This window comes from Roseobacter sp. HKCCA0882 (assembly GCF_037805225.1).
Taxonomy (GTDB): domain Bacteria; phylum Pseudomonadota; class Alphaproteobacteria; order Rhodobacterales; family Rhodobacteraceae; genus M30B80.
In genome coordinates this window covers 658,058-772,171 of record NZ_JBBLYI010000002.1, presented here as the reverse complement: position 1 = coordinate 772,171, position 114,114 = coordinate 658,058, and the positions used below count along the sequence as shown (strand labels likewise).

Annotated in this window: 109 protein-coding genes and 1 tRNA gene (2 of these 110 only partly in view); 61 read left to right on the top strand and 49 right to left on the bottom strand. The window is 55.7% G+C overall.

Features of this window, described 5'->3' with window-relative positions; all coding sequences use genetic code 11:
• A protein-coding gene (locus AAC622_RS12090) for a leucyl aminopeptidase family protein (protein ID WP_340262908.1) crosses the window boundary here: on the bottom strand, positions 1-215 show its beginning. The gene continues 1,195 nt to the left of window position 1, outside the view; only the first 215 of its 1,410 coding nucleotides appear in the window; the start codon lies at positions 213-215; its stop codon lies off the left edge, out of view.
• A 75-nt stretch (positions 216-290) separates the two neighbouring features.
• Positions 291-665 (bottom strand): hypothetical protein, encoded by a 375-nt coding sequence (locus AAC622_RS12085; protein ID WP_340262907.1) that lies wholly within the window; start codon positions 663-665, stop codon positions 291-293.
• A 142-nt stretch (positions 666-807) separates the two neighbouring features.
• Here AAC622_RS12085 and AAC622_RS12080 point away from each other — a divergent pair, with 142 nt between their 5' ends.
• Genes AAC622_RS12080 through AAC622_RS12070 form a run of 3 tightly spaced genes read left to right on the top strand, consistent with a single transcriptional unit; the run spans position 808 to position 2,821 of the window.
• Positions 808-1,458: a carbonic anhydrase gene (locus AAC622_RS12080; protein WP_340262906.1), complete on the top strand. Its 651-nt coding sequence runs from the start codon at positions 808-810 to the stop codon at positions 1,456-1,458.
• A gap of 57 nt (positions 1,459-1,515) precedes the next feature.
• Complete coding sequence (locus AAC622_RS12075; protein ID WP_340262905.1) at positions 1,516-2,505, top strand: sodium-dependent bicarbonate transport family permease; 990 nt, start codon at positions 1,516-1,518, stop codon at positions 2,503-2,505.
• A 4-nt stretch (positions 2,506-2,509) separates the two neighbouring features.
• The gene (locus AAC622_RS12070) at positions 2,510-2,821 is read left to right on the top strand and encodes a P-II family nitrogen regulator (RefSeq protein WP_340262904.1); all 312 of its coding nucleotides are present in this window, start codon (positions 2,510-2,512) and stop codon (positions 2,819-2,821) included.
• Between the two features lie 52 nt (positions 2,822-2,873).
• Here AAC622_RS12070 and AAC622_RS12065 read toward each other — a convergent pair whose 3' ends face one another.
• Both AAC622_RS12065 and AAC622_RS12060 read right to left on the bottom strand, forming a co-directional pair.
• On the bottom strand, positions 2,874-3,896 hold the full coding sequence (locus tag AAC622_RS12065; RefSeq protein WP_340253858.1) for an aspartate-semialdehyde dehydrogenase: 1,023 nt from the start codon (positions 3,894-3,896) through the stop codon (positions 2,874-2,876).
• A gap of 91 nt (positions 3,897-3,987) precedes the next feature.
• A complete protein-coding gene (locus tag AAC622_RS12060) occupies positions 3,988-5,163 on the bottom strand; it encodes an MFS transporter (RefSeq protein WP_340262902.1) in 1,176 nt (391 codons plus the stop codon).
• A 177-nt stretch (positions 5,164-5,340) separates the two neighbouring features.
• Between AAC622_RS12060 and AAC622_RS12055 the strand changes: the two genes are divergently transcribed.
• Positions 5,341-6,384, top strand: coding sequence for an extracellular solute-binding protein (locus AAC622_RS12055; protein WP_340262900.1), 1,044 nt, complete (start codon positions 5,341-5,343; stop codon positions 6,382-6,384).
• Between the two features lie 140 nt (positions 6,385-6,524).
• On the opposite strand, the gene AAC622_RS12050 is transcribed toward AAC622_RS12055, so the two are convergent.
• From AAC622_RS12050 to AAC622_RS12025, 6 genes are all read right to left on the bottom strand, one after another.
• Complete coding sequence (locus tag AAC622_RS12050; protein ID WP_445322629.1) at positions 6,525-8,168, bottom strand: ABC transporter permease; 1,644 nt, start codon at positions 8,166-8,168, stop codon at positions 6,525-6,527.
• A 70-nt stretch (positions 8,169-8,238) separates the two neighbouring features.
• Complete coding sequence (locus AAC622_RS12045) at positions 8,239-9,207, bottom strand: DMT family transporter (RefSeq protein WP_340262899.1); 969 nt, start codon at positions 9,205-9,207, stop codon at positions 8,239-8,241.
• Between the two features lie 181 nt (positions 9,208-9,388).
• Positions 9,389-10,495 carry a 3-isopropylmalate dehydrogenase gene (leuB, locus tag AAC622_RS12040; protein ID WP_340262898.1) on the bottom strand — a complete coding sequence of 369 codons (1,107 nt, stop codon included), beginning with the start codon at positions 10,493-10,495 and terminating at the stop codon, positions 9,389-9,391.
• Positions 10,496-10,555: 60 nt separating this feature from the next.
• Positions 10,556-11,149, bottom strand: coding sequence for a hypothetical protein (locus AAC622_RS12035; protein ID WP_340262896.1), 594 nt, complete (start codon positions 11,147-11,149; stop codon positions 10,556-10,558).
• Positions 11,150-11,405: 256 nt separating this feature from the next.
• Complete coding sequence (gene leuD, locus AAC622_RS12030; protein WP_340262894.1) at positions 11,406-12,011, bottom strand: 3-isopropylmalate dehydratase small subunit; 606 nt, start codon at positions 12,009-12,011, stop codon at positions 11,406-11,408.
• Between the two features lie 73 nt (positions 12,012-12,084).
• Positions 12,085-12,882, bottom strand: a complete 798-nt coding sequence (locus tag AAC622_RS12025; RefSeq protein ID WP_340262892.1) for a DUF4198 domain-containing protein — start codon at positions 12,880-12,882, stop codon at positions 12,085-12,087.
• 32 nt (positions 12,883-12,914) lie between these two features.
• Here AAC622_RS12025 and AAC622_RS12020 point away from each other — a divergent pair, with 32 nt between their 5' ends.
• The gene (locus AAC622_RS12020; protein WP_340262890.1) at positions 12,915-14,060 is read left to right on the top strand and encodes a HupE/UreJ family protein; all 1,146 of its coding nucleotides are present in this window, start codon (positions 12,915-12,917) and stop codon (positions 14,058-14,060) included.
• Between the two features lie 59 nt (positions 14,061-14,119).
• Here the strand turns inward: AAC622_RS12020 and leuC are convergent, their stop codons facing one another.
• Together leuC and AAC622_RS12010 are read right to left on the bottom strand one after the other, a co-directional pair.
• On the bottom strand, positions 14,120-15,523 hold the full coding sequence (leuC, locus tag AAC622_RS12015) for a 3-isopropylmalate dehydratase large subunit (RefSeq protein ID WP_340253828.1): 1,404 nt from the start codon (positions 15,521-15,523) through the stop codon (positions 14,120-14,122).
• A gap of 192 nt (positions 15,524-15,715) precedes the next feature.
• On the bottom strand, positions 15,716-17,368 hold the full coding sequence (locus AAC622_RS12010) for a thiamine pyrophosphate-dependent enzyme (protein WP_340262887.1): 1,653 nt from the start codon (positions 17,366-17,368) through the stop codon (positions 15,716-15,718).
• Positions 17,369-17,426: 58 nt separating this feature from the next.
• Between AAC622_RS12010 and AAC622_RS12005 the strand changes: the two genes are divergently transcribed.
• Positions 17,427-17,966, top strand: coding sequence for an NADPH-dependent FMN reductase (locus AAC622_RS12005; RefSeq protein WP_340262884.1), 540 nt, complete (start codon positions 17,427-17,429; stop codon positions 17,964-17,966).
• Here the strand turns inward: AAC622_RS12005 and AAC622_RS12000 are convergent.
• Entirely contained in the window at positions 17,963-19,021 is a 1,059-nt protein-coding gene (locus tag AAC622_RS12000) for an NAD(P)/FAD-dependent oxidoreductase (protein ID WP_340262881.1), read from the bottom strand. The two genes, AAC622_RS12005 and AAC622_RS12000, sit on opposite strands and share 4 nt — an antisense overlap.
• An 80-nt stretch (positions 19,022-19,101) precedes the next feature.
• Here AAC622_RS12000 and mnmD point away from each other — a divergent pair, with 80 nt between their 5' ends.
• Entirely contained in the window at positions 19,102-19,779 is a 678-nt protein-coding gene (gene mnmD, locus AAC622_RS11995) for a tRNA (5-methylaminomethyl-2-thiouridine)(34)-methyltransferase MnmD (RefSeq protein ID WP_340262879.1), read from the top strand.
• Positions 19,776-20,738 carry a DMT family transporter gene (locus tag AAC622_RS11990; RefSeq protein WP_340253813.1) on the top strand — a complete coding sequence of 321 codons (963 nt, stop codon included), beginning with the start codon at positions 19,776-19,778 and terminating at the stop codon, positions 20,736-20,738. The genes mnmD and AAC622_RS11990 overlap by 4 nt, the downstream gene beginning before the upstream one ends.
• Here AAC622_RS11990 and AAC622_RS11985 read toward each other — a convergent pair.
• Positions 20,653-22,632, bottom strand: a complete 1,980-nt coding sequence (locus tag AAC622_RS11985) for a lytic transglycosylase domain-containing protein (RefSeq protein ID WP_340262876.1) — start codon at positions 22,630-22,632, stop codon at positions 20,653-20,655. The genes AAC622_RS11990 and AAC622_RS11985 overlap by 86 nt on opposite strands.
• A gap of 205 nt (positions 22,633-22,837) precedes the next feature.
• Between AAC622_RS11985 and dapA the strand changes: the two genes are divergently transcribed.
• The 7 genes from dapA to AAC622_RS11950 all read left to right on the top strand — a co-directional run bounded on the left by dapA (position 22,838) and on the right by AAC622_RS11950 (position 28,407).
• Positions 22,838-23,710 (top strand): 4-hydroxy-tetrahydrodipicolinate synthase, encoded by an 873-nt coding sequence (gene dapA, locus AAC622_RS11980; protein WP_340262873.1) that lies wholly within the window; start codon positions 22,838-22,840, stop codon positions 23,708-23,710.
• An 18-nt stretch (positions 23,711-23,728) separates the two neighbouring features.
• Positions 23,729-24,205, top strand: coding sequence for an SsrA-binding protein SmpB (gene smpB / locus AAC622_RS11975; RefSeq protein WP_317657220.1), 477 nt, complete (start codon positions 23,729-23,731; stop codon positions 24,203-24,205).
• 86 nt (positions 24,206-24,291) lie between these two features.
• Positions 24,292-25,140, top strand: a complete 849-nt coding sequence (sseA, locus tag AAC622_RS11970; protein ID WP_340262871.1) for a 3-mercaptopyruvate sulfurtransferase — start codon at positions 24,292-24,294, stop codon at positions 25,138-25,140.
• Positions 25,137-25,694, top strand: a complete 558-nt coding sequence (locus AAC622_RS11965) for a GNAT family N-acetyltransferase (protein WP_340262868.1) — start codon at positions 25,137-25,139, stop codon at positions 25,692-25,694. The genes sseA and AAC622_RS11965 overlap by 4 nt, the downstream gene beginning before the upstream one ends.
• A gap of 9 nt (positions 25,695-25,703) precedes the next feature.
• The gene (locus AAC622_RS11960; protein ID WP_340262865.1) at positions 25,704-26,894 is read left to right on the top strand and encodes an amino acid aminotransferase; all 1,191 of its coding nucleotides are present in this window, start codon (positions 25,704-25,706) and stop codon (positions 26,892-26,894) included.
• A gap of 68 nt (positions 26,895-26,962) precedes the next feature.
• A complete protein-coding gene (locus AAC622_RS11955; RefSeq protein WP_340262863.1) occupies positions 26,963-27,586 on the top strand; it encodes a queuosine precursor transporter in 624 nt (207 codons plus the stop codon).
• Between the two features lie 242 nt (positions 27,587-27,828).
• Positions 27,829-28,407, top strand: a complete 579-nt coding sequence (locus AAC622_RS11950) for a hemerythrin domain-containing protein (protein ID WP_340262861.1) — start codon at positions 27,829-27,831, stop codon at positions 28,405-28,407.
• Positions 28,408-28,445: 38 nt separating this feature from the next.
• On the opposite strand, the gene gyrB is transcribed toward AAC622_RS11950, so the two are convergent.
• From gyrB to mutM, 8 genes are all read right to left on the bottom strand, one after another.
• The gene (gene gyrB / locus AAC622_RS11945; RefSeq protein WP_340262857.1) at positions 28,446-30,863 is read right to left on the bottom strand and encodes a DNA topoisomerase (ATP-hydrolyzing) subunit B; all 2,418 of its coding nucleotides are present in this window, start codon (positions 30,861-30,863) and stop codon (positions 28,446-28,448) included.
• Between the two features lie 73 nt (positions 30,864-30,936).
• On the bottom strand, positions 30,937-31,563 hold the full coding sequence (locus AAC622_RS11940) for a LysE family translocator (RefSeq protein WP_340243784.1): 627 nt from the start codon (positions 31,561-31,563) through the stop codon (positions 30,937-30,939).
• Between the two features lie 8 nt (positions 31,564-31,571).
• Positions 31,572-32,648 (bottom strand): DNA replication/repair protein RecF, encoded by a 1,077-nt coding sequence (gene recF, locus AAC622_RS11935; RefSeq protein ID WP_340262854.1) that lies wholly within the window; start codon positions 32,646-32,648, stop codon positions 31,572-31,574.
• 39 nt (positions 32,649-32,687) lie between these two features.
• Complete coding sequence (gene dnaN / locus AAC622_RS11930; RefSeq protein ID WP_340262851.1) at positions 32,688-33,806, bottom strand: DNA polymerase III subunit beta; 1,119 nt, start codon at positions 33,804-33,806, stop codon at positions 32,688-32,690.
• A gap of 138 nt (positions 33,807-33,944) precedes the next feature.
• On the bottom strand, positions 33,945-35,321 hold the full coding sequence (dnaA, locus tag AAC622_RS11925; protein ID WP_340262848.1) for a chromosomal replication initiator protein DnaA: 1,377 nt from the start codon (positions 35,319-35,321) through the stop codon (positions 33,945-33,947).
• Between the two features lie 618 nt (positions 35,322-35,939).
• Complete coding sequence (rpsT, locus tag AAC622_RS11920; RefSeq protein WP_317657210.1) at positions 35,940-36,209, bottom strand: 30S ribosomal protein S20; 270 nt, start codon at positions 36,207-36,209, stop codon at positions 35,940-35,942.
• Between the two features lie 160 nt (positions 36,210-36,369).
• Positions 36,370-37,146 (bottom strand): enoyl-CoA hydratase, encoded by a 777-nt coding sequence (locus AAC622_RS11915; RefSeq protein ID WP_317657209.1) that lies wholly within the window; start codon positions 37,144-37,146, stop codon positions 36,370-36,372.
• 64 nt (positions 37,147-37,210) lie between these two features.
• Positions 37,211-38,077, bottom strand: a complete 867-nt coding sequence (gene mutM / locus AAC622_RS11910) for a bifunctional DNA-formamidopyrimidine glycosylase/DNA-(apurinic or apyrimidinic site) lyase (protein WP_340262846.1) — start codon at positions 38,075-38,077, stop codon at positions 37,211-37,213.
• Between the two features lie 88 nt (positions 38,078-38,165).
• On the opposite strand from mutM, the gene ubiE reads away from it, so the two are divergent.
• A complete protein-coding gene (gene ubiE, locus AAC622_RS11905; protein ID WP_340262844.1) occupies positions 38,166-38,930 on the top strand; it encodes a bifunctional demethylmenaquinone methyltransferase/2-methoxy-6-polyprenyl-1,4-benzoquinol methylase UbiE in 765 nt (254 codons plus the stop codon).
• Between the two features lie 3 nt (positions 38,931-38,933).
• The gene (gene ubiB, locus AAC622_RS11900; protein ID WP_340262841.1) at positions 38,934-40,463 is read left to right on the top strand and encodes a 2-polyprenylphenol 6-hydroxylase; all 1,530 of its coding nucleotides are present in this window, start codon (positions 38,934-38,936) and stop codon (positions 40,461-40,463) included.
• 6 nt (positions 40,464-40,469) lie between these two features.
• Here ubiB and AAC622_RS11895 read toward each other — a convergent pair whose 3' ends face one another.
• Positions 40,470-41,066: a flagellar motor protein MotB gene (locus AAC622_RS11895; RefSeq protein ID WP_340262838.1), complete on the bottom strand. Its 597-nt coding sequence runs from the start codon at positions 41,064-41,066 to the stop codon at positions 40,470-40,472.
• A 150-nt stretch (positions 41,067-41,216) separates the two neighbouring features.
• Here AAC622_RS11895 and aroQ point away from each other — a divergent pair, with 150 nt between their 5' ends.
• Entirely contained in the window at positions 41,217-41,654 is a 438-nt protein-coding gene (aroQ, locus tag AAC622_RS11890) for a type II 3-dehydroquinate dehydratase (RefSeq protein WP_340243793.1), read from the top strand.
• On the opposite strand, the gene AAC622_RS11885 is transcribed toward aroQ, so the two are convergent.
• Complete coding sequence (locus AAC622_RS11885) at positions 41,655-42,539, bottom strand: UDP-2,3-diacylglucosamine diphosphatase (protein WP_340262837.1); 885 nt, start codon at positions 42,537-42,539, stop codon at positions 41,655-41,657.
• Positions 42,532-43,596 (bottom strand): glycosyltransferase family 4 protein, encoded by a 1,065-nt coding sequence (locus AAC622_RS11880; protein WP_340262834.1) that lies wholly within the window; start codon positions 43,594-43,596, stop codon positions 42,532-42,534. Before AAC622_RS11880 ends, AAC622_RS11885 begins: the two co-directional genes overlap by 8 nt.
• A gap of 165 nt (positions 43,597-43,761) precedes the next feature.
• Between AAC622_RS11880 and AAC622_RS11875 the strand changes: the two genes are divergently transcribed.
• Entirely contained in the window at positions 43,762-45,162 is a 1,401-nt protein-coding gene (locus AAC622_RS11875; protein WP_340262832.1) for an amidase, read from the top strand.
• 143 nt (positions 45,163-45,305) lie between these two features.
• Here the strand turns inward: AAC622_RS11875 and AAC622_RS11870 are convergent.
• The 4 genes from AAC622_RS11870 to AAC622_RS11855 form a co-directional block, all read right to left on the bottom strand.
• Positions 45,306-45,381: transfer RNA gene (locus AAC622_RS11870), tRNA-Thr, on the bottom strand.
• Positions 45,382-45,439: 58 nt separating this feature from the next.
• Positions 45,440-47,011 (bottom strand): heme biosynthesis protein HemY, encoded by a 1,572-nt coding sequence (locus AAC622_RS11865; RefSeq protein ID WP_340262830.1) that lies wholly within the window; start codon positions 47,009-47,011, stop codon positions 45,440-45,442.
• A gap of 13 nt (positions 47,012-47,024) precedes the next feature.
• A complete protein-coding gene (locus AAC622_RS11860; protein ID WP_340262828.1) occupies positions 47,025-48,284 on the bottom strand; it encodes a COG4223 family protein in 1,260 nt (419 codons plus the stop codon).
• 113 nt (positions 48,285-48,397) lie between these two features.
• The gene (locus AAC622_RS11855) at positions 48,398-49,126 is read right to left on the bottom strand and encodes a uroporphyrinogen-III synthase (protein WP_340262826.1); all 729 of its coding nucleotides are present in this window, start codon (positions 49,124-49,126) and stop codon (positions 48,398-48,400) included.
• A 91-nt stretch (positions 49,127-49,217) separates the two neighbouring features.
• Between AAC622_RS11855 and tsaD the strand changes: the two genes are divergently transcribed.
• The 4 genes from tsaD to AAC622_RS11835 are packed head-to-tail and all read left to right on the top strand — an operon-like array spanning position 49,218 to position 51,938.
• Positions 49,218-50,309: a tRNA (adenosine(37)-N6)-threonylcarbamoyltransferase complex transferase subunit TsaD gene (tsaD, locus tag AAC622_RS11850; protein WP_340262824.1), complete on the top strand. Its 1,092-nt coding sequence runs from the start codon at positions 49,218-49,220 to the stop codon at positions 50,307-50,309.
• Entirely contained in the window at positions 50,306-51,244 is a 939-nt protein-coding gene (locus AAC622_RS11845; protein WP_340262822.1) for an NAD(P)H-dependent glycerol-3-phosphate dehydrogenase, read from the top strand. Before tsaD ends, AAC622_RS11845 begins: the two co-directional genes overlap by 4 nt.
• A gap of 5 nt (positions 51,245-51,249) precedes the next feature.
• On the top strand, positions 51,250-51,522 hold the full coding sequence (locus AAC622_RS11840) for a YciI family protein (protein WP_340262819.1): 273 nt from the start codon (positions 51,250-51,252) through the stop codon (positions 51,520-51,522).
• On the top strand, positions 51,522-51,938 hold the full coding sequence (locus AAC622_RS11835) for an EVE domain-containing protein (protein ID WP_340262818.1): 417 nt from the start codon (positions 51,522-51,524) through the stop codon (positions 51,936-51,938). Before AAC622_RS11840 ends, AAC622_RS11835 begins: the two co-directional genes overlap by 1 nt.
• A gap of 216 nt (positions 51,939-52,154) precedes the next feature.
• Here AAC622_RS11835 and AAC622_RS11830 read toward each other — a convergent pair whose 3' ends face one another.
• Complete coding sequence (locus tag AAC622_RS11830) at positions 52,155-52,496, bottom strand: DUF2853 family protein (protein ID WP_340262815.1); 342 nt, start codon at positions 52,494-52,496, stop codon at positions 52,155-52,157.
• A gap of 158 nt (positions 52,497-52,654) precedes the next feature.
• On the bottom strand, positions 52,655-54,040 hold the full coding sequence (gene ahcY, locus AAC622_RS11825; protein WP_340262812.1) for an adenosylhomocysteinase: 1,386 nt from the start codon (positions 54,038-54,040) through the stop codon (positions 52,655-52,657).
• Positions 54,041-54,203: 163 nt separating this feature from the next.
• Here ahcY and AAC622_RS11820 point away from each other — a divergent pair, with 163 nt between their 5' ends.
• On the top strand, positions 54,204-54,803 hold the full coding sequence (locus AAC622_RS11820; protein WP_317657180.1) for an HD family hydrolase: 600 nt from the start codon (positions 54,204-54,206) through the stop codon (positions 54,801-54,803).
• A 3-nt stretch (positions 54,804-54,806) separates the two neighbouring features.
• Here the strand turns inward: AAC622_RS11820 and AAC622_RS11815 are convergent, their stop codons facing one another.
• Both AAC622_RS11815 and AAC622_RS11810 read right to left on the bottom strand, forming a co-directional pair.
• Positions 54,807-55,364 (bottom strand): ActR/PrrA/RegA family redox response regulator transcription factor, encoded by a 558-nt coding sequence (locus AAC622_RS11815; RefSeq protein WP_340243822.1) that lies wholly within the window; start codon positions 55,362-55,364, stop codon positions 54,807-54,809.
• Between the two features lie 139 nt (positions 55,365-55,503).
• Positions 55,504-56,187 carry an SCO family protein gene (locus tag AAC622_RS11810; RefSeq protein WP_340262809.1) on the bottom strand — a complete coding sequence of 228 codons (684 nt, stop codon included), beginning with the start codon at positions 56,185-56,187 and terminating at the stop codon, positions 55,504-55,506.
• Between the two features lie 93 nt (positions 56,188-56,280).
• Between AAC622_RS11810 and regB the strand changes: the two genes are divergently transcribed.
• The 7 genes from regB to trxA all read left to right on the top strand — a co-directional run bounded on the left by regB (position 56,281) and on the right by trxA (position 67,264).
• A complete protein-coding gene (regB, locus tag AAC622_RS11805; RefSeq protein ID WP_340262807.1) occupies positions 56,281-57,705 on the top strand; it encodes a sensor histidine kinase RegB in 1,425 nt (474 codons plus the stop codon).
• 158 nt (positions 57,706-57,863) lie between these two features.
• Entirely contained in the window at positions 57,864-58,154 is a 291-nt protein-coding gene (locus tag AAC622_RS11800; RefSeq protein WP_340262805.1) for a hypothetical protein, read from the top strand.
• A 93-nt stretch (positions 58,155-58,247) separates the two neighbouring features.
• Positions 58,248-58,778 carry a tRNA (adenosine(37)-N6)-threonylcarbamoyltransferase complex ATPase subunit type 1 TsaE gene (tsaE, locus tag AAC622_RS11795; protein ID WP_340262803.1) on the top strand — a complete coding sequence of 177 codons (531 nt, stop codon included), beginning with the start codon at positions 58,248-58,250 and terminating at the stop codon, positions 58,776-58,778.
• Complete coding sequence (locus tag AAC622_RS11790; RefSeq protein ID WP_340262801.1) at positions 58,775-60,454, top strand: phosphotransferase; 1,680 nt, start codon at positions 58,775-58,777, stop codon at positions 60,452-60,454. Before tsaE ends, AAC622_RS11790 begins: the two co-directional genes overlap by 4 nt.
• Complete coding sequence (addB, locus tag AAC622_RS11785) at positions 60,451-63,429, top strand: double-strand break repair protein AddB (RefSeq protein WP_340262799.1); 2,979 nt, start codon at positions 60,451-60,453, stop codon at positions 63,427-63,429. The genes AAC622_RS11790 and addB overlap by 4 nt, the downstream gene beginning before the upstream one ends.
• Positions 63,426-66,881 carry a double-strand break repair helicase AddA gene (gene addA / locus AAC622_RS11780; protein ID WP_340262797.1) on the top strand — a complete coding sequence of 1,152 codons (3,456 nt, stop codon included), beginning with the start codon at positions 63,426-63,428 and terminating at the stop codon, positions 66,879-66,881. Before addB ends, addA begins: the two co-directional genes overlap by 4 nt.
• 62 nt (positions 66,882-66,943) lie before the next feature.
• A complete protein-coding gene (gene trxA / locus AAC622_RS11775; protein WP_340253718.1) occupies positions 66,944-67,264 on the top strand; it encodes a thioredoxin in 321 nt (106 codons plus the stop codon).
• A gap of 102 nt (positions 67,265-67,366) precedes the next feature.
• On the opposite strand, the gene AAC622_RS11770 is transcribed toward trxA, so the two are convergent.
• Both AAC622_RS11770 and AAC622_RS11765 read right to left on the bottom strand, forming a co-directional pair.
• Positions 67,367-68,695 carry an ammonium transporter gene (locus tag AAC622_RS11770; RefSeq protein ID WP_340253715.1) on the bottom strand — a complete coding sequence of 443 codons (1,329 nt, stop codon included), beginning with the start codon at positions 68,693-68,695 and terminating at the stop codon, positions 67,367-67,369.
• A gap of 31 nt (positions 68,696-68,726) precedes the next feature.
• Positions 68,727-69,065 (bottom strand): P-II family nitrogen regulator, encoded by a 339-nt coding sequence (locus tag AAC622_RS11765; protein WP_317657167.1) that lies wholly within the window; start codon positions 69,063-69,065, stop codon positions 68,727-68,729.
• Positions 69,066-69,312: 247 nt separating this feature from the next.
• Here AAC622_RS11765 and AAC622_RS11760 point away from each other — a divergent pair, with 247 nt between their 5' ends.
• Complete coding sequence (locus tag AAC622_RS11760; RefSeq protein ID WP_340262795.1) at positions 69,313-71,487, top strand: transglycosylase domain-containing protein; 2,175 nt, start codon at positions 69,313-69,315, stop codon at positions 71,485-71,487.
• On the opposite strand, the gene AAC622_RS11755 is transcribed toward AAC622_RS11760, so the two are convergent.
• A complete protein-coding gene (locus AAC622_RS11755; RefSeq protein ID WP_340262793.1) occupies positions 71,488-72,090 on the bottom strand; it encodes an MlaC/ttg2D family ABC transporter substrate-binding protein in 603 nt (200 codons plus the stop codon).
• A gap of 14 nt (positions 72,091-72,104) precedes the next feature.
• Positions 72,105-72,941 carry an MlaA family lipoprotein gene (locus AAC622_RS11750; RefSeq protein ID WP_340262790.1) on the bottom strand — a complete coding sequence of 279 codons (837 nt, stop codon included), beginning with the start codon at positions 72,939-72,941 and terminating at the stop codon, positions 72,105-72,107.
• 216 nt (positions 72,942-73,157) lie between these two features.
• Between AAC622_RS11750 and AAC622_RS11745 the strand changes: the two genes are divergently transcribed.
• From AAC622_RS11745 to AAC622_RS11735, 3 genes are all read left to right on the top strand, one after another.
• On the top strand, positions 73,158-73,625 hold the full coding sequence (locus AAC622_RS11745) for a RidA family protein (RefSeq protein WP_340262787.1): 468 nt from the start codon (positions 73,158-73,160) through the stop codon (positions 73,623-73,625).
• An 88-nt stretch (positions 73,626-73,713) separates the two neighbouring features.
• Positions 73,714-74,901 (top strand): GNAT family N-acetyltransferase, encoded by a 1,188-nt coding sequence (locus AAC622_RS11740; RefSeq protein WP_340262785.1) that lies wholly within the window; start codon positions 73,714-73,716, stop codon positions 74,899-74,901.
• Complete coding sequence (locus tag AAC622_RS11735) at positions 74,898-75,197, top strand: 4a-hydroxytetrahydrobiopterin dehydratase (RefSeq protein ID WP_340262782.1); 300 nt, start codon at positions 74,898-74,900, stop codon at positions 75,195-75,197. Before AAC622_RS11740 ends, AAC622_RS11735 begins: the two co-directional genes overlap by 4 nt.
• 37 nt (positions 75,198-75,234) lie before the next feature.
• On the opposite strand, the gene AAC622_RS11730 is transcribed toward AAC622_RS11735, so the two are convergent.
• Complete coding sequence (locus tag AAC622_RS11730) at positions 75,235-75,723, bottom strand: peroxiredoxin (RefSeq protein WP_340262779.1); 489 nt, start codon at positions 75,721-75,723, stop codon at positions 75,235-75,237.
• Between the two features lie 92 nt (positions 75,724-75,815).
• On the opposite strand from AAC622_RS11730, the gene AAC622_RS11725 reads away from it, so the two are divergent.
• From AAC622_RS11725 to yaaA, 5 genes are read left to right on the top strand one after another with little or no spacing between them, the layout of a single operon-like run.
• Positions 75,816-77,024, top strand: a complete 1,209-nt coding sequence (locus AAC622_RS11725; protein ID WP_340262777.1) for an NAD(P)/FAD-dependent oxidoreductase — start codon at positions 75,816-75,818, stop codon at positions 77,022-77,024.
• A complete protein-coding gene (rsmD, locus tag AAC622_RS11720; RefSeq protein WP_340262775.1) occupies positions 77,024-77,584 on the top strand; it encodes a 16S rRNA (guanine(966)-N(2))-methyltransferase RsmD in 561 nt (186 codons plus the stop codon). The genes AAC622_RS11725 and rsmD overlap by 1 nt, the downstream gene beginning before the upstream one ends.
• Before the next feature lie 2 nt (positions 77,585-77,586).
• A complete protein-coding gene (locus AAC622_RS11715) occupies positions 77,587-78,246 on the top strand; it encodes an HAD family hydrolase (protein ID WP_340262772.1) in 660 nt (219 codons plus the stop codon).
• A gap of 60 nt (positions 78,247-78,306) precedes the next feature.
• A complete protein-coding gene (recQ, locus tag AAC622_RS11710) occupies positions 78,307-80,349 on the top strand; it encodes a DNA helicase RecQ (protein ID WP_340262770.1) in 2,043 nt (680 codons plus the stop codon).
• 52 nt (positions 80,350-80,401) lie between these two features.
• Positions 80,402-81,175, top strand: a complete 774-nt coding sequence (gene yaaA, locus AAC622_RS11705; RefSeq protein ID WP_340262768.1) for a peroxide stress protein YaaA — start codon at positions 80,402-80,404, stop codon at positions 81,173-81,175.
• Here the strand turns inward: yaaA and AAC622_RS11700 are convergent.
• Both AAC622_RS11700 and AAC622_RS11695 read right to left on the bottom strand, forming a co-directional pair.
• The gene (locus AAC622_RS11700; RefSeq protein WP_340262765.1) at positions 81,172-81,468 is read right to left on the bottom strand and encodes a DUF1244 domain-containing protein; all 297 of its coding nucleotides are present in this window, start codon (positions 81,466-81,468) and stop codon (positions 81,172-81,174) included. The two genes, yaaA and AAC622_RS11700, sit on opposite strands and share 4 nt — an antisense overlap.
• 23 nt (positions 81,469-81,491) lie before the next feature.
• Positions 81,492-82,262 (bottom strand): N-formylglutamate amidohydrolase, encoded by a 771-nt coding sequence (locus AAC622_RS11695; protein WP_340262763.1) that lies wholly within the window; start codon positions 82,260-82,262, stop codon positions 81,492-81,494.
• Positions 82,263-82,457: 195 nt separating this feature from the next.
• Between AAC622_RS11695 and pyk the strand changes: the two genes are divergently transcribed.
• The 6 genes from pyk (at position 82,458) to pheT (ending at position 88,711) form a co-directional block, all read left to right on the top strand.
• On the top strand, positions 82,458-83,906 hold the full coding sequence (gene pyk, locus AAC622_RS11690; RefSeq protein WP_340262761.1) for a pyruvate kinase: 1,449 nt from the start codon (positions 82,458-82,460) through the stop codon (positions 83,904-83,906).
• Between the two features lie 6 nt (positions 83,907-83,912).
• Positions 83,913-84,140 (top strand): hypothetical protein, encoded by a 228-nt coding sequence (locus tag AAC622_RS11685; RefSeq protein ID WP_340262759.1) that lies wholly within the window; start codon positions 83,913-83,915, stop codon positions 84,138-84,140.
• A gap of 112 nt (positions 84,141-84,252) precedes the next feature.
• Positions 84,253-84,453 (top strand): 50S ribosomal protein L35, encoded by a 201-nt coding sequence (rpmI, locus tag AAC622_RS11680; protein WP_317657150.1) that lies wholly within the window; start codon positions 84,253-84,255, stop codon positions 84,451-84,453.
• A gap of 12 nt (positions 84,454-84,465) precedes the next feature.
• Entirely contained in the window at positions 84,466-84,825 is a 360-nt protein-coding gene (rplT, locus tag AAC622_RS11675) for a 50S ribosomal protein L20 (protein WP_317657149.1), read from the top strand.
• A gap of 155 nt (positions 84,826-84,980) precedes the next feature.
• Positions 84,981-86,051, top strand: a complete 1,071-nt coding sequence (gene pheS, locus AAC622_RS11670; RefSeq protein ID WP_340262757.1) for a phenylalanine--tRNA ligase subunit alpha — start codon at positions 84,981-84,983, stop codon at positions 86,049-86,051.
• A gap of 251 nt (positions 86,052-86,302) precedes the next feature.
• The gene (gene pheT / locus AAC622_RS11665) at positions 86,303-88,711 is read left to right on the top strand and encodes a phenylalanine--tRNA ligase subunit beta (protein WP_340262754.1); all 2,409 of its coding nucleotides are present in this window, start codon (positions 86,303-86,305) and stop codon (positions 88,709-88,711) included.
• Here pheT and AAC622_RS11660 read toward each other — a convergent pair.
• The 4 genes from AAC622_RS11660 to ilvD form a co-directional block, all read right to left on the bottom strand.
• Positions 88,708-88,968 carry a hypothetical protein gene (locus AAC622_RS11660; protein WP_340262751.1) on the bottom strand — a complete coding sequence of 87 codons (261 nt, stop codon included), beginning with the start codon at positions 88,966-88,968 and terminating at the stop codon, positions 88,708-88,710. The genes pheT and AAC622_RS11660 overlap by 4 nt on opposite strands.
• 117 nt (positions 88,969-89,085) lie before the next feature.
• Positions 89,086-89,862, bottom strand: coding sequence for a DUF6478 family protein (locus tag AAC622_RS11655; protein ID WP_340262749.1), 777 nt, complete (start codon positions 89,860-89,862; stop codon positions 89,086-89,088).
• 87 nt (positions 89,863-89,949) lie between these two features.
• On the bottom strand, positions 89,950-90,810 hold the full coding sequence (locus AAC622_RS11650; RefSeq protein WP_340262747.1) for a hypothetical protein: 861 nt from the start codon (positions 90,808-90,810) through the stop codon (positions 89,950-89,952).
• Positions 90,791-92,524: a dihydroxy-acid dehydratase gene (gene ilvD, locus AAC622_RS11645; RefSeq protein WP_340262745.1), complete on the bottom strand. Its 1,734-nt coding sequence runs from the start codon at positions 92,522-92,524 to the stop codon at positions 90,791-90,793. Before ilvD ends, AAC622_RS11650 begins: the two co-directional genes overlap by 20 nt.
• Positions 92,525-92,680: 156 nt before the next feature.
• On the opposite strand from ilvD, the gene AAC622_RS11640 reads away from it, so the two are divergent.
• From AAC622_RS11640 to AAC622_RS11615, 6 genes are all read left to right on the top strand, one after another.
• Positions 92,681-93,595, top strand: a complete 915-nt coding sequence (locus AAC622_RS11640) for a CPBP family intramembrane glutamic endopeptidase (protein ID WP_340262742.1) — start codon at positions 92,681-92,683, stop codon at positions 93,593-93,595.
• Positions 93,596-93,656: 61 nt separating this feature from the next.
• Complete coding sequence (accD, locus tag AAC622_RS11635) at positions 93,657-94,571, top strand: acetyl-CoA carboxylase, carboxyltransferase subunit beta (protein WP_340262739.1); 915 nt, start codon at positions 93,657-93,659, stop codon at positions 94,569-94,571.
• A 2-nt stretch (positions 94,572-94,573) separates the two neighbouring features.
• The gene (locus AAC622_RS11630; RefSeq protein WP_340262735.1) at positions 94,574-95,848 is read left to right on the top strand and encodes a bifunctional folylpolyglutamate synthase/dihydrofolate synthase; all 1,275 of its coding nucleotides are present in this window, start codon (positions 94,574-94,576) and stop codon (positions 95,846-95,848) included.
• Positions 95,849-95,888: 40 nt separating this feature from the next.
• A complete protein-coding gene (locus AAC622_RS11625; RefSeq protein WP_340262732.1) occupies positions 95,889-96,836 on the top strand; it encodes an AEC family transporter in 948 nt (315 codons plus the stop codon).
• A 17-nt stretch (positions 96,837-96,853) separates the two neighbouring features.
• The gene (locus AAC622_RS11620) at positions 96,854-97,480 is read left to right on the top strand and encodes an HAD family hydrolase (protein ID WP_340262729.1); all 627 of its coding nucleotides are present in this window, start codon (positions 96,854-96,856) and stop codon (positions 97,478-97,480) included.
• Positions 97,477-98,400, top strand: coding sequence for an ornithine cyclodeaminase family protein (locus AAC622_RS11615; protein ID WP_340262727.1), 924 nt, complete (start codon positions 97,477-97,479; stop codon positions 98,398-98,400). Before AAC622_RS11620 ends, AAC622_RS11615 begins: the two co-directional genes overlap by 4 nt.
• Here AAC622_RS11615 and AAC622_RS11610 read toward each other — a convergent pair.
• Positions 98,397-99,644, bottom strand: coding sequence for an MFS transporter (locus AAC622_RS11610; RefSeq protein WP_445322634.1), 1,248 nt, complete (start codon positions 99,642-99,644; stop codon positions 98,397-98,399). The two genes, AAC622_RS11615 and AAC622_RS11610, sit on opposite strands and share 4 nt — an antisense overlap.
• 81 nt (positions 99,645-99,725) lie before the next feature.
• Here AAC622_RS11610 and zapE point away from each other — a divergent pair, with 81 nt between their 5' ends.
• Both zapE and AAC622_RS11600 read left to right on the top strand, forming a co-directional pair.
• Positions 99,726-100,856, top strand: coding sequence for a cell division protein ZapE (gene zapE, locus AAC622_RS11605; RefSeq protein WP_445322628.1), 1,131 nt, complete (start codon positions 99,726-99,728; stop codon positions 100,854-100,856).
• Between the two features lie 63 nt (positions 100,857-100,919).
• Positions 100,920-101,537, top strand: a complete 618-nt coding sequence (locus AAC622_RS11600) for a TetR/AcrR family transcriptional regulator (RefSeq protein WP_340262721.1) — start codon at positions 100,920-100,922, stop codon at positions 101,535-101,537.
• On the opposite strand, the gene AAC622_RS11595 is transcribed toward AAC622_RS11600, so the two are convergent.
• Positions 101,534-102,040 carry a GNAT family N-acetyltransferase gene (locus tag AAC622_RS11595; RefSeq protein WP_340262718.1) on the bottom strand — a complete coding sequence of 169 codons (507 nt, stop codon included), beginning with the start codon at positions 102,038-102,040 and terminating at the stop codon, positions 101,534-101,536. The genes AAC622_RS11600 and AAC622_RS11595 overlap by 4 nt on opposite strands.
• Positions 102,041-102,208: 168 nt before the next feature.
• Here AAC622_RS11595 and rimP point away from each other — a divergent pair, with 168 nt between their 5' ends.
• Genes rimP through infB form a run of 4 tightly spaced genes read left to right on the top strand, consistent with a single transcriptional unit; the run spans position 102,209 to position 107,543 of the window.
• The gene (rimP, locus tag AAC622_RS11590) at positions 102,209-102,793 is read left to right on the top strand and encodes a ribosome maturation factor RimP (RefSeq protein WP_340263059.1); all 585 of its coding nucleotides are present in this window, start codon (positions 102,209-102,211) and stop codon (positions 102,791-102,793) included.
• A gap of 6 nt (positions 102,794-102,799) precedes the next feature.
• Entirely contained in the window at positions 102,800-104,395 is a 1,596-nt protein-coding gene (nusA, locus tag AAC622_RS11585; RefSeq protein WP_340262714.1) for a transcription termination factor NusA, read from the top strand.
• A gap of 23 nt (positions 104,396-104,418) precedes the next feature.
• On the top strand, positions 104,419-105,057 hold the full coding sequence (locus AAC622_RS11580) for an RNA-binding protein (protein ID WP_317657129.1): 639 nt from the start codon (positions 104,419-104,421) through the stop codon (positions 105,055-105,057).
• Positions 105,054-107,543, top strand: a complete 2,490-nt coding sequence (gene infB, locus AAC622_RS11575) for a translation initiation factor IF-2 (RefSeq protein WP_340262711.1) — start codon at positions 105,054-105,056, stop codon at positions 107,541-107,543. Before AAC622_RS11580 ends, infB begins: the two co-directional genes overlap by 4 nt.
• Positions 107,544-107,590: 47 nt before the next feature.
• On the opposite strand, the gene tspO is transcribed toward infB, so the two are convergent.
• Genes tspO through AAC622_RS11560 form a run of 3 tightly spaced genes read right to left on the bottom strand, consistent with a single transcriptional unit; the run spans position 107,591 to position 110,688 of the window.
• Positions 107,591-108,061, bottom strand: coding sequence for a tryptophan-rich sensory protein TspO (gene tspO, locus AAC622_RS11570; protein WP_340262709.1), 471 nt, complete (start codon positions 108,059-108,061; stop codon positions 107,591-107,593).
• Positions 108,062-108,079: 18 nt separating this feature from the next.
• Positions 108,080-109,102, bottom strand: a complete 1,023-nt coding sequence (gene crtB, locus AAC622_RS11565) for a 15-cis-phytoene synthase (RefSeq protein ID WP_340262707.1) — start codon at positions 109,100-109,102, stop codon at positions 108,080-108,082.
• Positions 109,099-110,688, bottom strand: a complete 1,590-nt coding sequence (locus tag AAC622_RS11560; RefSeq protein ID WP_340262703.1) for a phytoene desaturase — start codon at positions 110,686-110,688, stop codon at positions 109,099-109,101. The genes crtB and AAC622_RS11560 overlap by 4 nt, the downstream gene beginning before the upstream one ends.
• A 170-nt stretch (positions 110,689-110,858) precedes the next feature.
• Here AAC622_RS11560 and crtA point away from each other — a divergent pair, with 170 nt between their 5' ends.
• The 3 genes in view from crtA to AAC622_RS11545 are tightly spaced (each overlapping or abutting the next) and all read left to right on the top strand, a layout consistent with a single transcriptional unit that may run on beyond the window.
• On the top strand, positions 110,859-111,581 hold the full coding sequence (gene crtA / locus AAC622_RS11555) for a spheroidene monooxygenase (protein WP_340262702.1): 723 nt from the start codon (positions 110,859-110,861) through the stop codon (positions 111,579-111,581).
• Positions 111,578-112,582 carry a magnesium chelatase ATPase subunit I gene (gene bchI, locus AAC622_RS11550; RefSeq protein ID WP_340262700.1) on the top strand — a complete coding sequence of 335 codons (1,005 nt, stop codon included), beginning with the start codon at positions 111,578-111,580 and terminating at the stop codon, positions 112,580-112,582. Before crtA ends, bchI begins: the two co-directional genes overlap by 4 nt.
• Positions 112,579-114,114: the 5' portion of a magnesium chelatase subunit D gene (locus AAC622_RS11545; protein WP_340262698.1), read on the top strand. The gene runs 174 nt beyond the window's last position; the window shows 1,536 of its 1,710 coding nt (coding positions 1-1,536); it begins with the start codon at positions 112,579-112,581; the stop codon falls past the right edge of the window. Before bchI ends, AAC622_RS11545 begins: the two co-directional genes overlap by 4 nt.

Below are 114,114 nucleotides of genomic sequence, written 5' to 3'. Positions count from 1 at the left end.
CCCAACAAAACAGCCGCAATTCCACCCGCCTCATTGGGCAGAAGACAGGTTTTGCCCAATGCCCCGCTAAAGCCATGGGTCACGGCCCATTGCCGTGAGGCAGCGCCCAACTGAGCCAAAGCTGCATCAGCCCCATCGGCGCTGATCACATGAACAGGGATTGCGTCCGTATCAGGAAATTCATCTGGGCGGGCAAATCGCAGCGCGTGGGACATTCCGTCATTCCTTTGAGGTCAGGGCAATATCGCTGAACCGCAAAGTAACAACACCATCCCGCGCCGCAAGGGCGATCACACACTCATATCCTCAATATCGTAAATCGCATAAACAGATCGCTCACCCACACGGCGCAAACGAGCCAAGGTTGCGCCGATTGCGGCCATATCTTGGCGCGCCATCACGATATGAACATCGCGCGCCACCCGCGCCAAGTTCGCCATACCGATCTTGCTGGCAGAGTCGGCAATCTCAGCGAAAATCTTTTTCCGTTCAAGCGTGCTGTCGACACAGTCAATCTGCGCGAGCACGATCATGATACGCTCTAGCCCCACAGCCACTTCATATTCTGCTTGCGTCTCGCCAATATCGCGACAAAGCCGCTCTAACCTGTCGGCATCAAACCGCGCAGGTTCTTCAAAACGCAAGACGGTCACCACATCCGTCATTTTCCCATCCCACCATGCGCTGCATGTGGTCACAGGGTGATATTTGGGGGTGAAGAAAAGGTTGATTTGAGACAGGAATGAAAAGACAGTTTATAGAAAATTATCAGAGATTGTGATCAAGTGCTCTGAAGGGACATTATGGATGCACCGCATTAAATCACTGCCAAGTTATTTGCTTGAACGCTATCAGGATTGGAAAGTGAAATCCTTTCCTGAGAACCGTGATTGGTTTCGCAAATTGGCAACCGAAGGGCAGAATCCAAAGGCCATGGTCATAGCCTGCTGCGACAGCCGCGTTGCCGTGACATCCGTGTTTGGACAACGCACAGGTGAATTATTCATTCACCGCAACATCGCCAATCTGGTGCCCCCTTTTACCCCTGACGGGCAGCATCACGGCACCGCTGCCGCGGTCGAGTTTGCAATCAAGAACCTCAAAATCGAGCATCTCATCATCATGGGCCATTCCAATTGCGGCGGCGTGCGGGGGTGTATTGACATGTGCCAAGGCCGCGCCCCCGATTTGGAAAAGAAAGAAAGCTTTGTGGGCCGTTGGTTGGATGTTTTGCGGCCAGGATTTGAGAGGGTCAAAGATATCACCCCCCCTGAGGTTCAACAAACCATGCTTGAAAAAGAGGGGATACAAGTCTCGCTTGAAAACCTGATGAGCTATCCCGTGGTGGCCGAGGCTGTAGGTTCAAAGAACCTGACCCTGCATGGGATTTGGGCCGATATCGCGGATATGGATATCGAAAGCTATGACGGCACATTGCGCCATTTTGTGAAAGTCTAAACTTTACCACTTGGCCCCGCTTCGTTAGGCAACGCTGAGCAAAATCTGGAGGTGTTCATGGACTCGATCCTGTCGCTCGCGGCGCAGAACCTGATCTCGCCCATCATCTTGTTTTTCGTCTTAGGATTTGCAGCTGCTTTTGCGCGCTCTGACCTCAGCGTGCCCGAGGCCGTAGCGAAAGGGATGTCGCTCTATTTGCTCTTTGCCATTGGCTTCAAAGGCGGGGCCAGCGTGGCCGCGCATGGCATTGACCAAACGCTGATCTTCTCGATTTTGGCTGGGTTGATTTTGTCGTTTGTTCTGCCTTTCATAGCCTTCGCTTTGCTGCGCGTGATGACGGGGCTAACGGCCATTGATGCCGCCGCAGTGGCGGCACATTACGGCTCGATCTCGATCGTGACCTTTGTCGCGGCAAGTTCAGTGCTGCAAACCGCAGGTTTGATGAGCGAAGGCTATATGGTCGCGGTCGCCGCCGCGATGGAGGCCCCTGCAATCTTAGCAGCCCTGTGGCTTGTGGCACGGGCGGATGCAAAAGCGGGTCAAGGCGGCGGTATGGATGCGGGTCTGCTGCGGGAAATCCTGCTAAATGGGTCTATTGTTTTGCTCATCGGATCCTTCATTATTGGAGGGATCACGGGCCAAGAGGGCTTGGATAAAATCGCCTCTTTCATCGTATCCCCCTTCCAAGGTGTGCTGTGCCTTTTCCTTTTGGATATGGGCCTTGTGGCGGGGCGCGGCCTGCGGGATGCGCGGCATTTGCTGAAGCCAGGGCTTTTCGCCTTTGGCGTGCTGATGCCCTTAATCGGCAGTTGTCTTGGCCTTGGAGTCGGGTTGCTTTTGGGTCTGTCGACAGGCGGCGTGATGTTGATGATGACGCTCTCCGCCTCGGCCTCTTATATCGCGGTGCCTGCTGCAATGCGCGTGGCCCTGCCTGAGGCCAATCCTTCAATTTATCTCACCCTGTCACTTGGGATTACGTTCCCGTTCAATTTGACATTGGGCATACCAATTTATCTGGCATTGGCGCGCGCCGCCACGGGAGGCTAAGGCAATGGAAACGCATAAGGCAAAGCGGGTTGAGGTCACAATTGAGGCGGTCATGGAAACCCGCCTCACGGATGCATTGGTCAAGGCGGGGGTGACAGGCTTCACCATCCTACCCGTTTTGGGCGGGTCGGGCCGTTCAGGACAATGGAGCCGCGAGGGTCAGGTCAGCCGTGCAGGCGGAATGATCAACGTGGTCTGCATCATTCGCCCAGAAAAGCTAGAGGCGCTGCTCAAAGCGGCATTCGCGGTGGTGGAGCGGCATATCGGCGTGGTCAGCGTGACTGACTGCGAAGTCCTCCGCGCCGAACGATTTTAAGAAAAAGGGGGGCCAACGGCCCCCCAATATATCTGATGCGCAACGCCATGCGTCAGCCTTTTTTCAGAACCCGATTGCCCAAGGTTTCTGCAATCTGAACCGCATTCAACGCAGCGCCTTTGCGCAGGTTGTCACTGACGCACCAAATATTCAGACCATTCTCAATCGTGCTGTCTTGACGGATACGGCTGATAAAGGTGGCATAATCGCCGACACATTCCACGGGGGTCACATAACCGCCCGCCTCACGCTTATCGACCACCATCACACCTGGGGCCTCGCGCAGAATGTCACGGGCTTCTTCCTCGTCTAGGAAATCTTCAAACTCGATATTGATCGCCTCGGAATGGCCCACAAAGACAGGCACACGCACGCAGGTTGCAGTTACCTTAACCGAAGGATCGAGGATTTTCTTGGTCTCAGCGACCATTTTCCACTCTTCCTTAGTAGACCCATCTTCCATGAACACATCAATATGCGGGATCACGTTGAAGGCAATCTGCTTGGGGTAAACGCTCGGGGCAACTTCCTGACCTGGAACGAACATTCCCTTTGTCTGGTTCCACAGCTCATCCATCGCATCTTTGCCTGTGCCAGACACAGACTGATAGGTCGACACCACAACACGCTTGATCCGCGCGCGGTCATGAAGCGGCTTCAATGCAACAACCATCTGGGCGGTGGAGCAATTGGGGTTCGCGATGATGTTCTTCTTCGCATAGCCCTCAACCGCCCCAGGGTTCACCTCAGGGACAACCAAAGGCACATCAGGATCATAGCGATAGAGCGAGGAATTATCGATCACGATACAACCTTGCGAGGCCGCAATCGGTGCATAGGTTTTTGTAGCTTCAGACCCAACCGCGAAAAATGCTATATCCCAGCCTGTGAAATCGAATGTATCGAGATCCTTGGTCTTTAGGGTCTTGTCACCAAAGCTGCATTCTGTGCCAAGCGATTTACGCGAGGCAAGCACGGCGATCTCGTCAACGGGGAATTGACGCTCGTCTAGAATGTTGAGCATTTCGCGGCCCACATTGCCCGTGGCGCCGACAACGACAACTTTGTAACCCATGTTCCATATCCTTCAGGCTTACGACTGCGCATGCCCTTAAATCATGTGCGACCAAAGCGAAAGGGGCACTTGGCGCGCAATCTGGTTGCGCTTAGTCAAGGCGATCTTCGCTAAAGAGGTAAATTGCGCATCCGATCAGAACGGCAAGCCCAAAGACCCCAAACAAGGCCCCATAGGCGGCAGGCAAGGCCATCGTGCCTGACAGCGCAGTGAAGAAAGGGGCTGAGGTGAATTGCATCACACCCACCCCACCGATGCCAAACAAATTCATCAAGGTCACACCACGCCCAACCAAATGCGGGGGAAAGAAGCTGCGCCCATGGGCAACAAGGGCAGGGAAGGACGCCCCAAACAACCCCAAGGCCGCAACCAGAACAGTAGCTGTCAAAATACTGCTTTCGGGCACAGCCCAAATCGCCAAACAGGCGAAGGCACCCAACAGGTTCCCAATCAAGATAACCCATTTGCGCGTGCCAAAAAACCGATCCAGCGGGCCATAGGCAAAACTGCCCACCACCATCGCAACCCCCATGATCAGGCTCACCGTGCCGATCTCAGCAACAGTTAGACCAAAGACATCCCCCATATAAGGCCCAACCCACAGGCCACGCACCCCCGCTGACGGGGCATAGCCCACAAACATCAACGGGAAGATAAGCCAAAGCGCAGGAATGCGCAGCAGATCCATCAAGCTGCCTTTTTGATCGCCTTCTGGTTTTGCGGGGTCTTTGATCAAGAGGAACAAAGCCAGCGCAACAAGACCCGTCACAAGCGCCAAGCCCCAAACGGTTTCGCGCCACCCCACGGCCTCAACCGCCCAAGCCATGGGTGTTGCAGCTGCCAAGTTGCCCATTGATCCAATGCCAATCGTCACACCTGCCAGCGTGGCAAAGATGGCCGCAGAATAAACCCGCGCAAAGATGTAATAGGTTGCCATCAAAACGGGCGAACAGCCCAATCCGATCAACCCCATTGCAATTTGCACATCGCGCACATCCGCCGCAGTCGCAAACAGGGCAGCACCCCCCGCACCGCCAACAAGCAGCAACACCGATGCGGTCAGGCGCGGCCCAATGCGGTCAAGTGCGATACCCACAGGAATTTGCATCGCGGCAAAAACGGCGAACCACACGCCCGAAGCTGTCGCCAAGCTTTGCGGAGTGGCCCCGATATCGGATGCCAAAACAGGGGCCATGACGGCCAAAAACGCACGATAAAACTGGCTCAGCACATAGGCGAGCACAAGAAAAGCAATGCCCGCTTTCATGGCTGACTGTCCTCCTCATCCCTCAGGCAAACTGATGCCGTAGCACCAAGGCAAGGGCAAGCCAGAAGTTAAATCTGATAATTTTTGTCGGAATTTATTTGACCCGCCGCGTGAATCGTGATCAAAAGCGGCATCCCGACTAAAATTGTCGGAAATAACTCGAACAGGAGCTTTAGGATGACCCGACCCCTCTCCCTGCTGCTTGGCGGCGTCGTTTTTCTAACCACCCTAACCACGGCGCCGGCGCAGGCGCAGGCGCAGGCGCAGGCGCAGGAATTGAACCTGTATTCTTCGCGCCATTACGACACGGATGAGCGGCTATATTCTGATTTTACCGCTGCAACAGGCATCACCATCAACCGCATCGAAGGCAATGCAGATGAGCTGATCGCGCGGATGCAGGCCGAGGGCGCCAATAGCCCTGCAGATGTGTTTTTGACTGTTGACACAGTGCGCTTGGCGCGGGCTGCCGAAATGGGACTGTTGCAGCCCGTGGAAAGCGATGTGCTAGAAACCCGCATTCCTTCTTATCTTCAAGATGACAGCAACCAGTGGTTCGCGTTCTCGCAGCGCGCACGGATTTTGTTCTATGACAAAACCGATGTCGCCAACCCGCCCCAAACCTATCAGGATTTGGCCAAGCCAGAATATGCAGGCCAGATCTGCATCCGCTCTGCCACGAATGTCTATACACAGAACTTCACAGCAGCCTTGATCGCACATTTGGGTGTCGATGCTGTGGAGGACTGGGCCAACGCCGTGGTTGAAAATTTCGCCCGCGCGCCCCAAGGTGGCGACACGGATCAGCTGCGCGGCATTGCCTCTGGTGAATGTGACATTGCGATGTCGAACACCTACTACTTCGCCCGCATCCTGCGCCAAGGGGACGACCAAATCACACCTGACCAACTGGCCAATATCGGATGGGTGTTTCCAAACCAGAACGATATCGGCGCGCATATGAACGTGTCTGGCGGTGGGGTCGCGGCCCATGCCCCGAACCGCGAGAACGCGATTGCCTTTCTGGAGTATCTGACCTCAGATCAGGCGCAACAGTATTTCTCAGCGGGCAATGATGAATACCCTGCCGTTCCGGGTGTGGGCCTCGCCCCATCGGTCGCGGCACTGGGCATCTTCCGCCCTGATGCGATTGATCTGTCGGATATTGCCGAAAATGTCGGCGCAGCGGTTGAGGTTCTGAACACCGCAGGTTGGGAATAGGTTCGCGCAACAGGCCACGAACCACCAAACAACTCACGAGCGCCCTCTCAAGGGGCGCTCGTTTGCTTTTGGGGCGCTGAGGCGTGTTATGCCCTGACCCCACATAGCCCACCTATGGGCGCGGGGTATGATCAACCCGTTCACCTATCTTCTCGGCTCAGGCTCCAACATAAGATGGCCACTGGGATCAAACCAACGGCACCGATGATCAAGCTGGGAACTGCGGCCTCAGCCAATCGTTCATCCGCGGCCAATCGGTGCGCTTGCACGGCGAGCGTATCATAGTTGAAGGGGCGCAGGATCAAGGTGGCGGGCAGCTCCTTCATCACATCAACGAAAACAATCAGCAGCGCGGTCAAGATCGAAGGCTGCAAGATCGGCACATGAATCCGCCGCAACATAGGTGCAGGCCCATGCCCCAATGTGCGCGCCACCGCGTCCATATTCGGGTTCAAGGTGGCCATGCCCGCCTCATAGGTGTTCAGCGCCACCGCCATGAAACGCACCATATAAGCCATGATCATTAGCCAGATCGACCCGCTGATCAAAAGGCCCGTATCAATACCGAAATTCGTCTCCATGAAGTGGTCAAGCGCATTGTCAAAGGCCGCAAAGGGAAACAGCAGACCCACCGCAGTCACGCCACCGGGCACAGCATACCCAATGCCCGCAACCCTAAGGGCCGTTTTTGACATCGGCGTGGGCCGCAAGCGCGCACGAAATCCAAGCGCAATGGCCGCCCCGACAGTCAGGAAAGCCGCAATCGCGGCAAGTGTCAAAGAGTGCCGCAAGAAGCCCAAATAGCGTTCTGTGAAAAGGATATGCGCTTGATCAGCCGCAAGCATGATCAAGATCCACACGGGCAAAACAAAGCCAAAGAGAACGGGCACACCGCAGAATAAAATAGCCCCCAAAGCAGCGCGGCCATTGAGGGTGACAGGCTCCATCACCTCAAATCTACGGCCCGCGTCATGATGACGGGAATTGCGGCGCTGTCGGCGTTCGAAAGTGGCAAGGGTCAAGGCCACAACCAACAGACACAGGGCAAGCTGCGCCGCCGCTGCGCGGTCAAACAAGCCAAACCAACTGACATAGATGCCCGTGGCAAAGGTCTGAACACCGAAATAGGCGGTGGTTCCGTAATCAGCCAAGGTTTCCATCAAAGCAAGCAGCACACCCCCTGCAATCGCCGGGCGAGCAACGGGCAGACTGACGCGCCAGAATGCGCCCCATGGCCCCTGCCCCAACGTGCGCGCCGCGATATAGGCGGTAGCGCTTTGGCGCAGAAACGCTGCGCGCGCCAGAAGATAAACATAAGGGTAAAGCACCAAGACCAACATTGCCGCCGCACCACCAAGTGATCTGATTTCAGGGAACCAGTAATCGCGAGGGCCCCATCCCATAAAGGCGCGCAAGGTGGACTGCACGAGTCCTGGATGATCAAGCAAATCCGTATAGGCATAAGCCAGAACATAGGCTGGGAAGGCCAAAGGCAGGGCGAGGGCAATTTCCAACACCCGCCGCCCAAAAAACCGCGTCATGGTGACAAGCCATGCGGCACCCGTCCCAATTACGGCCGTTCCTAGCCCTACGATCACACTGAGTTGCAAGGTCGCCCCGACATAGCGGGGCAGAACGCTTTGGCTAAGACTAACAATTGTGTCGAAACCACCCGAAAGCGCGGCAATCGCCACAGCAATCATCGGCAGAAGGCATAATGCGACCACAAGCTTGCCCAAAAGGCCAAACCAATGATCCCCCGTGATGCGCATTTTCTCAGTCATAGGAGAGGGCTTATGTGATTTTCAGACCTGAGGGAAGACATCCGATTAAAACAGTCGGAAATATGCGCCGCTAGTCTGTTTCTTCCTTACCGCGCAAAATTGCCGTCATCCGTGGCACGCTTGGTGCCCCAATGCGGCCATGTGTACGCAAGACAGGCTTTTGGCTATCCGCAGGCCGGCTATCTTCGCGCAGCACGATATAAATACCTGACGCGATAATAACGGCTGCACCGATTACTGTGGCTTGATCCACCCCTTCGCCGAAAAACATTGTGCCAAAAAACACGGCCCAAAGGATCTGCGAATATTGCATGGGCGCAACGATCACCGCATCCGCCATGCGATAGGCCAAAATCACAAGCCACATCGCAAGCAAGGCCAAAATTGCGACCAGCGCCATCAATGCCATATCCAAGAGCGGCATCGGCTCGTAGACGAAAGGCAGAAGCGCGCCCATGACGATAAAATTGGCCATCATCGGATAAAGCATCAGGGTCACGGAGCGTTCCTCAGACCCGATCTTGCGCAAAATCACCGAGACTAAGGCGCCGCCAAATGCCGCCGCCAATGCGGATAAATGCCCAAGGTTCAAATCCGCCGCCCCTGGTCGAAGCACGATCAAAACACCGACAAGCCCAACGACCACCGCGCTTGCGCGCCGAATGCCAATGCGTTCGCCCAACATAGGGATGGCCAGCAATGTGATCAGAACTGGCATCGCAAAAATGATCGCATAGGTCTGGGTCAAGGGCAGGGTTGAGAATGCGTAAAATGCAGTCGCCCCCGTGAACACCACCGCAATCGACCGCAATGCTGTCCAGAACGGGTATTTGGGCCGCAAAGTTTCTGGCTTGGGCTCGCCCATCAGCAACAACATGGTGACGGGAAAGCCAAACAAAACCGAGAAGAACACGATCTGAAAGACCGAATAGCTTGCGCCAAGATATTTGATCACCACATCGTGGGTGGCGTAAATTCCGAATGCCACCAATGCGATCAATGCGCCTTTGATGTTGGTGCTCTCGCGATCTTTGGACATTGCATTTCCTTGGCTTATTCCTCAATCAAGGCATCGGCACAGCCGCTTAGCAAGATTGAATATGCGAGATGGCGATATTCCTGCCCCCGATGCTGCAGCTTTGCATCGGGTGGCCTATATGCACAAAAACACCCGCTCAACCTTGCGGTCAAGCGGGTGCAAATCAGAACAGGGCCAAAACTTACAAAGACGCGTCTAGCGCTTTGACAATGGCATCACCCATCTGAGCGGTCGAAACGGGCGAGCCGCCTTCTGGCCCCATCAAATCGGCTGTGCGCAGGCCATCGGCCAAAACGGCCTCAACCGCTTTTTCCAAACGGGTCGCCTCATCCCCTTGATCAAAGCTATAGCGCAGCGCCATCGCAAAGCTGAGAATGCACGCAATCGGGTTTGCTTTGCCTTGGCCTGCAATATCAGGTGCAGAGCCGTGAACGGGCTCATACAATGCTTTGGGTCGGCCATTGGCCATCGGTGCGCCCAGACTTGCCGAAGGCAGCATGCCCAAAGACCCTGTCAACATTGCCGCCAAATCAGACAGCAGATCACCAAAGAGGTTATCAGTCACGATCACATCAAACTGCTTTGGCCAACGGGTCAGCTGCATTGCGCCTGCGTCAGCATACATGTGCGACAATTCCACATCAGAATATTCAGCAGCATGCACTTCGGTCACAACCTGACGCCACAACACGCCCGATTCCATAACATTGGCCTTCTCCATTGAGCAGACCTTGTTGTTGCGGCGGCGCGCAAGTTCGAAGGCCGACCGCGCCACGCGGGCGATTTCACTTTCAGTGTAACGCTGGGTGTTCACGCCAACGCGCTCATTGCCTTCATTATGGATGCCGCGTGGCTCACCGAAATAAACGCCGCTGGTCAGTTCGCGGATAATCATGATGTCGAGGCCGCCAACCACATCCGCCTTCAACGAAGAAAAATCCGCGAGGGCATCGAAACACTGCGCAGGCCGAAGGTTCGCATAAAGATCCATCTCTTTGCGCAGGCGCAGCAGGCCGCGCTCAGGCTTTACGCTGAAATCGAGATTGTCATATTTCGGGCCGCCGACCGCGCCAAGCAACACGGCATCAACGCTTTGCGCTTTTTCCATCGTCTCATCGGTCAAAGGCGTGCCATGCGCATCATATGCGCAACCGCCCACCAGATCTTCGGTGACATCAAAGGTCAGGCCACGCTTTGCGCCATACCAGTCGATGATTTTGCGCACCTCGGTCATAACCTCGGGGCCGATCCCGTCACCGGGAAGAATGAGAAGCGATGGGTTGCTCATGGAACTAATCCGTCTTGAAAATCCTGATTGCACACGCCCTATCCTTTGGCTGCGTCAGGGTCAAGAAAGGGCCAGTCTTTCATCCGGTGTCAGCGCCGCGATGATCCTCTTTTGATAGCTGCGGATCATGTAGCGCAACCGCAGCAAGGCCATTGCCCTGATCAACAGGCACATTGGCAAAAAGGCCCATAGGGTCACAACCCAAACCGCGCCTTGCCCGTCATAAGCAAGGGTTCTGCCTGTCTGCGAAAACACAGCCCCCAAGACAGGCGGCAATATCAGCGACAGGCCTAAGCCCCATATGATATTTCTGCGCGCATCACATTTTAAACGATGGGTCACATCGCTGCCCACTGTCGGTTCGAACATGGGCAGGTTCACCCACATATTGATCGACATTCCCCGTCCGGGCCATTTGCTAAAACGTATGAACAGGGCGAATATGAACAATGTGCCAAGGGCGATGGTCAGGGCCAAAATGCGCAGACGATTATAGGGCGGCGCATCGCGAAACTCGATGATAGCGGGATGACGGGCGCTATATTCAAACACCACAAAAAGGGCCGCAATCAATCCAAACAGCATAACGCCGTCCACATACCCGCGGGATGTATCGCCAAGGACAAGCGATGGTGTCGCAATAACAAAAAACACCAATACTGGCCTAAGCACAGCGCAAAAAAGGTGTAAAAGCACCTGCTCTTCCTCGTTCTGGATGGGGTCGGTTCGTGCCTGCCCCTTATTCCACAATTTCGCCTCATTCTGACGATAAGGCCGCCTCAATTGCCACAATATTGCCTAAATTTAATACCTAATGAAACACATTAGAAAAGACCCCCACACCGATGAGGATGCAGGGGCCTGAAATTTATCCAGTCAGATCAGGGCAAAAGCGCAGGCGCGCTTGAAACTAGACCCAAGGACGCGCGGATTGTGCGGTTGCTTCAAAGGCGTCAATGGCCTCAACCTTGGTCAAGGACAGCCCGATATCATCCAAGCCATTGAGCAAGCAGTGTTTACGGAACGGGTCGATTTCGAAGGCGATCTTCTGGCCATCGGGGCGGGTGATCTCTTGAGCCTCAAGGTCGATGGTCAAAGTGGCATTCGCGCCGTTTGACGCGTCATCCATCAGTTTATCGACATCTTCCTGCGGCAGAGGGATCGGCAAAATTCCGTTCTTAAAGCAGTTGTTGAAGAAAATATCAGCAAAGCTCGGTGCAATCACGCAACGAATGCCAAAATCCAACAAGGCCCAAGGCGCGTGTTCGCGCGAGGAGCCGCAGCCAAAATTGTCGCCAGCGACCAAAATATGCGCGTCCCGATAGGCGGGTTTATTCAGAACGAACTCGGGGAGTTCATTGCCTGACTGATCAAAGCGCATCTCGTCAAAGAGGTTTTTACCCAAACCAGAGCGTTTGATCGTTTTCAAAAACTGCTTGGGGATGATCATATCTGTGTCGATATTGATCAGCGGAAGCGGGGCTGCAATCCCCGTCAGGGTTGTAAACTTATCCATGGGCTTCTCCTTGAGATCGGTCAGGCTTTAGCCAATCTGGCCCGCAGGGGCAAGCCATACTCACACCCCGCGCTCATGGGATCATAAAACTCAGACCTGCCCAACGAGTGCCCCACACGGGGCCATCTTCTTGGGGTGTAATCTCATCCAAAACCACAGCATCGGCGAAATAGGCGTAACCTGACATGACAGGCAAGTTCACCTCGCCTTGATCATTGGTGCGATGCAGCGTGATCGTGACCTCACCTTCAGGGCTGCGGGCAAACAGCTCAACCTGAACAGCGGCGCGCGGCGTGTCTTTATCAAAAAGCTGAAGCAAGAACCCATCGCTCACATCGTCAAGACAGGGGTTCTCCAATGCAACGAATTCGGTCGACAGACCAAATCGCTGATCTTGTCCTTTCCCCTCTCCTACGGCGAACAGCGCCTTTACATGGCGGGTATAGGCCTCGGAAAAACCCGAACGGGGCAGGCCGCGCGCATTGTGGCGCGCTTCGACCGCGCCAAAATCTTTATGCGCGGCAAATGCTGCAAATGTTTCCCACTCTGACCATGTGACCAATTTCGGCGTGCTTTCGTGGATCATCACCACCAAACCATCAGCAACACCCGCAACATGGGCAGCAGGGCGATCCCCAAAACGCCCCTCAACGGGCCGCAAGCCATTGGCATCAGCAATTTCAAACCGCGTGAAATCTCGCGGCAGATATACCATCGGCGCACCGCGAAATTCAGTGCCCACACGCAAGTCAGCGCGAATTTCCCCGCCAGACGGAACCATGTATTCGAGGGGATCAATCCAAAATTCATGCGCAAATAGCTTGCCCGCCAACAAAATTGCGCCAATGTTCAAACAAACGGCCAGTTTCATTGCATCTCTCCCCCTTAACCTAGGCACTGACCATGATCTTAAGACGCGTTTTGTCAAACAGTTCCAACATCACTTTTTTGTTGGCGATGCTGTGCTTGATGTTCAGCACATCAGCGCGGGCCCATGAAATTCGCCCCGCAGTGGCCGATGTGTCTGTCACCGCCGATGCGGTGGAGATGAGCATCTCCCTGACGCTAGAGCCGCTGATTGCAGGTATTAATCTAGCGGGTCTAGAAAATACCAATGACGCGCCAGAGGCTTTGATCTATGACCAATTGCGCGCGCAATCGCCCGAGGCCCTGCGCGCCGCGTTCGAGGGGGCATGGCCGCGCATTCAGGACAATATCCAGATTATCGTGGATGGGGTGACACTGCCCCCTGAATTTGTGGGTGTCAGCATCACCCCCAATCCCGATTTGGAACTACCACGCGACACCACTTTGACCCTGCGCGCCGATTTACCTATGGGGGATGCGCCCGTTCAAATTGGCTGGAGCGCGTCTTATGGCGAATTGGTGCTGCGTCAGGTGGGCGGCGGCGCGGATGCCTATCAAGGCTTTCTCACCAATGGCGAATTATCAGCACCTTTGCCCCGCGGCACTGCCCTCAGCGAGGGGGCATGGCCCGTCTTTACCCGATATGTTGTTGCTGGGTTTGAGCATATTATCCCCTTGGGGATAGATCATATTCTGTTTGTTTTGGGCCTGTTTTTCTTCTCACTGCGCCTCAAGCCTTTGTTGCTTCAGGTCAGCGCATTTACCTTGGCCCATACCATTACGCTCGCCCTTGCAAGTCTTGAGATTGTGCGCGTCCCCGCCTCGGTGGTCGAGCCATTAATTGCTGCTTCAATCGTCTATGTGGGTGTCGAAAACATTCTTGGCCGTGAAAACCTAAGCGCCCGCACGGCTTTGGTGTTCGGGTTTGGCCTGCTGCACGGGCTTGGCTTCGCTTCGGTTCTTGGGGATTTTGGGATCACCGCAGACCGCTTTGGCGTGGCATTGGTCGGGTTCAATATTGGAGTCGAATTTGGTCAGCTTGCGGTAATCGGTCTGGCCTTCCTTGCGGTTGGCCTCTGGTTTGGCAAGCGCGATTGGTATCGCCCCTTCATCGCAATCCCCGCATCGGTCGTCATCTCCGCCATTGGGGCCTATTGGGTGGTCGAGCGCACCTTGCTTTAAGGCAACAAAAAAGCCCCGCCAAATCGGCGGGGCTTTTTCGAAATTCACAAAGGGCGAAATTACATCATCTCGCGCACATCAGTGAGGCGTCCTGTTATCGCCGCAGCCGCAGCCATTGCAGGGCTCATCAAATGGGTGCGACCACCGCGCCCCTGACGCCCCTCAAAGTTGCGGTTTGATGTTGCTGCACAGCGTTCACCGGGCTGAAGTTGGTCAGGGTTCATCGCAAGACACATGGAGCATCCCGCGAGACGCCATTCAAAACCTGCCTCGATGAAGATATCAGCCAAACCTTCTTCTTCAGCCTGCGCGCGCACAAGGCCAGAGCCGGGCACAACCATCGCGCGCTTTACAGCGATTTTCTTACCCTTCAGAATTTCAGCTGCCGCGCGTAAATCTTCGATGCGGCCATTTGTGCAAGACCCGATAAACACCGTGTCAATCTCGACATCCTGCAAACGCTGACCCGGTTTGAGGCCCATATATTCCAAGGAACGGCGCGCAGCATCGACCTTGCCGCCTTTGAAATCTTCGGGTGCAGGGACAAAATCGGTAATTGGCAATACATCCTCAGGGCTAGTGCCCCATGTCACCACGGGCGCAATGTCCTCGCCCTTGATGGTGATGACCTTATCCCAATGTGCGTCCTCATCCGAGAACAGGGTCTTCCACCATGTCAAAGCGGCCTCCCATTGCGCGCCCTTTGGCGCATGGGGGCGGCCCATGACATAGTCAAAGGTCTTTTGATCAGGCGCGATCAGGCCCGCGCGCGCGCCGCCCTCAATCGCCATGTTGCAGACCGTCATGCGCCCTTCCATCGACAATTCGCGAATGGCTTGGCCGCAATATTCGATCACATAGCCTGTGCCGCCCGCCGTGCCCGTATGGCCGATGACGGATAGGGTAATGTCCTTGGCCGTCACGCCTGGGCGCAGACTGCCTGTGATCTCGACCTTCATATTCTTGGATTTTTTCTGAATCAGGGTCTGGGTGGCCAGAACATGCTCAACCTCAGATGTGCCGATCCCATGCGCAAGCGCCCCAAAGGCCCCATGGGTCGCGGTATGGCTGTCGCCACAAACCACGGTCATGCCTGGCAATGTCCAGCCCTGTTCAGGGCCAACAATATGCACAATGCCCTGACGCACATCAGAAACGGGGTAATAGTGTATCCCGAAATCCTTGGCGTTTTTATCAAGCGCCTCAACCTGAATGCGGCTTTCCTCATTCATCCCACCTTTCAAACGATCAGGTGTGGTGGGGACGTTATGATCTGGCACAGCGATGGTTTTCTCTGGCGCACGCACAGTGCGCCCTGCCATACGCAGACCCTCGAAGGCCTGTGGGCTTGTCACCTCATGCACAAGGTGGCGATCAATATACAAAAGGCAGGTGCCATCCTCAGCCTCATGGACGAGATGGGCATCCCAGATTTTGTCATAAAGCGTTTTTCCTGCGGTCATGTCTTTACTCCTTACGGGCGATTGGATCAGGGAAATCGGTTTGCGTCACAAGGACGGCAAACGCCCCCTGTCGCCAGAGGCACGCCCGAAAAAGCGCCACGGCAGGCGCGCGCGATCATCCATGTCAAACACCCGTGTCATATGGGCCATTTACTGCGCTTGAGGCTGCGGCGCAAGCGGTGAGCGCGCCACCTAGCCTTTGAGATCAGAGAGGTTAAAGGATGGCGACAGCATATCTGGGTCAAGCCGCAATTCGATCAGATGCAAGCCTCCCTCCAAAGCCGCCTCAAAGGCAGGCGCAAATTCAGCTGTGCGGGTCACCAAATGACCCGTCCCGCCATAGGCCTTTGCCAAGGCGACATAATCAGGGTTGAATAAATCCGTGCCAGACACGCGCTCTGGATAGGTTTTCTCTTGGTGCATCCGAATGGTGCCGTAGCGGCCATTATTGGCGATCACGACGACAATATCCGCCCCAAATTGCCGCGCGGTCGACAGCTCCTGCAAGGTCATTTGCAAGCAACCATCCCCCGCCATGCAAATCACAGGGGTTTCACGATGCGCCAATTTGGCCGCGACCGCCGCAGGCAATCCATATCCCATCGAGCCAGAAGTCGGCGCAAGCTGTTGACCGTAGCGGCGATAAGAGAAATAGCGATGCACAAAAGCCGCGTAATTGCCTGCGCCATTGGTCACGATCCCACGCCCCCCAAGAATACGGGACATCTCAAGCACGACTTCCTCAAGGCGCACATCACCCGTTGTGGTTTGGGGGTTTTGCCACGCGCGATAGGCCGCATGCACGCGCGCGGCGCGACCCTGATCTTGTGCGGGGATATCATCTAGAACCGCCCGCGCCACCCGCAGAAAAGCGGGGATGTCACAAACCATACTTGCATCAGGGCGATAGACGCGACCCAATTCATCCGGATCAGTATGCGCGTGATAAAGCCGCCCCTGCCAACCCTTGCGCGGATCGCGCAATACATATCCGCCTGTCACCACCTCACCCATGCGGGTGCCTAGGGCCAGAACCCGATCCGCCTTGGCAAAACTTTGCATGGTTGCGGGACAGGCCCCGACACCCAAATACCCCGCGAAGCAAGGGTGATGATTATCAACGTAATCCTGCCGCCTGAAACTGGTGGCGATTGGGATGTCCAAATGTGCTGCAATCGTTTCAGCATCCGCGCGGGTCTGTTCTGACCAATCGCTGCCACCCACCACCATCATGGGTGATTTGCACGCGGCGAGGGCGCCAAGCCATTCCCGAACAATCTGCGGATCAGGCAAAGAGGACGAAACACCCGAAGGGGCCAAATCAACACAGTCCGCCACCGCCGAAAGAATATCCTCGGGCAGAGCCAAAACCACGGGCCCCTTGCGGCCCGATTGCGCCACGCGAAAAGCGCGCGCGATATATTCTGGCAATCGGTCAGTTTGCTCCACCTCCGCGACCCATTTCACGAGCGGGCCGAAAAACGCACGATAATCAACCTCTTGGAATGCTGCGCGATCCCGATGCGCCAGCGGAACCTGCCCGACAAAACAGACCAACGGGGTGCTGTCATGCATGGCCACATGCAGACCAGAGGCGGCATTGCTGGCCCCAGGCCCACGGGTAACGAATAAAACGCCCACCTCGCCAGTGGTTTTTGCATGGGCCTCGGCCATCATGGCCGCACCCCCCTCTTGGCGACACACGATGTTCTCGATTTTGCGATCGTAAAGCCCATCCAATGCGGCCAGAAAACTTTCACCTGGAACAGAGAAAACACGCCGCACCCCATGCGCTGCAAGTTGATCTGCAAGGATTTTGCCACCATGGCGTGAAGGGGGGGTCATTGTTTCAATCTCTATCCTGACTATCTTTGCGAGGAGCATAGACGAAGAAGGGTGCGAGATGTCCAGAGGAAGATTAATCGGGCTGTGCGGGGCGTTGCGCAAAGGATCAAGCAATCGAAAACTGATGAACGCGGCTGCGCAGAGCTTTGACCCCGCTGAATTTATTGAAGCGAATTTGCAGCTTCCGCTCTATGATGGGGATGTTGAAGACAGCCAAGGCATCCCTGACGCGGTGATCCGCCTGCGCGATCAAATCGCAGCGGCGGATGCGGTGATCATCTCGACCCCCGAATATAACAAGGCGCTGTCAGGCGTTTTAAAAAATGCGCTTGATTGGATCAGTCGCACCGGCAGCAACCCGTGGCGCAATAAACCCGTTGCGATTATGTCTTCAGCAGCAGGGCGCGCAGGCGGCGAGCGGGCGCAATATTCACTGCGCCTCTGTCTAACGCCATTTCGTCCACATCTTTTGACTGGGCCCGAGCTCTGTTTGGCGCAAGGGCCAGATCAATTTAATGGCGAGGTTTTGATCAATGCGCGCGCGCAAAAAACCCTTGATGAATTGATGGGTGAATTGCGGCGTGCAGCGGGGCTTTAGTCCTGTGCTGGCAAGGACACAGCGGGTGCGAAATCAGAGGGGATAGTATCGCGCCCCTCCAGCACCAAATCTGCCATGACATCGGCAACACGGGGGGCAATGCCAAACCCAATCTTAAAGCCACCATTGGCAATAAAGTGATCCGTCCGAAGCGGATGCCGCCCCAGCATTGGCGCGCGGCTTTTGGCACGGGGGCGCAGACCCGCCCAACGCGTGACAACCTGCGCCTCTGCCAAAGCGGGGCATAGCCTGCGCGCCTTTTCAATCAAAAAATCTAGATTGGCGTCCGTGGTGGATGGGTCATTAAAGTCGCGCTCTGACGTTGACCCGATGGCAACCTGCCCGCGCCCCTGCGGCCCTTCATGCGGCACGAAATGCACCCCATCTATGAAAAGCTGTGGCAGGCTGCCCATATCCGCATCAAGGATTGCCGCCTGTCCCTTTTGGCCCGCGCCCACCGCCACGCCAAAAGCATCGGATAGCTCTGCCAAACCTGCGGCACCTGTAGCCTCAACCACGGACCCCATCAGCGGGGCATCACTGACGATCTGCCCACCCTTGGCCCGCAAAGCTGCGGCCAAGGCGGCCAAACCTTGACGCGGGGCAAGTCTTGCGCTGAGACTGTCGAAAATAACCTGCGCGGTGGGGCTTGTGATCCATGGCGCATAATCGGCGGCAGGGCGGATGTCCCAGATATAACGGCCCTGCCAATGGGTCTTGGCCCCGCTTTGACGCGCGCGCGCTAGATCAAGCCCTGCCTGATCCATGATCGGCTGCACGCGTCCGACCCGCGCATAGCCAGAAGGCAGGTTTGCGGCATCAGCGACACCTGCCCAAAATACGGCTGCCCCATCAAGAGCTTCGAATTGGAATTGTTTTTTCGCGTTCCATTGTTCGGGCACGTGAGGGGCCAAGGCCCCCACAACACCGCCAGAAGAACCTGCGCCAATGCCGTTAGGATCGATAACTTGCACCTTTGCGCCGCGCGCGGCACAGGCCCATGCAATGGCAAGCCCAAAGATCCCTGCCCCCAAAACTGTCACATCGTAGCGCATGATTTCGCCCCTTGCCAAATTTCGGCGACAGGCCCAGTTTGCCACAAGCCCGCAATGTCGCGGGTCTTTTAAGGCAAGCCATGAATAAGAGCCAGCCACATCCCCTTGAATGGCGGACGGGTGATGTTCCCGTCTCGCGCCAATTCGATGATCCGTTCTTTTCGCTCGATAACGGATTGGCGGAAACCACCTATGTCTTCCTCAGCGGCAATGACCTACCCGAACGGTTTTGCGATGGGTTTCACATTGCGGAACTTGGCTTTGGCACGGGCTTGAATTTTCTGGCCAGCCTTGCCGCGTTTCGCGCGGCCAAGACCGCGGGCGTTTTACATTTCACATCGTTTGAAGCCTTCCCGCTGCAAAGTGATGACTTGACCCGCGCATGGGGGGCGCATCGCGCGAATTTGCCCGCCGATGCCTGTGCCGCGCTGACCCAAACCCCTAATTTGCCACCACAAATCATAGGCCCTGACTACGTTTTGCAGCTTGTTTTCGGGGATGCGCGCATGACATTGCCCCAATGGGATGGGGTCGCAGATGCGTGGTTTCTTGACGGGTTTTCACCTGCCAAAAACCCCGAGCTTTGGGAAGATGATCTTATGCAAACCGTGGCAGAGCATACCAAACAGGGCGGCACTTGTGCGACCTACACCGCCGCAGGCGCAGTGCGCCGCGCCCTTGAGTGCGCGGGGTTTTCTATCACGAGGGCGCAAGGGTTTGGCCGCAAACGCCATATGACGAAGGGGCGCAAGAATTGATCGAGCAGAACACCCGCAAGGGCATTTTCCTGATGATTGCCACGACCATCGTCTTTGCCATTCAAGACGGGATCAGCCGCCATTTGGCGGGTGAATACAATGTCATGATGGTCGTGATGATCCGCTATTGGTTCTTTGCGGCATTCGTCATCGCGATATCCGCCCGCAAGGCAGGCGGGCTCAAGGCGGCTGCCGCCACCAACCAACCTTTTTTGCAGGCCTTCCGTGGGATTCTGTTGGCAGCCGAAGTTTGCGTGGCGGTGTTGTCCTTCACGCTTCTCGGTCTGGTCGAAAGCCACGCGATCTTTGCCTGCTATCCGCTTTTGGTCGCGGCCCTATCTGGGCCAATCCTTGGTGAAAAGGTGGGCTGGCGCAGATGGGCGGCCATTGGCACGGGCTTTATCGGCATCCTCATCATCCTTGAGCCTGGCGTGACTGTTTTTGCCATTGAGGCGCTAATCCCATTGGCATCGGCGCTGATGTTCGCGGTCTACGGGCTTTTGACGCGCTATGTGTCCCGCCAAGACAGCGCGGCTACCAGTTTCTTTTGGACGGGGATCACGGGTGCGATCTTTATGACCGCAGTGGGCATCTGGTTTTGGGAGGCCATGGCCCCAACCGATTGGATCTGGATGGGTTTTTTGTGCATGACAGGCGCGCTTGGGCATTATTTACTGATCCGCGCTTATGAAGTGGCCGAAGCCAGTGCCGTGCAGCCTTTCGCCTATTTGCAGATGCCGTTTTCCTCGATCATCGGGATATTAATCTTCGGCGATGTGCTGCGGGAAAACGTGGCACTGGGCGCAGGGCTTGTGGTTGCGGCAGGGTTGTTCACCCTGTTCCGCGCCCGCGCCAAAGAAAAAGCAGAGCAAATCAACGCCGTTGCAGCAGTTCCGACAAATGCGGACGCTGCAACGCCCCCGTCAGACGCGCCTCGTAAATCTGAAGGCTCTCCGTGACGCGCATGATGTAATTGCGCGTTTCGGTAAAAGGCACAGCTTCGATCCAATCCACAATATCAACGGCGGGATCGCGCGGATCACCAAATCGCTCGATCCAAGAAGTCGCGCGTGAAGGCCCCGCATTATAAGCAACAGCCAAAAGCACGGGGTTCGTCCCGAAATCTTCGCTGAGATATTGCAAATATCCTGCGCCAAGCCGCGCGTTATAGGCGGGGTCGCTCAGCAAGCGCTGCTCTTCATAAGCAATGCCTTGTCGGCGCGCCTCGGATTGGGCCGTGCGCGGCATAACTTGCATCAAACCGCGCGCGCCTGCAGGGCTGATAACTGTGGGGTTAAACTCGGACTCGCGCCGTGCGATAGACAGAACAAAAGCAGGGTCAAACCCCAAATCTGCCGATGCCAAATCGGTCACGGGAAAATAGGCAGGCATGATCTCATGCCCATCCAAAGCCGCGCGTTTTGCAATCATGACCGCATAATGCGGCTCGCGCAATTCAAGCGCGAATTGCGCCAGCGCACCCGCCTCGGCACGGCTCAGGCTTTCGGTCAAATGGGTCATAAAGCGTTCCGCCAAATCCCCCTCGCCGGCCTGATGAAGCAACAACGCCGCGTGAAACACCGAAGAATTCGCAAAGGAAGCCTGCCGCCAATCGCCAAATTGCTCGCGGCCTAGGAACCCTTCATCTTGCGGGAAACCTCCGCGCTCTGCGGCCAATTGACCATAAAAACTCGATTGGAATTCAGCGCCATGGGCATAGGCAGAACGGGCCGCCTCTGTGTTGCCCAAGGCCTCATGCGCGCGTCCAATCCAATAGCCCGCACGCCCTGACGAAATGGGTGAATCCACAACCGATCGCATGGCCTCAAAATGGGTCAAGGCGCGGGCAGCATTGCCAGATTTCAGGGCATTATATCCCGCCAACCATTCCAATTCCGCGTAATCGCTTGCATCGCGTTCGGGCGAGAGGAAATGCGGCGCGGCTAATTGGTAGGCCTGCGCAAAATCCCCTTCGCGCATCACATCACGGGCCAATGAGGCACGCCGCCACGACCAATATTCAGGGCGACCCAATCCGTCTTGCGAGTTTGAGCGCGCCAACATCATCTCACGCGCGCCATCCCAAAGCCCCGCCTCCATGCGCCATCGAAACCGCTCAAAAGCAAGCCCCGCATCATCTGCATATTGTGCTGGAACAGCATCAATCAGCGCATTGATGCCATCACTGCGCCCAGCCCGAAGGGCCAAACGCGCCGCTGCCAAGGCACGTGCCCCACTCTCCACTTCGGCCATCATCTGCTCGGCAAGGGCGGTTTCACCCTCCCAGAGCAACATATCAAGCCGCGCAAAATTCAGCTCGGCCAGATCCGAACGATGCCGTGCCAAGAGATCTGCAACCAAATCGCGGGACAGTGGCATGGTCACCCAAGCCTCACGCAGCACTTGCTGATAGGCTGTGTTGTTTCCACGCGCCTCATGAGTCGCCAACAAACCGCGCAGCCCATCGGTGGTCAGGGGCATAGCACCGCCAAAATAGACAATAACCTGATCAGGGCTGCCCCCCTCGGCCATGGCCCCCTCACCTTGTTGGTGAAGATATGGCAGACCTGGCCAATCGCTACGGCGCTCTAGAAAATCGGGATATTCTGCCGCTGTGCCCCCTTCGGCGCGCAAAATAACCCATTGCAGAACATCGCGGGCAACAGCGTCAGCCAGACCCGATTGAAGCGCGCGCGCGCGCTCAAAATCGCGCTCTGTTGCCGCCGCGATTGCCTCGCGGAGGGGGCTTTGGGCCAACGCAGCGCGAATTGGCATCACCAATGCAACCAAAGCCACACCCACGGCCATAATGATCTTATGCCATCTACGTCCTGTGCCTATCGCGCCTGTCACGGGTGAACCCCTATATTTTAAAAGTCAAAACCTGCTCGGGCGCTGTTATGCGCCTCTTTGACCCCCAAGCTATATCTTCCCTCGACATCTGCAAGAGAGGAACTTGGCAATTCTGTCGAAGATCGCTAGTGTCCACGCGGTCTTGCGCTTATGTTGGGACGGCAAGGCAGATCATCTGTCCAGAAACGAAAAAAGGAAGCGTGTCATGTTCAAAGGCTCTATGCCCGCATTGGTAACGCCGTTCACAAACGGCGCTGTTGATTTCGGCACGCTTGAAAAACTCGTGGACTGGCAGATCACCGAAGGCAGCCACGGGCTTGTGCCTGTTGGCACCACAGGCGAAAGCCCGACCCTGAGCCATGAAGAACATGAGGCCGTGATCAAGGCGGTTGTGAAAACCGCCGCAGGGCGCGTGCCCGTTATTGCAGGGGCAGGATCCAACAACACAGTAGAGGCATTGCGATTTGTGCAATTCGCCAAGGATGTGGGGGCGGAGGCCGCTTTGGTGGTAACGCCCTATTACAACAAGCCCACGCAAAGAGGCATGATTGCCCATTTCGAGGCATTGAATGAAGTCGGCATTCCGATCATCATCTATAATATTCCGCCCCGCTCTGTGGTGGATATGATGCCTGATACGATGGGCGCACTCGCCAAGTTGCCAAATATTATCGGGGTGAAGGATGCCACCGGCGATCTGAGCCGTGTGCCCAAGCAACGCATCACCTGCGGCACGGATTTTGTGCAGCTGTCAGGTGAGGATGCCACGGCCATAGGCTTTAACGCACAAGGCGGTGTGGGCTGTATTTCCGTCACAGCGAATGTTGCGCCCGCACTCTGTGCCGCGATGCAAGAGGCAACTCTACGCGGCGATTACGCGGCAGCGCTTGAGTATCAAGACAAGCTTATGCCGCTGCATGAGGCCATTTTCCTTGAGCCAGGTGTCGCCGGTGCAAAATATGGGCTGTCTCTGTTGGGGCGCGCAAATGATGAGGTGCGGCTGCCATTGACCACGCTGAGCGATGCTACGAAAGCACGGATCAAATCGGCCATGCAGCACGCGGGTCTGATCGCCTGATCGGCAAGAAGGGCCGATATGGCAAAGAAAGACGAGAATAAGAACTACAAGGTCATTGCCGAGAACCGCCGCGCGCGGTTTGACTATGCCATTGAATCTGACCTTGAGGTTGGAATCGTCTTGCAAGGCTCAGAGGTGAAGTCGCTGCGCCAAGGCCAATCCAACATCGCCGACAGCTATGCGGCGGTTGAGGATGGCGAATTGTGGTTGGTGGCCGCCTATATCGCACCATATGCCCAAGCCAAAACTTGGGGTCATGAAGAACGGCGTAAACGCAAACTTCTTTGCTCGAAGCGGGAGGTCGCGCGCCTGTGGAACGCCTCGCAACGCGAAGGTATGACCCTTGTGCCTTTGGTCATGTATTTCAACGATCGCGGCATCGTGAAGCTCAAGATTGGCATCGCCAAAGGTAAGAAAGTCGCCGATAAGCGCGAAACCAGCGCCAAGCGTGATTGGAACCGCCAAAAGCAGCGGATTCTCAAACAGAACGGGTAAGCTGTCATACGCCCTTTGCCTGATCATCAATTTGGGCTAGGTCTGTCTGAAGGTTGCCTTGACCCAAACGCGCCTTGGAGTTTGCTATGACTGATGATCCTAAAACCCTAGTCTCAACCGAATGGCTTGCGGCCCATCTGTCGGATCCTGACATGCGGATTTTGGATGCATCTTGGTATTTGCCCGATATGAACCGCGATGCTCGCGCGGAATATGACGCGGGCCATATTCCCGGCGCTCGCTTCTTTAATATTGACGAGATTAGCGACACCCAATCTGCCTTGCCCCATATGGCACCACCCTCTGAAAAATTCATGTCGCGGATGCGCGCGATGGGTGTGGGTGATGGGCATCAGGTGGTGGTCTATGACGGCGCGGGCATATTTTCAGCCGCCCGCGTGTGGTGGCTTTTCCGCCTGATGGGCAAAACGGACATCGCCGTTCTTGATGGGGGTTTGAAAAAATGGAAGGCCGAAGGTCGCCCCTTGGAGGATATGGCACCAATCCTGCGCGACCGCCACATGACCGCACAACGCCAAGCAAATTTGGTCAAGGATGTGACCCAAGTCGCTGCTGCCGTGAAATTGCGCGATTGGCAGATTGTTGATGCGCGCGGCCCCGCGCGGTTCCGCGGTGAGGAACCTGAACCACGGGCAGGACTGCGTGCTGGCCATATTCCGGGCGCATTGAACGTGCATTATGCCACGCTGCTCAATTCCGATGGCACCATGAAAAAAGGCGAGGCTTTGCGCGCCGCCTTTACTGATCAAGGCGTTGATCTGGAGCGGCGGATTATCACAAGCTGCGGCTCTGGCGTAACGGCGGCTATTTTGTCCTTGGGGCTAGAGATCCTTGGGCATCGCGATCATGCGCTTTATGATGGATCTTGGGCCGAATGGGGCCAATTCGATCAGCTGAAAGTTGAGACGGGATGAGCCTGATTAAGGCAGGAACCGAGGTTCCCTATCGCGTCACTTTTTTGCGTATGACCGCGCGGCCTGACAACCAAACGGCGCTGCCCCAAGACATCACGCTTGAGCGCGCTATGGATCCGCCCCTTTGGTATTTTTTTGCGCTCTATGACGCGGTGGGACGCGATTACGAATGGGTGGATCAACATAATCGTCCCGAGGCTGAACTGCGCGGCTTTCTCGAAAGCCCCTTGGTCGAGCTGTGGGTCGCCAAACGTGGCGGCGTGCCGCAAGGGTTTTTCATCCTTGACTTCACCGAACCGCCGATCTGCGATCTGGCCTATTTTGGCCTCACGCCAAATGCCGTTGGCCAGGGGTTGGGCCGCGCCCTTTTAAACCAAGCATTGGCACAAGCATGGGGTGGCGCAGGCGTCACATCCGTCACAATAAACACCTGCACGCTTGACCATCCGCGCGCACTGGCGCTCTATCAATCGGCGGGTTTCGTAGCTGAGCGGTTCGAAGATCGCAGTCGCGTTCTGACCCGCGACAGAGACACATCGCTTCACCCTGCCTAAAGGCCTATGATGTTTGAAACGCTGACCGCCCCCGAAGCTGATAAAATCATCCGTCTGATGGGGATTTTTGCGGCTGACCCGCGACCTGAAAAAATCGACCTTGGCGTAGGGGTCTATAGAAACAGCCAAGGGCAGACCCCAATCATGGCAGCGGTCAAACAGGCCGAGCGTAAGATTTGGGACGCACAGCACAGCAAATCTTATGTCTCGCTTGCAGGCGATAAAGCCTATCTTGATGCGGTCGAGGAGCTGCTATTTTCCACGCGCGGGGCCAAAGCCGCGATTGCAACACCTGGTGGAACGGGCGCATTGCGCCAATGTTTTGAGGCGCTCAAATATCTGCGCCCAAACCTGACGGTATGGCTGCCAGAACCAACATGGCCCAACCACGCCTCAATCCTGCGTTATTTGGGTCTGCAGGTTCAAACCTATCGCTTCCGCGATGAGGCAAGAGGCGGGTTAGATCACGCAGGCCTGATGGCGGATCTGGCACAAGTGGCACAAGGGGATGCCGTGGTCATCCACGGCTGCTGTCACAATCCAACGGGGATTGAACCAACCCCAGACACATGGCGCGACATCGCCGTGACACTGGCCAAGCGCGGGGCCCTGCCCGTGATTGATATGGCCTATCTGGGATTTGGCAGTGGGATTGAACAAGATCGCGCGGGTTTAGATGTGATCTGCGCTGAATGCCCCGAAGTTTTGGTGGGGTTTTCAGCCTCTAAATCCTTTGGGCTGTATCGGGATCGCGTGGGTGCGGTTCTGGCTCAATGCCACAGCCCTGCCATTCAATCTGAGATGCAAGGCTTGCTGACATGGCTTAATCGCCAGAATTATGCCTTTCCCCCAGATCATGGGGCGCGGGTGGTGCAAGTGATTTTGGATGATCCCGAACTGCGTGCAAACTGGGTGGCCGAGCTATCGGCGATGCGTCACGAGATTGACGCGAACCGCCAATGCTTTGCCGATGATTTGCGTCAGCACCAAATGGGTCGCCTTGCAGATCAAATCGCGGCACAACGCGGGATGTTCTCGCTGCTGGGCCTCAGCCCCAATGACGTGCGTCAGTTGCGCGAAACGCGGGGGATTTATCTGGTTGAGGACAGTCGCGTCAATCTTGCAGCAATGACACCCACCGCCAGCCGCATCGTGGCCGAAGCCATTTCAACGCTTGCACAAGCTGGGCAATCAGCATAGAGCGCGCCCTGTCCCGCGATGCGCGCGGGGCCAAGTCTCCGACTACCTTGTCAAAACGGATGAACATTATGAAATCTTCCTATCTTCCTGGCATCCTTGCCATGGCGGCCATCGTTTTGGCCTCAAATATCCTTGTGCAGTTTCTATTCGGCAATTGGCTGACATGGGGTGCCTTTACCTATCCATTGGCCTTTTTGGTCACTGACATCATGAACCGCGTCTATGGTGTGGCAGCCGCGCGGCGCGTTGTATTTGCGGGTTTTGTGACGGGCGTGATCTGCTCTCTCATAGGCACGCAAATCATGGGCGAGTTTGGGCCATTGGTGACGTTGCGTATTGCTCTTGGTTCTGGCCTTGCGTTCCTCGTGGCGCAGTTGATGGATGTGGCCATATTTGACCGCCTGCGCGCTGGCGCATGGTGGCGCGCGCCTGTCGTCTCGACCTTGGTTGGGTCTAGCCTTGATACCGCGCTGTTCTTCACCATCGCGTTTTCGGCAAGCCTCAGCTTCCTTGAACCTGCCAATGATGTCTCTTGGGCGGGCGACATATTGCACATCTTGGGCCACGGCCCCGAAGCGCCGCTGTGGGTATCCCTTGCCATTGCTGACTGGTTGGTCAAGCTCGCGCTCGCGTTGATCGCGCTTGTGCCATTCCGCCTGATTACCCGCAAAGTTTTGGCACAGGTTGCGTAAAAACTTTTGACAAACACAAAATATGTGGCAACCTGTGGATAACAGCAACGTAATGAAAGGAGGTGATCCAGTGTCTAGAGAGGTATTGGAGAAAGGGTTCGGGACAGCGATGGAGGTGCGCCTTTAAGCAGCCTTAAGGGCAATAACCGAAATGGCTGGGCGATGATTTCCTAACCGCGCCCACCTCCTGATTTCTCGAAGGGCCGCTTGCAAGAGCGGCCCTTTTCGATGAGAGGTTTCCTATGACTGAGATAGATCATCTTGCATTGGCCCGCCGCGAAGGCCTGCCCGATGCGCTGCGTATTCTGTTGCAGGATTACCCGCGCGAGATATGGCAAGCGCATCCAAATTTTGGTGGCTTGGTCGCATTCTGGTTGAACCGCCACCTTATGTTCCGCAGACTTGACGCCATGTTGACCGATGCGGTGCAACAGGCACTAGATCGCAACAATGATCCGCAAAACTTTGCGCGCAACATATCTCGCTTTGGCGGGATGCTGCTTGAGCAATTGCACGGCCATCACATGATCGAAGATCAGCATTATTTTCCGTTGCTTGCGCAAAGAGAGCCCAAACTTGAACGTGGTTTTGACATTCTTGACCATGACCACCACGCGCTTGATCCGTTGTTGGCGGAGTTTGCCACGGCAGCGAATGGGGCGATTACGGGCGCGCTTGCGGGCAAGGGGCCAGATGCAATTGCCCCTCTTGAGCGCGAGATGACCCGCCTGTCCCGTCTGTTGGATCGGCATTTGCAAGATGAAGAAGAACTGGTGGTTCCCGTTATTCTAAAATTCGGCTCTTCAGGCCTAGACGGATAACGCAAAGCCCCCGCCAGTGGGGGGCTTTGAAAGAACGTTTAGAAATCTAAGTTCTCAACACTCAGTGCGTTGGCTTGGATGAATTCGCGGCGGGGTTCTACGACATCGCCCATCAGTTTGGTAAAAATGTCATCCGCATCGGCCAGATCGTCAATTTTGACCTGCAACAAGGTGCGCGCCTCTGGATCGAGGGTGGTTTCCCACAGCTGGCCTGGGTTCATCTCACCCAAACCCTTATAGCGTTGCAGGGTCAGGCCCTTTTCACCCTCCGCCAAAATGGCATCCAGCAATTCGGTCGGGCCATGGATGATCTGGCTACGTTCTTTACGGGCAAGATGCGCTGGCTTTGCAAAAATCTCGCGTGTTTCGGCGCTGACGGAGGAGAGCTTACGCGCCTCACCAGACCGCAGAACTGCACCATCAAGGTTTCTGATTTCTTCCACCCCGCGCAAAACGCGGCTAAGGCGGATCCCATGATCTTGGGTAATACGCCCTTGCCATCCGCGCTCGTATTCCACGGCGACCAAGTCGAGGCGCGCCGCGATTTGATCCGCAACACCCTGAAGATCGCTGTTCAAGCGGTCTTGATCAAAGCCACCCGCAAGCGCGGCCTGTTCAAGGATGTGACGGGGATAATGGGTTGGGAAGGCTTCAAGAACACGGCGGAAGGCACGCGCGCCCTCAACAACGCGCGCCAAATCTGCGCCTGCAATTTCTTCGCCAGAGGGCATACGCAGCACTGCGCCATCAACGCCCATTTGAATCAGGTAATCCTCAAGCGCGGCTTGGTCTTTCAAATAGACCTCGGATTTACCGCGCGCCACCTTGTAAAGCGGCGGCTGCGCAATAAAGAGATTTCCCGCCTCAATGATCTGCGGCATCTGACGGAAGAAGAAGGTCAACAACAGCGTGCGGATATGCGCGCCATCAACATCGGCATCCGTCATGATGACAATCTTGTGGTAGCGCAGTTTTGATAGGTCAAACTCGTCTCGCCCGATGCCTGTGCCAAGCGCGGTGATCAGCGTGCCGATCTCTTGGCTTGACAACATGCGATCAAAGCGCGCGCGTTCCACGTTAAGGATTTTCCCGCGCAGAGGCAGAACCGCCTGATTATGCCGCGACCGGCCCTGTTTGGCGGAACCGCCGGCGCTGTCGCCCTCGACCAAGAACAATTCAGATTTGGCGGGATCTTTTTCCTGACAATCCGCCAATTTACCGGGCAGGCTGGCCACATCCATTGCCGTTTTGCGGCGAGTCAACTCGCGCGCTTTACGCGCGGCTTCGCGGGCCAAAGCCGCTTCGACAATCTTGCCCACGATATTGCGGGCCTCTTGGGGATGTTCTTCAAACCATTCGCCAAGCTTTTCGTTGACCAAATTCTCCACCGCAGGGCGCACTTCTGAGGACACCAATTTGTCCTTGGTCTGGCTTGAGAATTTTGGATCAGGCACTTTGACAGACAACACGCAGGTCAGCCCCTCGCGCGCATCATCGCCTGTGAAATTGACCTTTTCGCGCTTAGCGATACCCGATGTATTGGCGTAGTGGTTGATCGTGCGGGTCAGCGCACCGCGAAAACCTGCCAAATGCGTGCCGCCATCACGTTGTGGGATGTTATTGGTGAAGGGCAGCACGTTCTCATGATAGCTGTCATTCCACCACATCGCGACCTCAACGCCGATGCCATCGCGTTCGCCCGACATAAAAATTGGATCTTCCAACATTCCTGATTTGGAGCGGTCGATATATTTCACGAATTCGCGCACACCGCCCTCATAGACCATCTCGCTGCGCAAAGGTTCGGCGGGGCGTTCATCCTCAAGCACGATTCTGACGCCAGAGTTCAAAAAAGCCAACTCACGCAGACGCGTCTCTAGGGTTTTGAAACTATATTCCAAATTCGAAAATGTGGTCAGCGAGGCGAGAAAACGCACTTCCGTGCCCTTTTCACCATCGGAGTCCCCCACAACGCGCAAATGCTCGACCGTTTCGCCACGTTCGAACTTGGCGTAATGCTCTTTGCCATTGCGCCAAATGCGCAGTTCCAGCCAATCGGAAAGGGCGTTTACAACCGACACGCCCACACCATGCAGACCGCCAGAAACCTTATAGGAGTTCTGGTCAAATTTGCCGCCTGCGTGCAGCTGGGTCATAATCACTTCGGCAGCAGACACGCCTTCCTCAGCATGCATATCCACAGGGATACCACGGCCATTGTCGCGCACGGAAACCGAATTATCGGCATGAATTTTGACGGATACTTGCGTGGCATGGCCTGCCAATGCCTCGTCAATGCCGTTATCGACAACCTCATACACCATATGGTGCAGGCCAGAGCCATCATCAGTGTCACCGATATACATACCGGGACGCTTGCGAACCGCCTCTAAGCCCTTGAGAACTTTGATGGAATCTGCGCCGTATTCCTGCGGCGCGGGCTCGTTTTCGGCCATGGGGACCTCTGCCTGTTTCTTATGCGGTTTTATAACGCGTTGTTGTGGGAATGTCACGCCTTTGCCACAAGATTTAGCGGTTGAACACCGCAATCGCTATCGCCACCAAGATCAACAGGCCGCCTGCGATCTTGTTGATCCGTGTCAGCGCCACTGGGTTCGTCACAAGGCGGCGTGCACGATCCACAAAAAGCGCAAAAAACGTATTTCCAACCAATGGCACAAACATGGAGATGGCCCCAATCAAGGCAATATCGGTCGCGGTAATCGTGCTGAGATCAAAGAACCCCGGTAGCATCCCCATGTAGAACAAAATCGCTTTGGGGTTGGCTAAAATCACCGCAAGGCCGGCAATGAAACCTGCCCAGACCCCTTTGCGATTAAGGCGGCTATCGGCGCTGATTTGATGGCCTGCATGACGGATCAGCATGACCCCCATACCTGCAAAAACAACCACAGCGAGCCAACGCAGTGCCTCCATCACCCAATCATAACTTGCGACAATCCATGCAAGCCCGACCAAGGCCAGAACTGACCATGCTGTATCCCCCAGTGCCACCCCAAGCATCAGGGGAAACGCCCCGCGCATCCCATGCGCCAATGTGCGCGCGGTCAAGGCCAACCACACAGGGCCAGGGGTGAGAAACAGCACGAAAAGCGCGCCCGCATAGAGCGCCATTTGGGCCAGCGTTATTGTCATTGTCCTACCTAATTGGCCGCTTCCACCCCGAGCGGCACCTCTTGCGCACGCGCGCTAAATTCCATGAACAATTCTGCGCCCGTGCCGGTCAAGAAAGCTTGGGCATTCAGCGCGCATATTTCGTCAAAGAGGGCTGCTCGCCTGTCTGCATCAAGATGTGCCGCCACTTCGTCCAACAGCACCAAAGGTGCGCGGCCCGTGTCCTGCTTTAACGCGCGGGCATTGGCCAAAATAAGAGAAACCAAAAGGGCCTTTTGCTCACCCGTGGAGCATTGCCGCGCTAGGGCATCTTTGACGCGATAAATCGCGCCAAGATCAGTGCGATGCGGACCAACCAAAGTGCGCCCTGCTGCCATGTCGCGTGACCGAGTATCAGACCACAACGTGACCAAATCGGCGGGCACGGTAAAACCCTCTCCCTCCTCCAAGGTCAGATCTGCGATCGGGAAACTGGTTTCAGCCTCCTCTTGCGCGGCAGCAATGCGGGTCAAGGCGGCGTTGCGATTGGCACATATTTGCTCTGCGGCACTCATCATCTGGCGTTCAACCGCCGCATACCAACCCGCATCACGCACCTGATCCTTTAGCAAGCGATTGCGATCCCGCATGGATTTTTCATAGGCCAGAACCGCCTCACCATGATCTGGAAAGAAGCTCAGCGTAATGCGATCCAAAAACCGCCTGCGCCCTTCGGCCCCTTCAATCCAAAGCCGATCTTGCGATGGCACCAGCCAAACAATCCGCAAAAGGCGCGCAAGCGCCAATTGGGGCGCGGATTTCTCATCTATCTCGACCTGACGGGGGCTGCTTGGCTCGGCGCGGGTGATGACTTCATGCACAGTGTCGTCAATCTGCAGGGTCGCCGCCACGCGCCACCCAATCACCTCTGGGCGGCGGATCAAATCCTCGGACGGGGCGCGGCGCATCCCCCGACCAGGGGACAGCATCGAAATCGCTTCTAAGATATTTGTCTTGCCCGCCCCATTTGGCCCATAAATCGCAACAGGACGCCCATCGAAAGACAGCCGCAAACCACGATGGCTGCGAAAATGCGACAGGTGCAAATTCGAGATATAGGCACTCATCCCGCGCGCTCTTTCAATCTACTTGGCGCGCGCGGCGCCTCAGACCCGCATCGGCATTACAACATAGATCGCGCTAGTGTCGTTCCCTTCGCGCATCAAGGTTGGATCACCCGATGAATTGAACATGAAAACAGCATTCTCGCGATCCACTTGGCTGGCGATTTCAAGCAGGTATTTAGCGTTAAAGCCGATCTCGAGCTTTTCATCCGCATAGGCAACCGCCAACTCTTCCTCGGCCGCGCCTGCATCTGGGGCATTCACCGACAGAACCAAACGATCCTCATCAAGGGACAGTTTCACTGCGCGTGAGCGCTCGGACGACACTGTGGCGACACGATCAACTGCACGCGCGAATTCAGAGGCATCCACCTCCAATTTGCGGGTGTTTCCCGATGGGATCACGCGCTGATAATCTGGGAAGGTTCCATCAATCACCTTCGAAGTCAGCGTGATCTCAGGTGTAGCGAACCGAATTTTCGTCTCAGATACGGAAACCGCAATCACCGCATCGTCATCTTCCAACAATTTGCGGATTTCACCCACGGTTTTGCGCGGAACGATCACGCCGGGCATGGCCTCGGCACCTGTGGGCAACTCGGTATCCACGCGCGCCAAGCGGTGACCATCTGTGGCAACCGCGCGCAGCATCCTTCCCTCTTCACCTTCGGCAATATGGAAATAAACGCCGTTGAGATAATAGCGTGTTTCCTCAGTCGAAATCGCGAATTTGGATTTATCGAACAAGCGGCGCAGCGCCGGCGCTTTGGCCGAGAAATTTGCACTATATTCGGACGAGGACATCACAGGAAAATCTTCCTTGGGCAATGTCGCCAAAGAGAAATTCGATCGGCCCGCCTGTACGATTAAGCGACCCAAGGCTGCATCATCACTGATTTGCACCAAGGCCCCGTCAGGCAGTTTGCGCGTAATTTCATGCAGTGTGACCGCCGAAACCGTGGTGGCACCCGCTTGTTCAACATGGGCATCCACCTTGTCCACCACCTCAATATCAAGGTCGGTGGCACGAAAGGAAACATGGCTACCATCCGCCTCGATCAACACATTCGCCAAAATAGGGATCGTGTTACGACGTTCGACAACAGATTGGGCTTGGCTGACAGCTTTGAGCAGGGCCGCGCGCTCGATCGAAAATTTCATAGCCTCGTCTCCAACATATAGCGGGGCGCAGAGGTTACTATCTCTGCGCCGCAGCACAAGTATTTTATCAGCAATGTTTCGATTGGCACAGTCGGGGTCAATGACAATCTTTCGATTGGCATGGCTTAGTGCGGAAAATCACGCCTCCAAAAGACGGCGCAGCAATTCTGCATCTTCCACGAATTGGCTATCCGTGCTCATCAATTCTTCGATTTTACGGACGCCATGCAAAATGGTCGTATGATCACGGCCCCCAAATTTGCGCCCGATTTCTGGCAAGGATCGCGTTGTGTATTTCTTACACAAATACATCGCCATTTGCCGAGGGCGCACAATATTGCGCGCGCGATTGGGGCTCATCAAATCTGCTGGGCGCACTTTGTAATAGTCGCAGGTTTTTTTGATGATTTCATCCATCGTCACCTTGCGGCTGGTCGCGCGCAAAATGTCAGAAAGGCATTCTTGGGTCAGATCTAGCGTGATCTCGGCACCAACCAGATCAGCAAAGGCGCAAAGACGCGTCAAGGCTCCTTCAAGCACCCGCACATTCGATGAGACACGATGCGCAATGAATTCCAAAACTCCGTCTGCGATTTTCAAATCACGATAGCGTTGGCGCTGTGTCTCCAGTTTGGATTGCAGAATACCAAGGCGCAATTCATAATCGGTTGGATGTAAATCCACCACCAAGCCGCATTGCAAACGCGAGGCGATCCGACTGTCGAGATCCTCCATATCAACAGGCGCACGATCCCCTGAAATGATAATCTGTTTACCAAGTTCCACCAAAGCGTTGAACGTGTGAAAGAACTCTTCTTGTGTAGAATTCTTGCCCGCGATGAATTGCACATCATCAACCATCAAAACATCAACCGAACGGAACATCTGCTTAAAGCCGATCGTGTCTTTTTCCCGAAGCGCACGCACAAAGCGATACATGAACTGTTCAGCAGATAGGTAGTGAATGCGCTGATTGGGCTTGTTTTTGGCCAACTCCCAAGCAATCGCGTGCATCAAGTGGGTCTTGCCAAGGCCAACACCGCCGTAAAGAAACAGCGGGTTAAACGCCACGGGGCCACCTTCGGCAACACGGCGCGCGGCGGCGTGAGCTAACTCATTCGGTTTGCCCACGATAAAATTCTCGAACGTGTAAGCAGGGTTCAAATTAGACAAAGGAATGTCCGCATCGGCGCTGATCGCGGCCGAGAGGTCAGGCGCAGACTGCACTGGTGCCCCAACTGCAGGCGTTTGCGGTGAATTAGGTGTTTGGGGAGCGCTCTGCACCAAGAATTCCAAGCGGTCTACCGCAAGCCCTGCGCCATGCAGGTGGCGCAAAATTACATCACCAAATTTTTGCGAAACCCAAGTGCCAAAGAAATTCGTGGGGACACGGAAACGCGCGATGCGGGCATCGATGCGGTCAAACTCAATCGGCTCAATCCAAGATTTGAAGTTATTTTTTCCAATCGCCGATTGCAGTTCATTACACACATCCACCCACTTGTCGTTCGTCATTATGCACCTACGCTTGTTTTTAATTTTGCCACATGAGAACCGCCTTTCTGGCAGCTCCCACGCGGATCATCCCCGCTTAACGTTTTCAGAAAATCTGCCTGACCCATTGCAAGTCCAACGGCATACTTATGCCCGCTTGCAACGTCCAAACCGCGACAGCGAACCGTCTTGAACGATTTTTGCAAAAAAGGTGCCCACTCGCAGTTTGCGAGATCCTATTTTGCCGTTCTTAAAATACGGTCACTCTCTCGAGGGAACACAAACACCTTCGGTGCAGACGCTTGGCATCTCAGCCATAGATCAGAGCGATAACCATGCGTAGACACGCAATAGCATCGCTCAACCTATAGGCAGATTAATCCACCCTGCGCCGCGCACAAAAATTTGCGCGCGTTGGTTTTTACACCTGTCAGCTGTCCCCCCAGACAATCTGAATCACCTCGCAAGGCTAGCGGGAGTCGCGCCCTCCTCGCAATAGAACTTCACGCTTGACACAATTCTTTTTCAAACCCGAATCTGATGCATCCGCAGAACGGCCTTGATCGACAAAGATTTTCCCAAAAAAAACGCCCGCACAGGCGGGCGAATTTGTCATAATAATTAGGTCAAAGCCCAATATTACTTGGCCGAAAGCGCCTTAACACGGGCCGACAGACGCGACATTTTCCGCGCAACCGTGTTTTTATGCAGGACACCTTTTGTCACACCGCGCATCAGCTCAGGCTGTGCATCGCGCAACGCGGCTGCAGCAACAGATGCATCGCCTGTTGCAATCGCTTCTTCAACTTTGCGCAGGTAAGTGCGAATACGCGAACGGCGCGCTTTATTTACTTCATAGCGGCGCTCATTCTGGCGGGCGCGTTTTTTGGACTGAGGCGTATTTGCCATCGGTTGATCCCTTCTCTCAGGCTCGTATCAATTAAAATGCAACGCGCGCCTGTCCAGCACCAACCACGGGTTTATAACCGGGTCCTCTGGCCAAGGCGGGCCTCACACGCATGTCTGAGACGCGCATTACGGGAATTCTGACAGAATGTGAAGCCCTGAATCACTTATCGCGAAACTGGGCTTCGCGCTTTTCAAGAAAGGCTGCCATGCCTTCCTTTTGGTCTTCAGTGGCAAATAGCGCATGAAACAGGCGGCGTTCAAACAAAACGCCTTCACGAAGCGTGGTTTCATAGCTGCGATTGACCGATTCTTTGACAGCCATCACAGTGACCATGGATTTCTCAGCAATCTTGGCCGCCGCACCCATGACCTCTTCCATCAATTTTTTGGCAGGGACAACACGGCTGACAAGACCTGCCCGCTCTGCTTCTTCAGCGGTCATGAAGCGGCCTGTCAGATGCATATCCATCGCTTTCGACTTACCCACAAAACGGGTGAGGCGCTGCGTGCCGCCGATCCCCGCGACAATGCCCAAATTGATCTCAGGCTGTCCGAATTTTGCAGTATCCGCGGCAATGATGAAGTCGCACATCATCGCCAATTCGCATCCACCGCCCAAGGCATAGCCCGCAACGGCGGCAATAATGGGCTTGCGACAGCGCAGTAATTCTTCCGTCTCAGTTGTGAATAAATCGCCTGCGAATACATCGACAAAGCTTTTCTCGGACATTTCTTTGACATCTGCCCCTGCGGCAAAGGCCTTATCCGAGCCAGTAATAACGATTACGCGAACCTTATCATTAGAATTGGCGGATTTGATGACCTTGGACAATTCGCCGAGCAACTGAATGTTCAGCGCGTTCAACGCATCAGGTCTGTTCAGCTTGATTAGGCAGACATGGTTTTCAATGTCCACAATCAGGGTTTCATAGGCCATCGCCAGTCAATCCTCGCAGGTTTGCATTTGCGGCAGGGTTAACAGGATAAGCCAAAAGTTGAAACTACCTTTGGCAGGCAGGGCAGTAGAAACTTGACCGCCCCGATTGCACAATACGGCGGATCACGCCCGCGCATCCCGACTTGAGGCAAGGCTGGCCTTCGCGGTCATAGACTTGGAATCCATGCTGGAAATATCCTAATTCCCCATCTGCTTGGCGATAATCACGCAAGGATGACCCGCCCGCTTCAAGTGCCTCGGATAAAACCTCGCGAATGATTGGGACAAGGGACGCAACACGCGCAGGTGCAATTCGGCCTGCTTGACGGGTCGGGGATATCCCCGCGCGAAACAGGGATTCGCAAACATAGATATTCCCCAACCCCGCCACGATCCGCTGGTCGAGCAAAGCCGCCTTGATTGGTGTTTTGCGCCCAGACAGTGCATCGACCAAATAACGCTCATCAAACTGGTTACCCAATGGTTCTGGGCCGATCTCGCGGATCAGCCAGTGATCCGCCTCACCCGCAGTCGCAAACAGATCCATCGCACCAAATCGGCGTGGATCGTTAAAGGTGACACGCGCGCCTTGTGCCATTTCGAAAACAACATGATCATGTTTTTGAGGGGCAGGATGGCCATGCACGAACTGCGCAAGTGTCTCGCGCGCGCCTTCAGGCAGCGAAATCAACATTCGCCCCGACATGCCCAAATGGATCAAGACAGTCGTGCCGCGATCTAAATCCATCAAGATATATTTCGACCGCCGCCGCAAACGCAGGATACGCGCTCCAGAAACATCCCGCGCCATATTGGCAGGGAATGGCCAACGCAAACCCTCACGATTGAGGCGCAATTCTGTGATCACCTGCCCCTCCATGACGGGGATAAGACCACGGCGCACTGTTTCCACTTCGGGAAGTTCTGGCAAATTCTTCACTCCTTGTTCCAAGCGTCGCATTGTCAGGCGGCCCTTGCTGCCTATAAGAGAGGGGAGTTGAGAAGGAGGGCAAGGCCCGATGACATCGAAAGATGAAAGCCAAGACAGCCGCACCACCCATTTCGGTTTCCAAACCGTGGGCGAGGATGAAAAGGCAGGCATGGTACACGGCGTGTTTTCCAATGTGGCAAGCCGCTATGATGTGATGAATGATGTCATGTCCGCAGGCATTCACCGCGTTTGGAAAGATGCGATGATGGATTGGCTTGCCCCGCGCGCGGGTCAGGACTTGCTCGATGTTGCGGGCGGGACGGGCGATATCGCTTTCCGCTTTCTCAAACGCGCGCCTTCTGCGAAGGCAACAGTGCTTGATATGACGCAATCCATGCTGATCGAGGGGCAAAAGCGCGCTGAAGCCGCGCATATGGCTGACAGTCTGAATTGGATTGTGGGCGATGCCATGGCGCTGCCCTTTGAAAACAATCGTTTTGACGTCTACACCATCAGCTTTGGCATCCGTAACGTGACCCGAGTGCAGGATGCGCTGAACGAGGCGTTTCGTGTCCTCAAACCTGGTGGACGCCTGATGGTTTTGGAATTCAGCCAATTGCCGAATACGAGCCTGCAAAAGCTTTATGATCTCTATTCGTTCAATGTCATCCCACGGATGGGTCAGATGATTGCCAATGATCGCGACAGCTATCAATATTTGGTCGAGTCGATCCGTAAATTTCCCGATCAAGAGACCTTTGCAGGGATGATCCGCACCGCTGGGTTTGAGCAAGTATCCTATCGTAATCTCAGCTTTGGCATCGCCGCGCTGCATTCTGGTTGGAAAATTTAACCGATGCGCGGGCCACATAATATTTGGCGTGTTATCCGCACAGGCGCCACATTCGAGCGCACCGGTGCGATGCGTGTGGCGCTTGAGGCGCTGAAGGCGCCGCGATCCTTGCGCATTGCAGCACGGGTTTTGGGCCTGCCGTTTGCATGGCTGGGGCATCGCGGTGACCCCGCCCTACCACCTGTAACACGCGCGCTGACGGCCCTTGGCCCTGCCTATATCAAATTTGGGCAAATTCTATCGACCCGCCCTGATGTGGTGGGTTCAGAATTGGCGCAACAATTGCGCGTGCTGCAAGATAAGCTGCCACCCTTCTCGACAGAGCGCGCCAAAAAGGTCATTTCCGATGAATTGGAAATTCCTGTCGACCAATTATTCAGCGCCTTTTCCGAGCCAGTCGCAGCCGCCTCTATCGCGCAAGTGCATCAAGCGACCTTGGCTGAGACAGGACAAGAGGTTGCAGTTAAGGTGTTACGCCCCCAAATCGTGCGCGCCTTTCGCAAAGATATCGATGCCTTTTACCTGATCGCGTGGCTGGTCGAAACCCTTGCACCTGCCACGCGGCGGTTGCGTCCACGTGAAGTGGTCGAGCATTTCGAAGGTGTGGTTCTGCAGGAACTTGATCTGAGGATCGAAGCTGCCGCAGCAGGGGAATTTGCGGCCAACACGGCAAATGACGAAGGCTTTGATGTGCCTCAAATTCAATGGGGCCTGTCATCGCGGCAGGTGATGACGATGAGTTGGGCCAAAGGTGTGCCGCTTGGCGATGTCGCAGCGATTGACGCGGCAGGCTTTGACCGCCGCGCCTTAGCTGCGCGCGTGCTGCAGATGTTCCTACGCCACGCTCTGCGGGATGGCTATTTCCATGCCGATATGCACCAAGGAAATCTCAAAGTTTCACCTGTGGGTGACATTGTGGCCTTGGATTTCGGAATCATGGGGCGGCTCGATGAATACACGCGCCGCGTCTACGCCGAAATTTTGATGGGCTTTATTCGCAAAGATTACCGCCGCGTGGCAGAGGTGCATTTTGAAGCGGGATATGTGCCCGCCGATCGCGATGTTGATCAATTCGCGCAAGCCCTCAGATCGGTTGGCGAGCCAATTTTCGGCATGGATGCAAGCCGCATTTCCATGGCACGACTTCTGTCATATCTCTTTGATGTGACTGAAAAATTTGGCATGGAAACGCGCACTGAACTGATCTTGCTGCAACGCACAATGGTTGTTGTTGAGGGGGTTGCGCGCTCCCTTGATCCACATATCAATATTTGGGATGTGGCAAAGCCCGTGGTCGAAGATTACATCGCCCGCAACATTGGGCCTAAAGCCGTAATCGCCGACCTTCTGAAAACGGCAAAGGTGCTCGCGCGGTTCGGGCCACGCTTGCCAGATTTAGCTGAGGCGGCGCTGCTTGCGCAGGTCAACACCAAACCCACAAAGCCTGTCTCAAGGTGGAAGGAGCGTGTGGCCTATGGCGCGCTCGGCTTTGGTTTGGCGGGGGGAATTTTGGCGATCGCTGAATTTCTATAGGCGTCTTTATGGCATGCGCAGCGCCTCAACCTGATCGGCGGCGATTTCAACCCCACCTGCCATAACCAGGCGCAGTTGATCCCCCTCCATCCGCGCTTCATGAATGCGGGCAAATACGCTGACAGGTTCGGTTTTTGGAACCTCCTCCCCCTCGATATAGGCGCGCGTCTCAAATCGATAGGTGCCATTCGGCAAAGCGGCGCCTGCCTCTATTTCACCCGTCCATCTGAGCCGTCCCCCTGCAGGGTCAATTGCTTGGGTTTGCACAACTTGGCCCCCGGAATTCATCACCACCAATTCCATCCGCGCGGCACGATCATTTTGCGCCACGGAGAGCTCGGAAAAGGGGCTTTCACCGCCAAATGCGCCCTCGCCACCACCAGAAATTCGGGCAATTGGAACATTGGGGCTAAAATAATCTGCGATACCCTTGCGCTGCTGCTCGGTTGTGGCGTTCAAAAGCCACATCACCATAAAGAACGCCATCATCGCGGTCACAAAATCCGCATAGGCCACTTTCCACGCGCCGCCGTGATGACCATCCCCGCCAACAACCTTTTTCCGTTTAATGATAATGGGGCGATTTTTCAGATCATCAGCCATAGGCGGCATCCACATTCCCAAAGACAAAGCCTCACGAGCCCATAGCGTAATGCGAGAAACTTTAGGATCGGGTAAACGGCTTTTGCACTTCCCCCAAAGCCGTGGTTAACTGCACGAAAGAACAATCTGCTCATATAGGATGGCATAACGATGGCGCGGATGATTTACATTCTCAATGGCCCAAACCTTAATCTCTTGGGCAAGCGAGAGCCGCATATTTACGGGCATGAAACCCTTGAAGATGTTGAACGGCGGTGTAAGGCGCTGCTTCCCGAAGGGTTTGATCTCTCTTTGCGCCAATCAAATCACGAAGGCCAACTCATTGACTGGATCCATGAGGCGCGCGAAGCCGCCTGTGGTATTGTCATCAATCCAGGCGCTTATACCCATACCTCAATCGCAATTTATGATGCGCTTTGTGCCTATGAGGGGCCAGTGATTGAGGTGCATATATCGAATGTTCATAAACGCGAAGCGTTTCGCCATCATTCCTATGTCTCTGGGCGTGCCGAAGGTGTGATCGCAGGGCTTGGGCTTGACGGATATGAGGCCGCCACGCGGCGCATCGTGACCCTAAATGGCGCGTAATTAGCCCACGCGGCGGTCATGCCATAGCTTTCGTATATAGGTTTCCACAGTCGCGCCAAGCATATCATTGCGGCGGGGCAAATCTGACTGCGTGTCCCCTGTTGGCGCTGTTTCAATCAACTCAAGCTGGCCATTTTCATATTCGGCAATCGCGTGATGCGGCCCGTCACGGCGCACCCATGAGCCACAATTGGCGAACACACCCCCGCCGGCTTGGCTCAATTCAGGCATATGACTGTGGCCGCAAATGATGCCGTCCAACCCGTCACGCGCAGCGCGCTCAAGCGCGAGCCGTTTGAAGGACTGACCCAAAAGCGGCATCCCCCCTTCAATGGATTTGCGCAAAGACCATCGTTTTTTTCGGCTGGCCACCTCTGAGACGCGGCGCGGGTTGATAGGCTGAACATAGCCTTTCTCAGTCAACCACGACCAAAGATTATCCAAGGATTTAGACGACCCTTTGACCAGACGATTGTCAAATTGATCGCCATGCATGACCAAATACCGCCGCCCATCAGCCGCCAAATGGATCACCCGCTCCTCAATCCGAAGCCCGAATTTTCGCAAAATCAATGGTCGGAGAACCGTGGGTAAAATCTCGCGCAACTTTTCGTCATGATTGCCCGTGATGACCGTCACCCGCACACGTTCATCGCGGCGCAGGCGTAATATCTCGCTCAACACGTTCTGACAATCGTCATTCCAGAACCAACGCTTTTCTAATTTCCAGCCATCAATCACATCGCCAACCAAAAACAGGTTGCGGAATTCATAGCGCGCCAAGAGCCGCCGAACGGCCGCAAGATCAGCCGCTTTGTGGCCCATATGCAGATCAGAGAGAAACAAACTTCTGATCTTGATTGGCTGACGGCGCGGATCAGCCATGGCTCTCGCAGACAAGGTTCTTGTGGAACACATCGGCCACTTCTGGCCATGAATAGCGCGCCTTGGTTTTGTCATGCCGTTCTTGCGGGCTACCTTTGGCAGCAAGAGCGCGGCGCACAGCATCCGCAAGATCAGTGTCACTGATCGCCCCAAGGGCCGGATCGTGACCCATAATGTCGGATGGGCCTGGTTCGTCAAAGGCCGCAATTGGCAAGCCTGAGGCCAACGCCTCAATCAAAACAATTCCAAACGTGTCAGTGCGCGAAGGAAATACGAAAACATCCGCATCCCGATAGGCATCGGCCAAAGCGCGCCCTGTTAAGCTGCCTGTAAACCGCACGCTGCCATAGGCTTTGCGGAGATGTGACAAAAGCGGGCCATCCCCCACAACGATTTTTTCCGCTGCAATGGGAAGCGCAAGGAAAGCTTCGATATTCTTCTCTTTAGATACGCGCCCCACATAGAGAAGCCTTGGAGGCTCGGCGCGCTTTGGATCGGGGACGGGATAGAACAGATCATAATCTACACCACGCAACAACCGCACCATCGGCGCGGTAAACCCGCTATCTCGCAACTGCTGCTCAATCCGCGCAGTCGCAACAAATACGCAGGTCGAGGCATTGTGAAATTTACGCAAAACGGCCGTGACACTCCGCTCAGCGAAACTGCTCAAAAATTTGGGAACGCGCAGCGCAATATATCGGGCAAAATCGGTGTGGAAGGCCGTGGTGAATGGAACGCCGCGCGCCGTGCAATAGCGCCAAGCCGCCCAACCCAGTGGGCCTTCAACCGCGATATGGATTGCATCTGGCGCATAGTCTTCAATCAATCGACGCAAAGGGCGCGCGGGTAAGATTGCCAGTTCAATCTCTTTGTAAAACGGCAGCGCGATCCGCCGAAAATCTTCTGGGCCAATGACCCGAACATCCACATTGCGCTCTTCAAGCGCAGCGATGATATTTTGGTAAGTGCGCACCACACCATTGATCTGGCCGCCCCATGCGTCCGAAATGATCAAAACACGTTTTGGCATTGGCGCTGTTGAGGTGCCGCCCATAGTCGCCCCACTGATCCGCCATCAAACTTCGTCCCAGATGGCGCGTCTTTGTGACAGGTGCGTGTCAACTTGTGTAAAAAGCCAAAAATCTCTGAGATTTGCTATATCTTCACAACAGCGCAGGCTTCGGTCTTTATGGGGCAACCACATTTTGCGAGATGGATCATGACGACAGCTTATCGCCCCGCCCATGAATTGATGGATGAAATCGCCAAAGGCAGTCTTTCTCCAAGCGCGCTGATGGAAGAAAGCTTGGCGCGCATCGCGGCGACCAATCCCAAGATCAATGCCATCGTGGCGCTCCGTGATGAAGCTGCCTTGATGGACGAGGCCCGCGCCATGGACGCGGCCCCTCTAAAAGGGCCACTGCATGGCCTGCCTTTTGCTGTGAAAGATTTGGTTGCCACCAAAGGGATCACAAGCAGCTGGGGATCACCGATTTTCAAAGATTTCGTACCGAGCAAAGACGACCTTCTTGCAGCGCGCCTCAGGGCCGCTGGTGCGATTTTAATCGGCAAGACGAATGTGCCTGAGTTCGGTTTAGGATCGCACAGCTTTAATCCCCTCTACGGCACAACCAAAAACCCGTATGATTTAGAAAAATCGGCAGGCGGGTCATCGGGCGGCGCAGGTGCGGCTTTGGCGGCGGGTTTGGTCAGTCTTGCCGATGGATCAGACATGATGGGCAGCCTGCGCAATCCGGCCGCATGGAATAATCTATATAGCCTAAGGCCCACGCATGGTCTGGTGCCCGCCGAACCCCAAGGCGAAATGGTCATGCATCCCTTGTCTACCGATGGGCCAATGGCACGCAACCCACAAGATTTGGCACTTTTGTTGAATGTCCTTGCAGGGCCTGATCCGCGCGTGCCGTATCACTGGCCCAAATGTGACTTTCAAAACCTGCCGCATTTCTCTGGGGCCAAAATTGCATGGCTTGGCGATTGGGGTGGGGCCTTAGCTTTGGAGCCTAGCCTAATCACCCATCTCGAGGCCTCTTTGGCAATTCTGTCCGAAGCAGGTACCACAGTTGCGCCAGACAAACCACCTTTCCCATTCGAGAAGATTTGGGCCTCATGGTGCAGGCTTCGGCATTTTGCAATCTTGGGAAAATTGGGGGGCTATGCGTCCAATCCTCTCCAACGCGACCTGCTAAAACCCGAAGCGATTTGGGAGATTGAGGGCGGTCAATCTCTAACCCCTGCCGATATTCTCGCCGCAAGTGCGGATCGATCTGACTGGCTACGCGCCGCTGCGCGCAGCTTTGAAAGCTTTGATTTCCTAGCCCTCCCCGCAACGCAGACATGGCCCTTTGCGGCAGAGCTACGCTATCCCGAGGCGATCAATGGCCGCGCAATGGATACCTATCACCACTGGATGGCGGTCGTCACACCCGCAAGCCTTGGCGGCTTACCCGCCCTAACCCTGCCAGCTGGTTTTGGTGAAACAGGCCTTCCCGCGGGCATTCAAATCATCGGGCCAAAAGGATCAGACGCGCAGCTTCTGGCGCTCGCCAATGCCTATCACAGCGTCAATCCGTGGAAGGACAAACGCCCCACACTGTAACCGCCGCCACTCAATCAAGACCCGCGTCAAGCGATGAAGGCAATATCTAACGCCGCCTTCCAACCCGTCCAACTGGGGCTTTGGATTGGGGGCGGCGAATATGTGGGCCATATCACTTTCAGATTGACTACTAAATGTAGTAGTGGTGCCGCTGAAGGGACTCGAACCCCCGACCCCATCATTACGAATGACGTGCTCTACCAGCTGAGCTACAGCGGCCACGGGCGCGCTCTTAGCAAGGTTGTGCGCGCTTGTGTAGACCTAATGTAATCCGTGTTTAATTTACGCCACGGGCGGCCTGCACCGCGTCTGCGCCCTTACTGGCGTCCTCCTCATCATCAATTCGGAATTCAGGGCCCAAAGTTAACGTATCCTCGCCCGATACGGGCTCGACCACAGGCTCTGATGGGGCTGACTGCTGCGGGGCTGCGACTGTTTCAGGCGTTTCCACTGCAGCGGGGCTTGGGGCATCTAAGGCACCCACGATCAAAGGCAGCATTTGTTCAGGCCCTTGCAACGCGGCCTCACTTTGCGGCGGCACCGCCCAATGCAATGTATCGAACCCATCACAATGGGTGCAGGTTGGGCGCCATTCGGCGTGAACATGACCACAGGCCTCGCACAGCCATTGCGGCCCACGCGATGCTGTAACTGCTTTTGCAAGCCAAGCCCGTACCAGACGATCTTCACCGCCTTCGCCGCGCTCAATTGCGGCCATAACAGTCAGGCTGCGCGCATCTGGCTCATCCTGTGCCAAACTGCCAAGGGCCTTGCGGGCCTCGCCAAATTCCTTCGCGGCGATTTGCAATTCCGCCTCCAAAAGGCGTGCCTCGCGGTGGCCTTGATGCTGCTTTAACAAAGGACGGAAGCGTTTGATCCGCGCCTCTGGCGTTTCTTCGGGAACGATTTCGGCAAAAGCCGCGGCTAGATCAGGATGCGGCGCAAGACCCCATGCTTTTTGGATCACCGATGCAGCCTGCTTTGCCTTACCCTCGGCAATCGACATGCGCGCCGCCATCACTGCGGCGGGCACAAGGCTGGGAGATTGGCGATTGGCGGATTTTGCCAGCTCTGTCGCACGGGTAATTTGGCCATCTGCCAAAGCCTCACGCGCATCGGCAAGGGCCAAGACAGCATCACGGCGCTTATGCACATCGCGCGGCAAAGTGCCTGACCGCAGTTTTGCATTCAATGTGGCCCGTGCCCCTGCCCAATCTTCATATTGCGCCTGAAGACGCAGCAAGGTGTCCTGCATATCCGCATTTTTGGGCCGCAGGGCGAGGGCCTTTTCAGCGAGTTTCAACGCCGTGTCGGTGTCACCTGCGGCCAATTTCTGCTGCAACAAGCCCCGAACACCGACAAAACGGGTGCGCTCATCTTGAACCAAGGCTTTGAATGCTTCGGTCGCGCGGGCCTCGTCGCCCGCCATTTCCGCCCCTTGGGCAATCAATAAATTCGTCACCTCTGGCCGCGCCAGCAGCTTGGCTGCCCGCTCTGCTTTACGGATGGCCAAATGCCCTTCACCCGCGGCAAGGGCGAGGATCGAGTCTGACAATGCCTCAAACCCGCGTTTTTCACTGCGGCGATTGAAGTAACGGGTCAGTGCAGTTTCATCGCCATTGAGGAAACGGATACCCGCCACGACCAGCCCTGTGAGGCGCATCAAAACCCACACCAGAACCAAAGCGGCCAGCGCCAACAACACCGACACAAAAGGTGTCAGAACAAATTCGCGCCCTGCCACCGTGATTAGCGCCACATCACCGATCTCGAGCAAATAGGTGGCCCCAATCGCCAAAAGGGCGGTGGCGGCTACGAAAATCAGCGCCTTGAGCATGGACCACAACATCACATCGCCCCCCTTAACCCGCTTGACCGATTACGGCGCGATAGGTTTCGAAGGCCTCAGTCACAGAGAGACGCACCTCAACCTGAGCGACCCAATTCGAAAATACGGCTTGGGCAGGGGCAGGCAGGGCCGAAAGTTCGGCCAAAGCCAAAGACAAATCGCCTTGATCAACGGCCCCTTGGGCACGGGACAAGATTGCATCTGGGTCATCCCCGTCACGCGGGCTGAGCGACCGACCACCAATTTGGCCTTGCAGAAACGCCCCCACTCGCGCGCTTAGTGTATCGCCTGCCGTTTCGCGCAAGGCAATTGGCAGCGCATCACGCGCCAAGGGCGCAAATTCCGTGCGAAGCTGCGACAGGCGTACCAGTCCCGTCTCGGCCGCAGTGTGCAACAGAGCGGGGGCGGTGATGCCTGATCCTGCCTCCGCATCAGATAGCGCAGCTGCAAACGGCGCACCGCTTTCCATCGCCAATGTCAGGCGCACAATCGCGCTGCTGGCCTGAAGGCGTGCCACTTCACTGGTGATCGTCTCACGCAACGCGGCGAGTCCGGTTTCAGCATCTTGTGAAACGGCCTCAAGCGCGCCCCGTTGGCTGTCTACTAGCGCCTGCAATGTGGCAATCTGCTGATCCAACGCGACACCATTTGCCCCCAAAAGTGAAACGTCTACACCTTCGGGGCGGGCTTCAAGCGTGGCAATGCGCGATTGCAGATCGGAGAGCGCGTTGGCTTGTGCCGCAAGATCGGCGTAAAGCGCATCAAGCTTGGTGGTGATTGGGGTCAAATCAACCTGCGGCACCGAGACTGCATCAAGATCCGCGCGAAGATCGGCCAAACCCGCTTCAAGCGGCGCAAGATCGACTGTGGCGGCCCCTTGGTCCGCGAGGCCTGCGCGCAGTTCATCCTGTGTTGCCTCAATGGCAGAGAGACGCGCAGCAATATCATTGGAGGGCTCCGCGCTTGGCAAAAGACTGGCCGCAGCGAAGCCAAGCCCTGCAGCAAGACCACCCCCTAAAACCATCGGCCAAACCGAATTGCGTGGCTTTGGTAAAGTCGTGGCAGCAGGCGCTGTTTCGGATTGGCTTGGCACAGCATCCGTTGCGGGCTTAGTTGCCGCTTTCGGCGCAGGTTTTGCAGTGGTTTTTGCCGTGGTCTTTACAGCCGCTTTGGGTGTCGCCTTCGCTGAGGTCGATTTGCGCGCCTGTGATGGTGTTCGTTTTGAACGCGACCCTGTCGAAGCCTGCGAAGATGTTGATTTTTTTTCCGCCATACAGACCTCTTACCCGCCAGAATCATGCTGTCCAGTTACATTGACAGCGTTTTTCAGAAGCTTAGAGCAGCCATCCCATCCGCTCAAGCCTTGCAGGCCACCCGATCGCGCCTTTAGCGAAGATATCTCGCTAGCGCATCAATCATCGCGCCTGCATTAGGAGATTGCGCCACAGATACCCGCGCCTGAAACGCGGCAGGGATGGCATCAGCGGTTGCCGCACTGATCGCAACAAGCTGCAAATCCGCGCCCGTGTTTTCTGGCAAAGCAGCAAAAAACAAGGCTGCAGAGCGGGGTGAAAACAGCGGGACAACAATCGATCTATCGCTCTGAAAAAGTGAGGTAAATTCAACATCAGGGGCCAGTGCATCCTGCGCGTATATCGCCAAGTGATCAGCAGTCTGGCCTGCAGCTTGCAAAACCGCGCACAGATCGCCCGCTTGGTGGCGCCCATGCAGATGGATCACCCGCGCCGAGCGCGGCAGATCGGCCAAAATCAACGCTGAAAGATCGGTGACATCACCCTCCGCAGATCGTGCCACTAAACCCAAAGCCTGCGCCGCTTGCGCGGTTTTTTGCCCAACACAATAGGCTGTGACCCCCAAAGCCGCGTCAGGTTCCTTTGACAATTCAGAAAAGGCAGAAACCCCGTTTTCCGAGGTGAACACGACCGCATCATAGCGCGAGATATCCACATCCACTGGGATCACAGACATCGTCATCAGGGGATGGATCGAAAGCGCGGGCCGCTGCCCCAAAGCCGCCGTCATCTCATCAGCAAACCGCTGCGATTGCGCAGCAGAACGGGTCAGAAGGATCAAAGGGCAAGCATTGTCAGCCATAGCCTGCAATGATACCTGCCTTGCGAGGCGCTTACAATTGGCTTCCATCGCAGATATCTTTGGTCTGTAATGGGCGAAGGATTCACGGGGCATGACCGCAGGGCAAACACTAACCATCTTGGGGCTGGAATCGAGCTGCGATGATACGGCCGCTGCGGTGCTGAGCCGCGAGGGTTCGGGGGATCTTATTCTTCTGTCTTCTGTTGTGGCAGGTCAAACGTCTCTACACGCCGAATTTGGTGGCGTGGTTCCCGAACTGGCCGCCCGCGCCCATGCTGAAAAATTGGATCACATGGTCGAAGAGGCCTTGGCGCAGGCAGATATCCCCTTAGCCGATATAGACGCCATCGCGGTCACTGCGGGCCCCGGTCTCATTGGGGGCGTTTTGTCAGGCGTCATGGCCGCCAAAGGATTGGCTTATGGTCTCAGCAAACCCTTGATTGGGGTTAATCATTTGGCAGGCCACGCCCTGACCCCACGCCTGACAGATGGGATGCGTTACCCCTATCTGATGCTCTTGGTTTCAGGGGGGCATTGCCAGTTTTTACATGTCAAAGGCCCTGACGATTTCACGCGCCTCGGGGGCACAATTGACGATGCCCCAGGCGAAGCCTTCGATAAGGTTGCACGGATCATGGGATTGCCCCAACCTGGCGGGCCATCAGTGGAAAAGGCGGCACAATCTGGGAACCCCCGCCGATTTTCACTTCCCCGTCCGCTCTTAGATCGCGAGGGCTGCGATATGTCATTCTCAGGCCTAAAAACGGCTGTGCTACGCCAACGTGATCAATTGGTTGCCGCCCAAGATGGGCTTTTTGAACAAGACCGCGCGGATATTTGTGCCAGTTTCCAAGCTGCAATGCGTGATGTTTTGGCCGAGAAATCACGCCGCGCCTTGGCCTTGGCAGATGGGATCACGGGCTTCGCTGTGGCGGGTGGGGTGGCCGCAAATCAAACCCTGCGCAAGGCGCTTGAGGCTGTATCGGATGAGGCCAATACGCCATTTGTCGCGCCACCATTGGCCCTATGCACAGACAATGCTGCTATGATCGCCATGGCGGGGCTAGAACGCTATCTCGAAGGGGCGCGGGATGATATGACGTTATCCGCCCGCCCACGCTGGCCCTTGGATCAAAGCGCCCATGCCATGCTTGGCTCAGGAAAAAAGGGGGCGAAGGCATGATTGATATCGCAGGCGCAGGCGCCTTTGGCACAAGCCTTGCCATGGCATTGGCCCGTGCGGGTCGGCCTGTGCGCCTTTGGGCCCGAGAGGGTGCCGAAAACATGCGCCAATCCCGCGAAAATACGAAACGTCTGCCCGATATCCGCTTGCCTGACCAAATAGAAGTCACGGATGATTTAGACGCGCTGAGAAGCGATATTTTGCTACTGGCCATTCCTACGCAAAAGCTTGGGTCATTTTTAGATGGCTATAGGCCGCACGCGGGTCATCTTGTCTCCTGCGCGAAGGGGATTGATTTGACCACGGGTCTTGGCCCTGCATCACTGCTGAGCGCGCGATTTCCAGACAAAGTCGTGGCACAGCTCACGGGTCCCAGTTTCGCGGTCGATATCGCGCGCGGCCTGCCAACGGCCCTGACCTTGGCGTGTCAGGATGCGACCGCCGTGACTACGCTGCAAAAGGCGTTATCCACGTCCAATCTACGCCTTTACGGAAGCACCGATGTTATCGGGGCAGAGATGGGGGGCGCCCTAAAAAATATAATCGCCATTGGGGCAGGTGCAGTCATGGGGAGGGGCTTGGGCGAGAGCGCGCGCGCCGCCCTTATGGCCCGCGGCTTTGCCGAAATGCGCAGGATCGCACGCGGGTTTGGCGCGATAGATGAAACGCTTTCAGGACTGTCGGGACTTGGCGACTTGATCCTGACCTGCACTTCGGAAAAATCGCGCAATATGCGCTTTGGCCTCTCCCTGACCCAAGGCACAGCTTGGTCGGAGGACAGCACAGTTGAGGGGGTTGCGACCGCGCGGGGCTTGGCCGCGCGGGCTGAAATTGACACACCCCTTGTCGATGCCGTGGCCAAGCTGAGCGCAGGTGAAGTAGAGTTTGACGAAATAACAGAGGCGCTTTTGGCGCGCCCTTTGACCATGGAGTAAAGAAAATGCGTTACGCGTTGATGTGCACAGACAAGGCCGAAGCCCTACAAACCCGCCTTGATAACCGCGAGGCCCATTTGGCCTATATCGCCGAGACAGGCGTGGTTGAAATGGCAGGCCCACTTTTGGATGAGGCAGGCAAGATGATCGGATCGCTCATCATCATCGAGGTCGAAACCCGCGCAGACGCCGAAGCTTGGGCCACAAATGATCCTTACGCAAAAGCAGGGCTTTTTGCGAAAACCCGCATCGAAGCATGGAAAAAGGTCATCGGCTGATGGCGCATTGGCTGTTCAAATCCGAACCCGACACGTGGAGTTGGGCGCAGCAATCTGCCCGCGGGGATCAGGGAGAGGAATGGAACGGCGTGCGCAATTATCAGGCGCGTAACTTCATGCGGCAAATGGAAATCGGGGATCAGGGGTTTTTCTATCATTCCCAGACCGAAAAGGCCGTGGTGGGCCTTGTCGAAGTCATCGCCACAAGCCACCCCGACAGCAACACGGACGACCCGCGTTGGGACTGCGTGGACATAAAAGCCCTCCGCCCCATGCCCCGCCCTGTGAGTTTGGAAATGGTTAAGGCCGAGCCTCGTCTTGCCAAAATGGCCTTGCTGCGCCAATCGCGCCTCTCGGTGCAACCCGTGACACCAGAGGCCTGGGATATCATCTGTAAAATGGGTGGGCTGGAATAAAGAAGGAGGGCCTCGATCAGATCGGAACCCTCCGCCACCCACGCGCTCTTCTCGCTCCGCACGTGTTCGAATGAGGGCCCGCCATACTGGGTATGGATAACATAACCCCCTGCGAGCAATCAAAAAAAAGCACGTCGAATTTTATCGATCACATAAGAAGGCCCCCAACACCGCCGTGGCAGTTGGGGGCCTGTTTGACTGATAAAGCGGTCAGGTTCAGCGATAGACGCTTTCTTTACCGAAATGCTTGACCAGCATGTAATAGATCACCGCGCGGTATTTGTTCCGCTCTGAGCGACCATAGGTTTCGATGAGGCTATTGATCGCATCCATCAACTGAGGGCCATCGGCCAGACCCAGTTTCTTTATCAGAAAATTATTCTTCACGGTTTCCAATTCGGACGGTTGGCTGCCTGCCACTGCTGAGGCATCTGCATTATAAATGGACGGCCCTAGACCAATCGTCACCTTGTTCAGAAGATCCATATCCGCATCCATGCCGCATTTGTTTTTCAAATCGCCCGCATATGTGGCGATTAAATCATCACGTTTGCCCATCACAAACTCCCCCTAAAGACACATTGGCCCGAAGGGTAATCCCATCGGGCTAAGGGCAGACTGGCAAGTCAAAGATAAAAAATAAACCTAAAAATAAAAGATCGGGCGCTTTTGCCCGATCTTTCAATCTTTTCAGCCATATCGCGCAGGGTCGCACGTCAGTAGCGGTAATGCTCTGGCTTGAATGGGCCTTCAGGCTGAACACCGATATAATCCGCTTGGGATTTATCCAGCTTGGTCAGCTTCACGCCAATCCGATCCAAATGCAGACGGGCCACTTTCTCGTCCAAATGCTTGGGCAGAATGTAAACCTCGTTCTTATAATTTCCGCCATTCTTCCACAATTCAATCTGCGCAAGCACCTGATTGGTGAAGGAAGCGGACATCACGAAAGAAGGATGGCCTGTGGCATTGCCAAGGTTCAACAAGCGGCCTTCAGACAAAAGAATGATGCGGCTGCCCGAGGGCATTTCGATCATATCCACCTGCTCTTTGATATTCGTCCATTTGTGGTTTTTCAAAGCCGCAACTTGGATCTCATTGTCGAAATGGCCGATATTGCCCACGATGGCCATATCCTTCATTTCGCGCATATGTTCGATGCGGATGACGTCCTTGTTGCCCGTGGTGGTGATGAAGATATCCGCGCTTGCGACCACATCTTCCAACAGCACCACTTCGAACCCGTCCATCGCGGCCTGAAGCGCGCAAATCGGGTCAACCTCGGTGACTTTAACGCGCGCGCCCGCGCCGCGCAAACTCGCGGCGGAACCTTTGCCCACATCGCCATAACCACAGACGACAGCAACCTTACCTGCCATCATTGTATCAGTCGCGCGGCGGATACCGTCAACGAGCGATTCTTTACAACCGTATTTATTGTCGAATTTCGACTTGGTGACGCTGTCATTGACGTTGATAGCAGGGAAGGGCAACTGACCCTCACGCACCAATTGATAAAGGCGGTTCACGCCTGTGGTGGTTTCCTCAGAAACGCCCTTGATCTGGTCGCGCACTTTGGTGAACCAGCCCGGGCTTTGCGCCATGCGCTTTTTGATCTGCGCTTTGATCACTTCTTCTTCTTCAGATTGCGGGACGGGGATGATGTCCTCGCCCGCTTCGGCGCGCGCGCCTAAAAGAACATAAAGCGTGGCATCACCGCCATCATCCAAGATCATGTTGGGGCCATCCTCAAAGAGGAAGGATTTATCAAGATAATCCCAATGCTCTTCCAAGGTTTGGCCTTTGATGGCGAAAACGGGGATGCTGGCCTTGGCAATCGCGGCAGCCGCGTGATCTTGGGTCGAGAAGATATTGCAGCTTGCCCAACGCACATCGGCACCCAAAGCCGCCAATGTTTCAATGAGAACGGCAGTCTGAATGGTCATATGCAAAGAGCCGACAATGCGCGCGCCTTTGAGGGGCTTTTCGGCGCCATATTCCGCACGCAATGCCATCAGGCCTGGCATTTCCGTTTCAGCAATGTCCAATTCTTTGCGGCCATAATCGGCAAGGGCGATATCTTTGACGATGTAATCTTTCACGAGTGCAGCCTCCTTGAGGGCGGATAATCATGTCTCTAATTTGGCGTGGCCATAGCAGCCTTGCGGCCCCACAGCAATGGCGCTGCGTCCATTCGCGCGGGATGCGTTGCATCTGAAGCGAAGGGCTATATGGTTTCGCAAAACGTGAAGGACAAAAGAACCTATGCCGCGCTCAACGCCCATCCGTGCTTGGCAACGAATGTTATCGGGTCGAAGGCTAGACCTGCTTGACCCCACACCCGTTGATATCGAGATCGAGGACATCGCCCATGGCCTCGCGTTCGTAGCGCGTTGGAACGGTCAAACGCGCGGCGATTATCCTTATTCCGTGGCTGAGCATTCGCTGTTGGTTGAACAGATTTACGACCTGCAACATCCCAACGGCCCCTTGAAATGGAATCTGGCTGCGCTTTTGCACGATGCGCCCGAATATGTGATTGGCGATATGATCAGCCCCGTTAAATCTGCCGTGGGGCCTGGATATGCGGAATTGGATGCACGCTTAACCGCTGCAATTCATCTGCGGTTTGGCCTGCCTGCAGAATTGCCCAAAACGGTCAAAACACGGATCAAACAAGCGGATCGCATCAGCGCGTGGATCGAGGCCGTGCAAATCGCGGGCTTTTCAGAAACCGAAGCAGATCAATTTTTTGGCAGGCCCGAAGCCAAGCTTCTGTCGCAAATCACCCTTGCGCTGCGCCCGCCCGCAGAGGTGCGCGCAGATTTCACCGCACGGCACAACGCGCTCATCGCGCGGATTTAAGGCTTACTTCGGGCTGCGCTTCGCCAAAATCCGTTGCAACGTGCGGCGATGCATATTCAAGCGCCGTGCCGTCTCGGACACATTGCGATCACAGAGCTCATACACGCGTTGAATATGTTCCCAACGCACGCGGTCAGCACTCATCGGGTTTTCGGGCGGTGGGGGGAGATCATCATCACTGGCCAAAAGCGCGGCGGTGATGTCATTTGCATCCGCTGGTTTCGACAGATAATCAGTCGCGCCAATCTTTACCGCAGCGACCGCAGTTGCAATCGCACCATAACCCGTCAAAACGACAATCCGCGCATCGGGCCGTTTCGCGCGGAGTGTTTCCACAACATCCAAGCCATTGCCATCTTCAAGCCGCAAATCGACAACCGCATAAGCAGGCGGGCGGGCCATCGCGATTGCTTTCCCTGCTGTCACAGTTTCGGCGGCTTCGACCTCAAACCCACGCTTTTCCATGGCGCGCTGCAATCGGCGCAGAAACGGCTCGTCATCATCCACTAAGAGAAGTGACTTATCAGGCCCGATATCCCGTAAACTGCGCTCTTGCGACATTGGCGTTCCTCCCATGGAGCCAGTCTGCCCAAAGCTCTGGCGGCCAAAATTGGTCTGTATAGCTTAATTAGGGAGAAAATCTGCGCGGGTCAAATGCACGATGTCCATAACCCACGCAAAGTGATTTGCAAGCAAAGGTTTAGCTGCTTGCATCGAGGAAACACTGCACCGCATCTGCCATCTCTGCAGGGGCGGTATCGCGGCGGAAGAATTCGACAAACCCTGTATCAGGCAACACCAAATAGGTAAAAGTCGAATGATCCACCAAATAATATGGATCGCTCCCATCATCATGGCTGTTGTAATAGGTGCGATACGCACGGCTTGCAGCGGCGACTTGCGCGTCACTCCCCGTCAGGCCGATCATATCGGGATGAATGTTTTCGGTAAATTCACGCAGCCTTTCGGGCGTGTCGCGCTTAGGATCAATTGAAATGAAAACAGGCAAGACGGCTTCACCGCGTGCGGCGAGAATATCCACCACGTCTGCATTTCGCACCGTGTCCAGCGGGCAAACATCAGGACAAAACGTGTAGCCAAAATAAAGCAAGGTTGGCTCAGTGATCAGCGCCTCACTTGTGACCAACGCGCCGTCCTCGGTGATTAATTCAAACGGGCCGCCAATGGTATCAGACCCGCCCGCGATAACGGTTGAGCGGCATTGCGCATAGGCATCCTCGTTTTGAACAAGCCCCGCGCCGCCAAGCGCGCTTGGTTGTTGAAACAATGTCAAAGGCGAGCGCCCTTGCAAGATCAATACCGTTGTCCCGCCCAAAACCAGAACGAGAATTGCAAAGGCACCAATTGCAAAATACCGTGTCATGAAGCAGCCTTTCACCGCGTTAGTCCCATGTGGGGCAATCTATGGCGAGACCCGCAGAAATTCATCCCCACCTGACTGTGACAGAAAGCCCCAATGACCAAAGACCCCGCCCAAAGATTATTTGCCGATGATGCGCGCAGCGATTGGGTGCGATTAGAGACGCTCTTGCTGTTGCGCTGGTTGGCGATCATTGGCCAGACGATCACTGTCGCCATTGCCGCCTATTTCATCGGCCTTCGGGTGGAATTGGGCCTGTGCTTTTTGGCCATTGGCGCGAGTGTCATCTCCAATCTTGTCGCGATGGCTATTTTCCCACGCAGCCAGAGATTGTCTGATCGCGATGCGATGCTGACTCTTCTTTTTGACCTCACACAGCTGGGGTTTTTGCTGTTTCTAACAGGGGGGTTAAACAATCCTTTCGCCTTGTTGATCTTGGCACCTGTAACCATTTCGGCCACAGCGCTGACGCTAGGTTCAACTGTCATGCTTGGCGGGATTGCCATTGGTCTGATTACAGTTTTGGCCTTTTACCATGTGCCACTGCGCAGTTTGGACGGATCAGTTCTACAAATCCCCCCGCTTTTCTTGCTTGGGTTTTGGACTGCGATTGTCATCGGAATCGTCTTTCTATCCTCCTATGCGCGGCGCGTGACCAAAGAAACGCATTCGATGAATCAAGCTCTCTTGGCCACGCAAATGGCCCTCGCGCGGGAACAAAAGCTCACCGATCTTGGGGGCGTGGTCGCTGCAGCGGCCCATGAACTGGGCACACCCTTAGCCACGATAAAACTTGTCTCGAGCGAACTGGCCGATGAACTGGCCGAGGCGCTATCAAGCCGACCAGATTTGTTTGAGGATGCAAAATTGATCCGTGACCAAGCGGATCGGTGCCGTGATATCCTTCATTCCATGGGGCGTGCGGGCAAGGATGATTTGCAAATGCGTTCCGCCCCCTTTGGCGAGGTGCTCCGCGAAGCTGCGGAACCCCATGCTGATCGGGGTATTGACCTGCTCTATGATCTCGCGCCCGCCCTACCCGATGTCGCCGATGAGGACAGTGCCCCGCCTGTGATCTATCGCAAGCCTGAAATCATCCACGGCCTGCGCAATCTTGTCCAAAACGCCGTAGACTTTGCCAATGCGACAGTCTGGATTGAGGCAACTTGGGATTTGGCCGAAATCCGTCTTTGCGTCATTGACGATGGCACGGGCTTTCCCCCTGAGGTGTTAAGCAGGCTGGGCGATCCATTTTTACGCCGCCGCACCAGACAATCGAACAGCCCGCAACGTGTCGGGTATGAAGGCATGGGACTTGGCCTATTTATCGCCAAAACCCTATTAGAGCGTTCGGGCGCGCGGGTTAGCTTTCGCAATTCCAGCGACCCATTCCTAACGGCTGCGGAAAAAGGCGCCAAGCGCGGCGCGGTGGTTGAGGTTGTTTGGCCAAAGTCGCGGATTTGTTTGTCCGAAGAAGAACGAAATACGCCCCTAGGACAAAACAAACCTTTTTCTCCGTGAGAAACCCTCAAAATTTACGATCATTAACAGAATATTAAGATTTAATCCCCAGTGTTATCCCCAAGGGGTGTTTATGCCCTTCACGCAGCGCGCGTTCATTCTGCACAGTGAGCGCGCCAATATTAATTGGACGATGCACATCTCTGGGGGGTAAGGGTATGGCCGCAATCGGCGCAAACCCGCTATTCATTGTCGGTGGTGTCAGCTTCTTGGCGGCTTTGGTGGCTAGCCTGATGGTTCAGTTTGTCATTTTGCAAGAAGGCCGCAAACTGGGGGGGCGGATGGATCGCATCCCGCAAGATGCGATACGGAAATATGTGTTTCGCGAAAATTACCTGATTTCAGATGTCGAAGCGACTGATTGGTATTTGGCCGATCCCGAGGATCGCGCAGGCGCTTGGCGCAATCTTGCCCTAGGCTTAGAGCATCTGCACCAATCACAATGCTGATGAATTACGCCACATCACAAAACGGGTAAATATCGAAGGCCGATCCCTTCTCTATGGCTTGCGCCCCGTCTGATCCCTTGTAAACTTGGCGCAATGTCTGATGGATCCGCTGCACCCCTCTCTGATTTGCCACCTTGCCATGCACATCTGCGCTTGGCTTCGCCCGAAGCCATGTCAGAATTTACAGAGGCCCTCGCGCCGCTTTTGGAACCAGGTGATGTTTTGGCGCTTTCTGGTGATCTTGGCGCAGGTAAAACCCATTTCGCGCGTGGGGTGATCCGAACCCGACTCGCGCAAATCGGACGCGTGGAGGACATCCCCTCCCCAAGTTTTACGCTGGTGCAAATCTACGAGGCCCGCCCCTGTGATATTTGGCATGTTGATCTGTATCGCCTCGGTGATCCGCGTGATGTGGATGAGTTGGGCCTTATAGATGCGTTTGAAACGGAAATATGCCTGATCGAATGGCCCGAACGGATGATGGCCGGTCTCCCAACGCGCACAATCTGGCTTTCGTTTATATATGACCAAAGCGCCCCTGATCAGCGTCATATCAGGCTCTGTGCGTCCCAAGATCATCCCAAACTTCCGCAACTTTGCGCCTTGGCTGAGAGGTATCCATGACCACGCTCTCACCAGAGGCACGCGCTTTTCTCGACCGCATGGGATGGGGCATGGCCAAGCCAAGCCCAGTTGCAGGCGATGCTTCGGCGCGCAGCTATACCCGCCTGCATCTCTCAGACGACTATAGTGCGGTTCTGATGCAGACGCCTAAAAGCGAAATCAAAAGCCAAGCGGCGTTTCGCTATGTTGCCGCCTATTTGCGCGGCTTGGGCTTGTCGGCGCCCACAGTTTTTGGCGAAGATGTTGATGCAGGCTTCCTCTTGGTTGAGGATTTTGGCGATCAAACCTACAGCGCAATTTTGGATCAAGGCCTGACCCATGAGGTTGAGCTTTATCACACCGCGCATGATCTTTTGGCGGTTTTGGCGCGGACGGGCGCAATGGGTGGGCTACCCATTTTGGCCGCCGCTGAATTGGCGCGATTGACCGCAATCACCTTTGAAGAATTGCCCGAAAACAATGCGCTGAAATCTGAACAAGCCGCCTTTCAAAACGAGCTACAAGGCCTTGCAACATGGATCTTGCGGGGCGTGCCTGTGACGGTGTTGCGCGATTTCCATGCGGGAAATCTGATTTGGCTGCCTGACCGCACAGGGTTGCAACGTGCGGGCGTTATTGATTTTCAAGACGCACTCTGCGGCCCCAAAGGCTATGACCTCGTCTCGCTGATTGATGATGCACGGCGCGATCTGTCGCTTGAATTGCGCACCACATTGATCCGCGATCATGCGCATATTTTGAACATCAGCGAAGATGATATGATCCTGAGGACAAGCCTGCTCTCGCTGCAACGCAACTTCCGTATTTTGGGGCTGTTCCGCCGCCTCGCGCGGACTGGAAAACCAGAGTATCTGCGGCATATGCCACGGGTTGCCGCCCATATTCTTCGCGCTTTAGACCATCCAACGCTTGCGCCCTTGGCCACAACAGCGCGTGCGATCTGCGCGCATTATCTGCAATCCACCGCCGATCACGCCCCCCGCGGTGCAATGATCATGGCCGCAGGGTTTGGCACGCGTATGGGGGCGTTAACCAAAACCACGCCAAAGCCATTGCTGCAGGTGGCGGGACGGGCCTTGATTGACCATGCGCTTAATGTTGCGCGCGCGGGGCATGCCGCGCCATGCGTGATCAACACCCATTATCACGCCAATCAAATGCGCCACCATCTGCGCAACGCAGAGGTCATCCTCAGCGAAGAGCAGCCAGAGATTTTGGAGTCAGGCGGCGGTATTCGCCATGCCCTGCGCTACTTCTCGGATACTGCGATTTTTACACTGAATTCTGACAATGTTTGGACGGGCCCAAATCCCTTTGCCACGCTGTCTGCTGCTTGGCGACCCACAGAAATGGATGCGCTGATGCTGCTTGTCCCACGGGACAAGGCCACAGGCCGTCAGGGGGATGGTGACTTGGGACTTGATGCCACAGGGCGGGTTTTGTTTGACGATCCCCAAAAGCCCTATGTGTTCACAGGCGCACAAATCCTAAAGACCGCACTAATCGCCGCCATGGATATCCCCAAATTCGGCCTTCGGATGCTGTGGGAAACCCTTGCGCAAGAGGGGCGGCTGTTTGGTGTCATCCATCAGGGCGGATGGGCCGATGTGGGGCATCCAGAGGGGATCGCGTCAGCAGAAGAATTGCTTGCCACCGAAAAGGTGGCCGCCACATGAGCGGGCGAAACCTCTTTGCCACCCCCATTGGGGTAGAGTTTACCTCAGCATTGATTGCAGGGCTGGACGCGCGGCTTGCAGGGCAGCCACCCGAGGCGATTGCGCGCGTGGAAATTTGGGTGAACTCCGCCCGAATGGAACGAAATCTGCGCGCCCAATATCTGCGCAAAGAAGCTGCATTTTTGCCCCGCATTCGGCCATTCGAGGCCATGGCGCATCTGCCTGATTTGGGTGGTATGGCACAACCTGCCTCAGATTTGCGGCTGCGTTTGCATCTGGCGCAACTGGTCGGGCGGCTTTTGGATGCAGCCCCTGATTTGGCACCGCGTGCCTCGATCTGGTCGCTTGCCGATAGCCTTGCCAATCTATTGGCGGAAATGCACGAAGAACGGGTCGCGCCCGAGGTGCTACAGCGTCTGAATGTCGAAGGACATTCAGAACATTGGCAGCGCAATCTAGAGTTCATCAAAATCCTACGGCACTATTTTGAGGACAACCCCGACCTGCTCACCCAAGCTGCACGCCAAAGCAGTTTGATTGATCGTTTAGCGCAACATTGGCAGGACAACCCACCTGACCATCCCGTTATTATTGCGGGCTCAACAGGGTCACGCGGGGCCACCGCGCGCCTGATGAAGGCGGTTGCAGGGCTTAATCACGGCGCGGTGGTTCTGCCAGGATTGGATTATTATCTACCGCATGACATTTGGCAGGCGCTTTTGTCGGGCGATGGCCCCACGGGCGGCCTGACGGGGCAAGACCATCCGCAATACCGATTGGCAAAATTTGCGCATGACTTGAATGTGAACCCTTGGGAAATCCCCCGTTGGATTGAAACCACGCCCCATAATGAAAACCGCAATCGCCTTGTATCCCTTGCCCTAAGACCTGCCCCACAAACGGATCAATGGCTTGAGGAAGGGCCAAAACTTAGCGATCCCCAAGGCGCTCTGCGCGATGTGACCTTGATTGAAGCTGAAACCCCGCGCGAGGAGGCGATGAGCATAGCCCTCGGACTGCGTCACGCCATCGAGGCGGACAAACGGGTCGCGTTAATATGCCCAGATCGGATTTTGGTGCGTCAGGCCTGTGCCATCCTTGCCAGATGGTCGCTCTATCCTGACGATTCTGCAGGCGTGCCCTTGGGGGAAACGGCAACGGGGCGCTTCTTGCGCCATGTCAGTGATCTGATGCTTGCGCCTTTGACGGGCGAGCGGTTGTTGATCATGCTCAAACACCCCCTTTGTCACTCTGGCGGCGAAGATCGGGGCGCGCATCTGCGCCGCACCCGCGAGCTAGAACAAAAGATGCGGCGGTGTCTGTGGGCGTTTCCAAAACGATCTCAGATTATGGATTGGGCGGCTGAGCAAACCGATGATCCAGACCTGATGATCTGGGCGGACTGGGTTTGCCGCGAATTGATAGATCGGCCCGTCTTGCCACAATCAGGTGCGATGGCTGAGTTCGTGCGCGCCCATATCGCTTGGGCCGAGCGTTTGGCAGCGGGCCCTCAGGCCACTACCGAGGCCGAAGCATCGGGCGCACTTTGGCGCCAAAATGCGGGCGAAGAGGCGCTACGCCTGATGAACCGCTTAGGAAAAGAAGCCGATGCCGCAGGCGCAGTGAGCTTGCGTGATTATCGTGACCTCTTTTCTGGCATCCTCAGCGAGGCCCTTTTGCGCAACCCCGTCCGACCACATGCAGATCTGTTGATCTGGGGGCCGATGGAGGCGCGGGTGCAAGGCGCAGATCTTTTAATACTTGCAGGCCTGAACGAAGGGGTTTGGCCCAATTCAAGCGGCGCTGATCCATGGCTTAATCGCGCCATGCGGGCTGAGGCGGGGTTGCGCCTCCCAGATCGGCGCATCGGCCTTGCCGCGCATGATTTCCAACAGGCACTCGGCGCGCAAGAAGTTTGGCTCACCCGCGCCAAACGCGATGCAGAGTCCGCCACCATCCCGTCCCGATGGCTCAACCGCTTGGTGAACCTCCTTCGTGGCAGCAGCGATGCAAGCCGCGCGGCCTTGAGTGAAATGACCGAACGAAGCGCGTTTTGGTTAAGCCTTGCCGCAGAGATCGACAGACCAGAGGCGCAAGACCGAAAGCCACGCGCCAAACGACCTGCACCGAAGCCCCCCGCCGATGCGCGACCAAAATCCCTTTCGGTGACGCGCATAGAGACCCTCGTGCGCGATCCTTATGCGATTTACGCCCGCTATGTATTGGGTCTGTATAAATTGGGCGAATTAAACGCCCTGCCCAATGCCGCAGATCGGGGAACCGCGCTGCACCGCGTGTTGGAGCGCTTCGTTGACCAATGCCGCAGCGCCGAAGACTTCGGCGACCTGACATCCGCCCGAACAAAACTTTTGACCATGGCCGATGAGGTATTTGCCACAGATGTCCCATGGCCCTCGGCCCAACGGATGTGGCGCGCCAAGGTCGTTAAATTCGCCGATTGGTTCGTTGAAGGGGAATTGCAACGGCGCCAAACCCAAACCCCAGAATTGCTTGAGGCCAAAGGATCTTGGCCGATTGCCGAAATTGATTTCACCCTCACAGGCAGTGCAGATCGAATTGACCGCGATCAAAACGGGAATTTATGGATTTACGACTATAAGACAGGATCCGCTCCAACGCCCAAGCAAGAAGCGAACTTTACGAAGCAACTTTGGCTTGAGGCTTTGATGGCCGAAGCGGGCGCGTTTACGGGCAAACCTGAAACCGTTACAGGTCATGGCTATCTTGCACTTGGGAAACAATCGGATGGCAGCGATTACATCACTGCTGATGATCTGCGCGGCATGTATGAAAGCTTCCTGACACTCATCCGCGCCTATCAGTCGCCCGACAAAGGCTATATCTCGCGGCGTGCCGTGTTTGATCAGAATTTTGACGGCGATTATGATCACCTCGCGCGCTACGGGGAATGGGACGAAACAGAGCTTCCACCACAGGAGGCTGACCCAGAATGACCCTGACGCCCCCAAAATTTGACGAAGCCACGCTGGCACAGGTGATTTCAGCGGATCCTTTGCGCTCGACTTGGCTGTCGGCCAATGCTGGCTCCGGAAAGACGCGGGTTCTGACAGATCGCGTATCGCGCCTCTTGCTGCAATCTGTGCCGCCTGAACGGATTTTATGCCTGACCTATACCAAGGCTGCCGCGGCAGAGATGCAAAACCGCCTTTTCTCGCAACTTGGCAAATGGGCGATGTTAGCCGATGCCGAGTTAATCAAAGCCTTGGCGAAATTAGGGGTAGCCGAGGACGACCTTGGCACAGACACGCTCGCCCATGCCCGCACGCTGTTTGCGCGGGCGGTTGAGGCACCAGGCGGTTTGAAAATCCAGACAATCCACTCCTTTTGCGCCTCAGTTTTGCGGCGCTTTCCTGTTGAGGCGCACATATCGCCCGCTTTTGAGGAAATGGATGATCGCGACCAGACCGACCTCATCTCGGAAATCCTCGAAGATATGGCTACCGATAGTATCGGACAGGGCCGTATCGCATTGGATGCGGTCGCCCCGTTTGTGTCTGACCTCGATGGGCACGAACTGGCCAAGGCGGTCATCAACAAGCGAGAGGCGTTTGATCCTGCCGCCACAGAAGCCCAACTGCGCCAGTTTTTTGAGCTTGGAACCAAGACCTTTGCAGATCTGATATCTGAGACATTCATGGGGGATGAACAGGCACTTTGCAATAAATTGGCCAAGCTGTTGAGCTATGACAACAACAGGCAAAGAAAGTCCAAGATCACACTAGAAACCTATGATTGGTCAAAACACAGCCTTACTTCCATCGCTGCGATAGAAGATGTTTTCGTCAACGGATCAACGGCGAAAAACAATCCAGATCAGGCCAAAGGCGCCACAATTTTCAACACAGATGTGCGCAAGGAAATGGGGGATGATTTCCCAGCCCTTTGTGATTTCATGGAGCGCCTTGCAACAGCGCGGCAGACCCGCCGCGCCTTGATCATGTTTGAAAAATCAAACACGCTGCATCAATTCGCGGCAGAGTTTCTCGCCCGATATGATCGCGCCAAGGAACGGCGTGGTTGGCTTGATTTTGACGACCTGATCCGCCTGACCAATCGACTTTTGACCAAAACCAGTCTGGCCCAATGGGTGTTGTTCCGCCTTGATGGCGGCATCGACCATATGCTTGTGGATGAGGCGCAAGATACCTCTCCCGCGCAATGGCAGATCATTGCAAAACTGGCTGAAGAATTTGCGGCGGGCCAATCCGCGCGCGATGGTTTGACCCGCACAATTTTCGTTGTGGGGGATAAAAAGCAATCCATCTATTCTTTCCAAGGGGCCGATCCCGAAGGGTTTGATCGCATGCGCGATGAGTTTGATCATCGCCTTGCCGCGGTGCAGTCGAAACTCCATAAAAACGTGCTGAAATATTCCTTCCGCTCGGCGCCAAGCATTTTGCAATTGGTTGACCGCGTGGCCGCCGATCAAGCCTATGCGGGTTTGGGCCAAGATGTGGAACACGCGGCCTATTTTAGCGACCTTCCCGGGCGGGTGGATATTTGGCCCGCAATTCCAAAAACCGAAAAAGCGGATATCCCCGAATGGGACAGCCCCGTAGATTTGGTTCATGACAGCCACCACACCGTGATTTTGGCTGATCAAATCGCTGATTTCATCGCGCAGAAAATCAATTCAAAGCAGATGATCCGCCTGAAAGGGGTAGACCCGCGTCCTGTGCGACCGCGTGATTTTTTGATCTTGCTGCGCAAGCGCAGTGATTTGTTTCACCAAATCATCCGCGCGCTCAAGTCACGGAATTTGCCCATCATGGGCGCGGATCGCCTGCGCATCAGCGCAGAACTGGCTGTGCGCGATCTCACGGCATTGATGAACTTTCTTGCGACACCAGAAGACGATCTTTCACTGGCTGCTTTTTTGCGCTCTCCCCTTGGCGGTTTGAGCGAAGACCAACTTTACGAGTTAGCCCATTGCAGGGCGGGCACGCTGTGGCAGGCGCTCTCTAACCACTCTGCTTACGTGGGGATCGTGTCCACGCTGTGGGAGTTGCGGAACAAAGCTGATTTTGAGAGGCCCTACGAGATTCTGGAAAATATCCTCACCCAAAAAGATGGCCGGCGCGCTTTGATTGCGCGGTTGGGTCAAGAGGCCGAGGATGGGATCAACAGCCTGCTGCAACAGGCGATGAGCTATGAGCGCCACGATGTGCCTAGCATTGCGGGCTTTGCTGCATGGCTTCGGCGCGGGGATGTGACCATCAAGCGGGACATGTCAGGGGATGATGACCAAATCCGCGTCATGTCAATTCACGGGGCCAAGGGTTTAGAAGCCCCTATTGTGATCCTGCCCGATACAGCGCGACAGAATAGTCGTGGCGGGGGTGGGGTTAATCTGCTTCAAACCAAAGACGGGCCACTGATTTGGGCGAATTCGTCAGACGACCTCGATGCCGATCTGCGCGAAGTCCACGAGGCGCGCAAAGCCGCGCAGAATGAGGAAGAAAACCGCCTGCTTTACGTTGCAATGACCCGTGCAGAGAATTGGTTGGTCGTCGCAGCCGCAGGTGATTTATCAGCAAAGTCGGGCGACAAACTATGTTGGTATGATCAAATTCGCGCCGCCGCAGAAAACCTGCCCAATGTGAAAGCCATAGACATGGCGGGGCAAACGGGGCTGCGACTGGAGAATGGCAACTGGGATAGTCACGCCCTCGACACATCTGAACCCGCCTCGCCTCAAGGTGTTTCTGCACAGGTGAAAGCAGCCCTCGCCTCATGGGTGCGACAAGCACCGCCTCCAAAGGCAAAAGACAAACCTGCGCTCAGCCCTTCAGATTTGGGGGAGACACCCGAACCTAGCCCGCAAGAGGCCGCCCTCAAGACCCAATGGCGCGATGCGGAGGCAGCCAAACTGCGGGGGCGGCGTCTGCATCTGTTGTTAGAGCATTTGCCCAAAACAACACCCGCCGCATGGGCTGCAACCGCGCCCATGATTTTGGCGGCTGAGGGCGATTGCAGCCCAGAGGAATGCGCCGCCCTCTTGAGAGAGGCAGAGCGTGTCTTGACCCACCCCAATTTGCATGAGCTGTTTGCAGGGGATGCCTTTGCCGAAGTGCCGCTGACAGCCTTTAGCAAAACATTGAACCATCAGGTCTATGGCGTGATCGACCGCTTGATCCTGCGCGATGCAGAAGTATTGGCAGTAGATTTCAAATCCAATCAAATCGTGCCGCAAAGCCCTTCTGAGGTTTCCGAAGGTTATCTGCGCCAAATGGCGGCCTACGGCGAAATGCTAAGGGCGCTATATCCCACACGGGTCGTGAAATTGGCCATTTTGTGGACAAGTGGGCCAAGCTTGATGGAGCTGCCCGATAATCTGTTAGAACAAGCGCTGCAAAGAGCCGCAGGGAAAGGCGTGGGTTCTTGACGCGGGGCAACGGCATTCATAGGTTCCATGTTAACCACTGTCATCCCAAGGAGGGCTATATCATGGCCACGACCGCAGTTACCGATGCGACCTTCGATAGCGAAGTTCGCCAATCCTCTCTCCCCGTCATTGTTGATTTTTGGGCAGAATGGTGTGGCCCTTGCCGCCAAATTGGCCCCGCTTTGGAAGAACTTTCGTCTGAGTTTGAGGGCAAGGTGAAAATCGTCAAAGTGAATGTTGATGAGAACCCATCCTCGCCGATGGAGCTGGGCGTGCGCGGCATCCCTGCATTGTTCATGTTCAAAGATGGCGAAGTGATTTCAAACAAGGTCGGCGCAGCGCCTAAAGCCGCGCTTCAGAAATGGATCGAAGACACGATCTAATTCACTTCTCAGATATGGTCAAAAGGGCGCCCTGATGGGGCGCCCTTTTCGTATGCCTCTGCCTGAAGGGAGGGAGGATCAGGCAGAGGTAGCGTTCTTTACTCAGCCTTTGGTGAAGTCAGGATAGGCTTCCATGCCCAGCTCTGCCACATCAAGGCCACGGATCTCGTCCTCCTCGGATGGGCGCAGGCCCATGATGCCTTTGAGGATGATCCAGACGATCAGCGAGGTTACAAAGACGAAGGCACCGATTGCCGCGATACCGATGATCTGCGCGCCCCAGTTGCCTGTGTAGAAGGCAACGGCAAGTGTGCCCCAGATACCTGCTACAAGGTGAACAGGGATTGCACCCACGACATCGTCGATCTTCATTTTGTCGAGCATTGGCACCGCAAAGACCACAATAACACCACCCACAGCACCAGTCAGCAGAGCGCCGAACAAGGACGGAGCGAGAGGCTCGGCAGTGATCGACACCAGACCTGCGAGAGCGCCGTTAAGCACCATGGTCAAGTCAACCTTACCAAATAGAACCTGTGTCAGGATCAGGGCGGCAACGGCACCTGCTGCTGCGGCCATATTGGTGTTGGCGAAGATACGGCTTACATCCGCAACGTCACCCACAGTGCCCATGGCCAACTGCGAACCACCGTTAAAGCCGAACCAACCCAACCACAGGATGAATGTGCCGAGCGTGGCCAAGGCAAGGTTAGAACCAGGCATTGGGTTCGTCTTGCCGTCTTTGAACTTGCCCAAACGGGGGCCAAGGACGATAGCACCTGCTAGTGCGGCAAAGCCACCTGCTGCGTGCACAAGGGTCGAGCCTGCGAAGTCGGAGAACCCAAGTTCAGACAACCAGCCACCGCCCCACTGCCAAGATGCTTCAATCGGGTAGATGAAGCCAGTCAGCACGACAACGAAGACCAAAAACGGCCATAGTTTAATGCGCTCGGCCAATGTGCCCGAAACAATCGAAGCCGTCGTGGCGCAGAACATCAACTGAAAGAAGAAGTCGGAACCGACAGATGCGTAATCCAATGCGGTATCTTCGGGGGACACGCCGACAGGCTCAAGTGAGGTTGGCGCAAAGGCCCCAAGCCAACCGCCGATGCTCCAACCATCGCCTGGATACATCAGGTTAAAGCCAACCAACCAATACATGATCGCAGCCAAAGAAAAGAGCGCGATATTTTTGGTCAGCTGCATGGTGACATTCTTGGAACGCACCAGACCCGCTTCCAACATGGCGAAACCTGCCGCCATCCAGAACACGAGGAAACCACCCATCAAGAAAAGAAGGGTCGTCAGAATATAAGAAGTGTGAAGCGCAGGTTCACCCGTAGCAACTGTGGCGTCCTGTGCAAGCCCCATTGAAGGCAGCGCGACCGAAGCGGCCACGGCGGCGAGGGGAAGGAGGGATTTGGTATTCATTGGAATGATGTCCTTCTTGTCGAAAGAGCGCTCAAAGCGCATCGTCGCCAGTTTCGCCCGTGCGCACGCGCAACGAAGACGCAACGTCCAGAACGAAAATCTTGCCATCGCCGATTTTGTCGGTTTTGGCGGTTTTGTGGATGGTGTCGACCACCTGGTCGGCAAGACCATCAGCGACCACGATTTCCAGTTTGACTTTCGGCACGAAGTTCACGGCATATTCCGCGCCGCGATAGATTTCAGTATGACCAGATTGCGAGCCAAAGCCTTTGATCTCGGTCACCATCATGCCGCGCACGCCGATCGAAGTGAGCGCCTCGCGCACTTCTTCCAGCTTGAACGGTTTAATTGCTGCAATGATGAGTTTCACGTCATTTACCCCTTGCGGTTGATGCTGTCCCCTAGGGACGTCACGGCTCTCACAACACTGTGAAACGGGGGTGGCGACAATAAAACGGGCGGCTTCCAAGGGGCTGGAACGGGAAAAATGCAAAAATTTTGCGCAAATTTTGGTATCTGCCCAATTATTAATCACATGATTTATGACTTCTTTGGCCCCTCCCCCCTCCACAAGTGAGTCGAAAAGGCCTATTTTGTAGAAAAATTGGCGGGTCAAAATGAGCAAACTCCCTTCAGGCAGACGGCCCCTCGTGGCCCCACGCCGCAATTCCGCTTCTGCATCACGCAGTGGGAGCGGTGCAGCTCGGCCTGCGCGGCGCAGTTCCAAGAAGAAGAAAAAACCAAGCGGCAATCATTCGCTGCTTGGGCGGTTTTTCCGTTGGATTGGGCGTATGGTGTTTGCCGTGGCGTGGCGTGGCGCGCTTTTCCTTGCGCTGATCCTATTTGGCTTCACCTTCTACTATTACAGCAAGCTGCCCCCCGTGTCCGACCTGTTAGACGCGCGCGCGCGCGGCTCCGTGACGATGTTGGATCGCTACGGCGAAGTTTTCGCATGGCGCGGCGAGCAATTTGGCGGCGCAATCACACGTGACACTGTCAGCCCTCACCTCTTGCATGCGGTTGTCGCAACCGAAGATCGCCGTTTTTACAATCATTTTGGCGTGAGCCCGCGCGGCATTTTGGGCGCAATGATCATTAATATGCGCGAGGGGCGCGGGCCCTTGCAGGGGCATGGTGGCTCAACCATCACGCAGCAGGTGGCCAAGCTGATGTGTTTGGGCACACCCTATGATCCAGAACTCTGGGACAGCGAAGCCGCCTATGAGGCGGATTGCCGCAAAACAACCATCGCCCGTAAACTGCAAGAAGTGCCCTTCGCCCTCGCAATGGAGTGGCGCTACAGCAAAGATGAAATCCTTAGCATCTATTTCAATCGCGCCTATCTGGGTGCGGGCACTCGCGGGTTTGAGGCGGCAGCGCAGCGGTATTTTGGAATATCCGCCGCCGAAGTTAACGCACGCCAAGCCGCAATGTTGGCAGGGCTTTTGGTGGCACCTTCCTATTTCGCTCCCACCCGCAACTTGGAGCGTGCGCAAGAGCGGGCCAATGTGATTTTGGGCCTCATGGCGCGCGAAGATTATTTGACGGCTTCTGAATTGTCCGCCGCGCGAGCCAACCCTGCCACGCTTTCGGATGCAGCCCGCGACAATATGGGGGGATATTTCGCCGATTGGATCATGTCCGAAGGGCCAAGCTTTCTGACACGCGACACCACAGAAGATGTGATCCTGCGCACCACCTTTGACCCCGCCATGCAGCGCGCCGCTGAAGACGCAATCAATGATGTTTTTACCAACCAAGTCCGCGAAGGATCAGAGGCGCAAGCCGCAATTGTTGTGATGAGCGCCGATGGGGCTGTGCGTGCCATGGTCGGGGGGCGCGATCTGCGGGGGGCAGGTTTGTTCAACCGCGCAACACAGGCACAGCGCCAGACAGGCTCGGCGTTCAAGCCGTTTGTCTACGCAACCGCGCTGGATTTGGGATGGCGTTTTGACGACCTTATTCTTGATGCGCCGCTGACATTGAACATTCCAGGCTCTGGCGCATGGTCACCTGAGAATTACTCGGGGGAATTTTATGGCGAGGTCACCCTGACCGAGGCGCTTCAAGCCTCGCTCAACACCGCTGCAGTGCGTTTGTCTGAACAGGTGGGCCGCGATTTGGTGCGGCAGGTGGCCAGTGAATTCGGCATAGAAAGCGATATGGCGGCTGGCCCTGCCTTGGCGCTTGGGGCTTCTGAATCAAGCCTCTTGGAAATGTCGGGCGCCTATGCAGGTATTTTGAATGGTGGCTCTGCGGTTACGCCTTATGGCTTGTTGGAATTGCGCCTCATGGGGGAGGACACTCCCTTAATGGGCCAAACAGGCGGTATTCGTGAGCGCGTGATCACGGATAATGCAGCGCGCCAATTGATCTATATGATGAACCAAGTGGTCGAAAATGGCACAGGGCAACGGGCCAATCTTGCCGATGTTGAAGTGGCGGGAAAGACGGGCACCACCAACTCAGCGCGGGATGCTTGGTTTATTGGCTTTACCTCCGATTATGTCGCAGGCGTTTGGATGGGTTATGACGATAACCGCCCTCTAACAGGTGTCACAGGCGGCGGATTACCCGCTGAGTTGTGGCGCCAAACAATGGAGCGTATCCAAGCAAATCAACCCGCCTCGCCTTTGCCAATGATTGACCCAATCGCCGAAGGCAGCCGCGGGCCAAATCGTGTGTTAAGCACCAATGAGGGCACAGGCCAAGTCCTAGACGGCGCGGCTGATCTTGCAGAGCAAATTTTGATGCAGGTTTTGGGCGGACTTTTGGGGCGCGGCGACCAATAATCAGCTGGCGTTGAGCGCCGCAATGAGGGCGTCAATGCTGCCGCCATTGGCATCGAGAATCGAGCGCATTTCTTGGCCTTCGGTGCTGCGAAGGTCGATGCCTTCAATCAAGATATTAAAGATGCGCGGCTGCCCAGATCCATCAGACACAAGCCAAATCACCTCAACAGGTGATTGCCCCGCAAGACGCGCGCGGGAGCGCACTTCGAAAAAGCTGCGGATCGGACGCGCACCCGTCACTTCGATTGAGCCGCCCTCAAATTCATGGAAACGCGCGCCGTATTTACGGGCAAGATACCCGCGCAAGGCCTGTGTGAACCCGCGCCGCTGCGCATCTGACGCACTGCGCCAATCCACCCCCAAGACAGTTTGGGCAATAATCGGCATATCCGCATAGCGATCCAAAATGCGCTCGAACTGTGCGGGCGAAGCCGCGGCACTGCCCGATGCAATGGCGTTTAAATCGGCGCTGACTGTCTGGATCAATGCAGCCGCATCGCCCTCGGTCATCGCGGCTTGCACCATATGCGCTGTGAAAAGCGCAAAGGACGAGGCCGCAATCAAGGCTGTCAACACAGCACGGCGGTTTGGACGGTCAAACATAGCGCGGCCACCTTTCACTGTGCATAAGGATCCGCGTAGGGATCCAGAAATGAGTCAGCATGGGGGTCAGATGCGGATGCAGCCTCCCCCTCGCCACTCACGGTTTCCAAATCACCACTTGCGAAATCGTTCAACTCAAACCGTCTGTTCTGCAGATAAATTAGTCGTGACTGAGCATAGCTATCCGCGCTGTCATAAAGCACTGTATCAATTGTGCCGCGCAACGCGTAGCGCAAGCCAACAGTGTCAGCCACGCGCACCCGCCGCGCAGCAGACAGGGCATCATCACTGGGGCTGAGATGCCCCAAGGGATTCATGGCAAAGTCAACAATAAGCCCCGTTGTATCCCGTGTGGTTGACGGGCCGAACAAAGGCAATTCCAAATACGCCCCCTCGCCCGTGCCCCAAACATGGAGGGTCTCACCGAAATCGGCGGGTTGCCCCTCGATCCCCATCAGGGTTGCGACATCAAACAGACCGACCACGCCGATGGTCGAGTTGATCAAAAACCGCGCCCCATTGGTTGCCGCCTGATCCAAACGGGCCTGAAGAAGATTATTCACGAAATTCGAAGGCTCGCCCAAATTCGAGGCCATATTACCGATACCCGTGCGCACAGGCGCCGGGATAACCGTGCCATAGACCATCGAAACAGGGCGCAAAACAACCGTATCGACACCTTTGTTAACCGCGTGCATTCCGCGATTAACGGGTTCCAAAGGATCATTTGCGCTGCGGCTTGCTGCACCATCGCCCACGGTCGAGCAGCCTGCCAGAATGGCAAAAAGACCTGCGCCAAGCACAGCTCTTGCTCCCCGCTTTTGCAATGCAAAGGTCTTCACAGCCGCCACTTACCAAAATCCTATGAGTCGCATCATGAGGATAATAGATTAGCGCTGCCTGTTGGCCAGCCCAAGGTCAGAAACAATATTTTTTAGATTTAATCACCAATGTGTGCCCATTTGGCCAAGTTATTTGCAGCTGCACTAAAATGCATCGCAATTGCCAATTGGCGGCGGCTGTGGCAGCGGTAGGGTCAAAGCAATGTTATCACAAGGGATACTGCAATGAGCCAAACCTACGAAGCCCGTCTTGCCGAACTGGGCGTGACCCTTCCAGACGCGCCCGCCCCTGCCGCCAATTATGTGCCATTCGTGCAATCGGGCAACATGGTCTATGTATCGGGCCAAATCTCGATGAAAGATGGCGCGCTGATTACCGGCAAATTGGGTGCCGATCTTGATGTGACCGAAGGCGCGGCTGCCGCCAAATGCTGCGCCATTGCCCTATTGGCCCAACTTAAGGCGGCCTGTGGCGGTGATCTTCAGCGTCTACGCCGCGTGGTGAAACTGACGGGGTTTGTAAACTCTACCCCAGATTTCACCGATCAGCCCAAAGTCGTAAATGGCGCCTCGGATTTTCTGGTTGAGGCCTTGGGGGATGCAGGGCGTCATGCCCGCTCTGCGGTTTCCGCTGCGGCTTTGCCGTTGAATGTGGCGGTTGAAATCGAAGGGATTTTCGAAATCTCCGCCTAAAGCGGACTCGCGCTGCGCGGGTCTGCCTTGACCCGCGCGGGCCATGCGCCACATCTCATACTCTGACAACAGGGTCACAGCGCGCGCAATGAGCAACGACAATCTCACCATCGAAACGCATGATCGGATCAGCGCAATTGATGCCGAAGATTGGGATCGTTGCGCCTGCCCAGAAGCGCGCGATGGGGGCAGGCCCCTCGACCCTTTTACAACCCACAGATTTCTTGCGGCGCTTGAAGATAGCGGCTCCGTTGGGACGGGTACAGGATGGCAGCCGCTCTATCTCAGCGTCAAATCTGAGGGAAAAATCATCGCCTGCGCGCCGATGTATGCCAAGTCGCACAGCCAAGGCGAATATATCTTCGACCATGCCTTTGCCGATGCCTATGTGCGAGCGGGTGGACGCTATTACCCCAAGCTGCAAATCGCCGTGCCTTTTACCCCCGCCACAGGGCGGAGATTGCTTGTCGCCCCAGAAGCAGAAGGTGTTGGGGATCGCGCGCTGATCACGGGTGCGCTTTCGGTGATGGAAGATCACCACCTATCTTCGCTTCATATCACCTTTTGCGCCAAGGACGAGGTGGCCGCCCATGCCGATGCCACCCTCCTGCCACGCAAGACCCAGCAATTTCATTGGCACAATCAGGGCTATCAAACCTTCGATGATTTTCTTTCCGAGCTCTCCTCGCGCAAGCGTAAGAACATCCACAAAGAACGGGCAGAAGCACAGAATTTTGGGGGCGAGATTGTGCTTTTGACGGGTGATCAGATCGAACCGCATCTCTGGGATGCATTCTGGGAATTTTACCAAGACACGGGCGCGCGCAAATGGGGGCAGCCCTATCTAACACGGCGCTTTTTCGATATCGCCCATGAAACCCTGCGTGACGATATGCTGTTGGCCCTTGCCATGCGCGCGGGGCAGCCCGTGGCGGGGGCGCTGAATTTCATCGGACGCGAGACGCTTTATGGCCGCTATTGGGGCTGTGTCGAAGACCATCCCTGCCTGCATTTTGAGCTGTGCTATTATCAGGCGATTGACTGGGCAATTGCGCAAGGTCTGTCACGGGTCGAGGCGGGTGCACAGGGCGGGCATAAACTGGCGCGCGGATATCTGCCCGTTGAAACCTATTCGCTGCATGCGATGCGCGAGCCCAGTTTTTCGCGCGCTGTGGAGGAATATCTCAAGGCCGAGGCCCGCGCGATGGAGGAGGAGATCGAGATCCTCACCAGCTATGGCCCGTTTCGGAAAACAGCCGTGGAGGAACAGGAATGAGCATTGCAAAACTGACCCAAGCCGAGCGCGATAGTGATCTGGCTAGCCTTATAGAAAACGGATGGTCACTTGTGGATAACCGCGATGCAATCGCGAAAACCTATCAATTTTCCAATTTTATTGCCGCTTTCGGTTGGATGACCCGCGCTGCGCTACAGGCGGAGAAACTGGATCATCACCCCGAATGGTTCAACGTTTACAACCGTGTCGAAGTGGTTCTGTCCACCCATGATGCAGGCGGCCTGACAGGTTTGGATATCAAATTGGCCCGCGCCATGGATCGCCTTGCAAGCTGAACGCCCTGCCCAACGCGAGGCAGGGCGCGCTTGTCTTTTAGATCGCCGCCAAAAGGGCTTCGCCACCTGAGATTTCGCAGGTGCCAGGGCTTTCTTCGGGATGAAATACTTTCACGATGCCGTCTTCCGCATAAAGCGCATAACGTTTTGAGCGGTCGTAGAAGCCCACAGGTTCAGCAGTAAAATTCATACCGACTGATTTGGTAAATGTTGCTGCTGGATCAGCAAGCATTGTCAAACCTGCGGCCTTTGCCCCGGTTGTCTCTGCCCATGCTTTGACCACGAAAGGATCATTCACAGAGATGCAGATGATCTCGTCCACACCTTTTTTATCAAATTCTGCCTTAGTGCGAATAAAGCTCGGCACATGGGCAGAGGTACAGGTGCCAGTATATGCGCCAGGCAGACCGAAGATCACAACTTTTCGATCCACCAGTTTATCGGTCAAAGCGATAGTTTCAGGACCATTTCCACCAATTTGCAGAAGGGTTGCTGGTGGTAGTTTAGAGCCAACGGTGATCGACATTTTTTAGGCGTCCTTCGCTTGTAAAATTTCTACGTAACTTTATAGGGTGAAGTCAAAACAACGCCAGACCAAATCTGATGAAGGGCGCGTAAATGGCAGGGATTGCAATTATCGGGGCCGGGCAGGCAGGGGCGGCGCTTGCCGCGAAACTGCGCAGCGAAGGGTATGAGGGAGAAATTGCGCTCTTTGGCCGTGAGCGCGTGCCTCCGTATCAGCGTCCGCCGTTGTCAAAGGCCTATCTTTTGGGAGAAAGCCCAAAAGAGCGCCTCTTTCTTCGCCCTGAAACCTTCTACGCCGATCAGAACATCAGCCTGCATCTTGGCCAGACCATCACCAAAATTGATGCCGCAGCACAAAGCATCACCACTGCTGAGGGGGCGGTTTTCATCTATGACCAACTTGCCTTTACCACGGGCGCAGAACCCCGCCGCCTGAGTGCCGAACAAGGGGGCGATTTGGGTAATGTTTTGACCATGCGCAGCATGGATGATGCCGACAGGCTCGCGCCCCTATTGGATGACAGCAAACGCGCTGTGATTATCGGAGGCGGTTATATCGGTTTAGAGGCCGCCGCCGTCTGCGCCAAGCGCGGGATGCAGGTTACTGTAATCGAGGCCACCCCACGCATCTTGGGCCGTGTCGCTTGTGAAGAAACCGCCACCTATTTCCGCGACTTGCATGAGGGCAATGGTGTCACCTTCCGCGAAGGCGTAGGGCTTGATCGGCTCAGTGGCACCGATGTGGTGCAGGCGGTGCATCTCATCTCGGGCGAGACTTTGGCGGCGGATTTGGTTTTGGTTGGCATCGGGATCATACCTGAAACCCAACTGGCCGAAGCCGCAGGGGTTGCGCTCGATCGGGGGATCGCAACAGACGAGATGGGGGCAACCTCGCGTCCGCATATTTGGGCCGCTGGGGATTGCACAAGCCTACCCTATCGGGGGGAACGTATCCGCCTTGAATCGGTGCAAAACGCGATTGATCAAGCCGAGGCTGTGGCCTGTAACATGCTTGGGGCTGCAACACCTTATGTCCCCAAGCCTTGGTTCTGGTCGGATCAATATGACACGAAACTGCAAATCGCAGGATTGAACACGGGCTATGATCGCATTGTCATTCGCGACAATGGCGAGGATGCGCGCTCGCATTGGTATTATCAGGGCGACACGCTCTTGGCGGTGGACGCGATGAATGACCCCCGCGCTTATATGGTGGGCAAACGATTGATTGAAGCGGGCAAAAGCCCCGATGCAGCAGCCATTCAAGATACAAGCGGCGATATAAAATCGCTCCTGCGCTGATGCGGATTATTGGCGGGACATTGCGCGGCAAGAAATTGGCCGAGCTTGGCGCGGGTGATCTGGCAGCACATTTGCGACCGACCTCTGACCGCGTCCGCGAAAGCCTGTTCAATCTATTGATCAATGGCGCGCGCGGAAATCTTGTGTCAGAGGCCCGCGTCCTTGATCTTTTTGCAGGGACGGGCGCCTTGGGGTTGGAGGCACTGAGCCGAGGTGCGGACTATGTGCAATTCGTGGAGAACGGCGCGAAATCAAACGCCATTCTGCGCGAGAATATCACCGCCTGCCGCGCCGAAGCGAACACCCACCTTCACCGAATGGATGCGCTGAAACTGGGGCGCGCGGCATTGCCCCCCTCGACCCTTATCTTCCTTGATCCGCCCTATGGAAAATCCATGGGTGAAGAAGCCCTTGCCGCAGCCCTGTCGGGCGGTTGGATCGCGCCCGAGGCAATTGTGGTTTGGGAGGAAAGCACCCCCCCTGTTTTGCCACCAGAATTCACCCTTCTTGATCAGCGCAGCTATGGTGGCACGCTGATTACCCTAGCCCAAAGAATTTAATCATGTCCCTCTCTGCCACCCCTCATCTTGTGATTTTCGACTGCGATGGCGTCTTGGTGGATAGTGAGCCAATCACGAACCAAATCTTGGTCGACAATCTGGCGCGTTATGGTTTGCAGGTGTCCCCTGCCGATTGCATGACGCTTTTTGTGGGCGGCACGATGCGGGGGGTAGAGACCCGCGCGCGCGAGTTGGGGGCTGACTTGCCCAAAAATTGGATTGACGAGATTTACGGCGATATTTACGCGCGCCTGCGCCGAGGCCTGCCATCCGTTCGCGGAATCGAAGCCGTGCTTGATCGGCTAGAGGCGGCAGATATTCCCTATTGTGTGGCCTCAAATGGCAGTGAGGAAAAGATGGAGATCACCCTTGGCGCAACGGGGCTTGCGCGCCGCTTTGAGGGCAATCGCTTTTCGGCCCATACGCTTGGCGTGGCCAAACCTGATCCGCGCTTGTTTTTGATTGCGGCTGAGAAAATGGGGGGCGATGCCGCCCATGCCGCAGTGATCGAAGACAGCCCCACAGGCGCAAAAGCGGCCGCGCGGGCGCATATTCCCTGCTTTGGCTATGCGGAACATGATGACGGCGCGCGCCTTGCTGCGGAAGGGGCCTATGTATTCCACGATATGGCGGATTTGCCTGCGCTTTTGTGCTTGCCTTAACCTTGTGCCTTTGGCCCCGATATGGGACAGAAGGGCCAAAGCAGCAAAAAATAATCAGGCATGAGCAGCGCAGAGGCCCTTTTATCCCGTGTATTCGGCTTCCAAAGTTTCCGCCTTGGACAGGCGGAGATTGTCGAGGCCGTGGCCAAAGGTGAAAACGTCCTTGCCATTATGCCGACAGGTGGAGGGAAATCCCTTTGCTTTCAGTTGCCCGCCTTGATGCGTGATGGCGTCACTTTGGTCATTTCGCCCCTTATTGCATTGATGCGAGACCAAGTGCGGGGCTTGCGCGAGGCAGGGATCAATGCAGGCGCGCTCACCTCAGGCAATACGGCCGAAGAAACCGATGCGGTCTGGGACAGTCTGTCCAAAGGCGAATTAAAACTTCTCTATATCGCGCCAGAACGCTTGGCCTCGGGCGGGGTGGAGCGGGTTTTGGCAAAATCGAATGTCAGCTTGATTGCCGTGGATGAGGCCCATTGTGTCAGCCAGTGGGGCCATGACTTTCGGCCTGATTATCTGAAAATTGGCGCTCTCAGGCGCAGCCTTGATGTGCCGCTTGCGGCCTTCACCGCGACAGCGGATGCCGAAACCCGTGCCGAGATTGTGACGCGGCTCTTTGATGACCAAGCCCCCCAAACTTTTTTGCGCGGCTTTGACAGGCCAAATTTGAGCCTTGCCTTCGAGGTGAAAAATCAACCACGCCAACAAATCTTATCTTTTGCAGCAGCCCGCAAAGGACAGTCAGGCATTGTCTATTGCGGCACACGCGCAAAGACAGAAACCTTGGCACAAGCCATGCGCGAGACGGGACACAATGCCTGCTTTTATCATGGCGGGATGGAGGCCGAAGATCGGCGCATCGTTGAAAGCCGCTTCGCCAATGAGGATGGTTTGGTTGTGGTTGCCACCATCGCCTTTGGAATGGGGGTCGATAAACCCGATATCCGTTGGGTGGCCCATGCCGATCTGCCCAAATCCATTGAAGGCTATTACCAAGAAATTGGGCGCGCAGGTCGCGATGGCGCACCTGCGGACACGCTCACACTTTACGGCCCCGATGATATCCGATTTCGCCGCACCCAAATTGACGAGGGGCTTGCCCCGCCAGACCGCAAAGCGGCAGATCACGCACGGCTGAACGCGCTTTTGGGTTTGGCCGAGGCTATTTCTTGCCGCAGGCAGGTCTTGCTGCGTTATTTTGGGGAAGTTAGCGCGCCTTGCCAGAATTGCGATCTGTGCCAAACCCCGCCCGCGTTATTCGAAGCGGGCGAGGCCGTTCAAAAGGCGCTATCGGCAATTTTGCGCACAGGCGAAAGTTTCGGCGTTGGCCATCTAACCGATATTCTGGTCGGCAATCCCACCGAAAAAGTGCGCGAGCGGGGCCATGACAGTTTGCCCACATTTGGGGTCGGGCGCGAATTTGATACGCGGGGATGGTCAGCCGTTTTTCGGCAAATGATGGGCCATGATTTGGTGCGCCCTGACCCGACACGGATGGGCGCTTTGCGGATGACTGAGGCCGCGCGACCGATATTGCGCGGGGAACAGGGCATCACACTGCGCCGCGATACCGTGCAAAAAACAACGCGCCAACCACAGGTCAAAACACTCGTTTCCGAGGATGATGCGCCCCTATTATCTGCCCTCAAGGCCAAGCGCCGTGCATTGGCCGAGGCGGGCGGCGTGCCACCCTATGTCATTTTCACCGACAAAACCCTGATCGAAATGGCGCAAACGCGGCCCCAAGACCTTGACGCTATGGCACGCATCTCAGGCGTAGGCGCGGTTAAACTGGAACGCTATGGCACAGATTTTCTGGCCATCATTACAGGGGAAAGCAGCGCCAAGCTGCATCCTGCACGCCGCAAATTGGCGGGGCAGGCAGGGGCTGATCTCTATGATCAATTGCTCGAGTGTCAGGCGGGGCTCTATTACGGGGCAGATAACACCGAAAAACCCTTAAGCTGCACCGCTGCGCAAATCGCGAAAATTGCGCAAATGCGTCCGCGAGATTCGCAGAGCCTGTCGCGGATTCTGGATGAAAAGCGTATCGCACGATTTGGTGACGCTTTTCTCGAAATTTTGCGCACGGGTGGATAATCACCGCGCCTAAGCCTAAGTTAGGGTCAAGTTCTGGTTCAGGAGGTTTGATATGCTGGTCGTCATTTCCCCCGCAAAGCGTCTTGATTGGGCTGCGCAAGAGGCAGCCACAACCACACCTGCCTTTGCCGCGAACGCGCGCGAATTGGCGGCCGTGGCTAAGAAACTGAAACCCGCTGATCTTAAAAAGCTGATGTCCATCTCTGACGATTTGGCAAAGCTGAACCATGAGAGGTTCCAGAATTTTGAGGCCGAAACCGATCTGCGCCCCGCAATCTATGCTTTTGCAGGGGACACTTATACGGGACTAGAGGCGCAAAGCCTCTCTGACGATGGTTTGCGCTATGCCCAAGACCATTTGCGAATTTTATCGGGGCTTTATGGTGTTCTGCGCCCGCTGGACGCCATTGCGCCCTATCGCCTTGAGATGGGCAGCCGCATGAAAAACGCCAAAGGGGCCAACCTCTATGCCTATTGGGGCGATCGTTTGGCACAAGCCTTAAACGAGCAGGCACAAGCCACTGGCAGCACATATTTGGTTAACTGCGCCTCGGTCGAATATTTCGGAGCGGTGGATGAAAGCAGCCTCGCCCTGAAGGTCATCACCCCCGTTTTCATGGAGGACAAACCCGCAGGGCCAAAAATCGTGAGTTTTTTCGCGAAAAAAGCACGCGGTGCAATGGCACGGTTTATTGTTGAAAACCGCATCACCGACCCTGAAGGCCTCAAGGATTTTGATCTTGGCGGCTATAAATTCGCGCCAGAGCTCAGCACAGCAGAAAAGCCGACTTTCCTGCGGGATGAGGCCGCTGCGAAGGCGGCTTAATCGGCGGGTTTGTTCTTTTCGAAATCAGCCAATTGCGCGGCGCTCGCATCGGATTGATACTGCGCTTTCCAATCGTCGTAGGGCATTCCGTAAATTGCTTCGCGGGCCGTTTCTTTGTCGATGGAAAGACCCTGTTCCTCAGCCGCTTCTTGATACCACCGCGAGAGGCAATTGCGGCAGAACCCTGTCAGGTTCATCATATCAATATTCTGAACATCTTTGCGGCTATCAAGATGCGCCAATAGGCGGCGAAATGCGGCGGCTTCAAGTTCGGTGCGGGTATGCTGATCCATTCTGCCCTCTCCTTTATCTTACACTAAACTTGGGCATCCCGAAGGGCTTGGTCAAGCAAAGGGGCCAATCGCACGGCCCATGCTTTTTGATCCTCAGGGCGTTCAATCAAATCATTGCGCAATTCAATCAACACATGGGGTCGCCCTGTCTGTAGGCCATGGCGATCCATTGCATCCCCACCCAAGGCCCCTGAATAGGGTTGGTTATCACCCACACAAAGATCCGCTTCGCCACGCAATAGATCAAGCAGTGGCGCAGCCAAGCGCGTGTCTTGTGCATAGAGCACCCCAACTTGCCACGGGCGCAGGGCGCGACCGCGGAATTTCGGGGTAAAGGAATGCACCGCCAAAAGCACAGGATTGGACCGCCCAGCAATCACTTGGGCCAAAGCGTTGTGATAGGGGCGGTGGAACTTCGCCAAGCGGCGCTCAACTTCAACTTCGTCCACATGGCGATTGGTCGGAATAATGGTTCCATCATACAGTTTCATCACCAAGGTCGGATCATCCTCGCCCCGATTGGGATCAATCACCAAACGTGAAAAAGTCGAGGCGACAACGGGCGCATCTATCAGCACACCCAAATGGCGCGCGACACCCAAAGCACCGACATCATAGGCGATATGGCGCGCCATATCTTCGGGCGCGATTTGAAGATCACCGCCGTTGACACAAGGCGGCACCATATTGGACGCATGATCCACCGAAATTACCCAACGAGAGGGACGCATTTCCCCCTCGACTGTGACAGGCACAAAATCAGGATCCGATATTTGCAAGTTTGACTTAGCCATCGTCACGGAATGCTCACCCTTGTTTGTCAGATTGGGGTTGAATATCAATCGAACTGACAAAGGGCTAGGTCATCAATTCGAATTGAAGATAGATTGCTCTTATTCGCGCTTCGTCTATAAGAGGCACAAGATGTGAGCGCTAACATTCGCGCAAAGCAGAACCAGACCAAGAGAGCGGCCAGAGGGGAAGATCGGATGAAACGGATGCGGAATGTGAAAATTGTTGCGACATTGGGGCCTGCCTCCAGTGACGAAGCGACAATTGAGGCGCTGTTTGAAGCAGGCGCGGATGTGTTCCGCCTTAATATGAGCCATGGCACGCAGGACGACATCGCCGCCCGCCATGCGATCATTCGCCGTATCGAAGAAAAAACAGGCCGCCCCATAGCAATCTTGGCCGATTTGCAAGGGCCAAAACTACGCTGCGGCGTGTTTGAGGACGATGCCGCGCAAGATCTCAAAGAGGGGGCTGCCTTCCGTTTTGACCTCGACAAAACACCGGGCGATGCGACCCGCGTTTGTCTACCCCATCCAGAAATTTTCGAAGCCTTGGAAGTTGGCGCGCATCTTTTGGTCAATGATGGCAAGCTTAAACTGCGCGTCACCAAATGCGGCAAGGATTTTGCCGATTGTGTCGCGCTCAATGCAGGCACAATTTCGAACCGCAAGGGCGTGAACGTGCCTGATGTGGTGCTGCCTTTGGCGGCGCTTTCGGCAAAAGACCGCAGTGATCTGGAATTTGCTTGCGAATTGGGGGTGGATTGGTTGGCGCTGTCCTTTGTGCAGCGTGCCGCTGACGTTGAAGAGGCCCGTGGATTGGCGAAGGGCCGTGCGGCGATCTTGTCGAAAATTGAAAAGCCCGCGGCCGTGAAGGCGTTTGATGAAATCCTTGCCGCTTCAGATGGGATCATGGTGGCACGCGGTGATTTGGGCGTGGAATTGCCAGTGCAAAACGTGCCGCCCATCCAAAAACGTCTGGTGCGCAAATGCCGCTCTGCGGCCAAGCCGGTGATTGTGGCAACCCAGATGCTTGAATCCATGATCGAAAGCCCCGTGCCAACCCGCGCCGAAGTCTCGGATGTGGCAACCGCGATTTATGAGGGTGCGGATGCTGTCATGCTCAGCGCTGAATCAGCGGCGGGCCAATATCCGATTGAGGCCGTGCGCACGATGGACGCGGTCGCGCACGAAGTGGAAAGTGATCAGACCTATCGCGAAGTTATTGACGCGTCCCGCCGTGTGAACCGCGCCAGTGTTGCGGATGCAATCGTGGTGGCCGCGCGGGAAATCGCCGAAACCACCAACATCAAAGCGATTTGCTGCTTCACCCAATCAGGCACCACCGCCGCCCTTGTGGCTCGCGAGCGGCCTTGCGTGCCCGTGATTGGCCTGACGCCCGTCTTACGCGTGGCGCGGCGGATGTGTTTGACATGGGGAACAACCTGCGTGCTGACCGAAAAGGTCGAGCGGTTCAAAGGCGCCGTCATCAGCGCCGCGCGCGCCGCGCGTGAAGGTGGGTTTGCCGAGGCTACGGATCAGATTGTGGTGACCGCAGGCGTGCCGTTTAACGTGCAAGGCACAACAAATATTCTGCGGGTCGCCCCTTGTGATGAACGGCTGATTTATTCTGCCGATCCTGAGTAAATTTGAATGGCCCTTGCAAACCTACTTTTGGTGACAGGGACACTCTGTGCAGGGTTCGGCGCGGTTGCGGTGATCTCAGCTTGGGCAAATCGCAAACGAAACGTCACCGCGGCGGGCGTTTTGGGGGCAGGGCTGGCGATGCTGATTGCGGTTTATACCCTCGGCGGCCTTCCCATCGGATGGGCGCCATTTGCAGCAAGTTTTGTTGAGGTGGCGGCACTTATACTCCGCTGAAGAGGGGTTGCGCTTTCACCGTTTTGGGGGTAAGCGGCGCTTTCCAACGGTGCGATCGGCCAAAAGTGGCATGCCGAATCGCGCTTGAACGTTGCCTAAGAAGGAGACGAAAATGCCCAAGATGAAGACGAAGTCGAGCGCCAAAAAGCGCTTCAAAATGACGGCGAGTGGCAAGGTCAAAGCTGGCCAAGCTGGCAAGCGCCACGGCATGATCAAGCGGACAACCAAGTTCATCCGCGACGCGCGCGGCACGACAACATTGTCAGCCCCTGACGCGAAGATCGTCAAAACCTACATGCCATACGCTCGTTAAGGAGGCGCTGAGATGTCCCGCACAAAAGGTGGTACCGTCACCCATCGCCGTCACAAGAAGGTTCTTGACGCGGCTAAAGGTTATTATGGCGCGCGTTCGCGCAACTTCCGCACTGCAACGCAGGCGGTCGATAAAGCCAACCAATACGCAACCCGCGACCGCAAGGCGCGTAAGCGTCAATTCCGCGCTTTGTGGATTCAGCGCATCAACGCTGCCGTGCGCAGCTTTGATGCCGATCTGAGCTATTCGCGCTTTATCAATGGCCTTGCAAAAGCAGGGATCGAAGTCGACCGCAAGGTTCTGGCTGATCTCGCTGTGCATGAGCCCGAAGCGTTTGGGGCGATTGTTGCACAGGCGAAAGCCGCGCTCTAATCTGCGCCAAAATTTGGTAAGTGAAACCCCTGCCAACGATTTGGCGGGGGTTTTTCTTTGCTGAACACCCAGCCAAAAGCCGTTGCCCCTGTTGCAGGCCTTGCATTTGAGGGTTCTTGTGATAGCTCAAGCGGCGATTCTACGGAGACAAACCCATGACCGCATTTGATGACCTGCGCCACCTTTGGCTTGATCGCATTGCTCAGGCTTCGGACGAAGCCTCGCTTGAAGAGTTGCGTGTGACTGCCCTTGGCAAAAAAGGTGAGATCAGCCTGAAGATGCGCGAGCTTGGGCAGATGAGCGCCGAAGAGCGTCAGGTTGCAGGCCCCGCGCTGAACGCGCTGAAGGATGAGGTCAACAGCGCGCTTGTAGCGAAGAAATCCGCGCTTGGCGATGCCGCGCTAGATGAACGGCTGAAGGCAGAATGGCTAGATGTGACCCTGCCCGCCCGCCATCGCCGTCAGGGCAGCATCCACCCCGTGAGCCAAGTCACCGAAGAAGTCACCGCGATTTTTGCGGATATGGGCTTTGCCGTGGCAGAAGGCCCGCAGATTGAAACGGATTTCTACAATTTCGATGCGCTGAATATTCCAGGCCATCACCCTGCCCGCGCGGAGATGGACACATTCTACACCCACCGCGCCGAAGGGGATGACCGCCCGCCCCATGTGCTACGCACGCACACAAGCCCCGTGCAAATTCGTTATATGGAGGCCAATGGCGCGCCTTGCCGCATCATTGCACCTGGTCGCGTCTATCGCGCCGATTACGACCAGACCCATACACCGATGTTCCATCAGGTCGAGGGCTTGGCAATTGATAAAGATATTTCAATGGCCAATCTGAAATGGGTTTTGGAGGATTTCTTCTCGGCCTTTTTCGGCACGACAGTCAAAACGCGCTTCCGCGCCTCGCATTTCCCCTTCACCGAACCTTCCGCCGAGGTAGACATCCAATGCTCGTGGGAAGGCGGCACGGTGAAAGTGGGCGAGGGAAATGACTGGCTCGAGGTGTTGGGGTCAGGCATGGTGCACCCAAAGGTGCTGCAAGCAGGCGGGATTGACCCCAATGAATGGCAGGGCTTTGCCTTTGGCATCGGGATCGACCGCTTGGCAATGCTGAAATACGGCATCCCCGATCTGCGCGCGTTTTTCGATTCAGACCTGCGCTGGCTGCGCCATTACGGCTTTGCGAGCTTGGATATGCCGAATTTGCATCGGGGGTGAGGGGGATCAATCCCCACACCCCGCCCGAATAGCGCCAAAGGCGCCGGGCGAGCGCCTGCCCGCCCCATCGGGCTGGCGCTATGGCACCGCCTTCGTGCGTTCAGGGGTCGCCCGATCTTGAAACGATAAAGTACTGACCCCAAAACAGATCAGCGCCACCCCACGGGCAGGCGCGCGCCCTCATTCCACCCTTCCAATCACGCGCGCCGTGGTTTAATCGACATCCGACCGCTTAAACGGAGGCCCACGCCATGAAATTCACCCTGTCTTGGCTGAAAACCCATCTCGACACCACCGCTTCGGTTGAGGACATCGCCGATGCGCTGACCGATCTTGGGCTTGAGGTGGAGGGGGTCGAAAACCCCGCCGCGAAATTGGCAGGGTTTCGTCTGGGCCGCGTCACCCATGCCGAACAGCACCCAGATGCGGATCGTCTGCGCGTCTGCACCGTGGCCACCGATGAGGGGGACAAGCAAATTGTCTGCGGTGCGCCAAATGCGCGTGCAGGCATCACTGTGGTTGTCGCGCGCCCTGGTGACTATGTGCCGGGCATTGATGTGACCCTTTCGGTCGGCAAAATCCGCGGGGTTGAAAGCCACGGGATGATGTGTTCCGAGCGGGAATTAGAGCTTTCGGACGAACATAACGGCATCATCGAATTGCCATCAGGCGAGGTGGGTCAAAGCTTTGCGGATTGGTTGGCAGAGCATGATCCAGAAAAGATTGACCCTGTAATTGAAATTGCCATCACCCCGAACCGCCAAGATGCGCTTGGCGTGCGTGGCGTGGCGCGGGATTTGGCCGCGCGCGGGCTTGGCACGTTGAAGCCCTATGAGGTAGCCCCTGTCAAAGGCAGTTTCCCCTGCCCGATCTCCGTGACGATTGACACCGATACGCTTGATGGCGCGCCGCATTTCACAGGCCGCGTGATCCGTGGCGTAAAGAACGGGCCATCGCCTGCGTGGTTGCAAGCGCAGCTCAAAGCCATCGGCCTGCGCCCCATCTCCGCCTTGGTCGATATCACCAATTTCTTTACCTATGACCAAAACCGACCCTTGCACGTTTTTGATGCCGATAAAGTCAAAGGCGGTTTGCGTGTTCATCGCGCCAAAGGTGACGAAGAATTATTAGCCTTGGACGAGAAAACCTACCGCTTCGGCGCGGGCCATATGGTGATTTCCGATGACAATGGCCCCGAAAGCATCGCGGGCATCATGGGCGGTGAAGAAACGGGATGCACGGATGAAACCGTGAATGTATTTCTTGAATCGGCTTGGTGGGATCCTGTGCAAATCGCCTATACAGGGCGTGATCTGAAAATCCATTCGGATGCGCGGTATCGCTTTGAGCGCGGGGTTGACCCTGAATTCACCCGTGACGGGCTTGAGGCGGCAACGCAGATGATTCTTGATCTCTGCGGGGGCGAAGCCTCGGATGTGGTTGAGGCGGGTGCGGCGTTGAAAACGGCGCGCAGCTACAGCTTGAACCCTGCGCGCGTGATCAGCCTTGTCGGTATGGACATCCCCCGCGAGGAACAGGTGCGCATCCTGACCGCGCTTGGTTTTTCGGCCAGCGGCAGTGGCGAGACACTTGAGGTTTGGGTGCCCTCATGGCGGCGCGATGTTCAAGGTGAGGCGGATTTGGTCGAGGAAGTGGCGCGTGTCGCCTCGCTCACCAAACTGGCGCCAAAGCCCTTGCCCCGCCTCAGCACAGGCGTGACGCGCGTTGTCCTGACCCCAATGCAAAAACGTGAAGCCACAGGGCGGCGCACCCTTGCCGCTTTGGGGTATAATGAATGTGTCACCTATAGCTTTATTGATCAAAAATCTGCGGCGCTCTTTGGCGGCGGCACGGATGCGGTGCGTTTGGAAAATCCGATTTCTTCGGAAATGAGTCATATGCGTCCCGCGCTTTTGCCTGGCCTTTTGCATGCAGCAGCCCGCAATCAGGCGCGCGGCATGACAGATTTGGCCTTGTTTGAACTGGGGGCCGCGTTCCATGGTGGGGAACCTGAAGAACAGCACACGCAGGCCGCTGGTCTTTTAATCGGTCAAGCAGGCCCGCGTGATCCGCATGGGGCACGCCGCGCTGTGGATGTATTTGATGCCAAGGCCGATGCTGAAGCTGCCCTTTCGGCCATGGGTGCGCCTGCGCGGATGCAAATCATGCGCAGCGATGATCCATGGTGGCATCCCGGACGGCATGGGGTTCTATGCCTTGGCCCCAAGAAAATCTTGGGCGTTTTTGGTGAAATTCACCCCAAAATCTTGCGCGAGATGGATGTGAAAGGCCCTGCAATGGGGTTTGTTCTTTATCCAGCTGAAATTCCATTGCCCAAAAATACCACGGCCAGCCGTGGCGCCTTAGAAATCAGCGATCTGCAACCCGTAGAGCGCGATTTCGCCTTTGTCACCGATGTCACCACCGCTGCCCTTGATCTGGTCAATGCGGCCCTTGGTGCAGATAAGGCTTTGATCACCGATGTTAGCGTCTTTGACGAATTCATCGGCGGGTCACTTGGGGAAGGGCGCAAGTCAATCGCGCTAACCGTTCGGATGCAGCCGCGCGACAAAACATTGACCGAGGACGAAATCGAATCCACTGCCGCCAAAATCATTGAAAAAGTGGGTAAGGCGACGGGGGCAACCTTGCGCGGTTAATCTGCGCCCGTTTCGCTGCAATGGCGGCGAAACGCGGATTTTAGCAAATCAAATTCTGCGCGCAGCATGTCCAACTCTGCGCGCAGATCCCCCGCAATCTGCGGATCACAGACGACAGAAAACCGATCCAATACCGCCCCTGTCTCATGGCGGATGTCGACAATTTGCACCTGCGCCCCAATCAGATGTGCTGGCAGTTCAAGGCACAAATGACAGGCGCGACCCGTGCCACGCGTGGCCGTTCCGGTGGCAATCACCCTCCCATTCACAACAGCAACGCGTCCTCGGTCATATGGGCCACTGTAGCCTCATAAACCCCATCTTTCAGGCTGAACCGCGCAAGCGTCAGTTCCGTCATGCTTTGATCCCCTTACTCAAAGTTCGGCGCGCGGCATGCACACCACGAGAAAATCGCCCATCTGCAATAAGTTCATGCTGGGGCGCTCGAAAATCAGATCAATCCAGATTTTTTCAATCCGTTTGTCGTTTACTTTGGAATAGGCCATATTGAATTCGGCACTGAGCCAGCCGTTGTGCCATTCCATTTTGCGCACCATTTGCTCGGAATTCGGGCCTTGGATCACATTGACCCGCGCATAAAGGTCAATCGGGAAATCCATGCTGATATCGAGCGAAACTTGAAGAATATCCGACAGCTTAACGCTCGCCGCCCGCGCACGGGGCACATCAAGCGCCATGGATAAAAACGATCCATCAAACCGAAAAACTTCTAAGGAAATGGCAAAAGGGGCGCTTGCGTGAGGATCATTGCGCGGGGTTTGGCGCAAAATAATCTCTGATTGCGTGCAATCATGAAAAATCTTGAGCCCCCCTTTCAGATCAAAGGGGCTTTGCACCGCAACTGTGGTCGCGGGTTCAATCGGTTGAAACAAGGCATCAGGGCGATACCCCCAATGCGCAATTTCAGGCAAACCCTCTTGGCGGTCTTTTCCAATGGCGCGGCGGCGTAAATCCTGATCAGCCAATCGCGCCAACGCCATCAAATCACCTGCATAGACGATGGCCTCAGCGCGGCGCTTTTGCAAATCCGATAGGGACAGTTTGCCAAGCCGCGCTTTCAAAGCCGCGATATCGGCGTTGAATTTTATCCATCTGGCCTGCGAAAATGACGGCCTGCGCCAGAACCCCATCCCATTGCCCTCAAGCTTGGCCTGCCCCTCCCAGTCAGAGGGTGGCCTTTTTCCAGTTTAGCAAAGATAGAGGTAAGGGGATTTTCTCTAATTGAAAAGCCTACGCAGCAATCCAACCGTATCAAGTGTGCGCACAACGGTGCGCGCGGCCCGTGCGGGTGACACGGTGCGGGTGGTTGGGCGGGTTGGCGCACTGCTTCCTGAACCATCGCCGCTTTGCGCGGTGGCTTGATCACTATCATACGGGCCATCGGGCAAGGGGGTTGGTTCCGCCTCGGCCAAAATCGCGGGCTGTAAACTTGTTTGATTATTGGCCGTAGCGATTTGACTCGCAAAGGCGCGCAACGTCTCAAGGCTTTGCGCCTCGGTGAGGTTACTGTCTTCGAGCGCAAGAACACTGAGCGTGGCGATGCGGTTGCCCACATCCATATAGACGCGCCAGTAATCTTCTTTCACACCCCGAATGCTGCTGGCCGAACTGTCGCGCGCATTCAAGAAGAACACATCGCCTTGGTGAAACATATCCAGAATTTCAACCGAATTCGGATCTTGGTCGCGGCTTAACAAGCCACGCCCTTGCTCGGAGGTAAAAAATGCAGCCATTGCAGGGATATTGCTGCGCAAACTGCCCTCTGGCCCTGCCTCGGAAATGGCGGCCGTCAGGATTGAGGGATGTTCTGGCTGTGGCAGGCGCGGTGAATTTCCAATAGCGGCGCAATTTCCCAAAAGCACAAAGGCACTTATGCCGCGATCTTGGGTCGCCGCAGGATCTATGCAAAACCCATCAGGCCCAGTGACCACCAAGCGGTCACTGGTTACGGCAATTTCTGTATCCACATCTGGAAGGGGCCCCGCGTAGGGCGCCCCACCGCCCGAGCAGCCGAAAAGAAAAAGGCCCGCACCCAAGCGGGTGCAGGCCTGAACGGATTTAGATGTCCATATAGACATGCTTCTCCTCTTTGCCGCCTGGATGCGTGACCGCCCCATAGCGCGCTGAACCCACCTGTTGCGCATATTTCCAAAGCGCGCCTGTGGCGTAGATTGTTGGCTTTGCGCCTTGCCAATCGGCGCGGCGGGCTTCCAATTCGGCGTCAGACAGATCAACGCCGATCTCCCCATTGATCGCGTCAATCGTGATCATATCCCCGTTTTTCAAGAGACCGATTGGCCCACCATGGGCGGCCTCTGGCCCAACGTGACCGACACAGAAACCACGGGTCGCACCCGAGAAGCGGCCATCGGTGATAAGCGCCACTTTCTTACCCATGCCCTGACCAGACAGGGCCGCCGTGGTTGCCAACATCTCACGCATACCCGGCCCGCCAGACGGGCCTTCATTGCGGATGACAATCACTTCGCCCTCTTTGTAATCACGGGTTTGAACAGCCGCGAAAGCATCTTCTTCTGATTCAAACACGCGGGCAGGGCCTGTGAATACAAGCTGCTCTTTTGCCATACCCGCAACCTTTACGATGGCACCATCTGGGGCAAGGTTCCCTTTCAGACCGACCACACCGCCTGTTGGCGACAGGGGTTTCTCGATGGGATAGATCACGCGACCATCTGCTTCGCGGGTGATGATGTCGATCTCTTCACCAATGCTGCGACCTGTTACGGTCAAGCAATCCTCATGGATCAGACCTGCTTTCCGCAATTCTTTGAGAACGACAGGAACGCCGCCTGCCTCATACATATCTTTGGCCACATATTGGCCACCGGGTTTGAGGTCGACAAAGTAGGGGGTGTCTTTGAAAATCTCGCAGACATCAAACAGGTCGAAATCAATACCCGCCTCATGGGCGATGGCAGGCAAATGGAGGCCCGCATTGGTCGAGCCACCTGTGCAGGCCACAACGCGCGCCGCGTTCTCAAGGCTTTTGCGGGTCACGATATCGCGGGCGCGGATGTTCTTTTCGATAAGCTTCATCACAGCTTCGCCCGAAGCCACGCCATATTGGTCGCGGGACTCGTAAGGCGCAGGCGCACCTGCTGAATTGGGCAGGGCCAAACCGATGGCCTCAGATACACAGGCCATGGTGTTTGCCGTAAACTGACCGCCACAGGCACCTGCCGAAGGACAGGCTACACGTTCCAAAATAGCGAGCTGTTCGTCAGAGTAATTGCCCGCCTGATGTTGACCCACCGCCTCAAAAACGTCTTGCACGGTTACATCTTTGCCGTCCAACCGACCCGGCAGAATGGAGCCGCCATAGATAAACACCGATGGCACGTTGAGGCGCACCATGGCCATCATCATCCCGGGCAGGGATTTATCACAGCCCGCCAAACCCACCAGCGCGTCATAGCAATGCCCGCGCATGGTCAATTCGACAGTATCCGCAATCGCTTCACGCGATGCCAAAGAGGAACGCATCCCCTCATGCCCCATCGCGATCCCATCAGTCACAGTGATGGTGGTAAATTCGCGCGGCGTGCCATTGGCGTGCTTTACACCCAATTTCACCGCCTGCGCCTGACGGCTGAGCGCAATGTTACAAGGCGCTGCTTCGTTCCAGCAGGTGGCGACACCCACAAAAGGCTGCGCGATTTCGTCCTCGGTCAAGCCCATCGCATAGTAATACGAGCGATGCGGTGCGCGCGCAGGCCCTTGCGTCACGTGACGGCTTGGCAGTTTGGACTTATCGAATTTGCTCTGCGACATGGCAGCCTCCCTTGGGGTCGATAGAAATGTTACACTCGGCATAAACTTTGGGCCCCTGCGGCACAAGCGCGATTGGAAAAAGACCCATGAAACCTAAGTTTCAGACTATAGAAGGGCCGTTTATGGGTTCAAGCGGAATGGGGATTTAAAGCGCTGATGCTTCGGGGATTTTTTGCACCACAAAATCAGCCCAATTTGATGGTGGAAGCCGCGCGGGCGCAACCTGCTTTGTGGCGGGTGATTGTTGGCATGGTCATCTGCCTTTTGACCTATGTCTTGGGGCTGTTGGCCTATTTCTATGCAATGTCGCATTTGATCGGCACAAAATTCGAAGCCGTATGGACGGCTGACCCGCAAACATCTGGCCCGAGCCTGACGCTGATCCTTCTGGGCAGTTTCGTGACCATGCTGGTTGGCCCGTTTTTTGTGGCATGGCTGCTGCATGATCGTAGCTCATTTTCACTATTTGGCCCATTGCGCCAAATGCACCGACAGTTCTGGATTGCGGTGGCGGTGTTTTCTGCCCTCGCGACACTCAGCGCGCTGATCCCGACCGATTTTGCCCTTGTGAAAAGTCTGGGCCTCAAAGAATGGTTGCTTGTGCTGCCTCTGGCCCTTGGGCTGATTGCCATCCAGACAGGGGCTGAAGAACTTCTGTTTCGCGGCTATCTTCAAAGCCAACTGGCCGCGCGGTTCAAATCCCCAATCATCTGGGCGGTTTTGCCATCCGTTCTGTTTGGTCTTGCCCATTTTGCACTTGAAGAACATGGCAGCGCGGCGTGGTATCTTGTGTTGGCCACAGGCGTTTTCGGGCTTTGCGCCGCTGATTTGACCCATCGCTTTGGCACAATCGGACCAGCGTGGGGATTTCACTTTGCGAATAATGTGATGGCAATTTTGGCTGTTTCACTGCCCGGTGCTTTGGGGGGGCTTGCCCTTTATCATTTACCGATTGCAGCCAATGATGCCGAGGCCATGGTTCCCCTCATCTTGCGCGACATTGCTGTTACAATTGTGATTTGGCTTGGCATCCGTTTTGCCCTGATATGGCGCGAAAATGCCCATCGCTGATTGCAATCTGCCGCGCCATTGCCTATTGCGAGTGTAAGGATCGGCCAATGGAAAAGACCCAATGAACTGGATCACCAACTACGTCCGCCCAAGGATCAATTCGATGTTCTCGAAGCGCGATATGCCCGAGAACCTTTGGACGAAATGCGATGAATGCGGAACCATGCTGTTCCATCGTGAATTGAGCGACAATCTGAATGTCTGCACAAATTGCGATCATCACATGGTCATCACCCCGCGAGAGCGGTTCAATGCCTTGTTCGATGGCGGTATTTTCACCGAGGTCGAAGTGCCAAAGCCAATTGCAGACCCGCTGCAATTCCGCGACCAAAAGCGCTATCCCGACCGCATGAAGGCGGCACAGAAATCCACGGGCGAATCCGATGCGATGCTTGTGGCCGAGGGTGAAATGGGGCGCACGCCCATCGTGGCCTGTGCGCAAGATTTCAGCTTCATGGGCGGCTCAATGGGGATGTATGTTGGCAATGCCATCATTGCTGCTGCCGAGCGCGCGGTTAAATTAAAGCGCCCTCTGATCCTGTTCTCCGCCGCAGGTGGCGCGCGGATGCAAGAGGGTATCCTCAGCCTGATGCAAATGCCCCGCACCACAGTTGCGGTAAATATGCTCAAAGAGGCGAACCTGCCTTATATCGTGGTTCTGACCCATCCAACCACTGGAGGCGTAACCGCCTCTTATGCGATGCTCGGCGATGTACAGATTGCCGAACCAAATGCGTTGATCTGCTTTGCTGGGCCAAGGGTGATTGAGCAAACCATTCGTGAAAAATTGCCCGAAGGGTTCCAACGCGCCGAATATCTGTTGGATCACGGGATGCTTGACCGCGTGACCCATCGCACCGCGTTGCGCGATGAGTTGATCTCGATCCTTAGGATGCTGATGGGCATGGAACCCCCAGTCAAAGGAGATCTGCCCGCCCCAAGTGAGGCTGCGCCAAACGAGGCGGAGGCAAAATAAAAGTGAGCACCCCCCGCTCGGATCTCTTGTTGGAGCGCATGATGGCGCTTCACCCAAAGATAATTGACCTGACGCTCGATAGAATGTGGCGGATCTTGGCCGCCCTTGGTGATCCGCAACAGGCGTTGCCCCCTGTCATTCATATCGCGGGCACCAATGGCAAAGGGTCGACCCTCGCCTATATTCGCGCGGGGCTTGAGGCGGCAGGGAAAAGCGCACATGCCTATACATCACCGCATTTGGCACGGTTTCATGAACGCATTCGATTGGCGGGAACGCTGATTGACGAAAACTACCTATCTGACATTCTTGATGAATGTTTGGCGGCCAATGGCCCAGATGCGATTACCTATTTCGAAATCACCACCGCCGCCGCGCTTTTGGCATTTGCCAGAAATCCTGCCGATTACACGCTGTTAGAGGTAGGTTTGGGTGGACGTTTGGATGCAACCAATGTCATCGACAGCCCCGCATTAAGCGTGATCACCCCCGTTGATCTCGACCATCAACAATATCTTGGCGATACAATCGAGGATATCGCAGGCGAAAAGGCAGGTATTATCAAGCGCGGGCGTCCCTTAATTGTTGCCCCGCAGAAAGAGGCCGCACTGGAGGTGATCGAAGCACGCGCCGCGCGGCTTGGCGCGCCCATCTATGCCTATGGCCAACACTGGCATGTTACGACCGAAGAAGGGCGATTAATTTTTCAAGATGAAACAGGCCTTTTAGACTTGCCGCTGCCCGCCCTTGCGGGCCCCCATCAAATCCAAAATGCAGGCACGGCCCTTGCCGCAATGCGGGTATTGGGTTTGGACGAGGCGGCCTGCGAGGGTGCCATGCGCAACGTCACTTGGCCCGCGCGCATGCAGCGCCTGCGTCAAGGGCCGCTGTTTGACACTGCACCCGATGCTGAACTTTGGCTTGATGGGGGGCACAACCCCCATGCCGCGCTTGCCATTGCGGCCACGCTCAAAGGCTTGCCCCAGCGCGAGACGCATTTGATTTGCGGCATGCTGAACACAAAAGATGTGACAGGCTTCATGGCACCACTTGCGCCCTTCGCCTCATCGCTGCACGCTGTCTCAATTCACGGCCAAGCCGCAACACTGAGTTCCGAGGACACAAAGGCAGCCGCAACCCGTGCAGGTATAGCGGCCCAAACCGCACCAGATGTGATCAGCGCCTTGCGCGACATCTGCGCCACAACCCCGAATGCGCGGGTTTTGATCTGTGGTTCCCTTTACTTGGCGGGCGAAATTCTAAAAGAAAACGGCTAGGCTACTAGACAGCGCCTGCACTCTGGCCTAGCCGTATTTCATGCTCGCGATATTCATCAAAACACTTCCATTTTTTGCGCTGATCGGTGTGGGTTTCCTCGCCGCGTATCGTGGGTTTTTCACGCAAAGCGCGACCGCCTATCTGACAAAATTCGTGTTTTACTTCGCGCTATCGGCCATGTTGTTTCGCTTTGCCTCGACCTTATCGCTTGGCGATATTTTCAATTGGAATTTCATCGGGGCCTATCTGTTTGGGTGTTTCGCGATTTATGCGCTTTCGACTGTCGTTGCCTTGATCCGAAAGCGGCCCGCTTCGGAAGCTGCGATCGAAGCGCAATGTGCCGTGATCGGGAATACAGGTTTCTTGGGCGTGCCGATGTTGGTGGTTTTGATGGGGCCTGCGGCGGCGGGGCCTGTCTTGATGATCTTGGCCACTGATTTGATCGTTTTCTCAAGCTTGATCGTGATCATTATCACGGCAAGCCGCGATGGCCGCATGAGCCTGACTATTTTCCGCTCAATCGCGATTGGGTTGGTTGAAAATCCGATGATTGTGTCGATGGTCGCGGGGCTATCCGTCTCTGCCGCGGGGCTAAGCCTTCCTGCGCCTGTGGATGAATTCATGGCGCTTTTGGGGGCGGCGGCGACCCCATGTGCGCTCTTCGCAATTGGGGCGTCATTGGCAGGCAAATCAACCGAGCGGGCTTCGGTCGCGCTTTGGCTGTCCTTCGCCAAGCTGATCTTACACCCTGCCGCAGTCGCCATTGGTGCGCTTATAATTTTCGAGGTTGATCCCTATGCCGCTGCAGTGATGATCGCGGCCTCCGCGCTGCCTGTGGCAGGAAATATCTATATGCTGGCGCAGCATTACAATGTGGCCCAGCAACGGGTGTCTGCCTCGATTCTGATGTCGACCGCTATTTCCATCCTCACTGTGTCGCTTGTGATCGGATGGCTGTCTCAAATGGCGGGCCTCAGCCTGCCTTGATCGCGAAAGGTTTGATCATGTCCAAGATTGAAGCGGTGATTTTTGACATCGGCAATGTGCTGATTGAATGGCAGCCCGAGCGGTTCTACGACCGCACCATCGGGGAAGCGCGCCGCCGCGAGATGTTTGCCGCTGTGGATTTGCACGGCATGAATGACCGCGTGGATTTAGGTGAAGGGTTCCGCGATATCATTTATGAAACGGCAGAAGCCTATCCTGAGTTTCGCGCGGAAATTCGGATGTGGCATGATCACTGGTTGGAATTGGCAAACCCTGTGATTGATCATTCCGTGATGCTCTTACGCCGCCTTCGTGCCAAGAATGTGCCCGTCTTCGCATTGACCAATTTCGGGATTGAGAGCTTTGCCTATGCGCAAGAGCATTTCGATTTTCTGAACGAATTCGACCACGCCTATGTCTCTGGCCATATGGGGGTGATCAAACCCAATCCAACCATTTATCAAATGGTCGAGGATCATTGCAAAATCGCGCCAGAGGCGCTTTTGTTTGCAGATGATCGCCCTGACAACATCACCGCGGCCGAGGCGCGTGGATGGAATGCGCATCTGTTTACAGCGCCACACGGATGGGGCGAAGTCTTGGTCGACCATGGCCTTCTAAAAAAGGATGAAGCAGGACTATGACACAAACCCCCTTCCAAATCATCGGGCCCGAGGCCGAAGCCAAGCTTGATTGGCTCAAACTTGGCGCGGCGTTGGAGGCGGGGCATATGCTACCGCGCGCGGAAATTTCGGATAATTTCCTCTATCGCGGCAAGGACACGTTGCTCAATCGCGCCGCATGGATTGACGGGCTTGGCCTCTTGATAAAATCGGCCACAATCTTTCCTGAGAACGCCGCGCAAAATTTGCCCACCGTGAATGGCGGTGCGGCGCTTTACAGCGATAAGAATGGCCTTCTTGAGGCTTTGGTCGATTTCCATCTTTTGACCAAATATAAGACCGCAGGCGATAGCCTATTCGCCGCGATGAAACTGGCGCGACCCGAGAGTAAAACCATTTTGATCGTTGGCGCAGGCACAGTTGGCCGCTCGTTGCGCGCGGCTTATGGCGCGGGGTTTCCTGAGGCGCGCTTCTTGATCTGGAACCGCAATATAGCGCGGGCCGAGGCCCTTGCCCGTGATTTCTCCAATACGGATGTCGTCGAAAGCCTAGCGGATGCCGTGCAGCATGCCGATATTGTCACCTGTGCAACCATGGTGACAGAGCCCATCTTGCAGGGTGAATGGCTGAAGGCGGGACAGCATATTGACCTCATCGGGGCCTATCGCCCCGATATGCGCGAGGCGGATGATGCTGCGCTCAAAAAGGCGCGCATCTTTGTCGACAGCCGTGCCACCACGATTGAGCACATTGGCGAATTGAAACGCCCCATCGCGGCGGGGGTGATCACAGCAGATGATGTTGTGGCCGATTATTACGACATCGCCTCTGGCGCCTTTGCGCGGGGCAATAACACAGAAATCACGCTGTTCAAAAACGGCGGTGGCGCACATCTTGACCTCATGACCGCCGCCTATATCCGTGACGCGGTGAAGGGTTAGGCGGCCAGCGCCCGCTCGCGCAGGGGGCTTTCTTTCACGGGCAAATGGACGATGGCCGAAAGAAGCCCCACGCCAACACCCACCCACCAAACCGTGGTGTAGGTGCCATGCAGGTCATACATCCAACCGCCAAGCCAAACCCCGATGAAGCTGCCCAATTGATGGCTAAAGAACACGATACCATAAAGCGTGCCCATATAGCGGAGCCCATAAATATACCCCACAAGTCCTGAGGTCAGCGGCACTGTGGCTAACCACAACGCGCCCATCGTGACCGAAAACACAATTACCGTCACGGGCGTGATCGGCATTAAAATGAACGCCGCCGCAATAATGGTGCGGCCAAAATAGATGCCCGCAAGCAGGTACTTCTTAGAATAGCGTTTGCCCAAATAGCCCGCCAAAATCGTGCCACCAATATTGGCCAAGCCAATCAGCGAGATCGACACAGCCCCAAGCGCAGATGTGGTCGTGATGCCCAAAGAATGTAGGAAAGACCCAGGCTCGATCGGGCCGCAAAGTTCAGTCACAAAGGCGGGAAAATGCGCGGTGACAAAGGCAAGCTGATACCCACAGGAAAAGAAGCCGATAAAAATCAGACTGAAAGAGGGATCGCGAAATGCTTTGCCCAAAATCGTGCTCATGCTTTCTTCAAGTTCTGCCTTGGATAGGGGCGCGGGCGCGCGCAGCATGGGAAGGAATAAAAGCGCGGCCAAAATTGCCGCTGCAAAGATCAAAAAGACGCTTTGCCATGGCATCACGGCCAACAGCGCCTCTGCCACAGGCGCACCAAAGACCTGACCTGCAGAGCCCGCCGCAGTCGCAATCCCAAGCGCGAGTGAGCGATGCTCATCCGATGCGGCGCGGCCCACAATCGCCAAGATCACGCCAAAGCCCGTGCCCGCAACGCCAAAGCCCACAAGAATTTCCAAAAGCTGATGCGCGCCGGGCGTGATTGCATAAGCCGAAAACACCAAACCCGCCGCATACAACAAAGCGCCAATGATAATGGCTTTGCGATACCCAAATTTCTCGGCAATCGCGCCAAAAATCGGCTGCCCCACGCCCCAAGCAAGGCTTTGAATGGCAATGGCCAAAGAAAATTCGGCTCGCAGCCAACCAAATTCGTCCGCTATGGGAATTTGAAAAACCCCAAAACTTGCCCGAATGGAAAAGCTGATCATAATGATAAAACAGCCCCCGATGAGGACGGGGGTGAAAATCGAATTGCGCTGCATCTTCATTTGTCCTGTCAAAGGCCACAGGCCTGTCATGCTGCGACAGAGATTGCGCCGCAAGCCCAAGAGCGTCAATGCTGATTGCGCATGCAATCCCTCTGGCCAGAGGGGCCAGAGATGTCCTATGAGGCGCTTATGTCGCAACATTTAACCGCCATATACGACACCCGCGTCAGCGAAGGCTTATTGCGCGCAGACCCCGCCCAACGCGAGGTTTTGCATCGGTTTGAATCCTTGCGCGAAACGCTTGAGGCGCGGCCAAAATCAGGGCTTCTTGCACGTTTCTTTTTGGAAAAACCACAATCTGGCCAACATAGTCGCGGATTTTATGTCTGGGGCGGGGTTGGGCGCGGGAAATCCATGATTATGGATTTGTTCTTTGCGCACACGGCGATTAACGGGAAACGCCGCGTCCATTTTCACGCCTTTATGCAAGAAATCCAATCAGCCCTGCACGAGGCGCGTAAAACAGGCACAGATGATGCGTTGAAACCCGTGGCCGAGGCGATTTCAAAAGACCTGCGCCTGCTGTGTTTTGACGAGATGCAAATCACCGATATCACCGATGCCATGATTGTAGGCCGCCTCTTTGAGGCATTGTTCAAGGCAGGGGTGAGCATCGTCACCACCTCCAATCGCCCCCCAAAAGATTTGTATAAGGACGGGTTGAACCGACAGCTATTTGTGCCGTTCATCACGCTTTTAGAGCAAGAATTAGAGGTGATTGAAATGCAATCACCCACCGATTACCGCCAAGACAGATTGTCAGGCGAAACCACCTATTTCACGCCCATCACCGCGGCCACGCGCCAAAGCCTTGATAAGATTTGGCACGATCTGACCCATGGGCAGGAAGAACCCCTCGATTTAGAGATCAAAGGCCGCCATGTCGTCATCCCGCATTATTGGGCGGGCATGGCCCGCGCCGATTTCTGGGAGCTGTGCGGCAAACCTTTAGGCGCGGGTGATTATCTGGCGCTCACTGGGGCGGTGAAATTGCTGATGTTGGAAAACGTCCCGCGTCTTGGCATCGACAATTTCAACGAGGCAAAACGCTTTGTCACCCTCATTGATGCGCTGTACGAGGCAGGTATCCGGGTGATCCTATCTGCCGATGATGTGCCAGAACATCTTTACGCCGAGGGCACGGGTAGTTTCGAATTTGAACGCACCGCCAGCCGCCTGCGCGAGATGCAATCGGCGGATTGGGGCCAATAGATTGCGGCAAGGCTTGCAAAAACTGAACTGATCGGTTTACAATCAGGTCAGGGAGTATGCGCCATGAACATGCAAGCACAGACACGCAAAGGTCGGAAATTCGATCAAGTCATTAATGGCGCGCGTAATATTTTCCTAAGCCAAGGGTTCGAAGGGGCAAGTGTCGATGTGATCGCGCGCCAAGCGGGCGTGTCCAAAGCCACGCTTTATTCGTATTTCCTCGACAAGCAAGCGTTGTTTATGGCGGTTCTGAACAAAGAATGCGACCTGCAACGCCGCGCGCAAATGGATATCGAATTTCTGCAGCGCGATGTGCGCGATGCCTTGCACCATTTGGCCTATTCGATGCTTGAATTCCTGATGTCAGACGAAGGTGTCTCGATCTTCCGCGTCTGCGTAGCTGAGGCCCAAAGGTTCCCCGAATTGGGGCGTGCTTTCTATGAAACAGGCCCTTCAACGGCCATGTCCCATGTCGCGGGCTATCTCAGCACGCCAAAGGTGGGCAATATGCTTGATATAGATGACCCGATGAAGGCGGCGGATTTGTTCATGAAGCTGTGCCGTGGTGATCTGATGCTGCGCCGTCTTTTATGTGTCAGCAGCGAAGCCACCCATCAAGAAGTGTCCGAAGCCGCAGATGAGGTGGTGGCTACATTTATGGCACGGTATCGCAAGGCCTAATCTACAAGAGATTTGAACATCACAAGGGCGTCCACCAATCCTTTGCTTGGATGATCAAAGGCTTGTGGCAAACGTCCCACAATCCCGAAACCTGCCTTTTGCCATGTCGCAACCGCGCGCCTGTTTTCGGAGACGACAAAGTTATACTGCATCCCGCGATAACCTTCGGCGCGGGCAGTCTGCAGCGAATGCGCCAACATCACGCGCGCAATCCCGCGCCCCTGCGCTGCTGTGGCAGTGATATAGCCGCAATTGCAGATATGGGCGCCGCCGCCCGCCTGATTGGGACGGATGTAATAGGTGCCAACGACCTCACCCCCCTGTTCCGCTATAAACACGGACTTTTCGGGGGCCGTCCAAAAGGCTACGGCATCGGCCTCGGATATGTCTGGGTCGACTGAATATGTATCACCCGCCCGAAACACGGGCAGCAACAGGGAAACAAGCGCCGCATCATCTTGGGCCGTTTTTGGTCGAATTGTGATTTCGGTTTTCGCGTTCATGTTGTGCAAATGGCCACGCCGCGCCCCAAAGCGCAAGATGGCAGCTTGCTATAACCCCCGATTCTCTCTATATGACAGCTCAACAGGTGCTTGGGGGTCCAAACTCCACGCTCCACCCTAGATGCTTCCGCGGGCCCTGTGGCCCGTTTTTTTATGTCCATAGGTCTTATGTCCAACCTGATCGCAAAATCGAGCATTGATCGCCGCATGGCTGAGATCATTACCCCTGTCATCGAAGATATGGGGTTTGAACTGGTGCGCGTGCGCCTGATGGGCGGCGAGACAAAAACCCTGCAGGTGATGGCAGACCGCCCCGATGGCGGGATCAATGTGGATGATTGCGCCGATATCTCAACAGCGATTTCGGCAAGCCTTGATGTCGAAGACCCGATTGAGGGGGCCTATAACCTCGAAGTTTCTAGCCCCGGTATCGACCGCCCGCTGACGCGGTTGAAGGATTTCGATATCTGGCAGGGCTATGAAGCCAAACTTGAAACAAGCGAAATGATCGATGGCCGTAAACGCTTTAAGGGTGTTTTGGCGGGGATCGAAAACGATGAAGTGCTTATCAATGTTGAACAAGGTGGCGAGACAGTCACCCTTGGCCTCAATTTTGATTGGCTTTCAGATGCGAAGCTCGTTCTGACCGATGACCTGATCGCCGAGATGCTGCGCCAGCGCAAAGCCTCGGGGGTCACTGACGAAACCCAATTTGATGAAATCACGCAAGAGCCCGAAGAGGCGGAGGACTGAAAATCCATGGCTATTACATCAGCAAACCAACTTGAGCTGTTGCAAACAGCAGAGGCCGTTGCCCGCGAAAAGATGATCGACCCCGATCTGGTCATCGTGGCAATGGAAGAAAGCCTCGCCCGCGCCGCGAAATCGCGTTACGGCTCGGAACTGGATATCCGCGTTTCGATTGATCGCAAGACAGGCCGCGCGACATTTACCCGTGTCCGCACTGTGGTTGAGGAAATCGAAAACCATTTCGTTGAAATGACACTGCGCGATGCGCGTGCCTATAAGGCGGATGCAGAAATCGGTGACGAGATCATTGACGAAGTGCCCCCTGTTGAAATGGGCCGTATCGCCGCGCAAAGCGCCAAGCAGGTGATCCTGCAAAAAGTGCGCGAAGCTGAGCGTGATCGCCAATATGAAGAATTCAAAGACCGCGCAGGCACAATCATTAATGGTGTGGTAAAGCGCGAAGAATATGGCAATGTGATTGTCGATATTGGCCGTGGCGAAGCCGTTTTGCGCCGTAATGAAAAAATTGGGCGCGAAAGCTATCGCCCCAATGAGCGCATCCGCTGCTATATCAAAGATGTCCGCCGCGAAGCGCGCGGCCCTCAGGTTTTCCTCAGCCGCACCGCGCCCGAATTCATGGCGGAATTGTTTAAGATGGAAGTGCCTGAAATTTACGATGGCATCATCGATATCAAGGCCGTTGCCCGTGACCCAGGCTCTCGCGCAAAGATCGCGGTGATTTCCTATGATAACTCAATTGATCCCGTTGGTGCTTGTGTGGGTATGCGCGGCAGCCGCGTGCAGGCCGTGGTGAACGAGTTGCAGGGCGAAAAAATTGACATCATTCCATGGAATGAGGACGCCCCAACCTTCCTTGTGAACGCGCTGCAACCTGCCGAAGTGACCAAGGTGGTTTTGGACGAAGATGCAGGGAAAATCGAAGTTGTTGTTCCTGACGAACAGCTGTCTCTTGCCATCGGGCGCCGTGGTCAAAACGTGCGTTTGGCAAGCCAGTTGACAGGCCTTGATATCGACATCCTCACCGAAGAAGAAGAAAGCGCGCGCCGTCAGGCCGAATTCGCTGAACGCACCAAGCTGTTCATGGACACATTGGATTTGGACGAATTCTTTGCCCAACTTCTGGTATCCGAAGGCTTCACCTCTTTGGAAGAGGTTGCCTATGTCGAGCAAGAAGAATTGCTTGGCATTGATGGTGTCGATGAAGCAACCGCAGACGAGCTTCAGGCTCGTGCGCGTGACTACATCGAAGAGCAAAATCGCAAAGTCCTCGAAAGCGCCAAGGCGCTTGGTGTCGAGCAAAGCTTGATCGATTTCGAAGGGCTAACGCCACAGATGCTTGAGGCGCTTGGCCAAGATGGGGTCAAAACGCTGGAAGACTTCGCAACCTGTGCTGATTGGGAATTGGCAGGCGGTTGGACAACCGTAAACGGCGAGCGCGTCAAAGATGAAGGCGTGCTTGAGAAATTCGATGTCAGCCTCGAAGAAGCCCAGAATATGGTCATGTCCGCCCGTTTGGCCTTGGGTTGGGTAACCGAAGAAGACCTTGCATCTGATCAAGAAGACGCAGGCGAAGAAGAAGAGTAAGCCCGATTTCAGGAGCCAAAACCATGTCCCGTGGCGGTGCCACCAAAACCAAAGACACGTCCGAGCGGCGCTGTATCGCAACAGGCGACACAGCGCCAAAGGCGGGGCTGTTGCGTTTTGTGGTCAGCCCTGAGAATGTGGTGACGCCCGATATCCTAGAACGCCTACCAGGCCGAGGCATATGGTGCAGCGCTGATCGCGCGGCGGTGGAATTGGCGGTCAAGAAAAACCTCTTCTCCCGCTCAGCCAAAGCGCAGGTGACTGTGCCAGATGATTTGGTGGGCACGCTTGAAACCCTGCTTGCGCGGCGCATTGGCGATTTGATTGCCTTGGCGCGGAAATCTGGCGATGCCGTTGCAGGGTTCGAAAAGGTCAAAGATTGGCTTGCCACGCGCCCTGTGCGGGTGCTGCTGCAAGCTTCGGACGGGTCTGAACGAGGCAAGTCCAAGCTTTGGACGCCTGAGGGCGCGCGTTACTTCGATTGCCTGACCGCTTTTGAATTAGGTTTGGCATTCGGGCGAGAAACTGTGATACATGGCGCGCTGGCGACTGGCGGACTCGGCGATCGTGTTGTAGAGGAAGCAGCAAAGCTGCAAGGGCTGAGGCCCAAAACCAGCTTGAACAACGGCAAGACCGTTGGGAAGGACAAGAAAGACGCATGAGCGATCAAGACGGAAAAAAACCACTCGGACTATCTGGCGGCGCCCGCAGCGGACGCGTGAACCAGAGCTTTTCGCGTGGACGCACGAAAACGGTTGTTGTGGAGACCAAGCGCAAGCGCGTGATGGTTCCCAAATCGGGTGCAGGCGGCAAAGACGATGGCACGGGTGATATGGAGGGGGGCAACGCTTCCGCCAATCCAGAACTCGAACGCCGTATGAAGGCCGTAATGGCCGCCAAGGCCCGTGAGGCCGACGAAGAAGAACAGCGCCAGCGCGAAGAGCAAGAACGCGAAGAAGAGCGTCTACGCCGCCGCGCCGAGGCCGAAGCCCGCGAACGCGAGGAGCGTGAACGCGAAGAGGCCATCCGCGCCAAAGAAGAAGAAGAGCGCCGCCGCCTTGAGGAATCAAAGGCCGCAAAGTCCCGTAAAGCGGACAGTGCCCCTGTGGTGACATCCCCCGCAGATCTGCCTGATCCTGCGGTCGCGGCTGCCCGCGCGAAATCAGCCGCAGCGCCTGCGCGCCGCGATACGGATCGGGACGATAAGCGCGAGCGCGTCTCGAAGGGTGATCGCGCCAATGATGGCCGCCGTTCTGGCAAGCTGAGCGTCAATCAGGTTTTCTCTGATGGCGAAGGCGGGCGTCAGCGCAGCCTTGCTGCCATGAAACGCAAGCAGGAGCGTCAGCGCCAAAAGGCGATGGCGTCCCAAGGTGACCGCGAAAAAATCGTTCGCGATGTGCAAATTCCAGAAACCATCGTGGTTTCCGAATTGGCCAACCGCATGGCCGAGCGCGTGGCCGATGTGGTTAAATCGCTGATGCAAATGGGCATGATGGTCACGCAGAACCAATCCATCGATGCCGATACGGCGGAATTGATCGTCAGCGAATTCGGTCACCGTGTGCAGCGTGTATCTGACGCGGATGTGGAAGATGTGATCAAGGTCGAAGAGGACAGCCCAACCGAGCTGCAACCACGGCCACCCGTCATCACCATCATGGGCCATGTTGACCACGGCAAGACCTCGTTGCTTGACCGCATTCGCAAGGCAAATGTCGTCTCTGGCGAAGCAGGCGGGATCACGCAGCATATCGGGGCCTATCAGGTGCGCACCGAAAGCGGCGCGCTTTTGACCTTCCTTGATACGCCGGGTCACGCGGCCTTTACCTCCATGCGGGCGCGTGGGGCGAATGTCACGGATATCGTGGTGCTTGTGGTTGCCGCCGATGACGCGGTGATGCCGCAGACCATCGAAGCGATTAACCACGCCAAGGCGGCCAAAGTGCCGATGATCGTGGCGATTAACAAAATCGACAAACCCGCTGCCAATCCTGACAAAGTGCGCACCGATTTGCTTCAACATGAGGTGATCGTTGAGAAGATGTCAGGTGAGGTGCAGGATGTCGAAGTTTCCGCCGCCACTGGCCAAGGTTTGGATCAATTGCTTGAATCCATCGCACTTCAGGCCGAATTGCTTGACCTGAAGGCGAACCCTGACCGCGCAGCCGAAGGGGCCGTCATCGAGGCGCAGTTGGATGTGGGCCGTGGCCCTGTTGCGACTGTTCTGGTGCAACGCGGCACGCTGAAACAAGGCGATATCTTCGTTGTGGGCGAGCAATGGGGTAAAGTCCGCGCGCTGATCAACGATCAGGGCGAGCGCGTTAAAGAAGCGGGGCCATCCGTTCCTGTTGAGGTTCTGGGCCTGAACGGCGCACCCGAAGCGGGTGACGTTTTGAACGTGGTGCAAACCGAAGCACAAGCCCGCGAGATTGCGGATTACCGCATCCAAGTTGCCAAAGACAAACGCGCCGCAGCAGGTGCTGCAACAACCTTGGATCAGCTTTTGGCGAAGGCCAAGGCGGATGAAAACGTCAAAGAATTGCCCATCGTGGTCAAAGCTGACGTTCAAGGTTCGGCCGAAGCCATCGTTCAGGCGATGGAAAAAATCGGCAATGACGAAGTGCGCGTGCGCGTTCTGCATTACGGGGTGGGCGCGATCACAGAATCCGATATCGGCTTGGCCGAGGCTTCGGGTGCGCCTGTCATGGGCTTTAACGTCCGTGCTAATGCCCCTGCGCGCAATTCCGCCAACCAAAAGGGAGTGGAAATCCGCTATTACAGCGTGATCTATGACCTTGTGGATGATGTGAAGGCGGCAGCCTCAGGTCTGCTTGGTGCTGAAATTCGTGAAAACTTCATCGGCTATGCCCAGATCAAAGAGGTGTTCCGCGTCTCTGGTGTTGGCTCGGTTGCGGGCTGTCTGGTCACCGAAGGTGTCGCGCGCCGCTCGGCGGGTGTGCGCCTGTTGCGCGATGATGTCGTGATCCATGAAGGCACGCTGAAAACGCTGAAGCGCTTCAAAGACGAAGTCAAAGAAGTGCAATCGGGTCAGGAATGCGGCATGGCCTTTGAGAATTACGATGACATCCGCAAAGGCGATGTAATCGAGATTTTCGAACGCGAAGAAGTCGAGCGTAAGCTCAGCTAAGCTGTTAGGAACATGACAAAAAAGCGCGCCCCGCGGGGCGCGTTTTTTTATGCCGATCCTTTGGCAACCTCAGGGTTCAACCGCCAAACCTCAAAATTCAAAGCGCCTGCAATAGTGACCCAAAGCAGATAGGGTGCAATCAATACGCCCGCGACCGGATCAAGCGCCCAGAAACTCAGCATTGTGCCGCAAACCGCAACCCACAGCGCGCCGAGGATGACCATGCCCGCACGAATGCGGCGCAAACCAAAGAAAACGGGGCTCCATAGCGTGTTCAGCGCGATTTGCAGCGCCCAAAACCCCATCGCATGGCCATTCTCCGCCACCAATGCCACGCGCGCCGCTGCATAGGCGGAGGCGATATAAAGCACTGTCCAAGCAATGGGAAAGAGCCAATTCGGCGGCGTGAAAAATGGCTTTCGCAAATCCCGATACCAGGCGCCTGGGGGAAACATCGACCCCGTGACCGCAGCAGCAGCGCAGGCGGCAAAAAATAATATGAAAACAGACCAATCCATGACGGGTCAGTTAGCGCGTTATGGGTTCGGTTCCAGTATGCGCCCGCGATCTTGCGCCTCTAATTGCGTCAGAACGGATATGACCTGATCACTCCATCCTGTGCGATCTGGTTGCCGCTTGGCAGCGGCATCGACCAAAAATCGGGTTTCTTCCAAAGGGGGAGCATAAAGCATCGGGCTGCGCGGCGCCAAAGTGATGATTGCGGCCTGAATCGCAGAATAGCTGAGAAACCCAAGTTTTTGTCGCGCCGTTGTGAAAGCGCGTTGCGTGACACCATCATACCCGCGCCGCGCCACAGCACCGCCAATCGCATCATAGCAGTGCCGCGCCGCCAAAATCCCCGCACGGCTGATCAAGGGCAGTTGGGACACACCCGCCTCGGAGCGTTCATAAAGCCTGCGCGCCTCAGCCAAGAGCCTGCGATTGATCCGCCGAAGGGCAGGCGAAATACGCGGATCGGAGAGAAAGCGATCAAGGTTAACACCTTCTTCCTTAAGCCAATCTAGGGGCAAATAAACGCGCCCCGCGCGGGCATCTTCGCCCACATCGCGGGCGATATTTGTTAATTGCATGGCGACGCCCAAATCACAGGCGCGCGCCAATGCATCGCCCGAACGCACCCCCATCAATACGCACATCATCGCCCCGACAGCCGAGGCAACCCGTGCCGAGTAACCACGCAAATCTGACAGCGTGTCATAGCGCCGCTCGGTTGCATCCCATGCGAGGCCCTCAAGCAGGGCTTCGGGCAAGGCGCGGGGCATTTCGAAATCCTGCACCACCGCAGCAAAGGCACGATCAGCGGGACAGTCGACAGGCCGCCCACGATAGATACGATCCAACCGATTACTAAGATCAAGAACGGCATGTGCCTTGTTCTGACTGAAATCCACTGCATCATCGGAAATGCGACAGAAAGCATAAAGTGCCAGCGCAGGATCGCGCACAGTGCGCGGCAAGATGCGCGATGCAATATCGAAGGAATGTGACCCTTCGGCAATTGCCTCGCGGCAATAGGCAAGATCCTGATCGTCAATCATTCTGCGGCCATCTTTATCTCATGGCCAGATGAGACGGAGACCGCATCTGGAACCAGTTTTGCCAACACTTCAGCCGATGAAATGACCCCAGGCAAACCCGCCCCAGGATGCGTGCCTGCCCCAACGAGATAGAGACCCTCCGCCTCCTCCGACACGTTATGGGGACGAAAATAGGCGCTTTGCAGGATACGCGGCTCGATTGAGAAGCCAGACCCGTTGGGGGAAAGATAGCGACTTTCAAAATCTGCGGGGGTCAGCACCTCGGAGGCGGAAAGATGCGCGCCCAAATCAGGCAAAAGTTGATCTTCCAAAACCTGCTGCACCTTTTGGCGATAGGCTTCGCCCATCTTGGCCCAATCCACAGGATCATCAAACCCCAGATGCGGCACAGGTGAAAGGGCGTAGAACGTATCATCCCCCTCTGGCGCGCAGCTTGGGTCAGTCACCGAGGGGCGATGAACATAAAGGCTCATATCTTCGCTAAGTTTGCCTTTGATAAAGATATCTTTGACCAACCCACGATACCGCGGGCCGTTGAGGATCGTATGATGACCCACATCCGCCCATTTGTTGCACGTGCCGCGTGTTCCGAAATACCACACAAAAAGACCCATCGACCAACGCGCGCGGGTTAATTTTCCATCCGTCCAACGGCGGCGGGGGCGATTGCGCATCAAATGCTTGTAGGTATGGCCCGCATCCGCGTTTGAGACGACAATATCCGCCGCAACAGTCTCGCCCGTGGCAAGGCGCACACCAGTGGCGCGGTTATCGTGAAAGGTGATTTCATCCACAACGTGATGAAAGCGAAGCGCGCCGCCTTGATCCTGAACAACGCGGGCCATGGCCTTGGCAATCGCAGCGACACCGCCCATCGCATAATGGACACCGAATTCCTTTTCGAGATGGCTGACCAAGATATACATCGAGGTCACGTTAAACGGATCCCCCCCAATAAAGAGCGGATGGAAGCTAAACGCCATCCGCAGTCGTTCATCCTTAAACCGCTTTGCCGCATGCGCATAAACCGAGCGATCCGCGCGCAGCATGCCGAATTTTGGCAAAACCTTGATCAAATCCCACAGCTTGTGCATGGAACGGCGGCCAAGATCTTCGAACCCAAACCAATAGCGCGCGGCGCTGTCTTGCAAGAACCGCTCATAGCCCTTGGCATCTTGCGGCGAGAGGCGCGCCACTTCGGCGCGCATCGCATCGGTGTTTTGGCTGGCGGTAAAATGTGACCCATCTGGCCAACGGATTTCGTAAAATGGCTCAATCGGGCGCAGATCAACATCCTGATCGAAATCGCGCCCGCAGGCCGCCCATAATTCCCGAAACACTTGCGGCACTGTGACAATGGTCGGGCCGAGGTCAAAGCGATGCCCGTTCTGGTAGAGCGCAGAACCACGCCCCCCCGCCATATCCAATTTATCAATGACCGTGACGCGATAGCCCTTCGCCCCCAACCGCATAGCCGAGGCCAATCCACCCAACCCCGCACCAATCACAATCGCATGGGGGCGAGCATCACCCGCATTTGGGGCAAAGCCTGATTGAGGATCGCTATGCACTCGGTGGTCATCCATCATAGGCACCATCGTAAACTGTCTAGTTTAATTTACAATACGAATTCAAAGCTAAAGCTGATCACGAATATAAGCACCCAATAAAATAAAAGAAACCATTGAAATATATTGTTCTCTTTCCTTTATTAGCTAAATCTGTCACTATTAGTTGACAGATAAAAAGATCGACCATGCAATCTGTAACGCTAAGCTTATTTCGATTTGGAACCGTCTCCGCACGGATGTGGGCCTTTGCCCAAATGGCAACGGCACGATTCGCCTTGCGCCGTGAGGCAGGGATCGGCTTTTTCAAATTGCTTGGCTCAGGCACGGGTGAGGGATTTACGCCCATTCCGAATGTTTCGGTTTATGCCATTCTTGCCACTTGGCCCGACCATGTGACCGCACAATCTCAGATTGCAAAAAGTCCAACCTTCCGCCGCTATCGCGCACATGCAGTCGAAGATTGCACCCTGTATCTCACCCCCAGCACAGCGCGGGGGGAATGGGATGGGCAAGCGCCGTTTGTGACCGATGCTGAGCCAACAAACGGCCCGATTGCGGCGTTGACCCGCGCCACATTAAAGCCCCTAAATGCGCTGCGCTTTTGGCGGCGCGTCCCCGATATTTCGCAGGTCATTGGCGATGATCCTAACGTTCTGTTCAAGATCGGCGTTGGCGAAGTGCCTCTCCTGCATCAGGTCACGTTTTCAATTTGGCCAGACACGCAAACCATGGCGCGTTTTGCACGCCATGACGGCCCGCATGCCCGCGCCATAAAAGCCGTGCGCGATGGCGCATGGTTCAAAGAAGAACTCTACGCCCGCTTTGCCCTAAAAAATATCGAAGGCACGTGGGAGGGCGGCTGTCCCCTGCAATCCCGTATCCCGACCTATGAAAGGCCCATTATATGAGCCACGCTTTTCCTTTTTCTGCCATCGTAGGCCAAGATACGATGAAACAAGCCATGCTTTTGACCGCTATTGATGCGGGTATTGGCGGCGTTTTGGTTTTCGGGGATCGCGGCACGGGGAAATCAACCGCTGTGCGGGGCTTGGCCGCTTTGCTGCCTCCGATTGCGGCGATAAAGGGGTGCCCTGTGAATTCTGCCAGTGAGGCTGACATACCTGATTGGGCCAATGTTGCGGATCGCGAGGTGGTCGAAAAACCCACACCCGTGGTCGACCTGCCGCTTGGCGCAACAGAGGATCGTGTGGTCGGGGCCTTGGATATCGAAAAGGCGCTCGCGAAAGGTGAAAAGGCCTTTGAAGCAGGGCTTCTTGCACGGGCCAATCGCGGCTATCTCTATATTGACGAGGTCAACCTGCTCGAAGATCACTTGGTCGATCTTTTGTTGGATGTGGCGCAGTCTGGCGAAAATCTGGTCGAGCGAGAGGGCCTCTCAATCCGCCACCCTGCCCGATTTGTTTTGGTGGGTTCGGGCAACCCAGAAGAAGGTGAATTGCGGCCCCAACTTTTGGATCGTTTCGGCCTTTCAGTCGAAGTGAAAAGCCCAAAGGATATCGACACACGCATTGAGGTCATCAAGCGCCGCGATGCCTTTGATCAAGATCGTGCAAAATTTGTGAAATCATGGGCGAAATCGGATGAGACTATCCGCAAATCCATCATTGCCGCGCGCAAACGCGTGTCAAAAATCCGCACAAGTGATGAGATCTTGAAGGATTGCGCCGCCCTGTGCCTTGAACTTGGGTCAGACGGGTTGCGCGGCGAATTAACCCTGTTGCGCGCCGCCCGCGCGCAAGCCGCGTTCGAGGGCTCCTCCGAAATCACACGCGCCCATTTGCGGGCTGTTGCACCCATGGCGCTGTCCCACCGCTTGCGCCGCGACCCGCTCGATGAGGCAGGCTCAACCACACGCGTGATGCGCACAGTCGAGGCTGTGCTGCCATGACAACAGCACAGGACAGATGGGCCAGTTTCAATCTGGCCATCGCCCTGTTTGCGATTGACCCCGCACCCCTTGGGGGTATTTGGCTTCGGGCCCGCGTTGGCCCCGTTCGGGATCGGATTATTCAGGCTCTAAACACCGCGTTAGAAACTGATTTTTTTTCGCGCCTTCACCCAAATATCAGTGATGAGGCCCTGTTTGGGGGGTTAGACCTAAGCGCAACCTTGGCAACTGGGCGCCCTATTCAAACAGAGGGACTTCTCAACAAGGGCGGCACAGTAATCCTAACAATGGCCGAACGTGCCGAATCCGCGCTTTTGGCACGATTGGCGGGAGCGTTGGATGCTGAGACGGGCTTGTCGATTATTGCCCTAGATGAAGCCACCGAAGAAGGCGAAGGGTTGAGGCATAGCCTCAGTGATCGCCTCGGACTGCATCTGCAGCTTGATGCCATTCCACAATCGGCGGCGCAGGAAATGGAATTTGACGGCACAGCTTTGGCCGAGGCGCGTGCGCGCTTACCCCATGTGCGACATGCGCCTGACGATTATCGTGATCTCTGCTTGGTGGCTGAGGCGCTTGGCGTCACATCTTTGCGCGCCGTTCAGCACGCACTGCGCCTTGCCCGCCATTCGGCGGCCTTGATCGGGTCGGATCAGGTCGAACAGGCGGATTTGCAACTGGCTTTGGAATTGGCCCTTGCCCCACGCGCCACGCAAATCCCCGAAACGGCCCCACCTGAACAATCGCCTCCCCCACAACCACAAGAACCCGAGGCGCAACAAAGCCCATCTGACCCCGAAGATCGGCAAAAGGAGGAAGAGGATCTTCCCCCCTTTGAGGCGTTGATCGAGGCGGCAAAGGCCATGCTTCCGCCCGACCTCTTGGCACGATTGGCAGCACAGCGCGCCGCACGGCAAAGCAAAGGCAGCGCAGGAACGGGCAACCGCAAGAAGGGCAATCACCGTGGCCGTCCCGTTGCCTCGCGCAGTGGCGAATTGGGGGGCGGCGCGCGGATTGATTTAATGGCAACCTTGCGCTCCGCTGCCCCATGGCAAGGGCTGCGCGCCCAGACGACAGCGCCCAAGCCGCGCGGCCTGCATATCCGCAAAAGTGACATCCGCGTAAAGCAGTTTGCACAAAGCTCTGACAGGGTGATTATCTTTGTGGTGGATGCGTCTGGCTCTAGCGCGATGTCCCGCATGGCCGAGGCCAAGGGGGCGATTGAGTTGATGTTGGCAGAGGCCTATGCGCGGCGCGATCATGTGGCCTTGGTTGCGTTTCGCGGCGCAGGCGCGGATATTTTGCTAAACCCCACGCGATCCCTCGTGCAGACCAAACGCCGCTTGCAAGACCTACCAGGTGGGGGCGGCACACCGCTTGCCGCAGGGCTGAAATCGGCCCTTGATCTGGCGGTTCTCACAAGTGGAAAGGGAATGACGCCGTCCATTGCGGTTCTGACGGATGGGCGCGCGAATGTCAGTCTTGATGGCAGCGCAAATCGCGCGCAGGCGGGTGAAGATGCAAACAGTATG

Bases quoted from the DNA above. Each gene is read 5' to 3' on its own strand.
- rplT (WP_317657149.1), top strand. From the start codon at position 84,466: ATGTCCCGCACAAAAGGTGGTACCGTCACCCATCGCCGTCACAAGAAG.
- AAC622_RS11610 (WP_445322634.1), bottom strand. From the start codon at position 99,644: ATGAAGATGCAGCGCAATTCGATTTTCACCCCCGTCCTCATCGGGGGC.
- AAC622_RS11830 (WP_340262815.1), bottom strand. From the start codon at position 52,496: ATGGGCAAACGTGATGATTTAATCGCCACATATGCGGGCGATTTGAAA.
- AAC622_RS11950 (WP_340262861.1), top strand. From the start codon at position 27,829: ATGACTGAGATAGATCATCTTGCATTGGCCCGCCGCGAAGGCCTGCCC.
- trxA (WP_340253718.1), top strand. From the start codon at position 66,944: ATGGCCACGACCGCAGTTACCGATGCGACCTTCGATAGCGAAGTTCGC.
- rpsT (WP_317657210.1), bottom strand. From the start codon at position 36,209: ATGGCAAATACGCCTCAGTCCAAAAAACGCGCCCGCCAGAATGAGCGC.
- sseA (WP_340262871.1), top strand. From the start codon at position 24,292: ATGACTGATGATCCTAAAACCCTAGTCTCAACCGAATGGCTTGCGGCC.
- AAC622_RS11735 (WP_340262782.1), top strand. From the start codon at position 74,898: ATGAGCATTGCAAAACTGACCCAAGCCGAGCGCGATAGTGATCTGGCT.
- dapA (WP_340262873.1), top strand. From the start codon at position 22,838: ATGTTCAAAGGCTCTATGCCCGCATTGGTAACGCCGTTCACAAACGGC.
- AAC622_RS11655 (WP_340262749.1), bottom strand. From the start codon at position 89,862: ATGGGGTTCTGGCGCAGGCCGTCATTTTCGCAGGCCAGATGGATAAAA.
- AAC622_RS12070 (WP_340262904.1), top strand. From the start codon at position 2,510: ATGGAAACGCATAAGGCAAAGCGGGTTGAGGTCACAATTGAGGCGGTC.
- AAC622_RS11725 (WP_340262777.1), top strand. From the start codon at position 75,816: ATGGCAGGGATTGCAATTATCGGGGCCGGGCAGGCAGGGGCGGCGCTT.
- AAC622_RS11580 (WP_317657129.1), top strand. From the start codon at position 104,419: ATGTCCCGTGGCGGTGCCACCAAAACCAAAGACACGTCCGAGCGGCGC.
- infB (WP_340262711.1), top strand. From the start codon at position 105,054: ATGAGCGATCAAGACGGAAAAAAACCACTCGGACTATCTGGCGGCGCC.
- rpmI (WP_317657150.1), top strand. From the start codon at position 84,253: ATGCCCAAGATGAAGACGAAGTCGAGCGCCAAAAAGCGCTTCAAAATG.
- ubiE (WP_340262844.1), top strand. From the start codon at position 38,166: ATGACATCGAAAGATGAAAGCCAAGACAGCCGCACCACCCATTTCGGT.
- leuB (WP_340262898.1), bottom strand. From the start codon at position 10,495: ATGAGCAACCCATCGCTTCTCATTCTTCCCGGTGACGGGATCGGCCCC.
- AAC622_RS11885 (WP_340262837.1), bottom strand. From the start codon at position 42,539: ATGGCTGATCCGCGCCGTCAGCCAATCAAGATCAGAAGTTTGTTTCTC.
- addB (WP_340262799.1), top strand. From the start codon at position 60,451: ATGAGCGGGCGAAACCTCTTTGCCACCCCCATTGGGGTAGAGTTTACC.
- rimP (WP_340263059.1), top strand. From the start codon at position 102,209: ATGTCCAACCTGATCGCAAAATCGAGCATTGATCGCCGCATGGCTGAG.
- bchI (WP_340262700.1), top strand. From the start codon at position 111,578: ATGAGCCACGCTTTTCCTTTTTCTGCCATCGTAGGCCAAGATACGATG.
- tspO (WP_340262709.1), bottom strand. From the start codon at position 108,061: ATGGATTGGTCTGTTTTCATATTATTTTTTGCCGCCTGCGCTGCTGCT.
- leuD (WP_340262894.1), bottom strand. From the start codon at position 12,011: ATGGATAAGTTTACAACCCTGACGGGGATTGCAGCCCCGCTTCCGCTG.
- AAC622_RS11625 (WP_340262732.1), top strand. From the start codon at position 95,889: ATGCTCGCGATATTCATCAAAACACTTCCATTTTTTGCGCTGATCGGT.
- AAC622_RS12010 (WP_340262887.1), bottom strand. From the start codon at position 17,368: ATGACCCCCCCTTCACGCCATGGTGGCAAAATCCTTGCAGATCAACTT.
- AAC622_RS12005 (WP_340262884.1), top strand. From the start codon at position 17,427: ATGTCCAGAGGAAGATTAATCGGGCTGTGCGGGGCGTTGCGCAAAGGA.
- AAC622_RS11810 (WP_340262809.1), bottom strand. From the start codon at position 56,187: ATGACACGGTATTTTGCAATTGGTGCCTTTGCAATTCTCGTTCTGGTT.
- AAC622_RS11875 (WP_340262832.1), top strand. From the start codon at position 43,762: ATGACGACAGCTTATCGCCCCGCCCATGAATTGATGGATGAAATCGCC.
- AAC622_RS12055 (WP_340262900.1), top strand. From the start codon at position 5,341: ATGACCCGACCCCTCTCCCTGCTGCTTGGCGGCGTCGTTTTTCTAACC.
- AAC622_RS11770 (WP_340253715.1), bottom strand. From the start codon at position 68,695: ATGAATACCAAATCCCTCCTTCCCCTCGCCGCCGTGGCCGCTTCGGTC.
- AAC622_RS11895 (WP_340262838.1), bottom strand. From the start codon at position 41,066: ATGGCTGATGATCTGAAAAATCGCCCCATTATCATTAAACGGAAAAAG.
- AAC622_RS11940 (WP_340243784.1), bottom strand. From the start codon at position 31,563: ATGACAATAACGCTGGCCCAAATGGCGCTCTATGCGGGCGCGCTTTTC.
- AAC622_RS12050 (WP_445322629.1), bottom strand. From the start codon at position 8,168: ATGACTGAGAAAATGCGCATCACGGGGGATCATTGGTTTGGCCTTTTG.
- AAC622_RS12025 (WP_340262892.1), bottom strand. From the start codon at position 12,882: ATGAAACTGGCCGTTTGTTTGAACATTGGCGCAATTTTGTTGGCGGGC.
- regB (WP_340262807.1), top strand. From the start codon at position 56,281: ATGACCAAAGACCCCGCCCAAAGATTATTTGCCGATGATGCGCGCAGC.
- AAC622_RS11685 (WP_340262759.1), top strand. From the start codon at position 83,913: ATGGCCCTTGCAAACCTACTTTTGGTGACAGGGACACTCTGTGCAGGG.
- AAC622_RS11595 (WP_340262718.1), bottom strand. From the start codon at position 102,040: ATGAACGCGAAAACCGAAATCACAATTCGACCAAAAACGGCCCAAGAT.
- AAC622_RS11965 (WP_340262868.1), top strand. From the start codon at position 25,137: ATGAGCCTGATTAAGGCAGGAACCGAGGTTCCCTATCGCGTCACTTTT.
- AAC622_RS11730 (WP_340262779.1), bottom strand. From the start codon at position 75,723: ATGTCGATCACCGTTGGCTCTAAACTACCACCAGCAACCCTTCTGCAA.
- recF (WP_340262854.1), bottom strand. From the start codon at position 32,648: ATGAGTGCCTATATCTCGAATTTGCACCTGTCGCATTTTCGCAGCCAT.
- AAC622_RS11845 (WP_340262822.1), top strand. From the start codon at position 50,306: ATGATTGATATCGCAGGCGCAGGCGCCTTTGGCACAAGCCTTGCCATG.
- crtB (WP_340262707.1), bottom strand. From the start codon at position 109,102: ATGATTGACGATCAGGATCTTGCCTATTGCCGCGAGGCAATTGCCGAA.
- AAC622_RS12020 (WP_340262890.1), top strand. From the start codon at position 12,915: ATGATCTTAAGACGCGTTTTGTCAAACAGTTCCAACATCACTTTTTTG.
- AAC622_RS11755 (WP_340262793.1), bottom strand. From the start codon at position 72,090: ATGTTTGACCGTCCAAACCGCCGTGCTGTGTTGACAGCCTTGATTGCG.
- AAC622_RS12065 (WP_340253858.1), bottom strand. From the start codon at position 3,896: ATGGGTTACAAAGTTGTCGTTGTCGGCGCCACGGGCAATGTGGGCCGC.
- AAC622_RS11700 (WP_340262765.1), bottom strand. From the start codon at position 81,468: ATGGATCAGCATACCCGCACCGAACTTGAAGCCGCCGCATTTCGCCGC.
- AAC622_RS11740 (WP_340262785.1), top strand. From the start codon at position 73,714: ATGAGCAACGACAATCTCACCATCGAAACGCATGATCGGATCAGCGCA.
- AAC622_RS11960 (WP_340262865.1), top strand. From the start codon at position 25,704: ATGTTTGAAACGCTGACCGCCCCCGAAGCTGATAAAATCATCCGTCTG.
- AAC622_RS12060 (WP_340262902.1), bottom strand. From the start codon at position 5,163: ATGAAAGCGGGCATTGCTTTTCTTGTGCTCGCCTATGTGCTGAGCCAG.
- tsaD (WP_340262824.1), top strand. From the start codon at position 49,218: ATGACCGCAGGGCAAACACTAACCATCTTGGGGCTGGAATCGAGCTGC.
- AAC622_RS11955 (WP_340262863.1), top strand. From the start codon at position 26,963: ATGAAATCTTCCTATCTTCCTGGCATCCTTGCCATGGCGGCCATCGTT.
- AAC622_RS11835 (WP_340262818.1), top strand. From the start codon at position 51,522: ATGGCGCATTGGCTGTTCAAATCCGAACCCGACACGTGGAGTTGGGCG.
- addA (WP_340262797.1), top strand. From the start codon at position 63,426: ATGACCCTGACGCCCCCAAAATTTGACGAAGCCACGCTGGCACAGGTG.
- AAC622_RS12000 (WP_340262881.1), bottom strand. From the start codon at position 19,021: ATGCGCTACGATGTGACAGTTTTGGGGGCAGGGATCTTTGGGCTTGCC.
- nusA (WP_340262714.1), top strand. From the start codon at position 102,800: ATGGCTATTACATCAGCAAACCAACTTGAGCTGTTGCAAACAGCAGAG.
- recQ (WP_340262770.1), top strand. From the start codon at position 78,307: ATGAGCAGCGCAGAGGCCCTTTTATCCCGTGTATTCGGCTTCCAAAGT.
- AAC622_RS11790 (WP_340262801.1), top strand. From the start codon at position 58,775: ATGACCACGCTCTCACCAGAGGCACGCGCTTTTCTCGACCGCATGGGA.
- AAC622_RS11880 (WP_340262834.1), bottom strand. From the start codon at position 43,596: ATGGGCGGCACCTCAACAGCGCCAATGCCAAAACGTGTTTTGATCATT.
- AAC622_RS12075 (WP_340262905.1), top strand. From the start codon at position 1,516: ATGGACTCGATCCTGTCGCTCGCGGCGCAGAACCTGATCTCGCCCATC.
- AAC622_RS11865 (WP_340262830.1), bottom strand. From the start codon at position 47,011: ATGTTGTGGTCCATGCTCAAGGCGCTGATTTTCGTAGCCGCCACCGCC.
- gyrB (WP_340262857.1), bottom strand. From the start codon at position 30,863: ATGGCCGAAAACGAGCCCGCGCCGCAGGAATACGGCGCAGATTCCATC.
- AAC622_RS11640 (WP_340262742.1), top strand. From the start codon at position 92,681: ATGCTTCGGGGATTTTTTGCACCACAAAATCAGCCCAATTTGATGGTG.
- smpB (WP_317657220.1), top strand. From the start codon at position 23,729: ATGGCAAAGAAAGACGAGAATAAGAACTACAAGGTCATTGCCGAGAAC.
- accD (WP_340262739.1), top strand. From the start codon at position 93,657: ATGAACTGGATCACCAACTACGTCCGCCCAAGGATCAATTCGATGTTC.
- AAC622_RS11820 (WP_317657180.1), top strand. From the start codon at position 54,204: ATGCCGCGCTCAACGCCCATCCGTGCTTGGCAACGAATGTTATCGGGT.
- zapE (WP_445322628.1), top strand. From the start codon at position 99,726: ATGCAATCCCTCTGGCCAGAGGGGCCAGAGATGTCCTATGAGGCGCTT.
- AAC622_RS11560 (WP_340262703.1), bottom strand. From the start codon at position 110,688: ATGGATGACCACCGAGTGCATAGCGATCCTCAATCAGGCTTTGCCCCA.
- mnmD (WP_340262879.1), top strand. From the start codon at position 19,102: ATGAATAAGAGCCAGCCACATCCCCTTGAATGGCGGACGGGTGATGTT.
- rsmD (WP_340262775.1), top strand. From the start codon at position 77,024: ATGCGGATTATTGGCGGGACATTGCGCGGCAAGAAATTGGCCGAGCTT.
- leuC (WP_340253828.1), bottom strand. From the start codon at position 15,523: ATGACCGCAGGAAAAACGCTTTATGACAAAATCTGGGATGCCCATCTC.
- AAC622_RS11800 (WP_340262805.1), top strand. From the start codon at position 57,864: ATGGCCGCAATCGGCGCAAACCCGCTATTCATTGTCGGTGGTGTCAGC.
- pheT (WP_340262754.1), top strand. From the start codon at position 86,303: ATGAAATTCACCCTGTCTTGGCTGAAAACCCATCTCGACACCACCGCT.
- tsaE (WP_340262803.1), top strand. From the start codon at position 58,248: ATGTCTGATGGATCCGCTGCACCCCTCTCTGATTTGCCACCTTGCCAT.
- crtA (WP_340262702.1), top strand. From the start codon at position 110,859: ATGCAATCTGTAACGCTAAGCTTATTTCGATTTGGAACCGTCTCCGCA.
- pheS (WP_340262757.1), top strand. From the start codon at position 84,981: ATGACCGCATTTGATGACCTGCGCCACCTTTGGCTTGATCGCATTGCT.
- AAC622_RS11600 (WP_340262721.1), top strand. From the start codon at position 100,920: ATGAACATGCAAGCACAGACACGCAAAGGTCGGAAATTCGATCAAGTC.
- AAC622_RS12085 (WP_340262907.1), bottom strand. From the start codon at position 665: ATGACGGATGTGGTGACCGTCTTGCGTTTTGAAGAACCTGCGCGGTTT.
- AAC622_RS11815 (WP_340243822.1), bottom strand. From the start codon at position 55,364: ATGTCGCAAGAGCGCAGTTTACGGGATATCGGGCCTGATAAGTCACTT.
- AAC622_RS11695 (WP_340262763.1), bottom strand. From the start codon at position 82,262: ATGGCTAAGTCAAACTTGCAAATATCGGATCCTGATTTTGTGCCTGTC.
- dnaA (WP_340262848.1), bottom strand. From the start codon at position 35,321: ATGACGAACGACAAGTGGGTGGATGTGTGTAATGAACTGCAATCGGCG.
- ubiB (WP_340262841.1), top strand. From the start codon at position 38,934: ATGCGCGGGCCACATAATATTTGGCGTGTTATCCGCACAGGCGCCACA.
- aroQ (WP_340243793.1), top strand. From the start codon at position 41,217: ATGGCGCGGATGATTTACATTCTCAATGGCCCAAACCTTAATCTCTTG.
- AAC622_RS11855 (WP_340262826.1), bottom strand. From the start codon at position 49,126: ATGGCTGACAATGCTTGCCCTTTGATCCTTCTGACCCGTTCTGCTGCG.
- AAC622_RS11760 (WP_340262795.1), top strand. From the start codon at position 69,313: ATGAGCAAACTCCCTTCAGGCAGACGGCCCCTCGTGGCCCCACGCCGC.
- AAC622_RS11860 (WP_340262828.1), bottom strand. From the start codon at position 48,284: ATGGCGGAAAAAAAATCAACATCTTCGCAGGCTTCGACAGGGTCGCGT.
- ilvD (WP_340262745.1), bottom strand. From the start codon at position 92,524: ATGTCGCAGAGCAAATTCGATAAGTCCAAACTGCCAAGCCGTCACGTG.
- AAC622_RS12080 (WP_340262906.1), top strand. From the start codon at position 808: ATGCACCGCATTAAATCACTGCCAAGTTATTTGCTTGAACGCTATCAG.
- dnaN (WP_340262851.1), bottom strand. From the start codon at position 33,806: ATGAAATTTTCGATCGAGCGCGCGGCCCTGCTCAAAGCTGTCAGCCAA.
- yaaA (WP_340262768.1), top strand. From the start codon at position 80,402: ATGCTGGTCGTCATTTCCCCCGCAAAGCGTCTTGATTGGGCTGCGCAA.
- AAC622_RS11715 (WP_340262772.1), top strand. From the start codon at position 77,587: ATGTCCCTCTCTGCCACCCCTCATCTTGTGATTTTCGACTGCGATGGC.
- AAC622_RS11615 (WP_340262727.1), top strand. From the start codon at position 97,477: ATGACACAAACCCCCTTCCAAATCATCGGGCCCGAGGCCGAAGCCAAG.
- AAC622_RS12045 (WP_340262899.1), bottom strand. From the start codon at position 9,207: ATGTCCAAAGATCGCGAGAGCACCAACATCAAAGGCGCATTGATCGCA.
- AAC622_RS11650 (WP_340262747.1), bottom strand. From the start codon at position 90,810: ATGTCTATATGGACATCTAAATCCGTTCAGGCCTGCACCCGCTTGGGT.
- AAC622_RS11915 (WP_317657209.1), bottom strand. From the start codon at position 37,146: ATGGCCTATGAAACCCTGATTGTGGACATTGAAAACCATGTCTGCCTA.
- AAC622_RS11840 (WP_340262819.1), top strand. From the start codon at position 51,250: ATGCGTTACGCGTTGATGTGCACAGACAAGGCCGAAGCCCTACAAACC.
- AAC622_RS11745 (WP_340262787.1), top strand. From the start codon at position 73,158: ATGAGCCAAACCTACGAAGCCCGTCTTGCCGAACTGGGCGTGACCCTT.
- AAC622_RS11620 (WP_340262729.1), top strand. From the start codon at position 96,854: ATGTCCAAGATTGAAGCGGTGATTTTTGACATCGGCAATGTGCTGATT.
- pyk (WP_340262761.1), top strand. From the start codon at position 82,458: ATGAAACGGATGCGGAATGTGAAAATTGTTGCGACATTGGGGCCTGCC.